Source organism: Primorskyibacter flagellatus, assembly GCF_014638275.1.
Classification (GTDB): Bacteria; Pseudomonadota; Alphaproteobacteria; order Rhodobacterales; family Rhodobacteraceae; genus Pseudooceanicola; species Pseudooceanicola flagellatus_A.
On the sequence record NZ_BMFJ01000004.1, the window covers coordinates 114,131 to 213,325 of the forward strand.

Below are 99,195 nucleotides of genomic sequence, written 5' to 3' on the forward strand. Positions count from 1 at the left end.
GCGCCACCAGCCGGTCGTTGATGACGATGTCGACGGGTTCGCCGATGCGCTTGTCGAGTTCGATGATCGACCCGCGCGACAGCTTGAGCAGGGCCGAGATCGGCATCCGCGTCTTGCCCAGCACCACCTGCACGTTCAGCCCGACGTTGAGCATCGCGTCGATGTTGTAGCCGGCGCCCTCTTTGGACTTGCCCATCATGGCGTCCATGACGGTTTCCTGGATCTCGGGATCGGCCTCGGGGATTTCGGCGGTGTCGGTCTTCTGGTCTTCGGTGTTGTCGGTTTCGTCAGCCACGGCTTACTCCAGTTCGGCTTTTCTGCGGGCCAGGGCGTCGCCCGCGGCCTGTTTCAGGGCGGTCAGGATCTTGTCGCAGAGCTCGGTCAGGCTGAATTCCATCAGCCCGTTGTCCCATTCGACCCGGGTGTCGCCCGCCCGCATCCTGTTGTCGGTCTGGATCTGCACACGTCCCTGGAACCCGGCCCGCTGCACCTGATCGTTGATCCCGTCGGTGAGTTCCCCGGCAAGGTCGGCGGGGACGTGGATCCGCAGCAGCGACGCGCCGATGGCCATGCGGATGGCCTTCTTGATCTCGTGTTCGGTGCGCAGCAGGGCGGTCTGGTCCAGCAGTTCCGGCGCAAGCTGGCGGAAGATGGTCAGCACGTAGTCCAGCACCTGATATTCCAGCGCCGCCTTGTGCTGATCGGCCTGGGTCAGGATCTGCTGCAGCCGCGGGGCCAGAACCACAAGCGCATCGGCGGTGCGGGAGGAGGTGCTCTCCGCCGCCTCGACCGAGGCCTCCGCGCGCCCGGCAAGCCGTCCGTCCTCGTAGGCTTCCTTGGAGGCCTTGCGGACGGCTTCGTCCATGTCCTCGGGCGTGTAGATCGACCGTTTCTGATGGATCCGGCGGCGTGCCTCGAATTCCGCCTCTTCGTCGAAGTCGCGCTCGAATATGGTGTTCATGCCTTACATCCCCTCTGCCAGCCAGGTCTTCACGACCTTCAGAGAATCCGTCGGCTGGCTTTCGATCAGCCCGCTGACGGTGTTGATCCAGCCGCGATGCACCCCGCCGCGCACCGCGCCGATGGTGACCATGTCGTCCGGCCCGGCCTTCGCGTCGTCGTCCAGGATCTGGCCCGTGACCACGCCGTTGGCGGCCACGGCGGGCTGGTTGCGCCGTGCGCGGGTGGCCGAGGCGGCGGGCAGGTTCTCCGGCGCGCCTTCTTCGTCCTCTGCCTCCGCCCCGTCGGCAGCGGCCCCCGGCAGCGCGGCGAGGTCCTTGTTGCCCTCAACCCCTTCGACCGGGGCGAGGCGGGCCATCATCGGCATCACGCCGAACTTCAGGATCGCCGCGATCACCGCCAGCGCGAAGACCGCGCGCAGGATCGACATGAGGTTGTCCTTGAGGATCTGGCCGACCCCGGTGGTCACCGGCTCACCCACGTCCATCGAATAGTCCATGAACCGCAGGCTATCCACAGAGACCGAGTCGCCGCGCCCCTCGTTGAAACCGATGGCGGCCTGCACCAGCTGGTTCAGACGGTCCAGTTCCTCGGGCGTGCGCTCCTCATAGGCGACATCGCCGCCGTCCTGCACGTTGTAGATGCCGTTCACCAGCACCGCGACCGAGACGCGGGCGATCTCTCCGGGTTCGCGCACGGTTTCGGTGGCGGTGTTGCCGATCTCGTAGTTCACCACCTCGTCGGTGCGGTTGGAGCTGTTCTGGCTCTGCGCCGACCCGTTCTGCGCGAGCGAGGCGGGGATATCGTCGTTTACGCCGACCTCGCCCGTGTCGCTCTTGGTGTCGGAGCGGTTCTCTTCCCGTGTCTCGGTGGAGCGGACGACGCGCTGCTCGGGGTCATAGCTCTGGTTGCGGATCACCTGGCGTTCGTTGGTCAGGTCGACGCTGACCTTCACGCGCGCATTGCCCGCGCCGACGCGGGCGGTGAGGATTTCGGTGACGTTGGCGGCGATCCGGTCTTCGATCGAGGCACGCAGGGCCTGCTGGCTGACCTCCGCATTGTCGCGCCCCTCCTCGGCGAGGATCGTCTCGCCATTCGCGGTGAGGACGGTGACACGGCCGGCGGCCATCTCCGGCACGGCCGAGGCGACGAGTGCGCGGATCGACTGCGCCTGCCGGTTGGAAATCTGATGCCCCGCACGGCCCCGCACGATGACCGAGGCGGAGGGCTGCGGGCGTTCCCGCGAAAACGCCTCTCTTTCGGGCAGAACCAGATGGACGCGGGCGGCATCGACCCCGTCGAGCGTCTGGATCGAGCGGGCCAACTCCCCTTCCAGCGCGCGCAGACGGTTGATCTTCTGCATGAAGGTGTTCATGCCGAGACCGCTGCCCTCGTCGAACAGTTCCCACCCTGCAACGCCGTCACCGACCAGCCCCTGACCGGCCAGCTCCATGCGGGCGCGGGCAAGATCTTCCTGCGGGACGGAGATGATGGAGCCGGAGGCGTCGACCTTTACCGTGAACCCGGAACCCTCGAGCGAGGAGACCATGCGCGAGGCGTCGGACGGGGTGAGATCGCGGTAGAGCGTGGCGTAGCTCGGCTCCAGCACGGTGCGGATGCCGAAGACCAGGGCAAGGACCAGCACAATACCGGTTGCCCCAAGGGCGATCAGCCGCCCCTGGCCCAGAGCCCTGAGATTTTCCAACAAGGCCTGCACGTCGCCCCCAAGTTCTTTTCTCGTTGATCCAAGAATAGGCGAAACTATTCTTGAAAGGCAAGATAACTTTGCGGTTTAAGCTTGCAAAATCTCGCGCCGCGCGGCATGTTTCCTTGAAGATCACAAGAAATAGCCGGGTTCTGTTCTTGAGGGGCGCAAAGAATCATCCGGCAGGGTGACGGTGAAGGGCAGTCGATGAAGAAAAAGCTCGTTTCGGTGGCGCTGATCTCGGTCGTGGGCGTTGTTGCCCTCGTCGGCGGTCTTGTCGCGGCCATGGGCTTTGATGACGCGCTTGCGCTTGTCACCGGCGGCAAGGGCGGGGCCGAAGAGGTCGCCGCGGCCGAGGTTCACAAGGCTGCGCCGCCCGAGATGGGCAAGACGATCATGATCACGCCGTTTCAGGAGATCATCGTCAACATCTCTGCCACCACCGCGACGGGGCGGCAGACGACCCGGTTTCTAAAGCTGAACACCGCGCTGGTTTACGATGAGGCCGCCGAGGGCGCGAAACATGTCGAAGAGCGCAAGCCCTTCGTGCGCGATGCCTTTCAGGATTATCTCCGCCAGCTGTCCGAGCGCGACGTGCAGGGCAGCGCCAGTCTGGCCATCCTGAAGGCGGAACTGCTGCGCCGCGCGCGGACCGTGTCGGGAACCGACGCGCCGCAGGAAATCCTCATATCCGACCTGATCGTGCAATAGACCCATGTGCCCACCCTCCGCCAACATAGCCCTGCCCGAAGGTGCCCCGGTCGAAGAAGAGATCATCCAGCGCGCCAAGCGGTCCTATGAACGCCTGCCGACCCTCGAGGTCATCCTCGAACGCTTCGCCCTCGCCGTCGGTCCGGCGCTGAAACATTACGTCGGGGCGATCTGCGAGGCGAATATCGACACGCTGGACTACCTCACCACCGGCGATGCACTGGAAAGCGTGCCGAACCCGGCGCTGATCTCGGTTGTCGAAGAACTGAACTGGGACGGACCCTTTGCGCTCGCCCTGGACCCGACGCTGCTGATCTCCACTCTGGAAATCACCTTCGGCGGACGGTCCACCGGGCGCAGCAGCTGGACCCCGCGCAGCTTTACCGCGATCGAGAAGAAGATCGGCCGGGACATGACTCAGCTGATCCTCGAAGAGCTGGCGGAATCCTTCGGCAAGCTGTGCGACGTCGAATTCACCATCAGCCATATCGAGACCAACGCGCAGGCCATGGTGCTGGCCCCGCCCAACACCGGCTGCGTGCGGCTGCGCATGCATGTGACCATGGACGACCGCGACGGCTATTTCTACCTCGTCATCCCGTTCAATGCCCTGGCAGAGATCCGCAACATGCTGGTGCAGCCTTTCCACGGCGGATCGCTTGGCGGCGACAAGAGCTGGCGGCGGTCGATGACCGAGGTGATCGAGGATACGGATGTCCTTGTCACCGCTCTCCTGCACGAGGCCTTTGTGCCGATGCAGGAAGTTCTGGAATGGAAGAAAGGTCAGGTTCTCGACCTCGGGATCGTCAAGGACCAGCGGGTGTCTCTCAGCTGCAGCGGCACCGAAATGTACACCGCCGAAACCGGCAAACGGCGCAACGGGCATCTTGCGCTCAGGATCACCGACCAGCTTATCGACGAAGAGGAAATGACCAATGTCCTACCTGATTGACATCATGATCCTGCTGCTGCTGGCCGGGACGCTTGGCTATGCCTATATCGTCGACCGCCGCGTGCGCATCCTCATGTCCGTGCTCAAGGAGATGGAGCCGATGGTCGGAAAGTTCTCCGAGGCGGTGGACCGGTCCGAAAGCTCTGTCGGGCTGCTCAAGACCATGACGGAGAAGGTGCGCAACCCCGTCACCGCCGCGCCCGAGGTCGATCGCGGCCAGATCGTATCCTTCCGCACCAGCCGCGAAAAGGCGACCCGTCCGGCAGGCGTGACCCGCGTGACCGGCAAGTCCGACCTGGTGCGCGGCTTCTTTGAAACCGCCCGCACGAAAGGCGCGTGATGGCCCTGCGTCCCTTCCCGATGATGCTGATCGCGCTGGCCGGCTTCGGCGCAGCCAAGCTGGCGGTGGAGGTCGTCGCCCCGGCCGCACCTATGCCGGCGGGAGAGGGGCTGTTCGTCGGCCCCGCCATCGCCGCCGCGCCCGCCGAGGAGACGCCGAAAGAGGCCGCCGCGAAGGACGCGCCCCGATCCTCGGACGAGGTGCAGGCCTGCGCCATGCCGGAAGAGATGCTCCAGATCATCACCACGGAACGCGAATACCTGGCCGAACAGAAGACCGACATGGCCCGCCGCGAGGCGGAGATCGATCTTGCGCGCGAAAAACTTCAGCTGGAACAGACACGTCTGGACGAACTGAAAACCGCGCTCGAAGGCCTCTTGGCCAAGGTCGATGCCGCCCAGACCGATGACGTGCGCCGCCTGGTCGCGCTCTATTCCAACATGAAGCCGAAGGATGCGGCGGCGATCATGAACGACCTGGATATCGAGGTGTCTGTGATGGTGCTGGGCACAATGTCCGAACGCACCGCCGCCCCGATCCTCGCCGGGCTGAACCCGGTGCGGGCGCGGGCGATTTCCAAGATCATCCTTGAACGGTCCAAGCTGCCCGGCGACCAGCGCCTGAACAACCTCAAGCTCTGATCCTCGCGCTTACCGCCGGAATGTGGTAGACCTGACGGTAGTTTTACCGGCAAGACGAGTCGTCCCATGGCCAAGACCCCGCGCAAATCCACCTCCATGAGCCTCGACGCCGACCTGCTGGCGGAGGCGCGTGCACTAGGCGTAAACATCTCCCGTGCCGCCGAGAAAGGGCTGGAGGAGGCGGTGAAGAGGGAACGCACCCTCGCATGGCAGAAGGAACACGCCGGGGCCATTCAGGAATTCAACGACTGGATCGAGAAGAACGGGGTGCCCTTCGCCGAATTCCGCAAGTTCTGAAGATGGCGGCACAGTACGATCTGTACCATGCCGTGAACGGTCGGCTCTGTGTCGTCATTCAGAACGATCTGCTGACCGGCATCGCCACCAGTGTCATCATGCCGGTTCTGCCGCGTCGCCAGACCCCGATCCTCTACAAATCCCTGAATCCGGAAATCATCATTGGCGACGAAGTCTATGTCCTGATGCCGCAGCTTGTGGCCACCTTGACGCAGACCGAACTCGGCACCCGCATCGGATCGCTCGCCGTCTACCGGGACGAGATCACGCGCGCCTTGGATACCCTGCTCTCGGGCATCTGATCGTCAGGACTCGGGCAGTTTCAGTTTCAGCCGCGCGGCATAGCTCTGGCGGATGTGATGCGCGGCCAGATCTTCCGCCTTGCCAGCGTCACGCGCGGCGATCGCTTCGGCCAGCGCGCGGTGTTCGCCGATCACGGCATGGCGGCGCGCGATGTCGACAAGCGAGGTGCCGCGGCGGTCGGCGGCGACGATGTCCTCCAGCGTATTGGTGAACTTCATCAGGTAGCGGTTGTGCGCGCAGGACCGGATCATGCCGTGAAAGGCGCGGTTGTGGCGGATCATGGCGTCGCGGTCCTCCACCAGACCGGCCTCGCGGTCGGTCAGGGCGATCAGCTGGTCCATTTCCGGCCCCGATGCGTTGCGCGCCGCCTGTCCCGCAATCGCCCGCTCCATCACCTCGCGCGCGACGAAGATCTCCTTCAGCGCCTCGTTGTCGATGGAGGCGACGACCAGCCCGCGCCGGGGATGGTTGGCCAGCAGCCCCTCGGCCTGAAGCCGCAGCAGGCCCTCGCGCGCGGGGGTGCGGCTGATCTTCAGCCAGTCCGCGGTCTTGTATTCCGAAATCCGGTCACCGGGTGACAGCGTGCCGTCGGCAATCGCATCGCGCACCGCCTCATAGGCATGGTCCGCGAGGTTCGAAGAGGTGCTGCGCCCGGTCATGCCGATCCTTCCGTCCATCATGGCATACTATACGGTACAGCCCGCCCGGCGGTCAAACCATGCCGCCACGTCGCCGGAAATGCCCCGGTTTCGTGCCTGTACACCTGCCGCTGCCCCTCACAGCACCCGCCGGGCCGAGTTGACGCGCCCCCGCGATGCCGGTAACGGTAGGTTCAAATGGCATACCATATCGCGGTAAGCCCGACCATGGAGACGGGGAGAGCACCATGGACTTCTCACTGAGCGACGAACAGCAGATGCTGCGCGATCTCTGCGCGCGGTTCCGGGACGACCATGTCCGCCCGCTGGAACGGCTGGTGCTGGCACGCGAGGCCGACGGCGGCAGCGCCGAACTGACCGCGGAGGAACGCGAGCCGCTGGATGCGAAGGCCAAGGAACTGGGGCTCTACGCGCTGGACGGCCCGGAGGAATACGGCGGGTCCAACCTCGACTGCACCACCATGGTCGGAGTGTGGGAGGAGATGGGCCAGACCTGCGTCGAATACTATTTCCCGCCCGACAGTCCGAACCTGCGGATGCTGATGCAGACCTGCACGGAGGAGCAGAAGGTCAAATACCTCGAACCCTATTCGCGGGGCGAGGCGATCAGCGCCATCGCCATCTCCGAACCCGGCGGCGGCGGCGATCCGGCGGCGATGACCACGCGGGCGGTGCTGGACGGGGACGAATGGGTCATCAACGGCCGCAAGATCTGGATCAGCAAGGCCACGAAATCGGATTTCACGATCCTCATGGCCTCCACCGATCCGTCCAAGGGGGCGCGCGGCGGGATCTCTGCCTTCGTGGTGGAAAAGGACACGCCGGGTTTCGTCATCCAGCGCCGGATCCCGATGCTGGGCGGACGCAATACCTACGAGATCGTCATCGACAACCTGCGCCTGCCGAAATCCGCGCTTCTGGGCGAAATCGGCAACGGCTTCGGGCCGATGCAATTGCGGCTGAACACCCGGCGCGTGCAGATGGCGGCCTGGTGCGCGGGCAAGACGCGCTATGCGCTGGACCTCATGAAGGATTGGGTCAAGCAGCGGAAGACCTTCGGGGATCTGCTGGCCAACCGGCAGGCGATCCAGTGGTGGATCGCGGATGCAGAGATGCAGCTGCACGCCCTGCGCCTGATGATCTACAACACCGCCGACAAGATCGACCGGGGGCAGCAGGCGCGCACGGAATGTTCGATGGTCAAGCTGATGTCGACCGAACTCGCCTGGGATACGATCGACAAGGCGATGCAGGCCCATGGCGGGATGGGGATGACGCGGGAGATGCCGCTTGCCATGATGGCGAACCACGTCCGCGTCATGCGGATCTACGAAGGGCCGAGCGAGGTGCACCGCATGCTGATCGCCCGCCACGCGCTTCAGGACAGGATACCGGGGCTCTGACCCCGAACGGAGGACAAATGAGCGAAGTCACCATCACGCGCGACGGCCATGTCGCCATCGTCGAACTGCACCGCGGTCCGCACAACTTTGTCGATATCGCCGCGATTGCCGCGCTTGGCGATGCCTATGCGGAGCTTGACGCGGATCGCGACTGCCGCGCCATCGTGCTGTGTACCGAGGGCAAGAATTTCTGCGCCGGAGCCAATCTGGCGGAGCGGGTGAAGGACGACGGCGACTCCATTACGCAGGAGGCCGGGCGGCATCTGTACCAGGAGGCGCACCGGCTGGTAAGCAACGCCAAGCCCGTCGTCGCCGCCGTGCAGGGTGCGGCTGTCGGGGCCGGGATCGGCCTGGCGCTCACCGCAGATTTCCGCGTCGGCTGCCCGGAGTCGCGCCTGTCCGCCAACTTCGCGCGGCAGGGCTATCACCCCGGCTTCGGCACCACCTTCACCCTGCCGCGCGTCGTCGGCCCGCAGAAGGCCGCGTGGATGTTCATGACCGGGGAACGTGTTCCGGGGCAGGAGGCCTATGACATCGGCCTGCTCGACCGGCTGGTCGGTCTGTCCGAACTGCGCGCGACGGCGATGGAGATGGCAACGGAAATCGCGACCTCGGGTCCGCTGGCGGTCCAGGGTGTGCGGCGGACCCTGCGCATGGGTTTTGCCGACGGCTTCAAGCAGGCGACCTATACCGAACACTTCGAACAGAGCCTTGTCCGCCCGACCGACGACTTCAAGGAAGGCGTGCTGGCGATGAACGAACGCCGCACCCCGGTCTTCAAGGGATACTGAGCGGCGTGCTGGACCTGCCGGATGCCCTCTGCCGGCCGGACGCGCAGCTGGACGGGCTGCGCGACACCGCCCGGACCCGCGTGACGGGGCCGGAGGGCGCGCGGATCCACTGGACGGAATGGGGGCAGGGGCCGGTTCTGGTCATGCTGCACGGCGCCTACGGATCTTGGCCGCATTTCGTGCGCAACATCGCGGCCTTCGCGCAGGACCACCGCGTGCTGATCCCCGACATTCCCGGTTATGGCCTTTCGGACATGCCCGTCGGCCTGCCCTCCATGGTCGGCATCGGCCGGCAGGTCGCGGCGGGGCTGGACGACCTGATAGGGGTGGACACGCCGTATCGGCTTGTCGGCTTCTCCTTCGGGGGCGGGGTCGCGGGGCGGCTGATGGTGGATCACCGCGGACGGCAGAGCCATGTCCTTCTGGCCGCCCCCGCAGGAATCGCCAGCGCCCATGTTCCGCCGATGAAATCCATCCGCGGCCGGGTCGGAGAGGATCTTGCCGACGCCATCGCCTTCAACCTGCGTTCCATCATGTTCGCCCGCGACGATACGCTTGGACCGCAGGCGATGCGGATCCAGCACGAATGCGCCTCCGTCGCGCAGCTTCGGGTGGAAAAGGTGGACTGGGGTCCGGGTCTCGGCGCCGCCGTGCCGGGTTTTGCCGGGCATCTGATGGCTGTCTGGGGCGATGCGGATTCCTTTACCAAACCGGGCGAAGTGCCCGACCGCCCCGGCCAGATCCGGGCCTGGAACCCGGCGGCCGAAACGCATGTCCTGCCTGCGACCGGCCACTGGCTGCAGTATGAAAATGCGGAGGGGTTCAACGCCCTTCTGCGCGACCTGCTGTGTCGCTAGACGGCCCGCTTCACGCCTTTGAGCATCATGCCGACCCGGAAGCGGGGCCAGGGCTCTGTCAGGGTCCGCATCGCGCGCGCCGGATCGTCCACCACGCGGCAGTCCGCGTCGAAGATCATTGTCGGCCGGCGGGCGCTGTCATAGGCGGGCCAGTCGGGCAGCGTCCCGGCATTCGGGTCCCCGGTGCCGGCGAAACTGGCCCAGGCGGTCAGCATCCGGTCGGACAGCGCGTCTGCCTCCGCCTTCCGCCCCAGCATCTCCCGCGCGGTGTGTGTGGTGCCGAAGGCCAGCGGGATGCAGACGGTATGCGGCGCGCCAAGGTCCCCGCCCCAGGGCGCACAGGTCCAGTCGACGCGATAGGCCCAGACCGGCGCGCTGCCATGGTCCGCCTTGAGATCGGTGGAGATCCGGCAGTTTCGCGAATAACGGATGTCGGTCAGGATCGCCTCTGCCACCAGCCCCGGCTTCGGATTGTCCAGCAGGGCGCGCACCTGATCGTAGAGCGGCGCGGTCTCGGCCTCGGTCATCGTGAAAAAGTCGGCGACGATCCGGCGGGCGCGGGCTTCGGGCATGTCGAAGACGCCCTCTCCCTCCACGCCAAGGAAGAACGACATTTCGTTCTTCGTGGACCCGATCAGCAAGGGGATGTCGCGGTGCATCTCCAGCCCCTCGCGGCTGAAGGGATCGCAGGGCAGCACGGTGCCATCGACGACAGGGCGGAAGTCGTCGATGCCGCCGTTCCGTTCGACCGCACGCAGCCGGGCCTGCAGGATCGCCTCCATCGGGACCCCGGCCAGTGCCGCGCGGTTCCCCGGTGCGAGCCCCAGTTCGTCATACAGCAGTTCCGCGCAGCGGATCGCGCCCTCGGGTCGGGCCATGTCGATCTGCAGCGAGGCGCTCTGCACGATCGCGCGGTGGAACAGCCCCTTCGCGGAGGGCATGGCCATCAGCACCGACACCTTCGCCCCGCCGCCGGACTGGCCGAAGATCGTGACGCAGCCGGGATCGCCGCCAAAGGCAGCGATATTGTCGCGCACCCACTCCAGCGCGCGCACGATGTCGGTCATGCCGACATTCGGATCGCTCGCCTCCGTCCCGTCCCAGGTGAAGCCGAAGGCGTTCAGCCGGTGGTTCAGCGTGACCACCACGACATCCCCCCTTTCGGCCAGCACCGACCCGTGCACGCAGGGCCGGTTGCCGGAGCCGGAGATCCAGGCGCCGCCATGCAGCCAGACCATCACCGGCCGGGGCCTGTCCGCGTCACGCGGGGCAAAGACGTTCAGCCGCAGGCAGTCCTCGCTCATCGGGCTGGGATCGGCGAGGAAGGAATAGAAGGACGGCCCGCGCCCCTCGGGTACGACCTGTGGCGCGCGCGGGCCGATATCCGTTGCGACTGCCGGCTGCACTGTCGCCGGTCCGGCGTGGCGCAGCCGTCCCTCTCTGCCGGTGTCGGTGCCGTAGGGGATGCCCCGGAACACCATGGTCGCGTCGTGAAAACGCCCTTCGATCGCGCCGAGGCGCGTTTCGACGACCGGATGTGGCATGGGTCTCTCCTCCCTGATGCCCGGTCATTCAAACAGGTTACCATACGTACGGCAACTCTCGACATCAGCCGATATTTGCCGAACGCTCTTTTCAGTAGAACATCTGACTCGCTGGTAAAGGAGGAGAGACCATGCGCATGTCCGGAAGACTGGGGCTCGTGACGGCGGCGGCATCCGGGATGGGTCGCGCCGGGGCCATCCGGTTCGCGAGGGAAGGGGCGGCGGTTGCCGTCGTGGACATAGATGCCGAAGGTGTCGCCAGGGTGGTTGAGGAGATCAACGGCGCGGGAGGCACAGCCATCGGCCTGATCGGAGACCTGACGGATGACGACTTCTCCCGCGCCATCGTGCACGACGCGGCGAAAGCCTTCGGCGGGCTGGATTTTGCCTGGATGCATGCGGGACACCCCGGACCGGCGAGGGTCGAAGGCATGGACATGGAGGTCTGGGACCTTGGCGTCGACCTGAACCTGCGCACCATCGCGATCACCACCGGAGAGGCGCTGCCCGTGATGCGCAAGCGGAGCAACGGCGCATTGCTCTACACCTCGTCGATCGCGGGGATCAAGGGATCGGACCGCAGCCCGGCCTATTCCGCGATGAAGTTCGGCGTCGTCGGCTGGACCCGGTCGCTGGCGCAGCGTGTCGCGAAGGACGGCATCCGCGCCAACGTGATCTGCCCCGGCGGGGTCGACACGCCGATGCTGCGCACCTTCGTCGCCCGCCCCGATCAGGACAGCACCCACAACATGGACCCGGAGGAGATCATCGCCACCCGCCGCGCCGGTTACCCCATGGGCCGCCCCGCGCAGCCCGACGAACTGGCCAACGCCGCGCTGTTCCTGCTGTCGTCCGAGGCCTCTTACGTCAACGGCGCCGCCCTCGCCGTGGACGGGGCGATGACCGCATGACCCGGCTGGCTGGAAAGGTCGGGCTCATCACCGCCGCCGCCTCCGGCATGGGGCGTGCCGGGGCGCTGCGGTTTGCGGCCGAGGGCGCGGCGGTCGGAGTCGTCGACATCGACGCCGCCGGGGTCGCCTCCCTCGTGGCCGAGATCGAGGCGGCAGGAGGCCGCGCGCTGGCCCTGCCGGGCGACCTGACGGATGCGGACTTCTCCCGCTCCATCGTCGCGGACACGGCGGCGGCGTTCGGCGGGCTGGACTACGTCTGGATGCACGCGGGCCATCCGGGGCCAAGCCGGGTCGAGGACATGGACGAGGCGGTGCTGGAACTGGCGCTGCACCTGAATCTTCGGACCATCATGCACTCCACCGCCGCCGCCCTGCCACTGATGCGGGAGCGGGGCGGCGGGTCGCTGGTCTTCACGGCCTCGACCGCCGGGATCTACGGGTCGCCGCATTCCCCGGCGTATTCGATGATGAAGTTCGGCGTCGTCGGCTGGTGCCGGTCTCTTGCCAAGCGGGTGGCGCCCGACCAGATCCGCGCCAACGTGATCTGCCCCGGCGGGGTCGACACGCCGATGCTGCGCGCCTTCGTCGCCCGCCCGGACACGCCGCAGGCCAACGGCGACAAGGAGGAGATGGTGGCGGCGCGCGGCGGCAAGACCCCCCTCGGCCGGAATGCGCGGCCCGAGGAGATTTCCAACGCCGCGCTGTTCCTCGTGTCGGACGAGGCCTCCTTCATCTCGGGCGCGGTGCTGCCGGTGGACGGGGCTATGACGGCGTGAGGCCGAGCGTGGAGGCGTGCCAGCGCCGGTCAGGGGGACGGCGCTTCTGTCCGATGAGCATGGCGCTTTATGCCAGCCAGATACGTCTTCCGTCCGGCATGGCCACGAACGTCGTCAAAGCGCCGGCCCACAGGGCCGGACCGGCGCTGGCACGGCGGGCCTGCGGCCCTTGATTCCGTGCCGGTGCATTGCGGGGCGGCTGTTCCGGAGCACCTCCCTCGCCCTTCAGGGGGAGGGGGTCAGAGACAGCGACGGGGTCACCGGGCCGAAGCCTAAAGCCCGTCCTCCAGCGCCCCCTTCAGCCGGTCGAACCGCGTCGCGTAGTACCCGAGCAGGCCAAGGACCAGCACGACCCCGACGATCAGCGGCAGCCGCATCCCCCAGACATCCGAGGCCGCGCCCATCATCAGCGCGCCAACCGCCGGAGAGCCCCGGATCGTCAGCCCCCAGATCCCCAGCACCCGGCCGCGCAGGTCGTCCGTCACGATCATCTGTGTCAGCGTCTGCGCCGAAATCGCTCCGATCACCATGGCCGCTCCAATGAGCATCGCCAGCGGCAGCGCCATCCAGATCTCCCACGAACTCGCGAACAGCAGCAGCACGAGGCACATCGCGATCTGCGAGCCGAGCATGATCGCCGCCAGCCCCCGCGCCGATCCGCGCGACGCCAGCCAGAGCCCGCCCATCACCGCCCCGATCCCGAAGGCGGAGGTCAGCGCGGCGAAATCTCCCGACGTGCCGTGAAAGACCCGCGCGGCCCAGCCCGGCAGAAGCTCCACCACCGGGCGGACGAGGATGCCTGAGGACACGGTGATCAGCAGCAGCGCGTTCACCCCCGGCGTGGATACCGCATGTCGTATACCGACGGCCGTGTCGTGCAGGAAGCTGCCGGTGCTTGGCCGGCGCGTGGTGTTGTGCAGCCGAACGACGCTCAGCGTGACGGCAAAGATCACGAACGACACGGCGTTCAGCGCATAGGTGAACCCCAGTCCCCCGAGCGCGATGAACAGCCCCGCCGCAGCCGGGCCGAGAAACCGGGCGAGGTTGAAGGTGACGGAGTTGATCGCGATCGCCGTGTTCAGCCATTCCGTCGTGACAAGACCCGAGGTGATGGCCAGCCGGAACGGCTGCAGGAACCCGGTGACCGTGCCCATGAACAGGGTGATGAGGAACAGCGGCCAGATGCCCAGATACCCGGTCTGGTAGAGCAGGCAGAGCAGCAGCGCCTGCGCCAGCCCCAGCCACTGCCCGATCCGCATGATCTTCAGCCGGTCCCACCTGTCCGCCGCCGCGCCGGAAAACGGGCCAAGCAGGACGCAGGGGAACAGGTCGGCAAAGGCGATGGCACCGACCCAGGTCGCGCTCTCCGTCAGGGTCCAGGCCAGCCAGCCAGAGGCGATGCGCTGCATCCACGTGCCGATCAGGCTGAGCGAATTACCAAGCGTGAACAGGCCGTAGTTGCGCTGGCCGAGAACCTGGAAGATGCGGCTGAAGCCGAGGCGGGGCATGGGATGCGGACCTTGCGGGCGCGATCCGGATAGATGCGGATCGCATGGATTTCCCCTTTCTTCGCGCATGGCGCCGCGGGGTGCAAGGGGGCACGGGTGGAAACGTTTTCAGTTTGCCTGTTATCAGGGGCTTAGCGGAACCGGCCGCCCCCGGGTCAGGCGTCCTGTTCCGCCGCCAGCCGCGCCCGGAGGTCGGTTTTCAGCACCTTGCCATAGTTGTTCTTGGGCAGGTCGGGCAGGAAGACATAGCGCTTCGGCTTCTTGAACCGGGCGATCTGCGCGACGCAGACAGCGTCAAGCTCTGCCGGGTCCGGGGCCGTGTCTCCGGCGACGACAAAGGCGACGACGATCTCGCCCCATTCCGGGTCCGGGGCGCCGACGACCGACACCTCCTGCACGCCGGGATGGGTCAGCAGCACCTCTTCAACCTCGCGCGGGTAGATGTTGGATCCGCCGGAGATCACGAGGTCCTTGGCCCGGTCGTGCAGCGTCAGGTAACCGCTGTCGTCCAGCTGGCCCATGTCGCCGGTCCAGAGCCATCCGTCGCGGATCGCCTTGGCATTGGCCTCCGGGTTGTCGAGGTAGCCGGTCATGACCTGCGGACCGCGCACCACGATCTCCCCGATCTCGCCGGGGGGGAGGGGGGTGCCGCTGTCGTCGACGATGCGCACCTCCGCCACCGAATGCGCCCGACCGACAGAGGCGAGCCGCCTGTCCCAGTCCGGATGCGCCCTGTCGGCGATGTCGGCGCGGGACAGCGCCGTGATGGTCATCGGCGCCTCTCCCTGCCCGTAGATCTGCACGAACTTCGGACCGAAGACGTCGAGCGCGGCCTTGATGTCGGCCACGTACATCGGGCCCCCGCCATAGACGATGGTCTTGATGCCGTCGCCATCCGACCCCTCGGCCCGCGCCCGGTCCACCAGCCGCTTTACCATCGTCGGGGCGGCGAACATGGAGATGTTGCGCAGGTCGCGGGCCAGCGACAGGATCTCGCCCGGGTCGAAGCCGCCGCTTTCGGGGATCACATGCCGCGCGCCGCGCTGGACGTGGATGAAGTTGTAGAGCCCCGCGCCATGCGACATCGGCGCGGCGTAAAGCGCGGCATCCTCCGCCGCGACGTCGTCCACATCCGCAAGGTAGGAGAGCGAGGCCGCCATGAGGTTGCCAGCTGTCAACTCCGCCCCCTTGGGCCGCCCTGTGGTGCCGGAGGTGTAGAAGAGCCAGGCCGGGGTATCGCCCGCCATCGCAACCGGGCGGGGCATCGGCGGGGAGGCCAGCATCGCCGCAAACTCCGGATCCGCAGGCGACAGGCAGGGGGTCGCGCCGATGTCGCCGGTCCCTGTCAGCGCGCCGGGATCCTTGGCAAAGACCAGCCGGGAGGAGGAATGGGCAACGATCCAGGCGGCTTCTTTCACATGCAGCTTGCCGTTGACCGGCACGGCGCAGGCCCCGGCCCAGAGGATGCCGTAGAAGATCGGCAGGTAGTCGACGGAGTTTGGCAGGAAGATCGCCACCCGGTCGCCCGCGCCGATGCCCCGCGCGGAGAGCGCGGCCGCAATGGACCCGGCGCGCGCGGCAAATCCGGCATAGTCGCAGACCAATTCCGGCCCGCTGAGGAGCGCCGGAGCCCGTGGGCGGGCCCGCGCGGTGCGGGCCAGCCATTCGGCGGGGTTCATTTCACCGCTTCGAGGATGGAGCAGTAGTTGGCCACGCCAGATCCGCCCATGTTGAACACCAGCCCGAGGTCGGTGTTCTCGGCCTGCATCTCGTCCGCCGTGCCCGTGACCTGACGCGCGGCCATGACATGCATCGACACGCCAGTCGCGCCCACGGGATGCCCCTTGGCCTTCAGCCCGCCCGACAGGTTCACGGGCAGTTTCCCGCCCTTCATCACGGTGCCGTCCTTCACAGCCTCGGCACCCTTTCCCTTGGGTTTCAGGCCCATGGCCTCGTAGATCATCAATTCGGCGATGGTGAAGCAGTCATGCACCTCGGCAAAACCGATGTCCGCGACGCTCACCCCGGCATCGGCATAGGCGCGTTCAAACGCGACGCGCGGGCCGGTCAGTTCGGTCATGTCGCGGCGGGACATGGGCATGATGTCGTTCACCTGCCGCGCGGCGCGGAAGGTCACGGCCTGTGGGAAGTCCGCCGCCAGTTCCGGCGCGACGATGACCAGCGCGGCGGCGCCGTCGGTGATCAGCGAACAGTCGGTCATGCGCAGCGGCGCGGCGATCATCGGGTTCTTTTCCGATACCGTGTTGGCGAAATCGAAGCTGACGTTTTTCTGCATATGCGCCAGCGGGTTGGACAGCGCGTTGGCGTGGTTCTTCACCGCGATCCGGGCCAGCGTTTCCGACTGGTCGCCGAAGTTCTGGAAGTACCCGGCGGCGACGCGCCCGAAGATCTGCGGGAAGGAGACGCCGGATTCCTCTTTCTGGTAGGACGCGCCCGCCAGCGCCTTGGTCACGCCGGCGGTGTCAAGTTCGGTCATCTTCTCGACCCCGACGACCAGCGCGATCTTGGCCTCTCCGGCGCGGATGGCGTTCAGCGCGGAATAGATGGCGGCGGAGCCGGAGGCGCAGGCGTTTTCGCAGCGCGTCGCCGGGATGAAGCGCATGTCGTCGTCCAGCCCCAGCACCAGCGAGGAGGCAAAACCGTCCGGCACCATGCCGGAGTTGAAATGACCGAGCCAGACGCCGTCCACGTCCTTGGGCGTGATGCCCGCGTGATCCAGCGCCTCGCGCGCGGCGGCGAGGATAAGGTCCTCGAGCCGGTCTTCCTTCAGCGCGCCGAACTTGGTGTGGCCCCATCCCGTGATGCAGGGTTGCATGCGACTCTCCTCCTGTGACTTTCGGGCCAGTCTAGCCGGACGCGCGCGCGAGGCCAGTCCGCAAAACTACCTAACCGTGCGGCGCCACGTCGAGCCGGAGGATCGATCCCTCATGTCCCGGCAGGCTCGGGTAGAGATCGAGCAGCCGCGGATCATGGGCCGGGAGGACATGGTCGTCGCTGTCGGCGAGGTCGCGGATCAGGTCGTGCGCGGCGAGCATGTCGCCGATGCTGAACGCAATGGCGAAGGGGACGCCGCGTTCGTATTCCTCGTAATAGTGCAGCGCGTCGGAGGCGAGGACGACCCAGCCCCGTTTCGTATGGATCCGCAGCACCTCCTGCCCCGCGCAGTGGCCGCCGGTCCAGTGGGCGGTGACGCCTTCGGCGACCTCATGGGTGCGGCCGTGCAGGTGCAGGCGGTCGTCGTGGAGAAGATGCACCAGCCGCGCGATCTCGTCCGGCCAGTAGGCGTGGCGGAAGGCGGGTTTCTCCATCCACGGGCCGGTGACATAGGCCATTTCCTCGGCCTGCATCAGGAAACGGGCGTTCGGCAGGGCGTCGAGATAGCCGAGGTGGTCGTAATGGGCGTGGGTCAGCACGACGGTTTCGACCTCAGCCGGATCGATGCCGAGCGCGGCCCAGCCCTCCGGCGGGCTCATCACCTGGCGGTGGCCGTTTTTCCCGCCTTTCGCCGGGTCAAGCCCGGTGTCGACGACGATGATTTCCTCCCCCGATTTCAGCACCCAGCAAAAGAAGTCGAGCGTCAGGGGCGCGGTCGGGTCCCTGTCCGCGATGAAGTTCACACCCCGCGTGCGGGTGTCGTTCGTGGCATGGCGGATCGCGTAGATCTCCCAGGTCTTCATGGCGGCTCCTCAGGCTGCGGCGCCGAGGTAGGCGTCGATCGCCTCCTGCCGGGCCGCCTTGTCCTTGAGCTCTGCCGCGCTGCGCTGGCCGACGATGCGGCCGCCGCGCAGGAAATGCAGGTCATCGCAGAGCCGCATGGTCACGGCGAGGTTCTGCTCCACTAGCACGATGGCGAGATCGGTTTCGCGCCGGATCACGGCGAGCCGGTCGAAGACGCGGCGCACCAGCAGCGGGGCGAGGCCGAGCGAGGGTTCGTCGAGCAGCAGCAGCCGCGGGTTCGCCACCAGACCGCGCCCGATCGCCAGCATCTGCTGTTCGCCGCCCGACAGCCGCCAGGCCTGCCGGTCCGCCTTTTCCGCGATCTCCGGGAACAGGTCGAGCACCATGGCCATGCGCTGCTTCCGTTCTGCCGCCGCCTTCTGGTAGCCACCGAGGATCAGGTTTTCGCGCACCGTCAGGTCCCCGACGATCTCGCGGCCCTCGGGCACGTAGACGATGCCGCGGGCAACGCGGGTGCGGGCGGGCAGTGCGGCCAGATCCTCCGCGCCGAACATGACGGTGCCGGAGGCCGGGGTCAGTCCGGCGATGGCTTTCATGATCGACGACTTGCCCGCGCCGTTCGCGCCAAGCAGGGCCACGACCGCGCCCTCGCCAACCGTGAAGGACACCCGTTTGACGGCGGGGGCGCCGGAGCCGTAGGCCACGCTCAGATCGCGGACGGTCAGCAGGTCACTCATCTTCATCGCTCCCCAGGTAGATGCGGATCACGTCGGGATTGCTGCGCACCTCGGCCGGGGACCCGACCGCGACGAATTCCCCGAAGTTCAGCACGTAGATCCGGTCGCAGATGGACATGACGAGATCCATGTCATGCTCCACGACCACCATGACCAGATCGGGCGAGACCAGCTTTCGCAGGGCGGCGGTCAGGTCCTGCGTTTCCGCGTTGTTCAGCCCCGCCGCCGGTTCGTCGAGCATCAGGACAGACGGCTTCCCGACCACGGCGCGCGCGATCTCGACCAGCCGCTGCATGCCGGGCGGCAGTTCGCCCGGGTGCCGGTCACCGACATCCGGCAGGCCCAGATCGGCCAGAGCGGCGTCGGCGGCGCGGGCCATGTCCGACCGTTCCTGCCGTCCGCGAGGCAGGGGCAGGAAGGCCGACAGCCATCCCGCCGTGCCGGTGCGGGCGAGGCCCATCATCACGTTCTCGCGCACCGTCAGGTCGGGGCAGAGCGCGACATGCTGAAAACTGCGCACGATCCCCCTGGCCGCGCGGGCGGCGGGAGGCAGGCCGTTCAGCGGCTGCCCGGCGTAGCTGATCGTGCCCTTCTGCGGCGAATAAGCCCCGGTCAGGCAGTTGAACAGGCTGGTCTTGCCCGCGCCGTTCGGTCCGATCAGGCCGGTGATCTCGCCCGCGCGGAAATCCACGTCCAGACCCTTGAGCACCTTGATCCCGCCGAAGGACAGCGCGATCCCCTCTCCGCGCAGGGCGTTTGTCATCTGGTCCATCAGCCTGTCTCCCGGTTGCGGTTCAGTGCCTTGCGGATGCGTGGCATGTAGTGGCCGATCAGGATCATGCCGAGCAGGGCCAGTCCGTAGAGCACCGGGATCCACGCGCCCGAGGCCGAAAGCAGTTGCGGCACCAGCGTCACGAAGGCGCCGCCGATCAGGACGCGGGGCAGGGACAGGCCGTAGAAGCTGACCACCGATCCGACGAGCAGGAAGATCGCCTGCCAGAAGGTGAAGCCGCCCGGAGACACGGTCGATCCGGAGAAGGCCAGCGTTGCCCCGCAGAGCGCGCCGACCCCGCCCGAGATCCCCATGACGGAGATCCGCGCCCAGACCCTGCGGGTGCCGAAGGCGTCCGCCGCCGCCGGGTGCGTCTTGGCCAGCAGCAGCGCCATGCCCTGCCGCGACAGGCGCAGGCGGGCCACGGCGAAGCAGACCAGCACCAGCATCGCGAGCGCGACGTAGTAGCGCTGCGCCCCCATGTCGACGCCGGGCAGGAACGGGGTCGCGACGTAGAGGCCCTCGTACCCGCCGGTCAGCCCGTCGAAATTGTTGATCATCTCGGGCACCGCGAGCGCGAGGGCGAGCGTCGTGACGGCAAGGTAGATGCCGTGCAGGTTGCGCGAGGGCCAGGCGAAGAGCAGGCCGAACGCAACGCCCAGCACCAGCGCCAGCGGCACGGAGGCCCAGAGCGAGATGCCGTAGCGCGTGTCGAGCACCCCGACGGAATAGGCCCCGAGCGCAGTGAAGAAGGTATGCCCGATCGACACCTCTCCGCCGTAGCGGACCAGCAGGGACACGGCGAGCACCCCGATGGAATTGGCGAAGCAGAGGCCGAGCGTGAAGGTCCATGACCCGCCGAGCAACGCCGGAAGGAACAGCAGCAGCGTGACCAGCACGACGGCGGTGACCCCGGGTGTCGCAAGACCCGACAGGCGGGACAGGGCGGAGGGCGGGGATGGCATGTGGGAGACCTGATCAGACACGGGACCCTCCGACCTTCTGAAGGATACCGTTCGGGAAGATGTTCAGCGCCACCAGGATGACCCCGAGAAGGAAGGTGGAGGAGTATTCGGGGGACACGTAGAAGGTGAAGAGGTTCATCAGGATGCCGATCAGCACGCCTCCGACCAGCGCGCCGGGGAGCGAGGCGAAGCCGCCGATCACCGCCGCCGCGAAGGCCTGCAGCATGAAGGTCGCCACGGTCGTCACCGACAGAAAGGTCGTCGGCACGATCAGCAGCGCCCCGATCACCCCGAGGATCGCCGCCGTGATCCAGGCGAAATAATGCACGGAGCGCAGGTTCAGCCCGCAGACCTCTGCCGCGAAGGGGTTTTCGGAGATCGCGCGGAAGGCGATGCCAAGCTTGGTGTAGTCGATCACGATGAACAGGGCGCCGATGGTGACGATCGCCACGGCCAGCACGGTCAGGTCATAGCCGGTCACGAACAGGCCGAGTACGGAGAAGGCGAAACGCGGGATCGGCAGGTCGAGCGCGACGATGTCCGCCCCGAACATGAGCAGCGTCACCCCCTGCGCGATCAGCCCGAAGCCGAGCGTCGCGATGGTCGAGGTCAGGTCGCTTTCGAACACCACCGGGGAGATGATGGAATAGATCAGGAAGGCGATGGCCACTGCCGCCAGCATCGCCACCAGCACCGCGGCCCCCCAGGACAAGGACATCAGCACGCCCGACGACAGGCCGTAGACCAGAAAGGCCGTCAGTCCGGCCACATTGCCGTGGCTGAAGTTCACCACCTTGGAACATTTGAAGATCATCACCAGCCCGAGCGCGCCGAGCGCATAGAGGCAGCCGGTAATCATCCCGGACCAGATCAGCGGAAAAAGATCGTAGAGCAGGCTGTCCCAGACGGTCATCGCGCACCTCCGAAGGTTCCGTTTTCGACCAGCCTGATGACGGCCGGGAAATAGCGTCCTCCCAGCCCGTGCTCGACCGCCGCCTGGTAATAGGCGCGTGCCTCGGCGGCGGCGGGCAGGGCGGTGCCGGTGTCATCGGCCAGGTCGAAGACGTAGGAGATGTCCTTCAGCACGTATTCCGGCGGGAAGGACTTGTCCGGGAAATCGCGCGGCGCCATCGCCTTGCGGCCATGGTTGCGCAGGACAAAACTGTCGCCCGACCCCTTCGACACCGCGTCCAGCAGCGTGTCCGCCGTGACCCCGGCCCGTTCTCCCAGGACGATCATCTCGGCCAGTGCGACGGTGTTGGCGAAGACGAGCATGTTGTTCACCAGCTTCAGAACCTGCCCCGCACCGATGTCCCCGCCATGGGTCACGTCGGCGGCCATGTAATCGAGCACCGGGCGGATCCGGTCGTAAAGCGCGGGATCGGCCCCGACCATGATGGACAGCCTGCCCTGCTGCGCGGCCTCGCGGGTGCGGGCGACGGGGGCGTCGGCAAAGTCGATCCCCGTCGCCTCGAGCAGCGCGCCCGTCTTGCGGGCGTCGCCAACGGTCGTGGTCGACAGATCGACAACCACGGCACCCGGGCGGGCAGAGGCGGCGATGATTTCGGCCACCTTCAGGACCTGCGGTCCGCCGGGAAGCGACAGGCAGATGATGTCGGCGGATGCGGCCAGCGCCTCCACGCTGTCCATCGGTTCTGCCTTGGTGTCTGAAAGCGCGGCGAGCGCATCGTCCGACAGGTCGAAGCAGAGCACGCGGCCGGGATGCTTCAGCGCGATGTTGCGGCACATCGGCCCGCCCATGACGCCAAGCCCGATGAATCCGATTGTTTCCGTCCCTGTCATTGGCTCAGTCCATCAACATGCCGCCGTTCACGTCGAGAACGGTGCCGGTGATCCAGTTGGAGGCGGGGGAGGCGAGGAAGAGGATGGCCTGCGCGATGTCCTCGGGCTGACCGAAGCGGCCCAGGGGCACACTGCCGTTCGGAGAGGGCGCGGCGCGCTGCGTCACGGTTTCCCACATCGGCGTTTCGACCGGACCGGGCGCAATGACGGAGGCATAGATCCCCTTGTCCGCACCGTTCTTGGCCACCCATTTCATCAGCCCGTGCACGGCGGATTTCGCCGCCACGTAGGACGGGCCGGAGGCGACGCCGCCGATCTTGGACGCGATGGAGCCAAGCGCGACGATCTTGCCGAACCCCTGTTCCGCCATGACCGGAAACACCTCGCGCACCGGGTTCACGACGCCCATGAGGTTCACGTCGAGGATAGAGCGCCACTCGTCATCGGTCGAGTCCACCAGATGCCGGTGAGAGATCGTGCCGGCGCAGAGGATCAGCGCATCGACCGCGCCATGTTCGGCCCGTGTTTCGGCGATGATCGACCTGGCTTCGGCGCGCGAGGTCACGTCGTAGCGGCGGTAGGTGATCGCGTTCGAACCGAACTGTGCGCTGTCAGCGATGTCGGTGGCGATCACGGTGGCGCCGGCTTCGGCGAGGGCGAGCGTCGTTGCCCGGCCGATGCCGCCAGCCGCGCCGGTCACGATGGCGATCTTTCCGTCAAGGCGCGCAGGGCCGCTGACTGGGATGAAGGACATGAGGTTCCCCGGAATGTATGTGGTTGAGATGCCCGCCGACCCGTGGCCGGCGGGCATGCGGATCAGTTGCCCGCGGCGGCGTCGAAGGCTACCGAGGGGTAGGGCTGGAAATCGCGCACCAGGACGAATTCGCCGTCCTTGTACTGGATGATGCCTTCCTGCCGGGTGCCCCGGTGATCCCCTTCGATGAAGGTCACGCCCCGCGCGCCGCCGACGGCCGCGTCGGACATGGTGTTCATCACGGCGATCATGTTGGCGCGGGTGATCTCCTTCCCGCTGTCGAGCAGCATCTCGAACCCCTTGTGGAACAGGGCCGCATTGCTCCAGCCGTTCAGGCCAAGCACGCCGACGGGATCCTTGGGATAGTACTTCGCGACCGCTTCCCGATAGGCGACGATCTCGGGCTCGTCACTCGCCACCGGCAGCAGCCAGGAGGAGAAGTAGACACCTTCGAGCAGGTCCCCGGTCAGCTTGAGCGTGGAAGGATCGGCGGTGAAGAACGGCGCGAACCATGCCACGTCGACGCCCTGCAGGTCGGCAGCCTTGAGTGCCGCGGCGAGGTTGGCGTTGGACCCGTACAGGATCACCGTCTCCGCCCCCGAATTCTGGACGCGGCGGATATGCGCGCTGAAGCTCGTCGTCTTGACGTCGAAGGGCACGGATTCTACCGGCTCGATCCCGAGGTCCTTCATGACCAGGTCGAAGCCGCGCTTGGCGGATTTGCCGAGTTCGTCGTTTTCCCAGAGCAGGGCGATCTTCTTGTGACCCAGCCCATTGACCGCGTATTCCGCCGAGGCTCCGGCGGACCAGCCGTAATCGGGCAGCAGCGGGAAGACCGACGGTTCCACGAAGAACTGGCTCGCTCCGCCAACCGGACCGATGATCGGCACGCCGACCTCGTTGGCATAGGGAATCACGGCGACGTTGGTGGCCGTGCCAAGCGGTGCGGCGAGGGCGAAGATCTTGTCATCCTCGACCAGCGACCGGGCGACGGCGACGCTGCGCGCCGGATCGTAGCCGTCATCCTTGGTGATGAAGTTGAAGGTCCAGCCATCGACCTCTCCCGAGTCGTTGAGCCGTTTGAAATAGGCTTCCGACGCATGGGTCAGCGTGGCGTAGAACGGCACGGGGCCGGTGATGGGCGTAAAAGCCCCGATGGTCACGACCTTGTTTTCCAGATCGATTCCCGCTTCGGCGCGGACCTGATCCGCAAGCGGGCCGATCAGGAGCGCGACAGCGGCGACGCCCTTCCAGATTCCGTCTAGCATGTGTTCTCCTCCCTGGAGTTTTCCTTGTCTCTTGCCTTTCCGGTCGGCCTGTTCCCGACGGCGGCATGATGCATTATCAAGTCTTAGTGTCAACAATCTACATTCTACACTACAGTAGTTTTTGAACTCCCGCCCTCCTCAGGGGGTGCAACTGCGATCTTGACCTAATGATAATGCATTATGCATTGTAGTTGTGGCAAGCAAAATTCGAAATATGGCGGGATTTCTGGCGAATCCTGCCGACGCGAGAAGGAAAAAATGCATGAAAACAGGTGTGCTCAGCGGGAAGACCGTGGTTGAGCTTGGCAGCATGATCGCGGCGCCCTACGCCGCGCATCTGCTGAATCAACTGGGCGCGGAGGTCATCAAGATCGAACCGCCGGCGGGTGAGACGACCCGGAAACTGGTGCGCGGCGGGCCGAGCGGCAGCTACATCGCCTTCAACCGCGGCAAGCGCAGCCTGTGTCTCAACGTGGCCTCGCCCGGGGGGCGGGAGGCGTTGCACCGGCTGATCGCGCGGGCGGACATCGTCCTGCACAACCTGTCGCCGTCGGCCGCGCGGAAGCTTGGCGTGACCTTTGATGACTGCAACGCGAACAATCCCGGCGTCATCTTCTGCCACATAACTGGCTACGGCGCCGGACCGCAGGAGGACCAGGTGGCCTCCAACCCGATTGCAGAGGCGGCGACCGGGGTGATGTACCACAACCGGCCAGAGGGGCGTCCGGCCCGGCTCGGACCGTCCTACCACGACCAGTTCGCGGGCTGTTACGCGGCGATTGCGATTCTCTCGGCCATCCTGTCGGACGGATCGCCCGAGCGGCGCAACATCAACATCGGCCTGTACGAGACCGGCCTGCACATTGCGGCGCGCGACCTCCTTGGCGTGCAGCTCAAGTCGCAGTTGCTGGGACGGCCTGAGCAGGAACCGTCGGCAGAGTTCTCGATCCCCGGCTATGGCGCCTATGAAACGCGGGACGGCCGCTGGATTTATCTGGTGATGCTGACCGACGATCACTGGCGCAGGTTCTGTCGCGCGCTTGGCCTCGCCGAAGCCCCGGACCTGTCGCAACTGCGGCAGCGGCGGGCTCGGCGGCCCGAGGTGGAGGAGATCGTGTCGCGCGCCGTCGCTACCCGCACCTATGACGAGGCGGCGGCGCAGCTGGACGCGGGCGGTGTCGGGTTCACCGAGGTGCTGCCCTTCGACCGCGTGCTGGACACGCCACAGGCGCGGGCGGGGGAGAAGGTGTCGGACTTCGGCTTTGCGGGCTACCAGTTCCAGACGCCGGACCTGCCGCTCGGCGCGCTGCTCGGCGCGGTGTCCGACGCGCTTCCCCCGCCTCTTCTGGGGGAACATACGGCGGAGCTTCTGGGCGAACTCGGATACTCCGAAGCGCAGACCGCCGACATGATCGGGGCCGGGACGGCGGTCGCCGCCGATCCGCAGGCCCTGCTCTGGGCCCTGCCGAAAGAGCGCAGGGATGCAGGCTGATCCTATAGTGTCAACAGTTGACATCCAATAGAGGATTGGACAGAGTGGTCCCGAAGTCAACGGGATCACCTTCATGCCTGACACACACACGCCGCCCGCGCACAGCGCAGATCCGGCCGAACGGCGCAGGCTGTTTCGCGCGCAGGTCGCCGCACGGTCAGCGACGCTGCTGCCGGGGGCAGCCAATGCGCTGACCGCGCGGATCATCCAGGACCTCGGCTTCGGCGCGGTCTACCTGACGGGGGCCGGGCTGACGAATACGACGCTCGGGCTGCCGGACCTCGGGCTCGTCACGGCCTCCGATCTGGTGGATGCGACGACCCGGATTTCAGACGTCTGCGAACTGCCGCTTCTCGTCGACATGGACACCGGTTTCGGCAACGCGCTGAACGCCTATCACACCGTGCGCCGGCTTGAACGGGCCGGCGCCGCGGCGATCCAGATCGAGGATCAGGTGTTTCCGAAGAAATGCGGACATTTCGCAGGCAAGGGCGTGGTCCCGGTAGAGGAGATGCTGGGCAAGCTCCGGGCCTGCCTCGACGCCCGACAGGATGAAAACACCCTGATCGTCGCCCGCACGGACGCCCGCGCGGTCGAAGGCTTCGGCGCCGCCATGGACCGTGCACAGCGGATGATCGAGACCGGCGCCGACGTGATCTTTGTCGAAGCGCCGGAAAGCCGGGAAGAGATCCTCGCCATCGCCGCGCTGCCCGCCCCGCAGATCATCAACCTCGTGGTCGGGGGCCGGACGCCCATGATCGAACATGCGGAGCTGAAGCAGGCCGGGTTCGCCTTTGCCCTCTACGCCAACGCCGCCCTTCAGGCGTCGGTGCTGGCAATGCAGGAGGTACTGGGGTCGCTGGCCGAACACGGTTCGCTGACCCATGTCGCGGATCGGCTGGCCAGCTTTTCCGAACGGCAGCGGCTGGTCGGCAAACCGGGTCTCGACGCGCTCTCCGCCCGATACGAAGGATCCTGAACCGTCATGCCGCTGCAGGAAATTCCGGCCGCGTTCTGGCGCGGCGGCACCTCAAAGGCGGTGGTGTTCCGGATCGGCGACCTGCCGCCGGACCGCGCGGACTGGGATCCTGTCCTGCTTGGCGTGATGGGATCTCCGGATCCGAACGGGCGGCAGCTGGACGGGATGGGCGGGGGGATCTCCTCTCTCTCCAAGGTCTGTGTTCTCGGGCCCGCGACGCGGGCGGATGCGGATGTGGACTTCACCTTTGCGCAGGTTCCGGTCGGTGCGGGGCCGGTGGATTACGGCGGCAACTGCGGCAACATGATCGCGGCCATGGGACCGGCGGCGCTGGACCTTGGCCTCGTGCCCGCCCCGGCGGATGGCATGGCGCGGGTCCGCATCCACAACACGAATACGGCCAAGGTCATCGTCAGTCATTTCCCGGTGCGAGCCGGGCAGGCAGAGACCGACGGCGCGCTTGCCATCGACGGCGTCGCGGGAAGCGCCGCACCGATCCGGCTGGAGTTCCTCGACCCCGGCGGGGCGAAGACCGGTCGGCTGCTGCCAAGCGGGGCGGCGGTGGATGACCTCTCCGTCGCCGGCCGGGTGATCCGCGCCAGCCTTGTGGACGCGGCGAACCCCTGCGTCTTCGTTGCCGCCACCGATCTGGGGCTGACGGGGGCGGAGCATCCGGACCTGCTGGCCGGGGACAAAGCCTTCCTGAGCACGATGGAGTCGATCCGCCGTGCCGGGTCCGTCCGAATGGGGCTGGCCCCGGATCCTGAGGGCGCGGCGGGCATCCAGAGCATTCCGAAGATCGCCATCGTCGCCCCGCCCCGCGACGCGACCCTGCTCTCCGGTGCCATGCTGCCTGCGGACAGGGTGTCCATCATGGTCCGCATGCTGTCGATGGAACAGCCGCACCGCGCCGTCCCGATCACCGGCGCGATCTGTCTTGCCATCTCCGCGCGGATCCCCGGCACCGTCGCACATGCCGCCTGTGCGGCGGGGGAGGGGCCGCTGACCATTTCCCATCCCTCGGGTTCGACCCTGGTGGACGCGGAGCTGAGCGGGGCGCAGGCAGTGAGTGGCAGTGTCTATCGCACCGCCCGGAAGCTGTTCGGCGGCGCGGTATTCTTCAGGGGTTAGCCGTGTCGGGTGCCGGGGGTGGTGCGTTGTGAACCCACCCTACGCAGGGTCCCGACGTGGGTGCAGGGTGGGTTTCAGACCCACCACCCGCACCGCCGCGGCGCCTCCGGTCACTCCGCCGGTTCCGCCACCCTCGCGCCCGACCCGCAATAGGCCGCCGCGCTTTCCCCGGCCAGTTTCCCGAAGACGGAGCCCGACATCAGACCCGTACCGCCGGGGTAGTTCTCGTAGAACAGTCCGCCGACGAGTTCCCCCGCCGCGTAGAGGCCGGGGATCGACTGGTCCGTCATGTCCTGCACCTCTCCCTTCGTGTTGATCTGCAACCCGCCGAAGGTGAAGGTGATGCCGGTGGTGCAGACATAGGCCTCGTAGGGGGGCTGGTTGATCGGCAGGGCCCAGTTGGTCTTTTCCACCGCCAGCCCTTTTGTCGTCACCCCGTCGAGCACCGAGGGATTGTAATCGCCGCCCTGGCAGGCCTCGTTGTAGTCCCGCACCGTCTTCGCCAGCTTCGCCGGGTCGAGCTCCAACTGTTCCGCCAGCCCCTCGATCGTGTCGGCGCTGGCCTTGGTGACCTCCTTGATCCGGTATTCGTCGCGCAGGCGGTGGATCGTCTGCTGGTCGAAGATCTGGATCGCGGTACGGTTCGGCTGGGCCATGATCTCGCGCCCGTATTTGGCGTAGGTCAGGTTGCGGTAGTCCGCACCCTCGTCCACGAACCGGTCGCAGTTGGTGTTGACCATGATGCCGAGCGGGTAGGAATGCTTCTGGAAGTTGTCCAGGACCCATCTGTCACCGTAGGGCGGGGCCGAAATGTCCCATTCGCAGGCATGGCAGGACGACCAGTTGCCGAAGGGCTTCGCCCCGATGTCGAGCGCGGCCTGGATGCCTTCGCCCATGTTGTGCCGCGTGCCCCGCACCCGGCAGAGATCCCAGCCCACGCCCAGATAGCGCACCCGCCACTGCTGGTTCGATTCGAACCCGCCGCAGGCGAGGATGACGGCCTTGCCCCTGATCTCGGAATAGCCGTCCTTCGTGCGGACCTTCACACCGGTTACGGTCCGGTCGTTCGACTGCAGAAGGCCGATCGCGGCATGACCATAGCGGATCTCGATCCCCAGCTTCTCGGCGCGCGCGATCTCTGCCTCCACCAGACCGGCGCCGCCGCCGACGGCCTCGATGTTCACGCCGCCATAGAAGTGGTGCTTGCCGTCGACCAGATAGCTCTGCCGTCCGAACATCGGGACAAAGCGGATGGAATGGCTGCGCAGCCAGCCCATGGTCATGCGCGACCGGTCGACCAGCAGCTGAGCGAGATCCTCGTCGCACTGGTAGCGGGTGACCTCGCGCATCTGGTCCATGAAGAATTCGCGGCTGTGCGGGGGCAGGATGATCTGGTTGCGCTCTTCCTCGCTCAGGTCGGTCAGGATGTCCTCGGTGACATCCTCTAGCCCCTCGTGCGCAAAACGGAACCCGCCGGCGGTGAAATAGGAATTCCCGCCGCGCTCCTCGAAGGGCGCGCGTTCCAGAACCAGCGTCTTCGCCCCGTTTTCATGCGCGGACAGGGCCGCGCAAAGCGCCGCGTTCCCGGCCCCGACGACAATCACGTCGTATTCGCTCATCATCTCACTCCCTCTGCCGTCCGCATCTCGTTCGGTTTGATCCTCTCGTAAAGTGTAGACAGTTGACAGTCAAGCCGGAACGCGCCAAACCTTGCCGGGCACGGCGACCCCGTGCGGCACGGCAAGTCGGGAGGACGAACAATGAAGATCAAGGGCGGCACGTTCATGGTGACCGGGGGCATCAGCCTCATCGGCTCCCACGTGACGGAGCAGTTGCTGGAGCAGGGGGCGAAGGGCGTGATCCTGTTCGACAACTATTCTCTCGGCACCACGGACATGATCGGCCATATCCTGAAGGACGACCGGGTGCGGCTGGTGCGCGGCGACATCACGCGGGTCGGAGAGCTTTACAACGCGCTCGATGGCGTGGACGGCATCTTTGCCATCGCCGGCTTTCTGACCCTGCCGTTTTCGGCCAATCCAGAGCTTGGAATCACCGTTAACGCGCTTGGACATGTCAACGTGCTTGAGGCCGCCCGCTACCGCGGTGTGAAGAAGGTGATCTTCTCCTCCTCCGTCGCGACCTATGGCGATCCGGAGCCGGGTCTGATCGACGAAACCCGGCCTTTCCGGTTCCACACCATGACGCCTCCGGGCGTGCTGTACGGGTCGACCAAGATCATGGGCGAACAGCTGGGACGGCTCTATTCCGACCGCTACGGGGTGCAGTCCGTGTCGCTGCGCTATGCGACGGTCTACGGTGAACGGCAGCACTATCGCGGGGTCAACGCGCTTTACATCATCGACACCTACGACAAGCTGATGAAGGGAGAGCGGCCGCAGATCCCCGGCGACGGGTCAGAGGTGCATGACTACATCCATGTGGCCGACGTCGCGCGGGCCAACCTGATGGCCATGGACAGCGACGTCACGGCAGAGGCGTTCAACGTGGCCACCGGCACCGCCACCACCCTGAACCGCCTGTTCGAAATCATCGCGGGCATCGTCGGATCCGACGTGACGCCGGAGTATGGCGACAAGGCGGGCGCGGTGCGCGTGACGACCTCCAGCCAGCTTGATTTCTCGATCGGGAAGATCGGGCGGATGATCGGCTGGAAACCCGAGGTCAGCATCGAGGACGGGATCGCCCGGCTGATCGACTGGCGGCGGGCGCAGGGCTAGAAAATGACCGTACACATGACCGACGCCTCCACCGCCCCCTCACAGGCGCTGGCCGATTTCGCCAGCCGCCTCCGTTTCGAGGATATCCCGACGCCGGTGCTGGACCGCGCCCTGGTCCACATCCTCGACGGACTGGGACTGGCGCTTGCCTCGACCACCTTTCCCTTTGCCGGACCGACCCTCGCGGCGGTGAGGGAGCTCAGTGGCGGGACGGGGTGCCGGGTGATCGGCCAGACCTTCCGTGCCGCGCCGCGCGATGCGGCCATGGCGAACGGGGTGCTGATTCACGGGCTGGATTACGACGACACGCACCTTCAGGCCATCGTGCATCCGACCGCCGCCGTACTTCCCGCCGTTCTCGCCGTGGCAGAAGATCGCGGCCTGTCGGGCAGGGACGCGCTCACCGCCTTCTGCATCGGGATGGAAACCTGCATCCGACTCGGCGCGGCCGTGAAGGGCGGGTTTCACCACACCGGTTTCCATGCGACCGGGGTCCTCGCGCATTTCAGTTCCGCGCTTGCCGCAGGACGCCTTATGCACGCCCCGGCAGAGGCGCTGGTCAGCGCGCTTGGCATCGCGGCCAGTACCGCCTCGGGCGTGCAGGTGTTTCTCGAGGAAGGCGCCTGGACCAAGCGGCTGCATCCGGGCTGGGCCGCCGCCGGGGGGATCACCGCCGCGACCCTCGCGCGTCACGGTTTCGTCGGCCCGACCCGCGCGCTCGAGGGGCGGTTCGGCCTATTCGACACGCATCTGCACAGCCATGCGAAAGACGTCGACATCCGCTTTCTGACCGAAGGACTGGGAGAGCGGTGGATGATGGAAGATACCGCGCTCAAGCCCTATCCCGTCTGCCATTTCATCCACGGCGCCGCCGATGCGGCGCTGGAGCTGCACCCGCAGATCGGCGGCGCCGCGATCCGGTCGGTCGACATTGCCCTGCCGCAGGACACGCTCAAGATCGTGGCCGAACCGATCGACCACAAGCGCAACGCCCGCAACGAATACGAGGCCAAGTTCAGCGCCCCCTTCGTGGTCGCCGCCACCCTGCTCAGGGGGCGGTTCGGCCTGCCCGACCTGACAGATGCGGCCATCGCGGATGAAACCGTGCAGGCCCTTGCCCGGCGCTGCACATGTCACGCGGATCCAAAGTCGCTGTTTCCTGAGTATTTCTCCGGCGGCGTGCGGGTCACGCTTGAGGATGGCCGCCAGCTCGGGACGCATGTCCCCGTGAACAGCGGGGCGGGGACACGCCGCATGACCCTGGAGGAGACGACCGAGAAATTTCTTCAGAACACGGGCCTCGCCATATCCGACGACCGCGCGATGACGATCCGTGACCGCGTGCTTGGGCTGGCCTCGGCCCCGGTGGCGGATCTGGTCTCCGTGCTCGGCGGCGAATAGGGGCGATCAGCCCGCCGCCGCCTCCCGCTCCGCCCGCTCCATGGCCAGCTGAGCGTGGATGCGGGCGTTGCGGATATGGGTGCGCATGGCCGCTTCCGCGGCGTCCGGATCCCCGGCGTCCAGCGCATCGAGGATCGCATGATGTTCCGCAAGCGCCGCCGCCGCACGGCCGGACATGGTCGAGGACTTGTAGCGGTACAGGCGCAGCAGGTCGTAAAGATCGCCCGAGATCATCGAGATCAGATAATCGTTGCGCGACGCCTTGGCGATGCGGAAATGGAAATCGAAATCGCCGCTCTGCTGGTAGTAGCCCTCGCCCGAGACGACCTCCTGATGCGCGGCGTGGTCAGTCAGCATGGCCCGCAGCTCCGCGATCTCGGAGGGCGGTATGCATCCCGCGGCAAGACGGCAGGCCATGCCCTCAAGCGCTTCGCGGACGTTCAGCAGTTCCGACAGGCGACCGGGGGAGAGTTCGACGACGCTCACCCCGATATTCGCCCGCCGCTCCAGCAGCCGCCGCCCTTCCAGCCGCCGGATCGCCTCGCGCAGGGGGCCGCGGCTGATGCCGTATTCCGCCGCCAGAACCTGTTCGCGCAGCCGTTCGCCCGGTGCCAGCTCACCCCCGATGATCGCGGCCTCCAGCCGTTCGGTCACCGCATCCACCAGAGATTTCGCTTCGATCTTGGCCATGTCGCCCGCCTGTTCCCCCGGCCACCCGGTCACCGGGCGTGCGCGGAGCGTTGTGTTGATTGTAGACAATATTGAAGCGCGCGCCCGAGGGCAAGGTTATCCACGGCGCCCGCAACGGGTCTCAGTCGAACTGGCCGGTGCCGAGGACATGCTGAACGCCGCTTTCGATATGCCGGGTCAGCAGGGCGATGGCCCCGTCCGCGTCCCGCCCGATTACCAGGTCGCGCAGGCGGACATGATCGTCCACCACACCCTGACCCCGGAAATCCAGCGCCAGCATGTGATAGCGGGCAAAGCGGTCGAAGATCGAGGCGTAGGTCCTGAGCAGCACCGGCTGGCCGCAGGCGGCAATCGTGGCGTTGTGAAAGCCCCAGTCGCAGGACACCCAACGATCCACCCCGCCGGGCCGCCGGGCCATCAGCTCGCGCTCCACCACCGACAGCTTGTAATGCGCGGCGACGACGGAGGCCTCCCATTCCAGATCGCCCCGTTCGATCGACGCCCGGAGCGCATGCGCCTCAAGCAGGGCCCGCAGCGCGCCGAGTTCGCGCAGCTCGCCGGCGCTGACCTCGCTGACGCGGAAACCGCGCTGGCCTTCGGCGCTGACCAGTTCCTCCACCGCAAGCCGGTTGAGGATTTCGCGCAGGGTGGTGACGCTGGCGCCGTATGTCTCTTTCATCCGGTCCAGCTTGAGCTTCTCGCCGGGCCGGAGCCGCCCGTTGACCACATGCGACCTTATCCGCCGATAAGCAATCTCTCCGACGGTATCGCCGGCCTGTCCGTCCGTATTGAAACGCAGGTCTTCCATCGTTTCTGCATACATCGGGGGCACGGGCCTTGGTAAGCGGGAAATCCGCCGCCACGGTCAGGTTCCGTCCGGCTTTGCGCCAATTGTTTACATAACCTTGATTAACGGGCGTCCGGTGCGTCCGGTCCGCCCCAGTCGTCCTGAGCCGAGGGGTTCAGCGGTGCGACCTCGATCCGGTCGAGCGCGGCCTGTTCCAGCGGCTTTCTCGGCAGGAACTCCGGCAGAAAACGGCGGAGGTAGGTGACGGCGCAGGCGGTGCCCTCTTCCCTGTATTCCTCGGTGATACGGCCGTGTGCGCCGTAGGACAGGGCCCAGATCCCGTCCATCGCGGCGGCGGAAATCTCCAGCCAGTGCGGCAGCATCGGCAGTGGCTGGATGTCGAAAAAGGCCTCAAGCATCCGCGCGCGGCTTTGCGCGATACGGGCGTTTCCGGCGAAGTCGGCATTGCGTACGGCGACCGAAACCCCGGCCCCGAGGAACAGGCGCAGCGCGGCGGGGCGGCTGTTCTGAAAGGCGGCGGCGGCGGTGTGCTTGATCGCCAGCAGCTCCTGCCAGGACTGGGGTTCGGGGTCGGTCGGCGGGATGATCGACCGCTGGTATATCTCTTCGTTGAAGCGCCGCGCGAGCGCGACGTAAACGGCGTTCCGGTTCGGAAAGAAGTAGTACACGGAGGCCAGCGACACCCCCGCGGCCTCTGCAATCTGGGCGAGGCTGATGTCTTCGTCCTCATCGCGCGACAGAAGCCGTTCCGTGGAATCCAGCAGCAGGTTGTAGCGTTCCACGCCGCGCCGGCGCATCGTCCGGCCCGGGGCCGCGAGGTCGGTGCTGGCGTCTTTGGTGGTCACTGGGTCGATACCTGTCTCGGCTGTGAAGGACAGGCAGGGCGACCCGGGGACCGCCCTGCCCGAAGGGATGGGATTACTGCAGCAGCCAGTTGGTCCAGCGCTCGCGCAGTTCGTCACGATGCGCGCCGATCCATTCGAAATCCGGATCGACCAGCAGTTCGTAGTTCGCCGGATAGGTGGCGTAGAGCTTCTGTTCCTCTTCCGGCAACTGGCTGAGCCCGATGGTCGAGGAGGTGGCATAGCCGACCGCCTGGATGAAGCCCGGATGCCCCTCGGCGGAACCGTAGAAGAAGTCGATGAACTTCATCGCGCCTTCGGTGTTGGGCGAATTCTTCAGCACTGCGAGATAGCCGGTATCCCGGATCGCGCCGTCCCAGGCCATGGCAAAGGGCGATCCGTCCTGGATCACCTTCAGGGCGCGTCCGGAATAGCTCATCGTGATGGCGACTTCGTTGTCGCGCATGATCTGCTGCACCTGGTTGCCGGTCTTCCACCAGACCGCGATATGCGGCTTGATCTCGTCCAGCTTCGCATAGGCCCGGTCGAGGTCGAGCGGATAGAGATCCTCCTTCGCCACCCCGTCGGCCAGCAGCGCCACGGTCGGCAGCCACCAGTCGCGGTCACCGGTGTCGGGCAGGCCGCGCGGTCCGGGGAATTTCTCGGTGTCCCAGAAATCGGCCCATGTCCTGGGTTCGTTCCCGGCGAAGGTGTCGGTGTTGTAGGTCATCACCATGCCGCCGGTGGTCCGGGCGATGCCCTTGGGCTGGCAGGCCCCCGGCAGGGCGTATTCCTTGACGTTGGCGAGGTCGTCGCAGGGAATGGTTTCAAGGATCTCGGCCTTCCCAACAAGGTCGGGGCCGGTGGCGGTGACGATGTCGAATTCCACGTCCCCTGTCCGCGCCATGCCCTCGGCCCGCGCCCACTGGTCGGGCACCTCGATGTCGAATGGGATGACCTCGGTCCCGCTGGCCTCGGCGAAGGGAAGGTAGAAGTACTCTTCCATCATGTTGCGCATCAGCCCGCCGGTGGTGGCGATGACGATCTCGTCCGCGCGCACGGCCTGACCCACGGTCGCAACCGTCAGGGCCAGGGCAATCCCGGTCAGTTTTCTGGTCTGTTTCATCCTGGTCTCCATGTTGCTGTTTTCTTGGTTTTGGTGGTGGATTGCGGATCACCCGTCCGGGGACGATGCGGTCCGCGAGGCTGCCGCGTGTCGTAACAGGGCTGCGGCGAGAAGCACGAAAACAGAGATGCCGGTGAGCAGGACGGCGATGGCGGGGATGATCGGCGTCAGGTTCTGTTCGATGTCGTCGAACATCATCCGGGGCAGCGTCTTGTCCCGGATTCCGGCGAGGAAGAAAGAGATCACCGGTTCGTCGAAAGACAGGATGAAGGCGAACAGTCCCCCCGACAGCACGTTCGGCAGCACCAGCGGAAGCGTCACCAGCCGGAAGGCGTCGAAGCGCGAGGCGCCGCAGCTCATCGCCGCATCCTCCAGCGTCGGATCGACCGAACTCAGCGCCGCGGCCACGGTGAAGACAACGAAGGGCATGGCGATGACAGAATGCGCCAGCACATAGCCGAAGACGGTGCTCGACAGCCCGGTCTGCTTGAAAAACAGGTAGAGCGCCACGGCCAGCGCGATATGCGGCACCACGATCGGCGCGATCAGCATGCCCTGAAACAGCGTGCCGAGCCGCCCCGCCCCGCGCATCAGCGCATAGGTCGCCATGGTGCCGACAACCGAGGTGGTTACGGCGGTCAGAAGCGCGATCTTCAGCGAAAAGCCGGTGGCCTTCATCCAGCGGGAATTGCCGAAGAATTCTCCGAACCAGCCGAAGGTGAAGCCCTCGGGCGGGAAGGTCAGGTAATCGGGTTCGCTGAAGGCCATCGGCAGGATCACCACGATCGGCGCGAGGATGAAGATCAGCACCGCGTAGACATAGGCGTTCAGGAGGATTGCACGCGGGTTCACAGCTGACCTCCGAGCATCCGGTCGAAACGGAAGACCTTGCTGAAGACCAGCGTGATCGCGGTGACGAAGAGCGTCAGCACCCCGACCAGTGCGGCCGCGAAGGGCCAGTCGAGGAATTCCCGCAGCTGCTGCGAGATCAGCGTCGCGATCATCATCTCCTTGGGCGACCCGAGCAGCGCGGGCGTGATGAAATAGCCAAGCGCGGTCAGGAAGACGAGGATCACGCCGCCCAGCACTCCGGGCAGGGCCAGCGGCACCGTCACCTCGGCAAACCGGCGCAGCGGACCGGCCCCGCAGATCGCGGCGGCGCGGTCGTAATCGGACGGGATGTTGCGCAGGGCTCCGTAGATCGGCAGTACCATGAAGGGCAGCAGCACATGGGTCATCGCGACCACCACCGCCCCCTGCGTATACAGCAGCCGGATCGGTTCGGAGGTGATGCCGACCACCTGCAACAGGTCGTTCACGATGCCGTTCCGCTGCAGCAGAACCGCCCAGGCCGCCGTGCGGACAAGGACTGATGACCAGAAGGGCAGCAGCACGAAGGCGGTGATGAATACGGCCATCGGACCGGAGGAGCTGACCATCGCCATGGCCACCGGAAAGGCCATCAGCAGTGCCAGCACCGACACCAGAACGGCGATCCAGAGCGTGCGGAGCAGCACCTTGAAATACAGCGGATTGTCGAGGATTCGGACGTAGTTCGACAGGCCCGGCTCCGGTTCGGTCACCGACAGGGACAGCAGGCTGAGCAGCGGGTAGAGAAAGGCGAACCCGATCAGCATGAAGAACGGGGCCATCAGCAGCAGGATTCCCGCCGAGGACAGCTGCCGCCCGTTCGGCTGGAAGAAGCCGGGCCGGGTCATGCGGCGGACTCCTCCGCGTAGACCAGCAGGGCGTCGGGTGGCAGGGTCAGGCCGATGCGCTCTCCGGGCGAGAGCCGCGGCAGCCCGGCCGAGGGAACCCGGGCGCGCAGTTCCGTCCCGTCGTCCAGCCGCGCGATGACCAGCGTTCCCGCCCCGGCATAGACGACCTCTGCCAGCGTCGCGCCAACCGACCCCGGCGCCTCCGCCGCGCCGACCTGCACCCGCTCCGGCCGGATCGCCAGGGTGGCGCGGCCATTGGCGGGGGTCGTCACGAAGGCACCGGGAGGCGGGGTGACGCGGTCCGACTGGCACAGCATCATGGCGCTGCCGTCCCAGGCGGCGGGGATCATGTTCATCTCGCCGATGAACCCGGCGGCGAACAGGTTGGCGGGCCGTTCATACAGTTCGCGCGCCGGCGACATCTGTTGAATCCGTCCGCCGCGCAGGATCGCGATGCGGTCCGCCATGGTCAGCGCCTCACCCTGGTCGTGGGTAACGAAGACGACGGTGATGCCCAGTTCGGAATGCAGCCGCTTGATTTCAAGCTGCATCTCCTCGCGCAGGTTCTTGTCCAGCGCGGAGAGCGGTTCGTCCATCAGCAACAGGCGCGGCTCATAGACGATGGCGCGGGCCAGGGCGACCCGCTGGCGCTGTCCGCCGGACAGCTGCGATGGCATCCGGTCGCCGTAGCCGCCAAGCCGAACGACCTCCAGCGCCTCCCCTGCCCGGCGGCGGCGCTCGGCCCGACCCATGCCGCGCATCTTCAGCGGGAAGGCCACGTTGTCGGCCACGGTCATGTGCGGGAACAGGGAATAATGCTGGAACACCATCCCGATGTTCCGCTTCTGCGGCGGCAGGCGGGTACAGTCGGTACCGTCGATCAGGACGGCGCCGCCGGTCGGCACCTCGAATCCGGCAAGCATCATCAGCACGGTCGACTTGCCGGATCCGGACGGTCCGAGCAGGGCAAGGAACTCACCGCTCGGGATGTCGATCGACACGTTGTCGACGGCCTTGAGCAGGCCAAAGGATTTCTCCAGCCCCCTGATCGAGATCTCTGCGCCGCGACTGCCGGTCATCCGTCCTCCGTTCCGTTTTTCGGGACTCACTTTCCGTTGACCGTATATGATATACCAAATCGGGCAAGAATTTTTGATATTTCACCGGACAAATCTGCCTGAATGCCGTCATATCGGGCGAAGGCCACTCAAGATGCGCAGCACGGAACCGCGCAGTCCTTGCTTCTCATCGATTGTAAAATAAGGATCCAGATTGACCGAACCACGCGCCCGGGCCGATCACGGCACTGTCTGAAATTTCTTCAAGTATAAACCAGATCATCTTGACGTGCCCGATGAAACTGCGATTTCTGTTATATCATGATACCGGCCTCGGGACGACTCGGAGACCGCCACGGCGGCCCGCCCACAGGCAGCACCCGCCCAGAAAGGACAGCAGATGCCCCGATCCTCCTTCCGCTTTCCCGAAAACGGGCCCCACGCGATCCGGCCCTGGGCCGTGCGCAAGGGGCATCCCGACGAACATTTCCTCGCCGACTACCGTTACCATGCCCCGCGCGAGGATCCGGAACTGGCGGAGGTCTACGTCTATACGCCACGCATGTCCTACGACCCGGGCGAGACGGTGGAATTCCACGGCTCCTGCAATGCCGACACATGGTCGATCCAGATCTACCGCGACGGCCACAGGCCCGAGATGGCGCATGAGGCCTTCGACCTGCCCGGCGCGTTCTATCCCACCTCTGCCACCGCCTATGTCGATGGCTGCGACTGGCCCGTGGTGCACAGCTGGACCATCCCGAAGGACCAGCGCCCCGGCTTCTACCGCGTCGTGTCCACCTGCCTGCGCAAGTCCGGCGAACGCTTCGTGCAGCACCATTTCGTCGTCGTCCGCCCGACGAAGGAGACGCGGCAGGGAAAGATCCTCTTCATGCTCGCGACTGGAACCTGGACCTCCTACAACGACTGGGGCGGCGCGAACCACTATTTCGGCACCTACGGGCCGGAGAAGAACGAAGGCTCCCCGCATCTGTCGCTGCACCGCCCCTGGACGCGCGGGATGCTGTGGCTGCCCAAGGGCGCGGCGCGGATCGCGCAGAACCGCATGCCCGAGATGAACGACCTGCCCGGCTACCCGTCCAAGGAATGGGGCTATTCGCACGGATTCGGGCAGTACTACGCCGCGGCGGGATGGGCCCAGTTCGACCGGCATTTCGCCGTCTGGGCCGAATCCCAGGGCTTCGGCTTTGACATCATCACCCAGACCGACCTGCACTACCGGCCCGAGATACTGGACGACTACGCCTGCCTGGTTACCGTCGGGCACGACGAATACTGGTCGTGGGACATGCGCAAGGCGGTCGAGGACTTTGTGGAACGCGGCGGCAACTTCTCCCGGTTCGGCGGCAACTTCCTCTGGCAGATCCGGCTGGAGAACGACGGCGCGCGGCAGGTCTGCTGGAAGGTCAAGGCCCCGGCCGAAGACCCGGTGCGCGACGATCCGGACCGCAAGCACACCCTGACCGCATCCTGGGAATCCGGCGGCGTGAACTGGCCCGGCGCTTCGACCGTCGGGGTGAATGGGTGTCACGGCATGTACGGAAGCTGGGGCGGCTTTGCCCCGCGCGGGTCACGCGGATTTACCGTGTACAGACCCGAACACTGGGCTTTCGAGGGCACCGACCTGCGCTATGCCGACGTCTTCGGCGCGGAGGCCGGTATCTTCGGCTACGAGGTCGACGGCCTGAACTACACCTTCGAACGCGGCCTGCCCTACCCCGTCGCCGACCCCGGCGTGCCCGAGGGGATCGAGATCCTCGCCATGTCCCCGGCGGTGCTGTTCGAATACGAACACGAAGGACCGGGCTACAGGTATTACGTCCGCGACAGCGACCTGCACGGGCTGGCCGAACTGGGACCGGACGACTACGCCACCAATCGCCGGGCGTATCAGTACGGCTCCGGCATGGTGACCGCCATGAAGCGCGGCAACGGAGAGGTTCTGTGCGCCGGGTCCTGCGAATGGGTCATGGGCCTGACCCGGCGCGACCCGTTCACCGAAACCATCACCCGCAATGCGCTCGAAAAGTTCAGCGGTGCCTGGGACTAGCCGCGGACCCGGGGGAGGGGAGCCAGCATCATCATGACACCGTCCTATGGCGTCATTTCCGACGACTTCACCGGCGGCCTGCTGATCGCCAGCTACTTCGAGGAGGCGGGGCTGGAATGCCCGGTCTTCTTCGACCCCGCCGAGGCCATGGCCGCCGGCCCCCTGTCCGCGCCGATCGTGGTGATCGCCAGCCGCACCCGCCTGATCCCGGTGGAAGAGGCGCGGGCCGATCTGACCGCCGCGCTGGACGCGCTCGACGCGCTCGGCTGCGGGACGATCGCCTACAAGGCCTGCGCCAGCTTCGATTCGACCGAGGAGGGCAACATCGGACCCGCCGCCGACCTGCTGTCGGACCGCTACGATCAGGTGCCGCTGCTGCTGTCCGCCGGGTTCCCCGAATTCCGCTGCACCGTCGCCATGGGGCACCTCTTCTACCAGTCCGTCCTGGTGAACGAGAGCGTGAAGCGGTTCGACCCGGTGACGCCGATGCCGGACCCGAACCTCGTCCGCTTCCTGTCGCGACAGACCCGCACGCCCCTCGGCCATGTCAGCCACCTTGAACTGGTGCAGGGCGAAGCCGTCGCCCGGCAGGCGCTGGAAGGCGAGGTGGCGAAGGGGCATCGCCATGTCTTGCTTGACTGCGCCGACGATCACGACGTCGAAATCAGCACCCTTCTCGCACGGGGCGTCCGCGCGCTGGTGGTCAGCGATCCGCTTTGCGTCGCCGCCGGGCTGGACCGGGGCGCCGGACGCACCGGCACCGCCGCTCCGCCGCGCCACGCCGACGGTCCCGCCGCCGTACTGGTCGGCAGCGTGGGTCCCGTGGCCGAACAGCAGACCGCCGCCTTCGAAGCGCAGCATCCCGTCCTGCGTATCGACCTGACCGCTGACGACACCGAAGAGGCGCAGATCGCCGCCGCGACGGACTGGGCGCGCAGCCATGTCGGGCAGCGCCCCTTTGCCGTCACCACCCTGTCCGACGAGACCGGGGTGAAGGCCGCGCAGGCCCGCTACGGCCGTCTTGGCGCCGCGCGTCGCGCCGAACGGCTGCTTTCCGGTCTGGCGGCGGCGCTGCACGGTGCGGGGGTGCGGCGGTTCATCGTGTCGGGCGGCGAAACCTCGGGCGCGGTGGTCGGCGCGCTTGGCATCCGCCGCGTCCGTCCCTTTGCGCGCGGCGCGCTCGGCGGCGGTTTTTGCGTGACCGAGGGCGCGGACCCGGTGTCCTTCTTCCTGAAATCCGGCAAGCTTGGCGCAATGGACGTGCTGCTCTCTGCGCTTGACGAAATGAAAGGCTGACCATGACCGAAACGGAACTCCGGCAATCACTGGTCGACTACAGCCGCCTCTGCGTGACCCGCCAGCTGTCGAACGCGACGGCGGGGAATATCTCGGTGCGCTACGGCGAGGGCATGCTCATCACGCCGTCGGGGATCGACCCCGACCTCATGCAGGCCGACCAGATTGCCGAGGTCGCCTTCGACGGCAGTTTCCGCAGCAACTGGAAACCGTCGAGCGAATGGGCCCTGCACGCCGCGCTTTACAAGTCCCGGCCCGAAACGCAGGCGATCGTGCACGCGCATCCGACCTATTGCGTCGCGCTGTCCTGCCTGCGCGAACCGATCCCGCCGTTTCACTACATGGTGGCCAGCTGCGGCGGCAACGAAGTCCCCTGCGCCCCCTACGCCCCCTTCGGTTCCCATGCCCTCGCCGATGCGGTGGCAGAGACCATGGGCACCACCTACCGCGCCTGTCTCATGGCGAACCACGGGATGATCGCCATCGGCGCCAGCCTTCGCAGCGCCTTCGGACTGACCGAAAAGCTCGAGGTGCTGGCACATCAGTACCAGCTCGCCCGCTCCGTCGGTACGCCCGTCCTGCTGAGCGATGAGGACATGGCGACCGTTCACGACTCCTACAGGACCTACGGCTACGGCAAGCCCTCGGCGACCTAGGCGGGGCTGCGGGGGTTCCGCAGGCCGGCAGTTTCGCCGCCATCCACCGGGATCACCGCGCCGTTGACATAGCTCGACGCGTCCGAGATGAGCCAGGCGATGACCTCTCCGACTTCGGCCGGGTCCGCTATGCGGCCCGCCGGGATGCGCAGTTCCAGCGTGCGGCGCTTCTGGTCGTCGGACAGAACCGCCCCCATCATCCGGGTGCCGATCTGGCCGGGGCAGACGGCGTTGAAGCGCACCAGATGCCCCAGCTCAAGCGCCAGCGACTGCGTCAGGCCGATCAGCGCCGCCTTGGACGCGGTGTATATCGCAAGGTTCTCCTCCCCCGCGCGACCCGCGACAGAGGAAATGTTGACCACCGACCCCCGCCCCGCGATCAGCCCGTCCAGCGCCAGCCGCGTCATCAGGAAGACAGAGCGCGCGTTCACCTGCATCATCTCGTCCCAGTCCGCCAGCGTCGTCTCAGCGAAGACATGCCGCCGCCCCATGCCGGCGTTGTTCACCAGCCCTGTCAGTTTCCCCTGCCCCAGCTCCATCGCCCGGTCGACGATGGCGCGGCAGTCCGCCTCGACCGAAACATCGGCGGCGACATAGCTCAGCCCCTCGGTCTCCGCCGCAAGCCGTGCGCCTTCCTCCCGGTCGCGGCCTGCAATCAGGACGCGATGACCTGCCGCACACAGCAGCAGCGCCGCCGCGCGGCCGATTCCATGGGTTCCCCCTGTCACGATGATCATTCTGCCTGCTCCCCTTGGACCCGAACCGGCCGCGGGGCGGCCCCTGGCCCCGAAACCCGGCGTTTTTCAGCAAGATAATATATCAAGTATGCCAAAGATTCAGCCAAATCTCATGCAAAACACTCTCTCTCTATCGCAAAACCGGGTAGTTGACCGAATTTTTGCCCTATGCGGTTCGATTTCCCCGTGTTTATGATATATCCATAGACAAGGACACAGATGATGACGGCGCAGACCACCTCCTCCGCGACAGCCACTCTCTCCCTCCCCGGTCTTGCCGCGACCGGAGAGGTCCTGCGCGACGCCTGGGGAATCCCGCATGTCCGCGCCGCCTCCACCCGCGACGTGTTCGTGCTGAACGGCTATGTGCATGCCTCCGACCGGATGTGGCAGATGGAGGCCGCGCTGCGCCGCGCCGTCGGCCGGTTCGCGGAATGGGCGGGCCCCTCTGCCCTGCCCGCCGACCGCCTTGCCCGCCAGCTCGGGGCGGAGGCCGCGTCGCGCCGCGACTACGACGCGTTGAAGCCCGAGACGAAGGAGATGCTCGACGCCTACGCAGCCGGGGTGAACGCCTGGATTGACGCGGGCGGCACCACGGCGGAGCACGACCTGCTGGATGCCAAACCGATGAGATGGGAGCCCTGGTTCAGCGTCGCCGTCATGCGTCAGCGGGGGATCCTCATGGGTTCGGTCTGGTTCAAGCTCTGGCGCGCCGCCGCGCTTGGCACCATCGGGGCGGAGGCCGTGCCGCTGCTGCGCTACGATGACGGCGGGCCGGAACGTCATATCGTACCGCAGGGCAGCACCGGCGACCGGCTCACCGCGTCGCTGGCCGATCTTGCCCCCGCGATCGAGGCGCTGTCGGGCAAGGCCCCGCAGGACGGCACCGTCGGCGGGTCCAACAACCTTGTCGTCGGCGGCGCGCGCACGGCCTCGGGCATGCCGCTGGTCGCGGGCGATCCGCACCGCCAGTACGAGATTCCGGGCATGTACACGCAGCTGCACCTGACCGGGCCGGAGTTCGACGCCATCGGCTTCTCCGTTCCCGGCGTGCCGGCCTTCCCGCATTTCTGTCACACCGAAAACGTCGCATGGTGCGTCACCCACACCTTTGCCGACCTGCACGACGTCTATGTCGAACAGTTCGACGAGGCGGGCGGCAGGGTCCGCACCGCCGGAGGCTGGCAGCCCACCACCCGGCGCGAAGAGGTCATCGCGGTCCGTGGCGCGGCGGACGACTCGATCACCGTCACCGAAACCGGCCACGGCCCCGTTATCGCGGGCGATCCGGGCTCCGGCACCGCGCTGGCGCTGAAGTCGTCGCAGCTGTTCGACACCGACCGGTCCATCGACTGCCTGCTGCCGATGCTGACCGCACCCACGCTCGATACCTTCTATGACCGGTGCAAGGGCTGGGGCGTGATCGATCACAACCTCGTCGGCGCCGACCGCGACGGCCATATCGGCGTGCTGGTCCGCGCCGTGGTACCCGACCGCGACCGGATCAACGGCTGGCTGCCGGTGCCGGGCTGGACCGGGGACCACGAATGGCGCGGCTACATCCCTTTCGAACGGATGCCCCGCCAGCTCGATCCCGAGTGCGGCTATATCGTCACGGCCAACAACCGCCCCGTCCCCGAGGATCATCCCGACTATATCACCACCGACTGCCACCCCACCACCCGCGCCTCGCGGCTGGCCGGGCGGATCGAGCGGCTGTCCGGCCTGACCCCGGGTGACATGGCGGATTTCCTGCGCGACACCGACAGCGCCCCCGCGCGCGAGATCACCGCGCGCATCCTCGCCGCGCAGCCGCCGGGCGCCGACAGCCTGCTGCGCGTGCTGGCCGCCTGGGACGGACGGATGGATCCGGGGCTCACTGCGCCGACGATCTACATCCTGATCCGGCAGGAAATGACGCGCATCCTCTGCCGCCTGTCCGGGCTGGAGGCTGCGTCCGCCCATTACGCCGCCTCTCCCGCACCCGGGATCCCGGCGCTGAACCAGTTGTGGTGGACGCTGCCGAACCTTCTGCGCCATGACGACACGACCCTGCTTGGCGGCAAGAACTGGACCGACGTCATCCGCGAGGCCGTCGCGACGGTCGCCAGGGCCGGCGTACCTGCGCCGTGGAGCACCGCCCATCTCCCGGCCTTCGTCCACCCGCTTGGCCACCTGTTCCCCGACGCCCCCGGCGCGGCGGCGCCGTCCTCGGATCCGACCGGGGGCGACGGCGATTGCGTACTGGCCACCGGCGGCTTTCCCGGCACCGGCACGCGGTCGATCTACGGCCCGGTCGCGCGCTATGTCTTCGACCTCGCCGACTGGGACAACAGCCGGTGGATCGTGTTCCACGGGTCCTCCGGGGATGCGGGAAGCGCACATTATTCGGACCAGAACCCGCTCTGGGCGCGCGGCGAATTCGTGCCCATGCCTTTCAGTGCCGACGCGGTCGAGGCGCATGCCGTCTCCCGCCTCCGGCTCGATCCGCACTGACCCGCGAAGGGACAGGACAAGCCATGAACGAGAAGGCCGCCGGACATCCCGGACGGCCCGGACACACCCAACCAACCGGGAGACACGACAATGAAACATTTCACCCCCGGCCGGACCGCAGCGCTGCTGCTTTCCGCCGCGCTGCTGACAACCGCCCCCCTGGCCCCCGCCTTCGCGCAGGACCCCAAGATGGGCGGCACGATCCTTTACGCCAACAACTCCGGCCCCGGCCAGCTTGACCCCCAGATGGCGGCCAGCCTCGTTGAGCTGGAGGTGATCGCGCATGTGTTCGAACCGCTGATCTCCATGGATGCCAATTACGACGCCAAGCCGATGCTGGCGGAAAGCTACGAGATTTCGGACGACGGCAAGACCTTCACCTTCCCGCTGCGCAAGGGCGTGAAGTTCCACGACGGGCAGGAGATGACCTCCGCCGACGTCAAGGCCACCTTCGAACGCTATGCCGAGGTCAGCCCCGGCAAGGCCACGCTGGCGGATGTGAAGGAATACCGCACACCGGACGACTACACCTTCGTCATCGAACTGAACAACCTCAACGCCGTCTTCATCGACCAGCTCAAGACGCCGGTCTATCCGTTCTCCATCATGCCCGCCTCTCAGCGCAACAAGCCCGCACGCGAAATCGACGTGGTCGGCACCGGCCCCTTCAAGCTGGGCGAATGGGTCAAGGACAGCCACCTCGTCATCGAGAAGAACCCCGACTATACCCCGCGCGACGACGCCGATGGCCCCGACGGCTATGTCGGCAAGAAGGAGGTCTACGTCGACGCCGTCCGCTACAACTTCCTGCCCGAGGCCAACGCCCGCGTCGCCGCGATGCAGACCGGAGAGGCGGACATCACCACCGCCCTGCCGCTCGACCTGGCCAAGCGGCTTGAGGGGAACGACAAGGTCACCCCGGTCACCGTCTTCCCCTACTGCCAGCAGTACCTGATCGTGCATTCCTCGCAGGCGCCGACCGACAACCGGCAGGTGCGGCAGGCGATCCGCGAAGCGGTGAACGTCGAGGACCTGATCCTCGCCAGCGGCGAGGCCGCGCGCGAGAACTTCTCCATGGTCTATCCCGGCGGCGCCTTCTTCGTCGGTGACGACAACGCGGGCTGGTACAACCAGAACGACCCGGCCAAGGCGGCCGAGACGCTGAAGGCCGCCGGTTACAACGGCGAGGAGATCGTGCTGCAGTCGAACACGAACTACAGCTACATGCGCGACTCCATCCTCGTTCTGGCCGAACAGCTCAAGGCGGCGGGCATGAACGTGAAGGTCGACATCACCGACTGGACCACCAACGCGTCGAACATGCAGTCGGGCGACGGCGGCTGGAACGTCTCCACCACATCGTTCTGCTCCAACCCGATCCTCGGGCCGCAGCAGTGGCAGACGATGATCTACAACTTCCCGCACGTCGAGAACAACAAGGTGCTGGATGACGCCTACGCCAAGTTCTACGCCTCTCTCGACCTGTCCGACCGCGTTGCCGCCTGGAAGGATATCGAGGCCGAGGTGCTGGACGGCGCCTACATGATCAAGGTGTCGGACCGCGGGTCGAACCGCGCGATCGCCAATGACCTCAAGGGCTTCCGCGAATTCAACATCAACCTCTTTTGGGGAATGTGGCTCGACCGCTGACCCTTTCGAAGACGTCGCGCGGGCAGCCTCCCGTTGCCCGCGCGATCCGTGATGACCCTCAGACAGGCAGGAGCCGCCCTTGCTGAAACTGATCGCCTTCCGCATCGCCCAGGCAATTCCCGTGATGCTGGTGGTGGCCGTCCTGACATTCCTGCTGATGCACCTGCTGCCCGGAGACCCGGCGACGATCATCGCGGGCGACCAGGCGGACCAGGCGTCGATCGACCAGATCCGCCGCGACCTCGGTCTGGACCGGCCGGTTCCGGTTCAGCTCTGGCACTGGATCGTCAATCTGGCGCAGGGCGATTTCGGGCGCTCGCTGATGCTCAACCAGGCGGTGGCGGACGCGGTGAAGGAACGGCTGCCCGTCACCCTGTCGCTCGCCATGCTGGCCTTTGCGATCACCCTGCCCTTCGGCATCGCCTTCGGCGTGATCGCCGCGGTCTGGCGGGATACCTGGGTGGACAGCGCGGTGATGATCCTCGCCCTCGTCGGGGTGTCGGTGCCGAATTTCTGGATCGCGATCCTCTCGGTCATCCTGTTCTCCGTCACGCTCGGCTGGCTGCCCTCCGCCGGCTACGTGCCGCTGCACGACAGCTTTTCCGGCTGGCTCGCCTCGCTCATCCAGCCCGCCGTGGTGCTGGCGCTGTTCCAGATCGGTTACCTTGCCCGGATGACCCGGTCTGCGATGCTGGACGTGCTGGACCAGGACTATATCCGCACCGCCCGCGCCAAGGGCGTGGCGGTCAACACCATCATCGTCAAACACGCCTTCCGCAACACGCTGATGCAGGTCGTGACCGTCGCCGGATACATCCTGTCGCTGCTGATCGGCGGGTCCGTGGTGATCGAACAGATCTTTGCCCTGCCCGGCATCGGGCGGCTTCTGGTGCAGGCGATCATGGCCCGCGACTACCCGGTGGTGCAGGGCACGATGCTGCTGCTCGGCTTTGCCTTCGTCTTCATCAACATCCTGATCGACCTGATCTATGCCTATGTCGACCCGAGGGTCCGCTATGACTGACGCCACGACCCTGCCCGCCGCCGCCATGCCGCCGCGCTCTGCCCGCCGCCGCATCCTGATGCGCCGCCTCTGGCGGCACCGCTCCTTCCGGGTCGGGGCGGGGATCGTGGCGGTGATCGTGCTCATGGCCGTCGCCGCGCCGCTGCTGTCGGGCGGCCAGCCGAACGCCATGTCCCTGCGCAACCGCTTCGCGCCCCCTTCCGCCGATTTCATCTTCGGCGCCGACAACTTCGGACGCGACATCTTCACCCGCGTCCTCTACGGCGCGCGCATCTCGCTCTGGATCGGCTTCGCCTCGGCGATGCTGGCGGCGGCGGGCGGAGCACTGGTCGGCATGGCCTCCGCCTGGTTCAGGAAGCTGGACGGGATCATCATGCGGATCATGGACGCCCTGCTGGCCTTCCCGGCGATCCTGCTGGCCATCGGCATCAACGCCGCCCTCGGCCCGCAGGTGTCGAGCGTCATCATCGCCCTCGCCTCCGCCTACGTCCCCCGCATGGCAAGGATCGTGCGCGCCGCCGCGCTGGTGGTGCGGGAGCTCGACTATGTCGACGCCGCCCGGGTGTCGGGCGCGGGCGCGGGGCGGATCATCTTCCGCCACATCCTTCCGAACGTCATGGCACCGCTGCTCGTCTCCGTCACCTTCGTCTTCGCCTACGCGATCCTGGCCGAGGCCGCGCTTTCCTTCCTCGGCATCGGCCCGCCGCCGCCGCACCCGTCCTGGGGCAACATCATCGCGGAGGGGCGTGACTACTCGGTCGAGGCATGGTGGATCATGCTCTTCCCCGGCCTCGCCATATCCCTCGCCGCGCTTGGCATGAACCTCCTCGGCGACGGGCTGCGCGACGTGCTTGACCCCCGCCTGAAGATCGAGGCCTGAGATGCTGCAAATCGAAAACCTCTCGGTGGACTTCCGCGTCGACAGCGGCTGGATCAGCTCGGTCACCGATGTCAGCTTCACGCTCGGCCCGCGCGCCAGCCTCGGCATCGTGGGCGAAAGCGGGTCGGGGAAGTCGGTCACCGCGCTGTCAGTCCTGCGCCTGCACGCGGCACGCAACACCCGGATGCGCGGCAGGATCATGTTCGACGGGCAGGACCTGCTGACCCTGCCCGAACGCCGGATGCGCGAGATCCGGGGCCGCGACATCGCCATGATCTTCCAGGACCCGATGCATTCGCTGAACCCCGTCCTGACCATCGGCGACCAGATCGGGGAAACCCTGCGCATCCATCAGAAACTTGACGCCGCCGCCGCGCAGAAGGCCGCCATCGGCCTGCTCGACATGGTGCGCATTCCCGATGCCGCGCGGCGTGTCACCGACTATCCGCACCAGCTGTCGGGCGGAATGCGCCAGCGGGTGATGATCGCCATGGCCATCGCCTGCCGCCCCCGCCTTTTGATCGCGGACGAACCGACCACCGCGCTCGACGTGACGGTGCAGGCGCAGATCCTCGACCTGCTCCGCGACCTGAGGGAGGAGATCGGCATGTCCGTCATCCTGATATCCCACGACCTCGGGCTGGTGGCGGAGTTCGCGGAACGGGTGCTGGTCATGTACGCCGGCGAACTGGTCGAGGAAGCGCCCTCGCTCACCATGTTCGCCCGCCCCGCGCATCCCTATTCCGAAGGTCTGCTCAAGGCGATCCCCTCGGCGGACGAAGACGTGGGAAGGCTCTATGCCATTCCGGGCCGCATCCCCGATCCGGGCCGCCGCCCGCCGGGCTGCAACTTTGCCCCGCGCTGCCCGCTGGTGCAGCCCGCCTGCACCGCCGCCCCCCCGCCGCTTGCGACGATGGAACCCGGCCACCTGATCCGCTGCCCCGTCCGGCTGGCCGCGATGGAGACGACAGGATGAAGGACATGGCCGACACAACCGATCCTATCATCCGCGTCCGCAACCTCAGCCGCGACTTCCAGGTCGGCGGGCGCGGGCGCAAGCGCCAGACGCTGCACGCGGTCAGCGACGCCAGCTTCGACGTGCTGCCCGGTGAAACGCTTGGTGTCGTGGGCGAAAGCGGGTCGGGCAAATCCACCATCGGGCGGATGCTGGTCGGCCTGCTTCCCGCCACGCGCGGAGAGATCGAGCTGTTCGGAGAGACCATCACCGGCCCCTCCGGCAAGCAGGCGCTGGCGAAGGTCCGGCACAAGCTCCAGTTCGTCTTTCAGGACCCCCACGCCGCGATGAACCCCCGGATGCGCATCTCCGACATCATCGCGGAACCGATCGACGTGCGCGGCGGCTGGACCCGCAAGGACCGCGCCGACCGGGTCGCGGAACTGCTGGAACTGGTTGGCCTCTCCGCCGCCTTCGCCGACCGCTTCCCGCATGAATTCTCGGGCGGTCAGCGCCAGCGGATCGTGATCGCCCGCGCGCTCGCGCTCGACCCCGCCTTCATCGTCTGTGACGAGGCGGTCGCGGCGCTCGACGTGTCGATGCAGGCGCAGGTCATCAACCTGCTCATGGACCTGCAACAGCGGCTTGGCCTGTCCTACCTCTTCATTGCGCACGACCTTGCCGTGGTCCGGGCCGTTTCGACCCGCATCGCCGTTCTCTACGCCGGAGAGATCGTGGAGCTGTCGGACAAACGCTCGCTCTACACCGACCCGAAGCACCCGTACACGCAGGCCCTTCTCGCCGCGATCCCCCGGCCCGAGGTCGGCACCCGCAAGCCCCCGATCCGCGGAGAGGTGCCGAGCCTGCTGAACCGGCCGCCGGGCTGCACCCTCTGCCCGCGCTGCCCCAAAGCCTTCGACCGCTGCCGCACCGAAGCCCCCGCCCTGCGCGAGGTCGCCCCGGGCCGCAAGGTCGCCTGCCACCTCTACGACGGAGTCTGACGACATGACCGACCTCACCTGGCTGACCGCCGCGCAGGCCGTCGCGATGATCGCGCGGAAGGAGCTTTCGCCGGTCGAATACCTCGACCACATCCTCGCCCGGTCGGATGCGGAGTCCGACCGCCTCAACCCCTTCGCCTATGTCGCCGCCGACCGTGCGCGGGACGAGGCGAAGGCGGCGGAGAAGGCGGTCATGGCGGGCGAACCGCTCGGGCCGCTGCACGGGCTGCCGGTGCATGTGAAGGACCTGTTCAAGACCGCCGGCATCCCGACCGAATACGGGTCCGCCGTCTACGCGGGCAACGTGCCGGATGTGGACGACGTGCTGGTCACACGGCTCCGCGCCGCGGGGGCGGTTGTCTTCGCCAAGTCGCACACGCCCGAATTCGGCCACAAGGGCCAGACCGACGGACCGCATTTCGGCACCACCCGCAATCCATGGGACACCTCGCGCTATGCCGGGGGATCCTCCGGCGGGGCGGCCTGCGCGGTGGCGGCGGGGATCGGGCCGCTTGGTCTCGGCACCGACGGGGCGGGGTCGATCCGCATCCCGGCTGCGGCCTGCGGCACCGTCGGACTCAAACCCTCCCCCGGCCTGCTGCCCTATAACGAAGCCGTCGACGCCTTCTTCAACTACGCCGCCGCCGGTCCCCTGTCCCGCACGGTCGAAGACGCCGCACTGATGATGTCCGCGATCAGCGGCACCGATCCGACCGACCCCTGGTCCATCGCCGCCCCCGCCCCGCGCGCCACCCGCGCGGGTGCCAGCCTGCACGGCCTGCGCATCGGCTATATCGAGAAGATGGAGAACCGCCGCCTCTCTGCCGAGGTCGCCGCCAATACCCGCGCCGTGCTCGACACCCTCATCGCACGCGGCGCCCATGTGGAGGACGTGACGGAAGAGATCGACTGGATCGAATACGAAGGCCGGGTGATGTACCAGGCGAACATCTGCGTCGCCGGAACCCCGCATATCGCCAAGTTCGGCAACCGGATGGACCCCGTGTTCCTTGGCTTCATCGAACGCGGGCGCGGCTTCAGCACCGACGATTACCGCAAGGCGCAGCTGGCCCGCACCCGCCTGTTCCGCCATGTCCAGACCCTGTTCGACCGCTACGACGTGCTGATTTCCCCGACCCTGACCCGCACCGCCCTTCCGGCCGACTTCGAGGCGCTGAACGGACAGGTCGTCGTCGACGGAGAGGAAAACGGACTGACCCGGCAGGGCATGTCGCCCTATTGCTACCCGTTCAACCTGACCGGCCACCCCGCGCTGGCGCTGCCCTCCGGTTTCGCTTCGGACGGGCTGCCGACCTCGGTTCAGCTGATCGGACCTTGGTATTCGGACCTCGACCTGCTGACCATCGCCTCGGCCATCGAAACGGACCGCGCCTGGGCGCATCTGAAACCGGCGATCTGACGGGTCAGCCCCGGCGGCGGCCCTTCTGCAGGGCGGCCTGCGCGGCGGCATGATCGGCGAGGTGCTGGCGCAGCGCGCGCCCGCCCTCGAACAGGTCCATCCGGATCGCCTCGCGCAGGGAATAGGGGTCGCGGGCGCGCAGGGCGTCCAGCACGTTCAGGTGCTGGTGCCGTTCGGCATAGGTGGGATGGGCGTGGGGGTAGAGTTCGCTCAGGATCGGGCCGATGCGGATCCACAGCCCCTCCAGCACCTCGGTCAGGGTCGGCATGCCCGACCGGGAATACAGCCCGAAGTGAAAGTCGAAGTTCGCCTGCAGCGCGGTCGGCCAGTCCCCCGTCGCCTCGGCATGCACCAGCGTTTCGTGCACCACCGCCAGACGGTCGATATCGGCCTCGGTGATATGCGGCAGCGCGCGCTCTGCCGCCATCGGCTCAAGGCTCATGCGGATGTCGCGGATCTCGGTGTATTCGTCCAGAGTCAGGCGGCGGACGCGGATGTAGTAGCGCGGGCGGATTTCGATGGCGCCCTCGTGGGCCAGCTGGAACAGCGCCTCCCGCACGGGGGTTTCCGAGGTTCCCATCTGCCGGGCGAGATCGCGGACCTTCAGCCGTTCATGCGGCTTCAGCTCCGCCCGCATCAGGGACTGCCGCAGGCGGGCATAGACAACCTCGGACAGCGGAAGCGGATCGTCCTCCGCCGCCGCCGTTTCGTCGATCATCCCGTCCGTCACGTTATCCCCGGCGCCTCGCCAATGCAGAGAACGCAGAATCCGTCACATCCAGCGCCCTGTCAATCTCTTCGGCCGTATGCGCCGTTCCGAGGAACATGTTGTGCCTGTGGTGCATGTAAACGCCGCGCCGAAGGGCCTCCTGGCAGAAGGCCTCGCCCAGTTTGTCGCCGGTATCGCCGACGAACTGCATCAGCGGCATCGCCGGCGGGCCGGACTGGACCACTTCGAACCCGTGGCGCGCGGCCTGCTCCGCCAGCCCCGCCCGCAGCCGCTCGCCCGAGGCGCGCATGACCGCAGGCCCGTCGACCCGGTGCAGTTCGTTCAGCGTGGCAATCGCGGCGGCCATGGGCGCGGCGGTGTACCAGAAGGACCCGGTAACGAAGACCGTCGCGGCGGCCTCGCGCCAGGCGTCGCCCCCGATAATCGCCGACAGCGGATGCCCGTTGGCGATCGCCTTGGAATAGGCCGACAGGTCGGGCCGCACGCCGTATTGTTCCCACGATCCGCCAAGGTGCAGCCGGAACCCGGCGCGCACATCGTCGAGGATCAGCGCCGCGCCGGTCCTGTCGCACAGCGCGCGCACGGCGGTGGCGAACTCCGGGTCCGGCATCTCGAGCGCCCGGCCCAGATCGTGCCGGAAGGCCGAGACGATGACGCCCGCAAGGTCCTCTCCCGCGTCCGCAACCGCCTGCTCCAGCGATGCGATGTCGTTGAATTCGTAATAGGCCAGATGCGCCCGGTCCTCCGCCGTCACCCCGACGAGCGAGGGCGAACACCACGGAACCGCCCCGTGATAGGCGCCGCGCGCCACGAGGATCCGGCGCCGCCCGGTCCTGGCCCGCGCGATGGTCACGCAGCCGGTGGTCGCATCGGTGCCGTTCTTCTGGAACAGCGCCCAGTCCGCGGAGGGCATGGTGCGCACCAGCAGTTCCGCCAGTTCCACCGCCTGATCGGTCGGGCCGTTCAGGCAGTCGCCGCCGCGCCAGCGCGCCGCCGCGGCCTCCTCGACCGCCGGATGCTGGTGGCCCAGCACGATCGGCCCCCAGGAGCACATGAAATCGATATAGTCCCGCCCGTCCGCATCCGTCACCCGCGCGCCCTTGCCGCCGGTGAAGAATTGCGGATAGCCCTCGGGCACGGCGGCGGCGCGCATGTGGCCCCACATGCCGCCCGGTATCACCTGCGCCGCACGATCCCTCAGCAGGCTGTCGGCGGAACGGTTTCCAATCTGGTCGGTGGCGGTCACGACGCTTTCCTCCTGCGGGGGACCGGCATCCTGCGGTCTTCACTGTTTTGATATATCATATTCTCGAAACTTCTCCCGGAGGAGTCAAGCGCGAACGCAGCGTGGAATGGTGTTTTTTGCAGGCGCAGCGAGGCGGAACGCGGCGTCATTGCCATGTCATTACAAGATAAATGCGGAAACTCCGCGCGTAGATCCCACACGTAGCCCGGTGGCAGATCGCACGACGCTCCCCGCCACATCCTGCCCTCCTGATATATCTTAAACGAGGTCATATCGGCGTCGACACCAGCTGGCCGGCAAAGCCAAGCGTGATCCACAGCCGTCCGCCATGCACGCAGACGTTGGTCGGATCGGTGCCGGGCCCGGTCTCGATCATCTCGATCAGCTCTCCGTCCAGAGAAATCACCGCCACCCGGTCGCCAAGGCTTCCTGCGGAATAGATCCTGTCGCCGTGGCGGATCATGCCGTCCGGGGCAAAGCCGTCGTCCAGCCGCAGCCACTCCGCACCCTCGTCCAGCGGCGCACCGCCCTTCCAGTCGAAGCGGACGAAGCGGTGCTCCTTCGACAGGCCGACGATCAGCGACCCGTCGGGGTGGAACAGCAGCCCGTTCGGAAAACCGGTCATCTTGCGCAGCGCCGTCACCGCGCCATCCGGCCCGGCCAGCAGCAGCTGACCGCCGTGATAGCCCGCGCCCGGCACCTCCCAGTTCTGCGGGTCGGTGAAGACCAGCGCCCCCTCGGGCGTCACCACCAGATCGTTCGGGCGCGACGGCTTGGCCCCCGGCAGCGGCCCGGTAAAGACCGACCACGTTCCGTCCGCCGCCAGCCGCATCAGGCAGCCGTCGATCTCCGGGTCCGCCACCTTCAGCCTGCCCTTGCCCTCGGGCGCGAGCCCGCCGTTGTTGCAGATGTAAAGCGCCCCGTCCGGCCCGATCCGCATCCCGTTCGGCGCGCCGGGCAACTCCGCCAGCAGGCGCGTTTCCCCGTCCTTCCAGGCGCGGACCTTGGCGTGCAACAGGTCGACGAAGGCGACGGAGCCGTCGGGCAGCGCCACCGGCCCCTCGGGAAAGCCGAGCCCCTCGGCATGGACTGTGAATTCGCGTGTCATGCTGTCTCCTTCACTTTGCTCCTCGGCGCTCGACTCTCAGGGCGGGCGCTACGGCGCCAAGGCCCAGGCGGCTGCGGCCGGTCTCCTGCCCCGTGGCCAGGGTTTCGTCGGGGGCGAAATGGCAGGCGACGCGGCGTCCGTCCGGCAGGGTGCGCAGCGCGGGCGGATCGCTCCGGCAGCGGTCGCGGGCCAGCGGACAGCGCGGATGAAACCGGCAGCCCGGCGGAGCGTCGGCAGGATTGGGCGGATCGCCCTGCAGGATCTGCCGCCGGAAGCTCCGCGCCCGCCGCGCCTTCAGCGTCGGGGCCGCGGACAGCAGCGCCTGCGTATAGGGATGCAGCGGCGCGGCCAGCAGGTCGGCGGCCCGCGCCTCCTCCACGATCTGACCGAGGTACATGACCACGATCCGGTCCGAGATATGGCCGATCACGTCGAGATCGTGCGAGATCACCAGCATCGCCACCCCCCTCTCCCGCCGGATCTGGAGGAAGAGGTTCACGATCTGCGCCTGAATCGACGGGTCCAGCGCCGAGGTCGGTTCATCCGCCACGATCAGCTCCGGTTCCACCGCAAGCGCACGCGCGATGGCGATGCGCTGCAGCTGCCCGCCCGAAAACTGGCGCGGCCTCAGCCCGGTGTCGATGTGACCCAATCCGACGTTCTCCAGCAGCGCCCGCGTGCGCGCCTCGACCCCGCCCTCGGGCTTCAGGCCATGGGCGGAGAAGGGTTCGGACATGATCTGCGAAATCGTCATCCTCTGGTTCAGCGACGCCAGCGGGTCCTGAAACACCGCCTGCATCCGCCGCCGCACCGGCTGCATGGCGCGGATCCCGTCTTCGGTGACATCCTGCCCGTCGAACCGGACCCGCCCCGCCGTCGGGTCGATCAGGCGCAGGGCGATGCGCGCCAGCGTGGACTTGCCGCAGCCGGATTCCCCGACGATGCCGACCGTCTCGCCGACGCCGACCTCAAGGTCGATGCCGTCGACGGCGCGCACCTGCGGGGCCTTGGAATTGCGGCGGAAATGCTTCTCGACTCCGCTCAGCGACAACAGGCTCACAGCGCATCCTCCGGGGTTTCGACCAGCGGGTGATGGCAGGCCGCCTGCCCGCCGCCGACGCCGCGCAGGACCGGCACCTCCGCCCGGCAGCGGGCGGTGGCGCGGGGACAGCGGGGGTGGAACCGGCAGCCCTCGGGCATGGCGCCAAGCGGCGGGGTGCCGCCCGGTACCACGGTCAGCGCCGTCTGCGGCGGAGCCTCCGCCATCATCGCGCTGGCCAGCAGGACCGAGGTATAGGGATGCGCGGGCCGGTCCATCAGCGAGGCGGCGGGCCCCACCTCGACCACGGTGCCGGCGTACATCACAAGGATGCGGTCCGCGACCTCGGCCACCACGCCCATGTCATGGGTGATGAGCAGCGTGGTCAGCGACAGCTCTGCCTTCAGGTCGCGCAGCAGGTCCAGCACCTGCGCCTTGATCGTAACGTCCAGCGCCGTTGTCGGTTCGTCCGCGATCAGCAGCTTCGGATTGCAGGCCACGGCCATGGCGATCACCGCCCGCTGCCGCATCCCGCCGCTGATCTGGTGCGGATAGGACCGCGCGACACGCGCGGGATCGGGGATGCGCACCCGCTCCAGCAGGGACACCGCCCGTGCCATCGCCTCCCGGCCCCGCGCCAGCCCGTGCACCCGCAGCGCCTCCGCGATCTGGTCTCCGACCGTGTGCACCGGGTTCAGCGCGCCAAGCGGGTCCTGATAGACGATGCCGATCTGACGTCCGCGCACCCGCCGCATCCTTGCGTCCGGCAGCCCGACCACGTCCTGCCCGTCGAACCGGATCGCGCCGCCGACCCGCGCGCCCTCGGGCGCGAGCCCCGCGATGGCCATGCCGGTGAGCGACTTGCCCGACCCGGACTCACCGATGATGACAAAGGTCTCCCCCGCCGCGACCGAGAAGGAGATGCCGTCCACCGCCACCGCCCGCCCGTCGCGCCCCGAGAACGACACCGTCAGGTTTTCGACCTCCAGCATCACGCCCCCTTCCGCGCGTCCAGCGCATCGCCAAGCAGGGAACAGGCCGTGGCCGTCAGCATCACGATCCCGCCGGGAAAGACGAGATACCACCACGCCGATCCGAAATAAGGGCGGGAGTCGCGGATCAGCAGTCCCCATTCCGGCGTCGGTGAGGTCGCGCCGAGTCCGAGGAACGACAGAGCCGTCACCGCCACCAGCGCATAGCCGATGTCCGTCGTGGCGCGCACGTTCACCGCCGACATCACGAAGGGTACGATATGCCGCCACATGATCGTCACCGGCCCGAGGCCGAGCGCCCGCGCGGTTTCCACATGCGGTTCGGTCTTCAGCCGCAGCACCTCGCCCCTCACCAGCCGCGCGAAACCGGGCCACCACATCAGCGACAGCGCCAGCGTCACGCTGTCCAGCCCGCGCCCGATCGCCGCCGAAATGGCCAGCGCCAGCACCAGCGCCGGGAAGCCGAAGACCATGTCCACGATGCGCATCATCAGGTTGTCGAGCCAGCGCGGCGCCATGCCCGACACCACGCCGTACAGCGTCCCGAAGACAGCCGCGAAGGCCACGATGGCCAGCGCCACGCCCATGGAATACCGGGTGCCGTAGATCACCCGGCTGAAGATGTCCCGCCCCGCCTCGTCCGTGCCGAAGGGATGCGCGGGCGACGGCGGTTTCAGCCGGTTCACCACGTCCAGCGCGATCGGGTCATAGGGCGCGACCACCCCCGGCATCAACGCAAAGACCGCCAGCAGGGCGACCACGACCAGCGCGGCCATGGCCAGCCAGTCGATCCGCCGGGCGGCGCGGAAGGTTGCGGCGGGGGCGCTCATGATGTCACCGCCTCGACCCGCGGGTCGATCACCGGATACAGCAGATCGGCCAGCAGGTTCAGCACCACGAAGCCGAAGGTCGATACCAGCGCCAGCGCGATCACCGGCGAATAGTCGAAGACCTGGAAGCTCTGGAAGGCGTAAAGCCCGATGCCCGGCCAGTCGAAGATCACCTCCACCAGGATCACCCAGGACAGCAGGTAGCCGAACTGGATCGTCGTCACGGTCAGGATCGGGCTCAGCGCATTGCGCAGCATGTGCCCGAAGAGCACCTGTCGCGGGCTCAGCCCCTTGCCGCGTGCCGTGCGGACGTACAGCCGCTCGCGTTCCGCCAGCAGGGCCGCGCGCGACATCCGCGTGCCGACGGCCAGCAGGTTCAGCACCACGGTCAGCGCCGGAAGGGCGATGTATTGCAGCGCCGACACGAAGGCCCCGGGGTTCCCCGCGATCAGGCAGTCGACCAGCAGGAAGCCGGTGACCTCGGGCGGCGCGATCTCGCGGATCGGGAAGCGCGCCCCGAGGGGAAACCACTGAAGCTTGTAGTAAAAGACGAACTGCAGCGCCATGCCCAGCCAGAACACCGGGATCCCGGTGCCAAGCATGGTGAACAGCCGCACCGCCCCGTCCATCGCCCCGCCCGGCCGACGCACGGCCAGAATGGCAAGCGACAGAGACAGGACGAGATAGGCGGCAAAGCTCACCAGCAGCAGTTCCAGCGTCGCGGGCAGAAACTGCGCCATGTCCTGCGCGACCGGCCGCCGGGTGCGGATCGACTCTCCCAGATCGCCCTGCACCAGCCCGGTCGCGTAGTCCCGGAACTGCAGCAGCATCGGCTGGTCCAGCCCGTGTTCCGCCCGGATCCGCGCCACCGTCTCCTCGCTGGCGTTCTGCCCGGCGAGAAAGGCCGCCGGATCGGCCGGAACCACCCGGCTCAGGAAAAATGTGATGACGGCGACCAGCAGCAGCACAAGCGCGCCCCAGAGTATCCGCCGTCCGATAAATCCCGCCATGACTGCCTGCCCCGTCTTCGCCTGCGGATCCGGGCGGCGCAGGGCCGCCCGGATCGCCTTGTCATTCGACCGCGTGGATTTCCCAGAAGCGGATGTTGACGTATTCCGCCGGGTCGATGCGGTAGCCGCCGATGCGGTCCGGCTCCACCACCACCGTGGTCGGGCGCGCGGCCCAGATGATGTAGTGGCTGTCGACGACGATCTGCGCGGCCTTCGCCAGCATCTCCGCCCGCTTCGCCTCGTCCTGCTCTGCCGGCATGGCCGCGATCAGGTCCTCGAGCTCCTGGTCGCGGAACTTGCCCGCGTTAAAGAACCCGCCCTCAAGGTAATGGGCGGCGAAGAACTTGGTGGCATCGTTCGGCGACAGGTTGGCATTGCCGAGGATGAAGCAATTGGACCGGTTCTCCTTGATCGCGGTGATCGCCTCGACGAACGGCGCCTCCTCGATCTCGACCGTGACGCCGATCTGCTGCGCGGCGGCCTGCAGCACGGTGGCAGAGAAGCGGAACTCCGTCACCGTGTTCGGGATGACGCATTTCATCGTCGCCCCCCCGAGGCCCGAGGCCGCGAGATCCGCCTTCGCGCCCTCAACGTCGGTCTTGATTTCGGGCATGTCGGCCTCGGGCGAACCGGGGAACCAGGCGGGCACCGGCCCGCGCGGGATGGTGCCGAGCCCCTGGTTGAACGCCTTGATCGCCTCGTAATCGAAGGCCTTCACCAGCGCCGAGCGGAAGTCGATATTGTCGGTCGGGGCGAGGTTCACGTTCAGGTAGATCGCCGGCCAGGCCCAGAGGTTGTTGCCCTCGACCTTGTGGAACCCCTCGCGCTCCACGATGCGCATGGCGTCGTCCAGCGGAATGAAGTTGGCCATGTCGTAGGTGCCGCCCTCGACCCCCTGCGCCCGGTTCTGGCCGTCGGCGACGACGCGGACCAGTACGCGGTCGAAGACACCCTCGGGGAAGCTGCCCCACCACTCGGTGTTGCGCGCCAGCTCGATCTGGGTGCCGCGGGTCCATGAGACGAACTTGTAGGGCCCGGTGCCGTTGGCGTTTTCGCCGAACCACGCCTCGTCATGATTGGCGATGTCCTCGTCCGAGGCGATCTCGATCCGTGCGAGGTTGCCGGCAAGGTAGACGTTCGGCGCCTCCGTCGTGATGACGACGGTGGCCGGATCCGGCGCGGCGACCTCGGATATACCCGAGACGAGGTAGGACTGACCGCGTCCCAGTTCCTTCAGCCGGTCGAGCGAGGCCTTCACATCGGCGGAATCGAATGGCGTCCCGTCATGGAACGTCACCCCCTCCCGCAGCTTGAAGGTCCATGTGGTGCCGTCCTGGCTCCACTCCGTCGCCAGCGCGGGCTCCAGCACGGCGGGATCGTCGAGATCGAAGTTGACCAGCCGGTCGAACACGTTGCGGGTGATGGTGAATTCCCAGTTCGCGTTGGCCTTGGCCGGGTCGATCGTGCTGGGTTCGCTGGTGTCGGCGTAAACGAATGTGGACTGCGCCTGAACCGGGGCGGCGCAAATGGCGAGGACGGTCGGAAAGAGGGCGGAAAGAACCCTGAGTTTCATCTTCTGACTCCCTGATAATGGTGTCGGCCTCTGCGGCTCGTTCGCGTTCTTGATCCCGGCGGGGTGCCCGATTCCCTCGGATCGCCTGTCCGGAATGGCTTGTTGATATATCATGTTTGCGCTGAATGACAGAGTTATTGACGCTTTGCGGGTCAAAAAGGCTGGTTTGCGGGCAAATCCGTTGCACATTGCCACTTTGTGATATATCACGAAAGCCAAGCCGTCTGTGGCAATCAGAAGCGAGAGGCCGATGCCGAACCGATCCAACGTCAACATCGCGGTGCTCGAGGACCGCGCCAAGTTCATCCGGACCGAAACCGTCCGGCTGACGCGAATCGCGGGGGCCGGGCACTATTCCTCGACCTTCTCCTGCGCGGAAATCCTCTCGGCCCTCTACTACGCCCAGATGCGCATCGAACCGGCCAATCCGGACTGGGACAACCGCGACCGCTTCGTCATGTCCAAGGGGCACGCCGCCATCGGCCTGTATCCGGTGCTCGCCGACCTCGGCTACTTCCCCCCGGCGGAACTGGACACCTACACCCGTCTCGGCTCCAAATACGGCGACCATCCGGACATGAAGAAGGTGCGCGGGCTCGATTTCTCCTCCGGTTCGCTCGGACACGGCCTGTCGGTCGGGCTTGGCATGGCGCTGGCCGGTCGCATCCGCGGTCACGACTACCGGACCTACGTGATGCTCGGCGACGGCGAAATCTCCGAAGGCCAGATCTGGGAGGCGGTGAATGCCGCCAACCACTTCCAGCTTGGCCACCTCGTGATCCTGCTCGACCGCAACGGCCTCTGCATCGACGGCCATACGGAGGAGATCATGTCCATCGAACCCGTGCACGATCGCTTCGCCAGCTTCGGATGGGACGTGCAGCGCGTCGACGGCCATGACCTGCCCTCGATCCTCACCGCCTTCGACAACCTGCCGCAGGGCACCACCGGCAAACCCCAGGCCATCGTCTTCGACACGGTCAAGGGCCGCGGCGTGAAGCGGATGGAGATGTCGCTCGACTGGCATGTCGGCAACCTCGTCGGCGAGGATTACGACGACGTCATGGCCGAACTCGAAGCCGGCCTGAAACCCTACGTACCGGAGCCCGCGCAATGACCACCGAAATGCAGAACGAGGCCGAGATCTTCCGCGGCACCACCGAAGGCAAGACCGTCTTCAAGGACACCCGCTCCGTCCGCGGCACCCCCAAGGCCGGCATGCCCGCCTTCGTGCTGGGCGAGGAACTGGCCGAGATGGCGAAGACCGATCCCCGCATCGTCGTCGCCACCGCCGACCTGGCCTCCGCCAACCGCACCAACGACTTCAAGGCCGTGCATCCCGACCGTTTCTTCGACTTCGGCATCGCCGAGAAGAACATGATCACCGCAGCCGCCGGCATGGCCGCCTGCGGGATGGTGCCCTATGTCGCCACCTTCGCGAGCTTTGCCGCGATCCTCGGCGCCGAACAGATCCGCACCGACTGCGCCTATCCGAAGATGCCGGTGCGCGTGATCGGCACCCATTCCGGCATGTCCATGGGCTTCTACGGATCCTCGCACCACGCGCTCGAAGACCTCGGGATGCTGCGCTGCATGGCCGACCTGACCGTCATCTGCGCCACCGATGCCAACCACCTGCGCGCCGTGCTGCGCGCCTCTGCCGACCATCCGGGCGCGATGTACATCCGCCTTGGCCGGGGCCGCGACCCGGTGGTCTACGACACCGTCCCCGACCTCACCATCGGCAAGGCCATCCGCCTGCGCGAGGGCACCGACCTCACCCTGATCGCGACGGGAAGCGAGGTGCGCGCCGCGCTCGACGCCGCCGCCGCGCTGGAAAAGACCGGCACCTCCGTCCGCGTCATCGACATGCACACGATCAGCCCGCTCGACCGGGAGGAGGTCGCCGCCGCCGCGCGCGAGACCAGGGCGATCATGACGGTGGAGGAGCACAACATCACCGGCGGGCTCGGCTCCGCCGTGGCCGAGGTGCTCATCGACCTGCCCCGCCTGCCCTTCCTGCGCCACGGCGTGCCCGACCGCTATGTCGAGGTGGGCCCGCCCGCCGCGCTCTACGATGCCTACAAGCTCGACGCGCCGGGGGTGGAGTCGGTGGCGCGGGACTTCCTGTCCCGCATCGGCTGAGCGGATGGCGAAGGACCGATCCGCACCCGGTCCGGTCCGGCTGTCCAACGCCCGCCGGCCGCAGCGGACGCGCGGCAAGGAACGCTTCGCGCATCTGCTCGACGTGACCGAAACGCTGCTGGCCGACCATACCAACAGCGACGTCACCCTCGCGACCATCGCCGAACGGGCCGAGGTGCCCCTGCCCTCGGTCTACCACTTCTTCCCGAACCGGAACGCGATCTTCGTCGAACTCGCCCGGCGCTTTCACGAAGACCTCGCCGCCCTGTCCCGCACCGACGTCACGCCCTCCCCGCCGCGCTGGCAGGACCTGCTGCTGATCCGCCAGCGGCGCGGGCGCGACTACCTCAACGCCCATCCCGCAGCGCTGCAGCTGTTCATGGGCGCCGGCGTCAGCGCAGAGGTCCGCACGCTCGACCTGCGCGGCAACTCCTCGCTCGCGCGGCTCCGGGCCGGGGAATTCCGGCAGCGCTACGAATGCGCGGGGATGACCGATCTGGAACAGTGGCTCGCGGTATCCATCGGGGTGATGGACGGGGTCTGGACGATCTCCTACGCCGAGCACCGCGAAATCACCGATCACTACCTGCACGAGGCCTGGCGCGCCTCTGTCGCCTACCTGCGCTGCTACCTGCCCGAGGACCTGAAACCGAGGATGTGACAGGCACATGAAGCGCCTCCCGAGTTAGTCGAATTTTCTACCACTAACGACATGTCCCGACAACGCAGCCGCCAGATCCCTCACCGGAAGGAGGCGAAACGACAAACACCTGACAGAACACGGGAAAAACGCCTTCCGGCGCGCATTTCAGCAGGCGACGAACAGGTCCCGAACCGGAAAGCAACTGCGTATCAATAACCGTTGTCAGCAGAAATTCCCTTCACTAACCTCAACCTTAAGATCCTGAAAACCAATGGGGAAACGCTCAGATGTGGAGCAATGAGAAGGATCGCGCCCTGCGCGAACGGGCCGCCGAAGTCATTCCCGGCGGCATGTACGGTCACCAGTCGACAGCGCTGCTCCCCGAGGACTATCCGCAGTTCTTCACCCGCGCCGAGGGCACCCGGATCACCGACGCCGACGGCAACGAATACATCGACTTCATGTGCGGCTACGGCCCCAACCTTCTGGGCTACGGCCATCCCGACATCGCGCGTGTGGTGGCCGAACAGCAGGCGCGCATCGACACCTCCACCGGCCCCTCGCCGCTGATCGTCGACCTGGCCGAGGCGCTGACCGGCATGATCTCCCATGCCGACTGGGCCATGTTCTGCAAGAACGGTGCCGATGCGACGATGATGGGGCTGATGATGGCGCGGGCCTATCGCGGCAAGCGCAAGGTGCTGCTGGCGAAGAACGCCTATCACGGCTCCATGCCCTGGAACACGCCGCGCCCCGGAGGCGTGGTGGCCGAGGACCGCGCCCATTTCATCTATTTCGACTACAACGACCCGCAGGCGCTGACCGACGCGGTGAAGCAGGCGGGCGACGACCTGGCGGGCATCTTCGCCGCGCCCTTCCGTCACGATACCTTTGCCGATCAGGGGCTTCCGGATGCGGAATACGCCCGCACCGCGCGCAGGCTGGCGGACGAGAATGACGCGCTGCTGATCGTGGACGACGTGCGCGCCGGGTTCCGGATGGCGCGCGACTGTTCCTGGGAAACCGTCGGCGTGCGCCCCGACCTGTCCTGCTGGGGCAAGGTGCTGGGCAACGGGCAGCCGATCTCTGCCATCGTGGGCAGCAACCGCGCCCGCGAGGCGGCGCAGTCGATCTTCGTCACCGGGTCCTACTGGTTCTCGGCCGTGCCCATGGCCGCCGCGATCGAAACCCTTCGGCTGATCCGCGAAACCGACTATCTCGAACATATCACCATGATCGGCGACCAGTTCCGCAAGGGTCTCGTCGAGCAGGCGGCCGACTTCGGCTTTGCGCTCAAACACACCGGCCCCTCGACCATCCCCATGGTGCTGTTCGAGGAAGACCCCGATTTCAAGCTGGGCTACGGCTTCTGCCGCGCCGCGATGAAGCGCGGGGTCTACATGTCGCCCTATCACAACATGTTCATGAATGCCGCGATGACCCGGACGGACATCGCGGATACCCTCGAGGCGACCGGCGCCGCCTTCGAGGACATCAAGCAGAGCCGTGCTTCCCTGAAACCCCTGGCCGCCCTGGCGGCCCTCATGGAAGCCTGAACGGTCACAACATGCGCCAACAGGGAACCCGATCATGAAACACTTCAGTCTGAAGCAGGGGCTTTCCGCCCTTCTGCTGGCCGGAACCGCGATCACCGCGGCGCCCGCCCTCGCCCAGGACAGCGATACGCTGGTCATCGCGCGCTCCATGGACGTCAATTCTCTCGACCCGAGCCGCGCCTTCTGCGACACCTGCCAGTTCTACCTGACCGCGGTCTACGAGACGCTGGTGACGCTCGACGCGGACAACAAGACGCTGGTGCCGAACCTCGCGGAGAGCTGGGAGGTCAACGACGACTTCACCGAATTCACCTTCGCGCTCAAGGACGCGACCTTTGCCGACGGCTCCCCAGTCGAAGCCTCGGACGTGGTCTGGACCTTCGAACGGCTCAAGAACCTCAAGGGCTCGCCCTCCTTCCTGATGGACGGGCTCACGGGCGCGGAGGCGGTCGACGCGAAGACGGTGAAGTTCACGGTCGAGGCGCCGAATGCCGAATTCCTGAACAAGGTCTCCGCCCCCTATGCCGGCATCATCAACGCCGAGGTGGCCGAAGCCAACGGCGCCATGGCCGGTGAGGACGCGGCAGAGGCGGACAAGTCCGAACCCTGGTTCCTCGCCAACTCCGCCGGCTCCGGTCCCTTCACCCTCGCCTCGTACTCGCCGGAGGCAGAGCTGCGGCTGGCGAAGAACGACGCCTACTGGGGCACCGCACCCGCCTTCTCCGAGGTGGTCGTGACCCAGATCCAGGACGCCGTCAGCCAGGCGCAGGCGCTGGAGACCGGACAGGTCGACATCGCGATGCAGATCGACCCTGACACGGCCAAATCCATCCGCTCCGGTGACGTGACGACCGAAATCGTGCCGTCCTTCAACTTCGTCTACATCGGCTTCATCCCCGGTGCGAAGGGCATGGAAGAGGTCCTCACCCCCGAGGTCCGGCAGGCGCTCGCGCTCGCCATCGACTACGACGGGATGCTCGACTTCACCGTCGGCGGCAACGGGGCCAAGCAGGCCGCGCCGATCCCGAACGGCTTCCCCGGTACGTCCGGCCTGACGCCGCGCGAACAGGACGTGGAAAAGGCGAAGGAAATGCTCGCCGCCGCCGGGGCCGAGGGGCTCAAGCTCACCGCCGGCTACCCGAACGACAACATCTACGGGGTCGACTTCAACATCATGATGCAGAAGGTCCAGCAGGACTTCGCCGCGGTTGGTGTCGAACTCGAACTCAAGCCGCTGACCTGGGCGGTCTGGCGCGATGAACTCGGCGCGGGCGAATGGCCTGTGACGGCGATCTACTACGCGCCGGACTACTACGGGTCGGGCCAGTATATCGCCTATTTCGCGATGATCGAAGGCTTCCCCTGGGTCGGCCGCGCATCCGTCGGCAAGCCCGAGCTGGTCGTGAACCCGGCCGAGGCGGATCTCTACGCCAAGGCCCTCGCCACCTCCGGCGCGGAGTCCGAGGCCGCCTATACCGCGCTCGGCGAAGAGATGATGAAGGATGCGATCATCCTCCCGCTGGTCTCTCCGAACCTCGTGCTGGCCTACCGCAACGACATCGAAGGCGTGCGCTACTCCGCCTGCTGCAACCTGCCGCTGGCGGAAATCACGCGGAAATAACCACGGATGCTCGCCTATATCCTGAGACGGCTGATCATGATCCCCTTCCTGCTGCTTGGGGTGGCGAGCGTCTCTTTCCTGCTGTCACAGATGACCAAGGGCGACCCGCTGGCCGCCCTTGTTCCCGAACGGATGATGTCGAACCCGGACATCGTCAACGCGGTCAAGGCACAGTGGGGCCTGGATCAGCCCCTGCCCGTCCGCTACGTGATCTACCTCGGCAACCTGGTGCAGGGCGATCTGGGCACCTCCTTCTCGACCCGCCGCCCCGTCGCGACCGACATTGCCGAACGCCTGCCCGCCACGCTGGAACTGGTGGTGGCCGCGATGATCATCGGCACCGTCATGGGGCTCGCGCTCGGCCTGCTCTCCGCCCGCTTCCGCGGCACGCTGTTCGACAGCGTCGCCCGCATCTTCGCCCTGATCGGATCGTCACTGCCGATCTTCTGGTCCGGGCTGATCCTGCTCTACCTGTTCTCGGTCCGCATCTCCTTCGTGCCCGGCACCGGCCGCCTGCCGCCCCGCGTGACCGCGCCGCCCGACGTCACCGGCTTCTACACCGTCGACGCACTGATCGCCGGGAATATCCCGCTCTTCCTGCAGGCCCTGTCGCACCTCGCGCTGCCCGCGTTCGTGCTGGGCTGGGCAGTGACGGGGGTCATCACCCGGCTCGTCCGCTCCTCCCTGATCGAAGGCCTCTCGCTCGACTATGCCCGCACCGCCCGCGCCAAGGGGGCGCCGGAACGCACCGTGCTGGTGAAACACGCCCTGCCGAACGCGATGATCCCGCTGCTGACGATCCTCGGCTTCACCTTCGCCTATCTCATCACCGGCGCCGTCCTGACCGAGGCGATCTTCTCCTGGCCCGGCATCGGCTCTTACGCCGTGCGCGCCGCCGCCTCCCTCGACTATCCCGCGATCGGCGGGGTCACCATCGTCGGCTCCGTCGCCTTCCTGCTGGCCAACCTGCTGACCGACATCGCCTATGCCTGGGCCAACCCCCGGATCAAGGTGCACTAGGTGGCGGATGTGACCCGGACCCCCGCCGCCGCACCCCGCGCCAGCCTGTCCCGGGCCAAAGCGGTCTGGCGCACGCTGCGCCGCCTGCCGCCGACCGCGCGGATCGGGGCGCTGATCCTGCTGTTCTGGGCGATCACCGTGCTGACCGTGCATCTCTGGCCGATTGCCGATCCGCTGGCCATGGTCGGACGGCGGCTCCAGCCCCCCTCCCCCGACCACTGGCTCGGCACCGATGCGCTTGGCCGCGACGTGTTCGCCCGCACCCTGCGCGGCGCGGTCTGGTCGATCCCGATCGCCACGGTCGTGGTGGCCTGTGCGGTGGCGCTCGGCTCGGTCCTCGGGGCGCTCTCCGGCTTCTACGGCGGCTGGACGGATTCCATCGTCATGCGCCTTGTCGACGTCACCCTGGCCTTCCCGCCGATCCTGCTGGCCATGGCGGTTGCGGCGATGCTCGGACCGGGGCTCGCCAACGCCTCCATCGCCATGGTCATCGTCTGGTGGCCGATCTACGCCCGCCTCATGCGCGCCCAGGTGCTCGAGGTCCGCGAACGCGAACATGTGGAGGCCGCGGTGGCCGGCGGCGCCCGCGGCCTGCGGGTCCTGCGCGTGCATATCCTGCCGCTCTGCTGGACGCCGACGCTCATCAACGCGACGATGGATTTCGGACAGGTGATCCTGCTCGCCGCCTCCCTGTCGTTCATCGGCCTTGGCGCGACCCCGCCCGCGCCGGAATGGGGCAGCATGATCTCCGAAGGGGCGACGCGGTTCTACGAATGGTGGATCGCCTTCGGCCCCGGCATGGCCATCCTGTCGGTCGTGCTGGCGACATCCTTCCTGGGCGACGGCCTGCGCGACCTCTTCGACCGGAGATCGGGATGACCGCGCCCCTGCTCGACCTCCGCGATCTCAGGATCGAATTCCAGAACGCCGACGGCGTCCGGGCCGAGGCGCTGCGCGGCGTCGATCTCTCCGTCAATCCGGGCGAAGTGCTCGGGATCGTCGGTGAAAGCGGCTCCGGAAAATCCATCGCCATGATGGCCTTCCTGCAGCTTCTGCCCAAGGGCGCGCGCGTCACCGGCAGCGCGAAGTTCCGCGGAGAGGAGCTGATCGGCATGGCCCCCGCCCGCATCCGCCGGATCCGCGGCAAGGCCATCGGCTGCATCTTTCAGGACCCGCTGTCGGCCTTCAACCCGGTGCTCCGCATCGGCGACCAGATTGCCGAGGCGATCCGCCTGCACGACCGCACCGTCTCCCGCAGGGCCGCGCTGAAAGAGGCGGTCGACCTTTTCGAAATGGTCGCCATTCCCCAGCCCGAACGCCGCGTGCACCAGTATCCGCACGAATTCTCCGGCGGGATGCGGCAGCGTGCGATGATCGCCATGGCGCTCGCCAACCGGCCGGAGCTCGTGATCGCCGACGAACCGACAACCGCGCTCGACGTGACGGTGCAGGCGCAGATCCTCGACCTGCTGGCCGACCTTCGGCGCGATCTCGGCATCGGGCTGGTCATGATCACCCACGACCTCGGCGTGGTGGCGGGCATCGCCGACCGCATCGCCGTGATGTATGGCGGCCGGATCGTCGAACGCGGGCCGACGGACGCGATCTTCTACGACACCGCCCACCCCTATACCGCCGGTCTGATCGGCGCGGTTCCGACCATCGACGGCGGCGGGCAGCTGCGCCAGATCGACGGCACCCCGCCCTCGATCTTTGGACGGCCGCCCGGCTGCTCCTTCCATCCGCGCTGCCCGCGCGCCGCCGCGCCATGCCGGACCGACGACCCGGACCTCCGCCCGGCCGGAGGATCGCGCTGCGCCTGTCATTTCCCCCTCGTCCCGGCGGGGGCAGCCGGATGACCGGCCTCTCCCCTGCCCCGCTTCTGGTCACCGGAAAAACCCGCGTGATGTTCATCCTCGGCGATCCGATCAGTCATGTAATCGGAACGTCCGTTCTGAATACTGCCTGGACCCGACTCGGCCTCGATCTGGTGACGGTGCCCCTGCATGTGCGCCCCCCCGATCTCTCCGCCACCCTCGACCTGATCCGGCGCACCGCGAACGTGACGGGCAGCGGCATCACCATTCCACACAAGGTCGCCGTCGTGCCCCTGCTCGACCACCTTACCGAAGCCGCCCGGCTGACCGGCGCGGTCAATTTCCTCCGCCGGAACGACGACGGCACGCTCACCGGCCATAACGTCGACGGTGCCGGTTTCCTCGCCGGTCTGCAGGCGCAGGGCATCGACCCCGCCGGTCACCGTGTCGCCCTCGCCGGGGCCGGAGGGGTCGCCCGCGCCATCGCATTCGCCATCGCCGGCGCAGGGGCCGCCAGCCTGACCATCCGCAACCGCGACACCGCCAAGGCCGACGACCTAGCCGCGGCCATCTCCGCCTGGCCCGGCGCCAACGGCTGCACCGTCCGGTCCGGCGACGACCCCAAGGCCACCCTCCGCATCAACGGCACCTCCCTCGGCATGCGCGACGGCGACCCCCTGCCCTTCCCCGATAGCGGCGGAGAGGTCGCGGCCGAGGTCGTCATGACCCCCGCCCTCACGCCCTTCCTGAAAGCCGCGCAGCAGGCCGGAGCCCGAACCGTCCCGGGCCGCGCCATGATGGACCCGCAGGCCGGCCTCGTCGCTCGCTTCCTGGAAGGAGACCCGGCATGACCGACCCCGTGCTCAGCGTCCGGGACCTGACCAAGTCCTTCCCCCTGCGCGGCGGTCTCCTCGGCCGCGAGGTCGGGTCGGTGCAGGCTGTCTCCGGTATTTCCTTCGACATCGCCCCCGGCGAAACCTTCGGTCTGGTCGGTGAGTCCGGCTGCGGAAAATCCACCCTCGGCCGGTCCATCCTGAGGTTGATCGAACCCACCTCCGGACAGGTGATGCTGGGCGGCCGGGACGTGACCGCCGCCGACCCGCAGGCCCTCCGCCAGCTGCGCCGGGACATGCAGATCGTCTTTCAGGACCCCATGGCCTCGCTGCATCCCCGGATGAGCGTCGAGCAGATCCTGGCCGAAGGCATGCGCCTCCTCGGTCTTGGCCGGACGGAACTGAAGAAGCGGATCGCCGGACTCATCGACATGGTCCGCCTGCCTGCTGACACCGCGAAACGCTACCCGCACGAACTCTCCGGTGGTCAGCGCCAGCGGATCGGCATCGCCCGTGCCCTGTCTCTGAACCCCAAGCTGATCGTGCTGGACGAACCTGTCTCCGCCCTCGACGTATCGATTCAGGCCGGGGTGCTGAACCTGCTGGAGGAACTGCAGGGTGAGGTCGGCTGCGCCTATCTCTTCATTGCCCACGACCTCGGTGTTGTGCGCCATATCTCCCGCAGGGTCGCGGTGATGTACCTTGGCCGGATCGTGGAGATGGCCCCGGTCGACATCCTGTTCAGCGCGCCGCAGCATCCCTACACCCAATCCCTGATCTCCGCGATTCCGAGGCCGGATCCGAGGACGGAGCGCACCCGGAAACGCATCGTTCTGACCGGGGATCTGCCGTCGCCGATCAATCCGCCGCCGGGGTGCCGGTTCCATACCCGCTGTCCCAAAGCCACCGCGATCTGCCGGACGGAAGCGCCTGCTCTGGCGAAGGAGCCGGGCGGAGGGTTGGTTGCGTGTCATCATCCGGGGCCGATTTCGGACTGAGATTGCGAGCGGGTTCACAGCTGTGAACTTTACGCCGCGTGTTTTTCGGATGGGTACGAAATCCGGGCCGGGCGGTAGGTTCCGGCCAGTGCCTTCAGACCCAAAGCCCGCATGTAGGCACTGGGTGAGCGGACCTCGCGGTATCTCTCCAGCATGATGGCAAGGGCAATGCTTGCCTCTCTCACGCCCAGCCTGAGCTTGGCTTCTTCCCAGACCGGAAGGGCGATGCCGGTCATCGGGGCGATGGTTTCGGCAGCTCTGAACAGCCCTTCCCAGGTCCTGATCGGCTCAGGTGCGTAGACCTGGATTTCACTGCATCGGTCCAGAACGTCGTGGAGGGAGATGCCGTCGGAGTTCGGCGCAAGCGGGACGGGGGGCTCTTTCTTAACAAAAGAGTCTATATCTGTCTTATGTTGGTGCTGCTCAATCGGGGCGTCACTGGTGCTCAGTTCTTCCGTTTCGACCGGGCCGGCGCAGGGGATCATCGGCTCTATCGCGGCAATCAGAGCCTCTTCCATCCTCTCGAGCGCGGGCAGGTCCAGTTTCCGGCGGAGGGCGCGGGCGGTGAGGATCGCGAGGTCGGAGAGGGCGTCCCAGTTGGCGCGGTCAGGGGCATGAAGCCGACCGTCCTCGACATAGGCGGCGAGGTCGCGGCGCATGAGGCTGACGCGTTCGCGCAGGGCCCTGATCCGGTCCGCCTCTTCGCGGGCCTGATCGGCGAGCATGGCGAATTCACCGGCACGGGCGAGGAGGGCGGAGAGGTCGAAGCCGTAGGCCACCCGGTTGCCGCCGTAGCGGCGGGCGTAGCGTTTGCCGTTCGGGCTGTCGCGACGGATGAGGACACCGGCGTCCACCAGCCGGGCGAGGTGGCGGCGCATGGTGGAGCAGGGCATGCCGTTCAGCCGGTCGCAGATCGATGCGTTGGAGGGGAAGACCACCAGATCGCTGCCGGCGTCGAGCATCTGCGGCGGATGGAAGCTGAGCAATGCCTGAAGCACCGCGAGGTCGCGGTCCGAGAGGCCAAGCGCGGCGCGTCCGGTGACAAGGTCGCGCAGGACCTGCCACTTGTCCGCGGTGGTCCCGGCCTGCGGTTTCGGAGTGCGCGGAGCCATGGTCCGGGCACAGTTGGTCGGGCGCCGGAACGGCACCTGTGGGATGTAGGTCATGCTGGCTGTCACGGGGACAAAAAAATTCGGTCCGCGAATCACTAATGACTTGCGGGGACGGTGTCTGACCACTAACCTGAGAGTGCGAAAAACAAGTCTGGGTCTCGTGAAGCGCCGTCTTTGCGGGACCTTTTCTTTTGCCGGCTCGTGCCTCCTTTTTTTCTGTTGCTGCTCTTCCTCAGTCTTCCGCGCGCCGTGTCCAGCGTGCGTGAAGATCCGCGATCAGATCCGCCGCTTCGGCTTCGATCCAATCGGCGAATTCGCCTTGTTCGAGACTGATTGTCAGCCCCTTGGTCGTCCGTTTCACCGTCCCGGCCTTCTGCCCGTCAATGACCAGCGTGCGCGGCGGCGTGCGGCGCGGGCGGTCGGTGTCGGGGTCGCGCGGGGCAGGGGCCTTTCCGACGGCGCTGAGCACCGCCTCGAAGGCGCGGACGGAGGTGTCGTCCTCTGCGGCCGGTTCGCCGCGGATGTCGGCGACCTGGGCCCTGGTGTGCACATCTTCTGCAATCGCGGCGAGCTTTTCGCGATCGGCGCCGGTCTGTTCGATGCGGTTGGCCAGCAGTTCCCATCTGGGGCGGCCGATCCCGTGCGCCGGGCCGATGGCGCGGGCAAGGTCGGGGCCGATGGCGTCGGCAATGGCCAGCGCCATGGAAACGGAGGACTTGGTGACTGTCAGGACCTCGGCCACCTGCGACTGGTTGCCGAAGCCGTTTTCAACAAGCTGTTGAGAAAAAACGGCTTTTTCGATGTAGGAGAGGTCGCGCCGCGCCATGTTCTCGGAAATCTGGGAGCGGACGGCGGCGTCGTCGTCAAGGTTGGCGACCAGCGCGCGCACTTTGCTGACCTTGTCGGAGGCGCGGATCGCCTCGAGCCGGCGGCGGCCGTAGACGAGGAGATAGCGGTCGGGATCGCCGGGTTTGCGCCGGACGAGGATCGGCACCGCCTGGCCGTTGGCGTCGATCGCGTCGCGCAGTTCGGCCACATCGGTCGGGTCGAGCCGGTCGCCGATGCGCGTGTCGTCGATCATGTCGGGATCGAGGTCCCAGACATGGTGACTGTCCACCGCGTCGCGGGCGGACCGCAGCGCGCGGTTGGTGGTCATCATCGATGTCTGCGGGGCGGGCACTCCGGCGGCGGCGAGGCCGTCCAGCATCGTCATCCGGCGTTTCTTGGTATCGCTCATGCGTGCCTCCTTCCGGTCAGCGGCCCCAGGTCCCCTGGATCAGAGCCGCAATTTCGTGGTTCACGGCGTTCAGGCTTTCGATGGCCCGGTCGTAGGTGGACCGGGTGAAGGCGCTGCGTTCGACCTCGTACAGGGTCTGTTTCGTCAGCCCCGCGTCCGAGATCGCCGTGGATTTCAGCATCGTCGCGTTCAGCACCTTGTCGCCGTACATGGTGCGCAGGAAGGCCACGATGCGGTTCTGCGGCGCGTCGGTCGGTTCGTATCTGGTCAGCAGGTAGCGCATCCAGTCATGGCTCATGTCGGCGCCGCTGTCGGCAATCACGTCCATCAGGTCGGCGGTCATCCTGAGGAACTGGCTCATCGACATCACATCAAGCATTTCCGGATGAATGGTTACCAGAACGCCCGTTGCCGCCGAGAGCGCCGACATGGTGAGGAAGCCGAGCTGCGGCGGGCAGTCGATGACCACCACGTCATAGTCCGAATCCACCTGATTCAGAGCCTCTTTCACCCGGAAGAAGAACAGCCCCGCATGGCCCTGGGCGAGGGCGCGGGGGGTTTCGTGTTCGAACTCCATCAGTTCGAGGTTGCCGGGGATGAGGTCGAGATTGGGGATGTAGGTCTTGCGGATGACCTCAGCGATCGGCACCGGATCCTCGTAGCGGATGGCGTCGTAGAGCGTGCCGCCGTCCTCGAGGTCGAATTCCGGCTGGACGCCGTGCAGCGCGGTCAGGGAGGCCTGCGGATCGAGGTCGATGGCGAGCACACGGTACCCGGCGAGCGCGAGGTACTGGGCCAGATGCGCCGAGGTCGTCGTCTTGCCGGAGCCGCCCTTGAAGTTCATCACGCCGATGATCTGCATCCGGTCGCCGTCGCGACGGCCGGGGATGTAGTCTCCGGGGCGGCGGGCGGTCTTTTCCAGCAGCTGGCGGAGGTCCTGGATATCCTGCGCGGAATAGTGTCTGCGATTGCCCGGAGAGACTTCTGGAGAGGGGCCCTTGCCGTCCAGATGCAGCTTGCGCAGGTAGCTGTCGTTCACGCCGAGCAGCGCCGCGGCCTCGCCGGAACTGAAGGTCCGCATGGCCTTTGCGGCGTCGGGGGGGAACAGGGATTCGCGCTGCGCATGCAGCTGCGTGGCCAGCCATTCGGAATGTTGACGGATGACCTGATTCAGGTCTTCCTGCGGATGGCCGGTGCCCATGTGTTCTGCCCTCTGTCCGTGTTCACGGTTCTTGGCGTTTTCCTGCGCCTTTCCGTGACTATTGTCCCGTTGCCGGGAGTCGCGCAAGAGTTTTCCACATCTTGTGGATAATTCCGATGGCATATCAAGGCGGATCCGGGTCTAAATATTGAAAAGTACCGGATATTGGTATAGAGTCCGGGCAGGAGGTCCTCATGGCCAAGAACACGTCCATGTCCGTCGGACAGCATTTCACCGATTTCATCGAATCGCAGGTCCGGTCGGGCCGGTACGGTTCCGCCAGCGACGTGGTGCGCGCCGGGCTGCGCCTGCTGGAAGAGCGGGAGGCCCGTGTGCGTGCGCTTGGCCTGGCGCTGGAGGAGGGGGAGGCGTCGGGCGCGGCGGTGCCGTTCGACCGTGACGCCTTTGCCGCCCGCATGCGCCAGCAGGGCTGATGCGCTATCTGCTGACGCCCGCGGCGGAGCGGGATCTTGAGGAGATCTGGCTCTATTCCGCACGGATCTGGTCCCCGGAGCGCGCGGAGAGCTATGCCGGGGACATCATCGACGCCTTCGAAAACCTCGCCTCCGGTGCGCGCGGCGGGCTGCCGGTGGAGGCGTTTCCGCGCTATCGGAAGTACCTTGTCGGGCGGCACGTGATCTTCTTCCGCGCGGGGGAGGCGGGGCTGGTCGTCGTCCGGGTGCTGCATCAGAGCATGGATCCGGAACGGCACATGTGACGCCGCTCAGCCGGTGGTGATGCGGCAGGTCTGCGGCAGCGGGTCGAGGGAACGGGCGAGCGCGGCGGCCGTGCCGGGGGTCGCGCCGGTGAGGCGGATGTCGACGAGGGGGCGCTTCTGGTCGTCGGTGCCGATCGTGACCTCTGCGCGGGCGGTGTCGCCGCAGTGCTGCAGGACCTCGAGCCGGATCTTCTCGGCCACTGCCCGGTCGCGCAGGTCGGGCTTGAAGATCTTGCCGACGGCGGTGACGGGCAGGGCGTCGATCACGAGGATGCGGCGGGGGCGGGCAGGGGGTTCGTGCAGCCCCTCCTCGAGGTGGCGGTAGAGCGCGTCGATGTCGATGGTCGCGCCGGGGCGGGGGACGACGAATAGCACCGGCACCTCTCCGGCGTACTGGTCGGGCATGCCGACGGCGGCGCTGATCGCGACCCCGGGGGCAAGGTTGGCGACATCCTCGATCGCGGCGGGGTCGATGTTGTGGCCGGAGCGCACGATCAGGTCCTTTTCGCGCCCGGTGAGCACCAGCCGCCCGTCCTCGCGCAGATACCCGACATCGCCGGTGGTGAGCCATCCGTCCTGCAGCACGCCGGTGTTGTGGGCCTGTTCGACATAGCCGGGAAAGACCTGCGGGCCGCGCACCTGCACCAGACCCGATACACCCGTGGCGCAGGGCGTGGCGGCGTCGGAGACCTGCACGATGCGGGTTTCGGAATAAGGCGCGCGCAGGCCGGCGCTGCCGGGCAGGCGGTCGCCGCGACCCGGGTTGAAGGCGATGGCGGCGGCGGTTTCGGTCATGCCGTAGGTCTCGTAGACCCGGATGCCGGTCGTCTGTTCGAACCGGCTGCCGACGGCGGCGGGCAGCACCGCCCCGCCGGTCACCGCCATGCGGACGGAGGCGGCATCGGCGGCGTCCTCAAAGGCCGTCGTCATCGCGGCGAGCGAGGTCGGCACGCCGCTGACGACGGTGGCGGAGAAGGCGCGGACCAGCCGCCAGTAGGACCGGATCACCTCGGGCGGGCGGAGCGCGTAGGGCGAGGGCACCACCATGTGCCCCCCCGCCGCCAGCACCGAAAGCCCCACGGTCATGGTGCCGCCGACGTGGAAGAAGGGGAAGCCGTTCAGCACGGTGTCGGTGTCGTCATAGCCGAAGACCTGACCGAAGCCGAACGCCGCGTGGATCTGGTTGCCATGGGTCAGCGGCACCAGCTTGGGTCGCCCCGTCGTGCCCCCGGTGTGAAACAGGGCGCAGACCGTATCGCGACCGGCGGTCACGGGGAAGTCGAGCGCATCGGACCGCGCGGCGTCGAGCATGGGGTCGAGCGCGGCGTGCTGGTCGGGCAGGGGGCCCGCGCCGCCGATCACCAGCACATGCCGCAGCGAGGGCACGGCAGAGAGCAGCCCGCGCGCCTTGTCCCAGCAGTCGGGGTCGAGGCGCTGCGCCGGGATCACCAGGATCGTCGCGGCTTCGGCGGTCAGCAGATCGGCAATCGCGGTGGCGCTGAGCAGGTAGTTGATCGTGCTGGCCACCCCCGCCACCTGCGCGCCGAGCAGCAGTGGCGGCAGGTCGGGCAGGGTCGGGGTGAGGAAGGCGGCGACTCCGGACCCTTGGTCGAGCCCGAGCGCGCGGAACAGGTTCGCCGCCTGCGTGACCCGCGCCAGCAGCCCGGCATGGGTGAGCGCGGTGCCCACGTCGTCCGGATCGGGGGACCGCAGGACGGTGAGGGCAGGGCGGTCCCCGACGCTTTCCGCTGTTGCCAGCAGCAGGTCATAGAGCGTGCGGGCGGTGACGTTTTCGTCGTAGGGGCGGGATTCGATGGCCCGGATATCGTCGATGCCGCGAACGGGGCGGACGGGGCGCGTTGTTCTGAGGCCGGGCATCCTGCGGTTATCCTTCCCTGCGGTATCCGGCATGGGCCAGTTCCTGCGCCCCCTGCGCAGCACCCGACGCGGGCACGGTTTCGCCGCTGCGGTCCGTCACCCTGTCCCATGCGGCGGCGAGCGCGGAGGCGGTGTCCGGCCCGGTGCCGATGGCCGCGCCCGCGGTCAGGGTGATGTTGGCGGTCGCGAAGGCCCCCGCGCCGGCACAGAGGATCGTGCGGTTCGGCGCGTCCCCGGCCAGCAGGGCCACGACGCCGGGGCTGACGAAGCCGGGTTGCAGGAGGTCGAGTTCCTGCTGCGGCAGCAGCCCGTCGAGCATCTGCGTCGCCGCCGTCGGCGCGATGCAGTTGACCCGGATGTCATAGCGCGCGCCTTCCAGCGCGAGGGTCTGCATCAGTCCGACAAGCGCCATCTTGGCCGCCCCGTAGTTCGATTGCCCGAAGTTGCCGTACAGCCCGGACGACGAGGTCGTCATGACGATACGGCCGGACCCCTGAGCCTGCATGATCGGCCACACGGCCTTGCAGCAGTGTACCGCGCCCATCACGTGCACGTCCATCACCAGCCGGAAATCGGCGAGGTCCATCTTGGCGAAGGACTTGTCGCGCAGGATCCCGGCGTTGTTCACCAGCCCGTCGATGCGGCCCCAGGTGTCGGTGATGCGGGCCACCATCGTGTCGACCGCCGCCATGTCGGCGACGGATCCGGCCAGCGCGATGGCCTCTCCGCCCGCCTGGGCGATCTCCTCCGCCACGGCCTGCGCGGGGGCGAGGGCAAGGTCGTTCACCGCCACTTTCGCGCCGTGCCGGGCCAGCAGGAGCGCGTGGTCGCGGCCAAGCCCGCCGCCCGCGCCCGTCACAAGGGCCACGCGGCCCGTCAGATCGGTCATTTTCTGCTCCTTGCGTCTATGTCCGTGCGTCCGCGCCGGCGGGTCGCGGGGCGGCGGTGCCGACCAGCCAGTTCCACGGCGTCGTGCCGGTGGCGCGTCGGCGGGCGAAGTCCTCTTCCACCAGCTCGTACATGCCGGGGAACAGGTCGCGGCGGACCAGCGGCCGGTCCGCGATGTGCAGGATCGCCCCCCTGTCCGCGTAGGGCGGCCAGTCGGGTGCGCCCTCGGCCGTCGGGGTGCCGTCGCGGGTGAAGGCGGTCCAGTAGTCGCCGATGATGCGGGTCAGCGCGGCCTCTTCTTCGGTGTCGGGGGCCTTGGGCCAGGCCGGGGGCGACTGGCGCATGGTGTCGAAGACATAGGGCAGTTCGGCGGCGTGGAAGGCGTGCAGGTCGCGGGCGTCGGCCTCCGGATAGCCGTGATCGAAGAAATAGACATGGGCGGGCCGGCCGTTGGCGACCTGTGCCTTGGCGGCGGCCAGCACGGTCCAGCCGAAGAGCGCATCGCCCGCCGCCGCGTCGCCGCTGCGCGCCGGGTCGTCGGCGGGATAGCGGGCGAGGAACCGGTCGGCGAGGTCGCCATAGCGGGCGCGGATGATCCGTTCGTACTCGGCCGGGCTGGCGGGCACCGGGGGGCGGAGGAATTCGAGGGTCGGGATCTCGCGCGCGTTCCAGCCGGCGAGGAGGGGGACCGGCGCGGTCTGTCCGGTGCGGAAGAGGGTGAGCGGCTGGTCGGGCAGGATGAGCCCGTCGACCACCCCCTGCGCGGCGAACCCGGCGGCGTCAGCGGCGAGCGACAGCTCCTGCGGGTCGCGCCGCCTGAGGTCGTCGATGGAGATGGCGCCGAGCGCGGCGAGCAGCCTTTCGCCCGCGGCTTCCCCGGAGCCCATGCCGTGCCGGTCTTCCTTCAGGTGCTGGGCGGAGCAGATGTGCCCGCTCTGGGCGATGGCGCGGGCAAAGAGCCCGCGGGCGGCGGGCGCACAGAGCAGGTAGTAGACGCTGAGCGCCCCGGCGGATTCCCCTGCAACAGTGACGTTATCAGGATCGCCGCCGACCGCCGCGATGTTGCGCTGCACCCATTGCAGCGCCGCGATCTGGTCGAGCAGGCCGTAGTTGCCCGAGACGCCGTCGGGCGATTCAGCCGAGAGGTGGGGATGGGCGAGGTAGCCATGCACGTTGAGCCGGTAGTTGATCGTCACCACCACCTGTCCGCGCCGGGCCAGGGCCGCGCCGTCTGTCAGCGCCTCGCTGCCCGCGCCGCGCAGCAGGTTGCCGCCGTGGATCCAGACGAAGACGGGCAGGTCGCTGGCGTCCTTCGGGGCCCAGATGTTGAGGTTGAGGCAGTCGTCGCCCTTCTCCTCGATGTGGCATTCGTAGACGCTGCCCCTGCGGCGGAGCGGCTGCGGACAGGCGAGGCCGAAGGCGGTGGCGTCGAACAGGTCCGCGCGGTCGGGCACCGGGACAGGGGGCCGCCAGCGCAGGTCGCCGCCGGGGGGCAGGGCGTAGGGCAGGCCGCGCCAGACGTTCAGCGCGCCTTCGGTCCGGCCGAGGGCGGCACCGGAGGGGAAGCGGGCGACAGGCCCGTCAGGCTGCTGGTTCATGGATCGGGTTTCCGTTGCTGTGGCGGTCCGGGCGCCCCCTGTGGCCGGGGACGGGACGGGGCCGCGCGCTGTCAGATGATGCCGGCGGCGCGCAGGCTGGCGATCTCCTCCGGCCCGAGGCCGGCGGCGGCAAGCACCGCCTCCGTATCCGCGCCGAGCAGGGAGGGGGCGGTGTCGGGGTGCAGGTTCGCGCCATTGGCCTTGAACGGCAGGTTCGGCACATGCACCGGGCCGTCGTGGCCGTCGAGGGACATCTCGGACACCAGGTCGCGGGCGGCGAACTGGTCCTCTGCCACCATCTCGTCCAGGCTGCGGACCCGTCCGGCGGGCACGCCGGTGCCGTCGAGGAGGGTTTCCCATTCCGCCGCGCTGCGGGTCATGAACAGGGCGACCAGTTCCTCCCGCAGGCTGGCGGCTTCGGACATGCGGGTGGCGGGATCGGACCAGCGCGGGTCGGCGAGGATGTCGTCGCGCCCGGTGGCGGCGCAGAGCAGGCGGAACTGCCGGTCGTTGTTCGCGGCCAGCATGAGCACCCCGTCGGCGGTCTGGAACGCGCCGGAGGAGGGGCTCTGGCTCCATGCCTCGTTGCCGTTCTGCGACGGCTGCCAGCCGGCGGTGAGGTGCTGCGTGACGAGGGAGGCCATGAGCATCAGCGCGGTGTCCATCATGGCCACGTCGAGCCGGACCGCACGGCCGGTGCGCCGGACCTCGGCCAGCCCGGCCATGATCGCCATGGCGGCGTTCATGCCGGTGGCATAGTCGACATAGGGCGCGCCGACCTTGGTCGGGCCGTCGCCCTTCTTGCCGGTGGTGAGCATGATGCCGCACATGCCCTGTATGACGTGGTCATAGGCCGGGCGCGGGCTGAGCGGGCCGTCGTGCCCGAAGGCGGAGACAGAGCAGTAGACGATGTCGGGCCGCAGCTCCCGCACCGCCTCGAACCCGAGGCCGAGGCGGTCGGCGACGCCGGGCTTGAAGTTTTCCACGAAGATGTCGGCGGAGGCGATGAGACGACGCAGCGCGGCCAGCCCGGCCGGGGCCTTGAGGTCGAGCGTCACGGATTTCTTCGCGGCATTGTGGGCCAGGAAGTTCAGCCCCATGCCCCGCGCGCCAAGCGTCATGTCCGGCCCGCCGTTGCGGGTCCAGTCGCCTTCCCCCGGCTTTTCGATCTTGAGCACCTCGGCCCCGAGGAGGGCGAGCTGATAGGTCGCGAAGGGACCGGCCAGAACCTGGCTGAGATCGACGACGCGCAGCCCGGCAAGCGGGCGGAAGCCGTCGCCGTCGCCTGCGGTCGTATCCTGTGCTGTGCCTGGACCTGCCGGACGCGCCTCCTCTGCGCGGCCGGTGCCGAAAGTGCTGTTCATCACGTTCTCCTGCCTTGACGTGAAACGGCCGGAATTCTCTCCACCCCCTCTTGCCATACGGGGTCGCTATCCATAAAAAAAATTCAAAAAATCTGCACCGTGATAGGCAGGGTTTATGACTCACTCACCGCAACATCTGGACCGGCTGCGCCTGCGTCACCTGCGCCTGCTGGAGCTTATCAACGATCACAGATCGCTGCGCGCGGTGGCGGAACAGCTTTCCCTGACGCAGCCCGCCGTGTCGCAGATGGTCAAGGATCTGGAGTTCGCCCTTGGCGCCGTGCTGGTCGACCGATCGGTGCGCGGGGTGGAGCTGACGGCGGTCGGGCGGCTGGCGCTGCAGCGGGCGCGGTCCGGGCTGGCGGCGTTCCACACGCTTGCGGCGGAACTGGACGAGGGCCTGCCGCCGACGCTGCATGTCGGCACCAATCCGGCCATGATGTTCAACATGATCCCGGCGGCCCTGCGCATCGCGCGTGAGGCGGATGCGGGCGTGCGTTATGTCCTGCGGACCGGGCTGGCAATGGACATGGCGCGCGCGCTCTGGGACGGGGAGATCAACTGCTATGTCGGGCGCATCGACTGGGAGGTCGTGCCGGGCGAGATGAAGCGCAGCCTGCGCCACGTTCACCTGTACGAAACCGACCTTGTCGCCGTGTGTTCGCAGTCGCATCCGCTGGCCGGGCGCGGCGACCTGACCCCGGAGGACCTGCGCGACACGGTCTGGGCCCTGCCGCCGGAGGATTCCAAGAACCGCATGGGGCTGACCTCGGCCTTCCGCAACAACGGCCTGCCCGAGCCGCGCATCGCGGTCGAGGTGGCGGCGGATCCGAACGGCCTGATGAACATCGTGCGGGAGATGCCGCTGCTGGCGGTGATCCCCCGGCTGGTTCTGAACACCCCGGCGGCGGGCACGCAGCTGGTGGCGCTGGACGCGCCCTTCCTGAACCTGCCGCCGGTCGAGATCGGGTTTCTCACGCTGGTGGAGCAGGAGCAGCTGATCGGGCTGAATGCATTCCGGGAGGCGCTGGTCGCGGCAGTGGCCTCGGAGTTCGGGTAGCGGGCGTTACTTGCGGCGGAAGACCACGGGGCAGTCGCCGATCCGGTCCTCGATCAGTTCGAGCCAGTTCCAGGCGCCGGGGCGGTTGGCCAGATGCGCGTCGAGAAACGCCGCCGTCACCATCCTGAGCGCGTCGAACTGGTGCGGCACGACGGAGCCTTCGGGCGTCATGCCGCCAAGGTAATGGGTCGCGTCGTCCAGCACCGCCAGCATCTTCCCGCCCGGCGGGGCAAGGTCGAAGGGTTCGCACTTCCAGTGCCAGTCCTGCCCCTTCGCGCCGCCGTCGCGGGTGCCGGTGACGGTCAGCACGGGGCCGGTCATGGCGTCCCACGATCCCTCGCGCAGGCCCTGCTGGTCGCGCCCCTGTCCGCTGAGCACGAGGGCGGCCGAGAAGCGCGGCTCCGCGAAACTGCGGGTGCCGTCGGGCAGATCCACCACGGCCCCGGCGAGGAGCTGCGCGGTATAGGCCCCGAAGGAATGGCCCGCGATTGCCAGCGGCAGCCCGGCGGGGTCGGTGCCGATGGTCGCGAGGATGTCGGGCAGGCGGTCGAGGATCGCCGTGACGATGCGGATGCGATCCAGCCCGTAGGCCGGGTCGTGCAGGATCCGCATCATCGCCTCGCGCGCGGCGGGACGTGTGCGGGACCACAGGACAAGGGTGTCGTCGGACGGATCCAGTCCGAGATCGGGATGCGTCTTCGCGACCTCGAATATGCTGTCGGCGAAAGTCGGGTGGATCACCACGTAGCCCTGGCGGACCCAGGCCTCCGTCAGTTCTCCGTAGGCGCGGCCGCTGGAGCCGAGACCGTGGCAGAAGACCACGATGCCGCGCGCCGTGCCGTCTGCGGGGTGGCGCAGGATCAGCGGCGGGGCGGTGTCGGCCTCTCCGGGCAGGGGGGTTGTCGTGACGGCGGGGTCGGAGCCGTCGCAGCGGGCGCTCCAGGGCATGGTCATGGGGCGGTGACTCCTTCGGGGCGTGCCGGATGTGCGGCGATGTCGGACTCAGCCAGGAAGCAGCGGGCGGTGCCGCCGCCGGCCACCGGCAGGACGGGCGGGGTTTCGGCCCGGCAACGCGGCATGGCGAGCGGGCAGCGGTTGCGGTAGGGGCAGCCGCCGGTCGCGGCGCGCGGCAGGTCGCTGACGGGGGCGCTGCGCCGGGCGGCCCGGCGCGCCCGCTGCCGCGCGGGATCAAGCAGCGGGACCGCATCCAGCAGCGCGCGGGTATAGGGGTGGGCGGGGGCGTGGTAGACCCGGTCGGCGGGCCCTTCCTCGACGATATGGCCCAGGTACATGACGGCGATCCGGTCCGAGATGTGATGCACCAGCGCGAGGTCGTGGGCGATCAGCAGGTAGGACATGCCGGTCGCGTCGCGCCGTTCGTAGAGCAGGTTGATGATCTGGTTCTGGGTGGACACGTCAAGCGCGCTGACGGGTTCGTCGAGCACGATCAGCTTCGGCTGAAGGGCCAGCGCGGCGGCGATGGCGATCCGCTGGCGCTGGCCGCCGGAGAATTCGTTGGGATACCGCCCGAGATGCGTCGGGGCCAGGCCGACGAGCCGCAGCAGGTCCTCTGCCCGGTCGCGGCGCGCGGCGGGGTCGAGACCGGTGTGGATCTTCAGCGGCTCGGTGACGATCTGTTCGACGGTCATCGACGGGTTGAGAGAGGAATAGGGGTCCTGGAACACGGCCTGGATCTGCCGCCGGACCTCGGGCGGATAGCCGTCGCGCAGCGCGGCCAGGTCGGTGTTGTTGAACATCATCCGCCCGGCGCTGGCGGGCACCAGTCCAAGCAGGGCGTTGGCGATGGAGGACTTGCCGGAGCCGGACTCCCCGACGAGGCCGAGGGTTTCGCCCGCGCCGATGGTCAGCGTGGCGGCCTTCACCGCATCCACGCCCGAACGGCGCAGGCCGAGCAGGGAGCGGCCGCCGTAGGTGACGGTCAGGTCCTCGATCCGGAGCAGGGCGTCGGTCATTGCGCGGCCTCCAGCGTCAGGGCCGCGGCATGCACGCAGCGCACCTGCTGGCCGGGGACCTCAGCCGTGGTGAGCGGCACGGGCGCGGCGCAGGCGGCGTCGGCATGGGCGCAGCGGCTGGCAAACCGGCACCCCGGGGGCCAGCTGCCCGGCGGGGGCACGGTGCCGGGGATGACCGGAAGGGGTGGCGTTCCGCTGGCCCCGTGCGGCATCGCGGACAGCAGGCCGGAGGTATAGGGGTGCCGGGGATGGGAAAACAGCCGGTCGACGGACGCGGTCTCGACGATCTCGCCGCAGTACATGACGGCGATGCGGTCGCAGATGTCGGCGGCAACGGCGAGGTCGTGGGTAACGAACAGCATGGCCATGCCGAAATCGTCCTGCAGATCGCGGAAGAGGTCGAGGATCTCCTGCTGCACGGTCACGTCCAGCGCGGTGGTCGGTTCGTCCGCGATCAGCAGCTTGGGGCCGCAGGACAGGGCGCGGGCAATCGCGATCCGCTGCGCCATGCCGCCGGAGAGTTCGTGCGGATAGGCGTCGGCCCGTTCGGCGGGGCGGGGAATGCCGACCCGGTCGATCAGTTCGACCGTGCGGTCGCGGGCGGCGCGTCGGGACAGGCCCTGCTTGACGCGCAGCACCTCGGCGATCTGGCTGCCGACGGTAAAGGCGGGGTTGAGGCTGGTGGTCGGGTCCTGGAAAACCATGGCGATGTCGCTGCCGCGCGCGGCCTCCAGCCCCGAGGCGGGCAGGGACAGCAGGTCGGTCCCGTCCAGCAGCACCCGGCCGCCGGCGATCCGCCCTCCGGCGCCGATCAGCCCCATGAGCGCCAGCCCGGTGACCGTTTTGCCCGACCCGGATTCCCCGACCAGTCCAAGCGTTTCGCCCCGACCGATGCGGAAGGACATGTCGGTCACCACCGGCACCGGCTGCCCGCCCTTGGGCGATACGGTGACCGTCAGCCCGTCGACCAGCAGGGCATCGTCCGCCCGCGGCGTCATCGGTTCGGAGCTCCGGCTGCGGGCGGGGGCGCTGGCGGGGACATGAACGGGCGTGGCCTCGGGCAGGCGGATGCCGCGTCCGATGGAGTCGCGCAGCACGTCGCCAAGCAGGTTGACCGAGAGCACCGTCGCCACGATGGCCAGTCCGGGCGGCACGGCGAGGAAGGCGTTCAGCTCCATATAGGCGGCGGCGGTGTTGAGCATGGTGCCCCAGCTTGCCTGCGGCGGCTGCACGCCAATGCCGATGAAGGACAGCCCCGCCTCGGCCAGCAGCACCGCACCGACGGTCAGCGTGACCTGGACGATCAGCGGCGGCGCGATGTTGAGGAAGATGTGCCGGACCAGGATGCGCGAGGGAGAGGCGCCGATGACGCGGGCGGAGCGGACGTAGACCTCTTCGCGTTCGGTCAGCACGACGGAGCGGGCGAGGCGCAGGAAGGCGGTGGAATAGAGGATGCCAAGCGCGAACATCGCGCGGTGCAGCCCTGTGCCGAGAATGGCGATGATGACGATCGCCACCATGATGCCGGGGATCGACACGATGGCCTCGACCAGCCGCATGGTGACCCAGTCCCACCATCCGCCGCGGTAGCCGATGAACAGGCCCACGGGCACGCCGATCAGCACCGCCAGCCCGGTAGCCTCGGCCGCCGCGATGACCGCGATGCGGCTGCCGTGGATCATCCGCGACAGCACGTCCCGGCCCAGGTCGTCGGTCCCGAGCCAGTGTTCGGCGGAGGGACCCTGCAGCATGTCCATCAGGTTCTGCTGCAGCGGGTCGTAGGGCGCCAGCCATTCCGCGAAGAGCGCGCAGATCAGCAGGGTCGCAAGCACCGCGACCGAGGGGATGACCACGGCGAGGGTGGAGGGGCGGACGTGGGAAAGTTTCATGCCGGACGGGCCTTCGGGTTGATGAGGCCATAGAGCACATCGGTCGCCAGTTGCACCGCCATGACCACCAGCACGAGCACCAGCACGATGCCCTGGATCATCGGGATGTCCTGCTGGCGGACGGCGGCCACGGCAAGCGATCCGATGCCGTTGATGGCAAAGACCTGTTCGACGATCAGCGCGCCGCCGAGCAGCACGGTGATCTGGAACGACAGCACGGTTACGACGGGCACCAGCGCGTTCTTGAGCGCGTGGCGGAAGATCACCCGTCGCGCGGGCAGGCCCTGCGCCCGGGCGGCGCGGATGTAGTCCTGCTGCAGCACGCCGACCATGGCGGACCGGACCTGACGGGCGATGGCCGCGCTGGTCGACAGGCCAAGCGCGAGCGCCGGCAGGGTGATGGAGCGCAGCCAGCCCGCCGGATCCTCGGCCAGCCGGACATAGCCGGTGGCGGGGAACCAGCGCAGCGACACGGCGAAGACCGAAGCGAGGATCAGGCCGAACCAGAAGTTCGGCACCGCCTGACCGATGGTGGCGCCGACGGTGGCCAGCCGGTCGATCCAGCTGCGTGGCCGCAGCGCCGCCGCCACCCCCGCGCCCAGTCCGACGACCACCGAGATCAGCACGGAAGCGAATGTCAGCGACAGGGTGGCGGGCATCCGCAGCATCACCGCGTCCGTCACCCGCACGGAGTTGAAGAACGAGGTCCCGAGGTCGCCCTGCACCGCCTGTCCCAGCCAGGTGACATAGCGGGTCACGAACGGCTCGTTCAGGCCGAGCCGTTCGCGGATCATCTGGTACTGCTCTTCCGAGCCGCGGTCGCCGATGATCAGGTCGACCGGGTCGCTTGGCAGGAGCGCGGTGAAGGAGAACGTCAGGACCGAGACGATCAGCAGCAGGGGCACCATCGCCAGAAGACGCTGTCCGATCAGTCTCAGCATGACGGTCTCTTTCCTGTTCGCGCCGGGGGCCGGTCAGTTGCCGAGGCGGATGCCGGCAAAGTACGGCGTGTCGGTTCCGGGCCGGAACTGCACCGTTTCGTTGGTCGCCACCGCGTCGGAGGCCCCGAAGAGGATGGGCGTCGTGGTGATGAAGATCATGTAGCTCTCCTCCGCCAAGCGACCGAGCATCTCGCGGTAGATCGGCGCGCGGCCGGCTTCGTCGGCGATGGCGAGCCCGGCTTCGCTCAGCTCGGTCAGCTTCGGGTCGGGCTTGATCCTGAACGGATTGAACACCGCGTCCTCGGCCACGTAGTAGGTCGTGACGAATTTCGGATCGATGGCGTTGTTCCAGACGAGGTTGGTCGCGGGGAAGTCGGTCGTCCGGCTGCGCCGCGCCAGGGTGCCCGGTTCAACCGTCTGGATGTTCATCGTGACGTTGATTTCCTTGAGGAACCCCGCCACCGCCTCGAGCCGGGAGGCGAAGATCGGGATGGAGGGCATGGTGAACTCGAACCCCTCCGCATAGCCCGCCTCCTGCATCAGGGCCTTCGCCTTGTCGAGGTCGTAGGCATACCTGCCCTCGAGTGCCGGATCGTAGGCCCAGAGACCTTCGGCGTAGGGCTGGGTGGCCGGGGTGGAGAGGCCGAATTCGACCGCCTTGGAAAACGCCTCCCGGTCGATGGCATAGTTCATCGCCATGCGCACGCGGGGGTCGGCGAAGGCGGGCACCTGCGTGCCCTCGCGGTCGAGAACGGAGAGGTGATAGGTCGTGCCGCCAGGCTGGCGCAGCAGCTTGAGCCCCGGCGTGCGGTCGACAATCGCGGCCTGCGGGGAAGACAGGAAGATCGCCAGATCCACCTGCCCGGTCTTCAGCGCGTTGAGCCGCGCGGTGTTGTCGGGGATCTCGGAAATCTCGATCCGGGCAAGGCCCTGCGCCTCCGGGTCGCGGTAGCCGGGGGCGGGGGTGTAGACCCGCAGTTCGCCTTCGCGGGACTCTTCGGGGCTGTAGACATAGGGTCCCGTGCCGACCGGGTTGCGGTCCAGCGCCGGGTCGTCCAGCGCGGCGGCGCTGACCATCATGCCCGCGGTGCCGGACAGGGCGTCGATGATCGAGGGATCGGGGCTCTTCAGGGTCAGGGTGATCTGGTCCGGTCCGGTTGCCTCGGCTTTCTCGGCCAGCTTCACGCCGGCGTTCACGCCCAGTTCTATCACACGGTTGAGGTTCCGCGCGGCCAGGTCCGCCGTCAGGTCGGTGCCGTCGGAAAACGTGATGCCGGGCTTGAGGGTGATGGTCACCGTGCGGCCGTCGACCTGATAGCTGTCGGCCAGCACCGGAACGATGTCGCCGTCGGGGTTGCGGTCGAACAGGGATTCGTAGACCGGGCGCAGGTAGGAAAAGCCGCCGCCGCTGTGATTGTGCGGATCCATGGTGATCAGCTTGGCCTGTTCGGCAAAGCGGAACGTTCCCGCAGGGTCTGCCGTGGCGGGCAGCACGAACAGCGCCGCCGCGGCAAAGGTGGAATACGCGAGTTTTCTGATGGCAAATGTCATGATGGGCCCTCCCTGCCCTTGTCTCCTCGTCAGGAGGCGTAGCGCAGGCAGGGCAATCAAAAAAATTCAGAACTTCTTGCCGGGTTATAAATTTTAGCTATGGCTTGCGGCGGGCGGAACGCTCTGGGACCGTGTCGCGGCGCCCGGCCCTGACCGTGATAAGGCAGGGTTATCAGATGTAAGATACTTTCGACTATTATTATCACCCGCCATCTGGTCCGCTGCGCTTCGATCGGGGCCGCCGCGCGGAAGAGGAGCCAGCGCGGACCGGCTGACGGCGGGACCGTAACCGATCCAGGTGGAGGAATCTCATGCGTAGCGCCAATATCGTGTCCGGCGTCATTCTGATCGTCTTCGGCGCGGCCATGCTTCTGGTCATCATCCCGGCCCAGATCGAGGAGGGACCGGAGGGCATGATGTCGCCACGCCTTGTGCCGCAGATGATGATGGCGCTCATCATGGGGCTGTCGCTGCTGCTGGTGCTGTCCAACCTGCGCGCCGCGCCGGATCCCGATGCCGCGCCGCCTTTCACACGGTCCGAACTGATCGCGTCAGCCGCGCTTCTGGGGCTGTTCGCGGTAACGGTGGCGCTGTTCCTGACCGTCGGTGTGCTTGCGGCGAGCGTCGTGCTGATCGTCGGCGCGCTGCTGATCTTGGGAGAGCGCCGGCCGGTCGCGCTGGTGCTGATGCCGCTGTGCCTGATCGGCGGGGCCTATCTGCTGTTCTACCGCCTTCTCGGCACGGCAATCCTGTGAGCGCGTCATGCAGGACCTGATCCACGGATTTGCCGACGTTCTGACCGTCTACACACTGGCCTGGATCTGCGCCGGGGTCACGCTTGGCTATGTGCTTGGCGTATTGCCGGGGCTGGGCAAGGCGACCGGGGTGGCGGTGGCCATTCCCCTGACCTTCTATCTTGAGCCGGTCGCCGCGATCGCCCTGCTGATCGGCATTGCAAAGGGGTCGGCTGCGGGCAGCGCCGTGTCCGCCATCCTGCTGAACACGCCGGGAGAACCGTCATCCGCGCCGACCGCGCTGGACGGCTATCCGATGGCGCGGCAGGGCAAGGCGCAGAAGGCGCTGAAGATGGGGCTCTATGCCTCGGTCATCGGGGATTTCCTGTCGACGGTACTGCTGATCTGCCTTGCCGCGCCGATGGCCCGCTATGCGCTGCTGATCGGCCCGGTGGAGCTGTGCGCGATCCTCGTCTTTTCCATGACATTCATCGGCGGGCTTTCGGGGCGGTCGCTGCTGAAGGGGCTGATAGCCGGGGCCTTCGGCGTGTTCTTCGCCACCGTCGGGCTGGAGACCGAGACCTTCATCCCGCGGCTGACCTTCGGCCTGCTCGACCTCGACGACGGGTTGCCGCTGGTTCCGATCGCCATCGGGATGCTCGCCGTGGCCGAGATGATCGTGCAGGCGGGCAACATGCGCCAGCTGGACCGGGAGACGGAGCAGATCGTCGACGGCACCCGGCCGGAGGACCGCGTGGTGCTCTGGTCCGACTGGAAGCGCTGTTTCGCGCCGATCCTGCGCGGCACGCTGATCGGGTCGGTCGTCGGGATCCTGCCCGGTCTGGGCGCGAGTGTCGGGTCCTTCCTGTCCTATGGTGCGACGCGCCGGGCCTCGGACCGCCCGGAGGAGTTCGGCACCGGCCGGATCGAGGGCGTCGCCGCAGCCGAGAGCGCAGACAACGCGGTTGTGCCCGCCAGTTTCGTGCCGCTCTTCGCGCTTGGCATTCCCGGCTCTGTCATCGCCGCGATCCTGATCGCCGCCTTCGTGCTGCACGGGCTGACCCCCGGCCCGCGCATGTTCCAGGAACAGCCCGAACTGGTCGCCGCGGTCTATGCCGCCATGCTCTGCGCCAGCGGGATCCTGCTGTTCATCGGCTATACCGGGCAGCGCATCTTTGCCCGCGTCGCCACGGTACCGGTCCGGCTGATCATTCCGGTGGTGCTGTTCCTCTGCTGCATCGGCGCGTGGATGGAGACCGGGTCGATCTTTGCCATCTACATCATGCTGGCCTTCACCGTTCTCGGCATTCTCGCCAAGAAGCTGGATTTCTCCTTCGTCACCTTCCTGATCGGATTTGTCATCGGGCCAAGCGTCGAACTGTCGTTCCGCCAGTCGCTGCAGATCCTCGATCACAGGTGGAGCAACCTGACCGGGCATCCCATTGCCCTTGTCTTCATCGCCCTGACCGCTGTCGTTCTTGTCGCGCTGGCGCGGGGCCGCAGCGGGGGCGGGGCGGTCGGAACCGTCCGCGACACCGGAACCACCATCACGAAAGGGAGGATATCGTGAAACATCCAGACAGACGCAAAGTCACCGCCGCGCTCGCGGCACTGGCGCTGGCCGCCTTCGGGCAGGCCGGCGCGGCCCAGGCGCAGGGCTATCCCGACAAGCCGATCACCATGCTTGTCGGTTACAACGCCGGCGGCCAGACCGACCTTGTCGCGCGGGCCGCGGCCAAGGTCCTGTCGGACGAACTGGGCCAGCCGGTCAACGTCGTCAACAAGCCCGGTGCCGGGGGCGGGGTCGCCGCGCGCGAACTGACCCAGGCGACGCCGGACGGCTACACGATCATGTTCCACGCGAATTCGGTCGTGAACCAGGATCCCTTCCTGATGAAACGGATCACCTTCACCCCCGAGGATTTCGAATGGGCGGGGTTCATCACCGTCTACCAGGCCGGTCTGATCACCCAGAAGGACGCGCCATACGACGACCTTGACGGCTTTGTGGCCTGGGCGAAGGAAAACCCCGGTTTCGCCTATGCCACGCTGAGCCCGGGGGCGCGCATGATCATGCAGGAGATCGCGAAGAAAGAGGGGCTGGAGGTCAATTATGTTCCGGTCAAGGGCGGCGGAGAGATGATCAACGCCATCCTCGGCAAGCAGTCGGTGCTGGCGATGTCGGGCGGGTTGCATGCCAAGTATCCCGACGACATCAAGACGCTGGCGGTGCTGACGACCTTCCGCCAGCCCTCCTGGCCCGAGGCCAAGTCGATTGACGAATACGGCTACACGCTGGCGATGGACGGTCGCGCGGGGATCATGGCGCCGAAGGGCACCCCGCCGGAAATCATCGAACGGCTGTCCGACGCGCTCGCCAAGGCCGAGACGGACGAGACCTTCGCCAAGGTCACCGGCGCGGCGGACATTCCGATCATGTACATGAACGCCACCGACGCGAAGGCGGAGATCGAGCGGACCTACAGGGAATACGGCGAGATCTTCCGGAACGCGGGGATCGAGCCCCAGTAGGCGACAGCAGGAAACAGCCGTGCCGCCGGAACCGATCCGGCGGCGCGGTGCCGTCTGTCAGGCGGGGGCGAGGGTGGCGGTGGCCTGCATGGCCAGTTCACCCTCGGGACCTTTCGCCCAGAGCGGCAGGGTCCCCTCCGTCTCCGCCCCCGCCTGCAGCGTGAAGGGGCGGTCGCAGAACAGGGGGGCCACGCCGCGGAAGTCGAAGCGTGTCAGCCGGCGGCCACCTGCGGCAGCGAAGCCCTGCAACAGCGTCGCGGTGAGGGGGCCGTGCACGACGAGGTCGCGATAGTCCTCCTCCTCCCGCGCGTAGGTGCGGTCGTAGTGGATGCGGTGGCCGTTGGAGGTCAGCGCGGAATAGCGGAACAGCAGCACGGGGTCGGGGGTGACGGTCTGCGCGCGGGTGGCGCCTTCGGGCGCGTCGGGCGGGGTCGGCCTTGGCGCACCGGGGCCAGGGGCCTCTCGGTAGACGATGTCCTGCTCTTCTTCGATGCAGAGCGTGCCGGACTGGCTCAGCCGGTGCCGCACGGTGACGAAGACCAGCTGTCCCGCGCGACCCGACTTGGAGGTGACGTCCACGATCTCGCTTTGCTTCCGGGTCTCTGTCCCGATGATCAGGGGGCTGTGGTAGGTCAGCCGCCCGCCTGCCCACATCCGGCGGGGCAGGGTGACGGCGGGCAGGAAGCCGCCGCGTTTGGGATGCCCGTCCGCACCGACGTCCCTGCGCCGCACGAAGGGGTTGAAGTACAGCCAGTGCCATCCCGGCGGCAGCGCGTCGCCGGTACCGGGCGCGTCGTCCAGGTCGAGCGTCGCCGCCAGTGCCGCGGCGCGGTCGGGTGACAGAGGGTCGACGTGCCGTTCGGTCCGGCCGATGGCGTCGGAATGGTCGGGTTCGGTCATCAGCTGTCCTTCAGTAGATCGCCCGGTCCGCAACCAGGTCGTCGATGCGCGCCCGGCTGAGACCGAGGAGTTCGCCATAGACATAGTCTTCGTCGCCGCCCAGGTCAGGCGTGCCCCGCGTGATGCCGGGACTGTCGTCCGAGGAAAAGCGCGCCACCCGTCCGACCGCGGCGCGAATGGCCCCGCCGGTTTCCGCGACATCGAGGATCGATCCCCGCGCCCGCATATGCGGATCCGAAACGATGTCCGACGCGGCCCAGGAAACGTGGGCGGCGATCCCGGCGGACTGGAGCAGATCCGTCGCGGCCTCGGCCGTCCGGGCAGAGGTCCAGGCGGAGATCTGCCCGTCGAGCCCGGCGGCATTGCCATGGCGGCTGGCGGCGGTGGCGTAGCGCGGATCGGTGGCCAGTTCCGGATGGCCGATAACCGCGGCGAGGCTGCGGAATTCGGCATCGGAGGACACCGCAATCGCGATCCATCGGTCGCTGTCCCGTGACGGATACAGCCCGTGCGGCGCGCGGCGGAGATCGGCGTTACCCATGCGGTCGACCCTGATCCCGGCGGAGGCGGCGGTCAACGCATCCCCGACGAGGGCCGAGGCGACCTCGCGCGCGGCGACGTCGACATGGCAGCCCGCTCCGGTACGGCGGCGGCGGTGCAGGGCGGCCAGTGTCGCGAGCGCGGCGTTCATCCCGACCGAATGGTCCATGACATGCCGCATCTCGACCGGCGGGCCGTCGGCGTGACCCGAGAGGTGACCGATGCCGCCCCATGCCCCGAAGAGCGGGGCGTAGCCGGCGAAGTGGCTTTCCGGCCCGGTCTGGCCGGAGGAGGAGACGGAGACCATCACGATGTCCTCCTTCACCGCCTTCAGCACGTCGTAACCGAGGCCGAGCCGGTCCATCACCCCGGCGCGGAAACTTTCGGCGGCCACGTCCGATACCGCCACCAGTTGCTTCGCCAGCGCGACTCCATCGGGGTGCTTGAGGTTCAGCCGCACCGACAGCTTGTTCGAGGAGACCTGATCGAAGGTCGCCGGCCCCTGCCGGCCATAGACGGCGTGGGATTTGCGGAAGATGTCGGGGCGCAGGGCGGTTTCAACCTTGATGACCTCTGCCCCGAGCTGGCTGAGCATATGGGTGCAGAAGGGTCCTGCCGCGTGGACGGTGAAATCGGCGATCCGCAGTCCGGCGAGGGGCTTCATGCCGTGGCCCTCCGCATGTCGGTCCGGGTCAGCAGCGACTGGTCCGCGCCGGGGGCCGGGACGGCGGGGCCGACGGGCAACGCCTCCGGACCGAAGCGGAAGGGCAGGGACTGGACGCGGACCGGGCCGCCTTCGGTCTTCACAGGATGGAAGATGGCGCGCGCGTTTTCCTGCGCCCCGTCCAGCACCTGTTCGGGGGTGTTGTAACGGGCCATGGGGACACCGCGGTCCTGCGCCGCGCGGACGAGGTCGGTGACCTTCCAGTCGCGCGCCCAGGCCCGGATGCGGGCGTTGATCTCTGCCCCGCGGGCCGATCGCCCGACCTCATCGGCCAGGTCGGGATCGGCGGCCCAGTCCTGCGCGCCGAGCAGGTCGACCAGGCCCTGCCACTGGCGGGATTCCAGCGTGAGGAGTTCGACATATCCGTCGGCACATTCGATGACGCCGCCGAACTTGAATGACCGGGTGAGACGATGTTCGACCGATCCGTCGCCAAGCCGCTGCACAGCAAAGGCGCCGACCGCGACATTGGCGTCCTGCACCGAGACATCGACAAACTGCCCCTGCCCGGACCAGAGCGCCGCAAGCGCCGCCATGGCGGCGGTCGTGCCGCCCTGCATCTGCGCGAAATGCCCGGCGATCTTCAGCGGGGGGCGGTCGGGGAAAAGGTCGGCGGACAGCCCGTTCGGCAGCAGGAAGCCTTCGCCGCCGGAATGGATCAGGGTCAGCTCCTCTCCCCGCCAGTCGGCCTTGGGCCCATGGGCACCGAAGGGCAGGACGGAGAGATGGACCAGCCCCGGATGATCCCGCGCCACTCGGTCCCGGTCGAGGCCAAGTGCGGCGCGGTCCCTGAGCGGGGTGTCGTCGATCAGGATGTCGGCGGTGGCCAGAAGCCGGTCCATGTCCGGCCCGAAACCGTCAGAGGCCGGGTCGCAGATCACGCTGCGCTTGCCGGCGGAAAGGAACGCGAAGAGCGCCCCGGTGCCGCCGGGCAGGAGGGGAGGCTCCTGCCGCAGCGGGGTGCCGTCCGGGGGTTCGGCCATGATGACCTCTGCTCCCATCTGGCACATCAGCCGCCCGGCCTGTGCCGCCGCCGCGCCGGTGGCGCGTTCGATGACGCGGATGCCTGCAAGCGGCGTGTCGGTCATGGCCGGGTTCCTTTCTTCAGCGGACGACGGGCAGGTCCAGATCCAGCGCGCCGCAGTCGAGGAAGGCGCGCAGCTGCGGGTCGCGCGATTGCAGCGCCACGGTGGCGGTGCCCGGCGTGGTCAGTTCGCCGCGCTGGTTCTCGCCCCAGATCTCGATGTCGACGAGCGCGTGACCGTCCTTGATATACTTCTTCGCCACCTTGCCCTTGCACCAGGTGCTGTCGCCCATGGTGTTGAAGCGGCGCATCTCGGTCCGCACCCGCTTGAGAAAACCCGCATCGCCCATCCAGTTGGTGACGAGCGAGGCCATCCACGACGACCTCTGCGGGCCGTAGTCGTAGACGCCGGGCACGCCGACCTCCTTGGCCGTGCTTTCGCGATGGTGGCCGATACCGGTGTATTCGATGCCGCCGCCCGCCTCGGGATTGCGGAAGAAGTGACCGGGGTGCTTCATCGCGGCCTGGAAGACGACGCCATGGGTATGGCCGCGCCCGGATCCGACGAGGAAGCCCATGGTGTCCATCAGCGACAGCGGGCCGCGCACGATGGTGTCGAGCGTTTCGCCCTCGGTCACGTCTTCCCAGTAGCGCACCTTGGAGCCACGGATCTTCGACGGTTCCTCCATGATGCAGGCGTCGAGCTGTTCGTATTCCTCGGGGCTGTAGTCGTAGGTCTTGATGTCCTTGTACTTGCCCGCGTCCCGCGCCGCCTTGCGTTCGTGGCGGGTGCAGGTGCCAAGCGCCCGGGCGAGCATCTCTCCGCGCTGGTTGAAATACGTGGCTTCGACATATTGCAGGACGAGACGGCCGGAGAATTTGGATTCCTTCTCCTCGATCCCGATCACGCGCTCGATCGCGTTGACGCGGTCGCCGGGGCGGATGTGGCGGAAGATCTCCCAGTCGTTGCCGGCGTAGAAGCCGTGGACGCCCGGCAGGCCCCATCTTGTCCGCCCGATCCAGCCAAGCGCCATCGGAAACATCGGGTGGCCGAGCTGCGTGCCGAAGCGGGAAGCCGCGCCATACCCGGTATCGCGGTAAAGGGGGTTCAGGTCGCCGATGCCGTTGCACCAGTTGCGCAGCGTATCCGAGGTCGCGTCCTGGAGGTAGGGGCCCTCGGGACGAAGCTGCAGGCCGATCATGTCCTTCGCGGCGGCAATCGCCTCGTCCGTGATCTTTCCTTCGGCGGGCGCGCCACCCATGCCCTTGGCGTCGTCGTCCTTGATCTTCTCTGCGGTGCTCACTGTCGGGGTCTCCTGTCGGTCTGATGTCTCGTGTCGTGGCGTCTGCCGTTGGATTTCATATAATGCATTATTCTGAGGCAGGTCAAGTCAGCGTGTTTTGTTGTTTTTCAGGTGTATGCTATCGTTCGATACAGTTACGTGACGGGCTTCGAGGCGACCCTTTCCTGTTTTAATGCATTATTCCTGCGACTCGCTCAGAAACTGACCTCGGCCGCCGTGGTGACGGTGGCGTAGCGGCGCAGGCCCGACAGCGCGTGCTCATGCTCTTCGGCGGTCGCCCCGGCGCAGCAGTCTTCAAGCAGGATGCAGGTGTAGTCGCGGTCATGCCCTTCGCGCACGGCGGCGGAAACGACCCCGTTGGTCGACACTCCCGAAAGCACCAGCCGCCGGATCCCCTGTGCGCGGAGCAGGGGCTCCAGCTTCGTGCCGTGGAACGGGCTGACGCGATGCTTGACGATATCCGGATCGCCGGGCTGCGGGGCAAAGGCGCCCAGCACCTCCGTGCCCCATTCACCCAGCTTGAACACGCCGTTGTCCCGCGCCTTGGAAAACACCGGGGACCCGGGCGGGCATTCGGCGTAATCCGGCGAGAAACCGACGCGCACGTAACCGACCATGACCCCGGCCGCCCGCGCCCGGGAAATGGCCAGAGCGGTGGCGTCATAGACTCCGCGTTCCTGCATGAGCGGAACATAGGTCTTCCCGCCCATGCCCTCGGGGTGAACGAGGTCGTTGAGCATGTCCATGACAAGCAGGATCGTATCAGAGGCCATCGCGGTGTCCTTTCCGGTGCGGGGCAGGGGCCCGCGCCGGAGAGGGCGCGGGGACTATTCTGTGTAGCTGGTCTTGAACTCGTCCCAGCCCGCGCGGATGTGCGTGCGCAGGGCCTGCAGGAAGGCGGCCTCGTCGCGGGAGATCAGCGCGCTCAGCATTTCCCGGTGTTCCTGGCTGGCGCGGTCGATCCGGTGATCCAGCTTGTTGATGAGATCGAAGGGAAAGCGCGCCCAGAGCGTGCGGACGAACCGCAGCGTCTGCGGCAGGTCGGCGGCCTGGTAGATGCGTTCGTGGAACCGGTAGTTGATCGACCGGACGGCATCGCGATCCCCGCGCGCTGCGGCGGCCTCGATCTGGTCCTGCAGGTCGCGCAGGCCGTCGATGTCGTTCTTCGTCAGACGGCTGACCGCCCGGAGCGCAAGCTTGCACTCCAGCGTCACGCGCAGATCTGTGATTTCCTCCGTCGCGTTGATGTCGAAGGGGGCCACCGTCGCGCCCCGGTGCGAGCTGCCGAGGATGAAGCCCTCGGCCTCCAGCAGCTTGATCGCCTCGCGGACCGGGGTGATCGAGGTGCCGATCATCTCCGCGATCTGCGCCTGCTTCAGCTTGGAGCCACGCGGGAAATGCCCGGAGATGATGCCTTCGCGCAGAAAGTCCGCGACATATTCTTCCTTGGTCTGGTGCTTCACGACGCCGTCCATGTCTGGCCCCTTCCGCCCCGCAGCGGGGTGATCGGGGGTGCAAAATGCATCCCTTCATGACGCTTTCCCCGGCGGCTGGTCAAGTCGCAGGATACGCCCCTCATGTCCCGGCAGGCTCGGGTAGAGATCGAGCAGCCGCGGATCATGGGCCGGGAGGACATTGTCGTCGCCGTCGGCGAGGTCGCGGATCAGGTCGTGCGCGGCGAGCATGTCGGCGATGCTGAAGGCAATGGCGAAGGGGACGCCGCGTTCGTATTCCTCGTAATAGTGCAAAGCGTCGGAGGCGAGGACGACCCAGCCCCGTTTCGTGTGGATCCGCAGCACCTCCTGCCCCGCGCAGTGGCCGCCGGTCCAGTGGGCGGTGACGCCTTCGGCGACCTCATGGGTGCGGCCGTGCAGGTGCAGGCGGTCGTCGTGGAGAAGATGCACCAGCCGCGCGATCTCGTCCGGCCAGTAGGCGTGGCGGAAGGCGGGTTTCTCCATCCACGGGCCGGTGACATAGGCCATTTCCTCGGCCTGCATCAGGAAACGGGCGTTCGGCAGGGCGTCGAGATAGCCGAGGTGGTCGTAATGGGCGTGGGTCAGCACGACGGTTTCGACCTCAGCCGGGTCGATGCCGAGCGCGGCCCAGCCCTCCGGCGGGCTCATCACCTGGCGGTGGCCGTTTTTCCCGCCTTTCGCCGGGTCAAGCCCGGTGTCGACGACGATGATTTCCTCCCCCGATTTCAGCACCCAGCAAAAGAAGTCGAGCGTCAGGGGCGCGGTCGGGTCCCTGTCCGCGATGAAGTTCACACCCCGCGTGCGGGTGTCGTTCGTGGCATGGCGGATCGCGTAGATCTCCCAGGTCTTCATGGCGGCTCCTC

General features: G+C 67.3%; 94 protein-coding genes (1 of these 94 running past the window's edge). 42 read left to right on the forward strand and 52 right to left on the reverse strand.

Features of this window, described 5'->3' with window-relative positions:
• The 3 genes in view from IEV87_RS21160 to fliF are tightly spaced (at most 3 nt apart) and all read right to left on the reverse strand, a layout consistent with a single transcriptional unit that may run on beyond the window.
• Positions 1-295: the 5' portion of a FliM/FliN family flagellar motor switch protein gene (locus IEV87_RS21160; RefSeq protein ID WP_229737755.1), read on the reverse strand. It extends 83 nt beyond the left edge of the window; only the first 295 of its 378 coding nucleotides appear in the window; its start codon is at positions 293-295; its stop codon lies beyond the left edge, outside the window.
• Between the two features lie 3 nt (positions 296-298).
• Positions 299-961, reverse strand: a complete 663-nt coding sequence (locus IEV87_RS21165; protein ID WP_188479721.1) for a FliH/SctL family protein — start codon at positions 959-961, stop codon at positions 299-301.
• A gap of 3 nt (positions 962-964) precedes the next feature.
• Positions 965-2,665, reverse strand: coding sequence for a flagellar basal-body MS-ring/collar protein FliF (gene fliF, locus IEV87_RS21170; protein WP_229737756.1), 1,701 nt, complete (start codon positions 2,663-2,665; stop codon positions 965-967).
• 207 nt (positions 2,666-2,872) lie between these two features.
• Between fliF and IEV87_RS21175 the strand changes: the two genes are divergently transcribed.
• The 6 genes from IEV87_RS21175 (at position 2,873) to IEV87_RS21200 (ending at position 5,908) form a co-directional block, all read left to right on the forward strand.
• On the forward strand, positions 2,873-3,376 hold the full coding sequence (locus tag IEV87_RS21175; RefSeq protein ID WP_229737757.1) for a flagellar basal body-associated FliL family protein: 504 nt from the start codon (positions 2,873-2,875) through the stop codon (positions 3,374-3,376).
• 4 nt (positions 3,377-3,380) lie between these two features.
• Positions 3,381-4,328: a flagellar motor switch protein FliM gene (locus IEV87_RS21180; protein ID WP_188479723.1), complete on the forward strand. Its 948-nt coding sequence runs from the start codon at positions 3,381-3,383 to the stop codon at positions 4,326-4,328.
• Positions 4,312-4,668, forward strand: a complete 357-nt coding sequence (locus IEV87_RS21185) for a flagellar motor switch protein (protein WP_188479724.1) — start codon at positions 4,312-4,314, stop codon at positions 4,666-4,668. The genes IEV87_RS21180 and IEV87_RS21185 overlap by 17 nt, the downstream gene beginning before the upstream one ends.
• Entirely contained in the window at positions 4,668-5,309 is a 642-nt protein-coding gene (locus tag IEV87_RS21190; protein WP_188479725.1) for a MotE family protein, read from the forward strand. The genes IEV87_RS21185 and IEV87_RS21190 overlap by 1 nt, the downstream gene beginning before the upstream one ends.
• Positions 5,310-5,375: 66 nt before the next feature.
• Positions 5,376-5,606, forward strand: a complete 231-nt coding sequence (locus tag IEV87_RS21195) for a type II toxin-antitoxin system CcdA family antitoxin (protein WP_188479726.1) — start codon at positions 5,376-5,378, stop codon at positions 5,604-5,606.
• A 2-nt stretch (positions 5,607-5,608) separates the two neighbouring features.
• Complete coding sequence (locus IEV87_RS21200; RefSeq protein ID WP_188479727.1) at positions 5,609-5,908, forward strand: CcdB family protein; 300 nt, start codon at positions 5,609-5,611, stop codon at positions 5,906-5,908.
• Positions 5,909-5,911: 3 nt separating this feature from the next.
• Here the strand turns inward: IEV87_RS21200 and IEV87_RS21205 are convergent, their stop codons facing one another.
• The gene (locus IEV87_RS21205) at positions 5,912-6,568 is read right to left on the reverse strand and encodes a GntR family transcriptional regulator (protein ID WP_188479728.1); all 657 of its coding nucleotides are present in this window, start codon (positions 6,566-6,568) and stop codon (positions 5,912-5,914) included.
• 227 nt (positions 6,569-6,795) lie between these two features.
• Here IEV87_RS21205 and IEV87_RS21210 point away from each other — a divergent pair, with 227 nt between their 5' ends.
• The 3 genes from IEV87_RS21210 to IEV87_RS21220 are packed head-to-tail and all read left to right on the forward strand — an operon-like array spanning position 6,796 to position 9,619.
• A complete protein-coding gene (locus tag IEV87_RS21210; RefSeq protein ID WP_188479729.1) occupies positions 6,796-7,971 on the forward strand; it encodes an acyl-CoA dehydrogenase family protein in 1,176 nt (391 codons plus the stop codon).
• 17 nt (positions 7,972-7,988) lie between these two features.
• A complete protein-coding gene (locus IEV87_RS21215) occupies positions 7,989-8,762 on the forward strand; it encodes an enoyl-CoA hydratase/isomerase family protein (RefSeq protein ID WP_188479730.1) in 774 nt (257 codons plus the stop codon).
• 5 nt (positions 8,763-8,767) lie between these two features.
• Positions 8,768-9,619: an alpha/beta fold hydrolase gene (locus IEV87_RS21220; protein WP_188479731.1), complete on the forward strand. Its 852-nt coding sequence runs from the start codon at positions 8,768-8,770 to the stop codon at positions 9,617-9,619.
• Here the strand turns inward: IEV87_RS21220 and IEV87_RS21225 are convergent.
• Positions 9,616-11,163, reverse strand: a complete 1,548-nt coding sequence (locus IEV87_RS21225) for a carboxylesterase/lipase family protein (protein WP_188479732.1) — start codon at positions 11,161-11,163, stop codon at positions 9,616-9,618. The genes IEV87_RS21220 and IEV87_RS21225 overlap by 4 nt on opposite strands.
• A gap of 137 nt (positions 11,164-11,300) precedes the next feature.
• On the opposite strand from IEV87_RS21225, the gene IEV87_RS21230 reads away from it, so the two are divergent.
• Positions 11,301-12,074, forward strand: coding sequence for an SDR family NAD(P)-dependent oxidoreductase (locus IEV87_RS21230; protein WP_188479733.1), 774 nt, complete (start codon positions 11,301-11,303; stop codon positions 12,072-12,074).
• Entirely contained in the window at positions 12,071-12,850 is a 780-nt protein-coding gene (locus IEV87_RS21235) for an SDR family NAD(P)-dependent oxidoreductase (protein ID WP_188479734.1), read from the forward strand. Before IEV87_RS21230 ends, IEV87_RS21235 begins: the two co-directional genes overlap by 4 nt.
• 272 nt (positions 12,851-13,122) lie before the next feature.
• Here the strand turns inward: IEV87_RS21235 and IEV87_RS21240 are convergent, their stop codons facing one another.
• From IEV87_RS21240 to IEV87_RS21290, 11 genes are all read right to left on the reverse strand, one after another.
• Positions 13,123-14,358: an MFS transporter gene (locus tag IEV87_RS21240; RefSeq protein ID WP_188479735.1), complete on the reverse strand. Its 1,236-nt coding sequence runs from the start codon at positions 14,356-14,358 to the stop codon at positions 13,123-13,125.
• Positions 14,359-14,513: 155 nt separating this feature from the next.
• The gene (locus IEV87_RS21245; RefSeq protein WP_188479736.1) at positions 14,514-16,037 is read right to left on the reverse strand and encodes an AMP-binding protein; all 1,524 of its coding nucleotides are present in this window, start codon (positions 16,035-16,037) and stop codon (positions 14,514-14,516) included.
• The gene (locus IEV87_RS21250; RefSeq protein ID WP_188479737.1) at positions 16,034-17,194 is read right to left on the reverse strand and encodes an acetyl-CoA acetyltransferase; all 1,161 of its coding nucleotides are present in this window, start codon (positions 17,192-17,194) and stop codon (positions 16,034-16,036) included. The genes IEV87_RS21245 and IEV87_RS21250 overlap by 4 nt, the downstream gene beginning before the upstream one ends.
• Positions 17,195-17,264: 70 nt before the next feature.
• Positions 17,265-18,056: an N-acyl homoserine lactonase family protein gene (locus IEV87_RS21255; RefSeq protein WP_188479738.1), complete on the reverse strand. Its 792-nt coding sequence runs from the start codon at positions 18,054-18,056 to the stop codon at positions 17,265-17,267.
• Between the two features lie 9 nt (positions 18,057-18,065).
• Positions 18,066-18,794, reverse strand: a complete 729-nt coding sequence (locus tag IEV87_RS21260; RefSeq protein WP_188479739.1) for an ABC transporter ATP-binding protein — start codon at positions 18,792-18,794, stop codon at positions 18,066-18,068.
• Positions 18,787-19,566 carry an ABC transporter ATP-binding protein gene (locus tag IEV87_RS21265; RefSeq protein WP_188479740.1) on the reverse strand — a complete coding sequence of 260 codons (780 nt, stop codon included), beginning with the start codon at positions 19,564-19,566 and terminating at the stop codon, positions 18,787-18,789. Before IEV87_RS21265 ends, IEV87_RS21260 begins: the two co-directional genes overlap by 8 nt.
• Complete coding sequence (locus IEV87_RS21270; RefSeq protein WP_229737758.1) at positions 19,566-20,552, reverse strand: branched-chain amino acid ABC transporter permease; 987 nt, start codon at positions 20,550-20,552, stop codon at positions 19,566-19,568. The genes IEV87_RS21265 and IEV87_RS21270 overlap by 1 nt, the downstream gene beginning before the upstream one ends.
• Positions 20,545-21,444, reverse strand: coding sequence for a branched-chain amino acid ABC transporter permease (locus IEV87_RS21275; protein ID WP_188479741.1), 900 nt, complete (start codon positions 21,442-21,444; stop codon positions 20,545-20,547). The genes IEV87_RS21270 and IEV87_RS21275 overlap by 8 nt, the downstream gene beginning before the upstream one ends.
• Positions 21,441-22,334, reverse strand: coding sequence for an NAD(P)-dependent oxidoreductase (locus tag IEV87_RS21280; RefSeq protein WP_188479742.1), 894 nt, complete (start codon positions 22,332-22,334; stop codon positions 21,441-21,443). The genes IEV87_RS21275 and IEV87_RS21280 overlap by 4 nt, the downstream gene beginning before the upstream one ends.
• A 4-nt stretch (positions 22,335-22,338) precedes the next feature.
• Positions 22,339-23,088 carry an SDR family NAD(P)-dependent oxidoreductase gene (locus IEV87_RS21285; protein WP_188479743.1) on the reverse strand — a complete coding sequence of 250 codons (750 nt, stop codon included), beginning with the start codon at positions 23,086-23,088 and terminating at the stop codon, positions 22,339-22,341.
• Between the two features lie 62 nt (positions 23,089-23,150).
• The gene (locus IEV87_RS21290) at positions 23,151-24,356 is read right to left on the reverse strand and encodes an ABC transporter substrate-binding protein (RefSeq protein ID WP_188479744.1); all 1,206 of its coding nucleotides are present in this window, start codon (positions 24,354-24,356) and stop codon (positions 23,151-23,153) included.
• 262 nt (positions 24,357-24,618) lie between these two features.
• Here IEV87_RS21290 and IEV87_RS21295 point away from each other — a divergent pair, with 262 nt between their 5' ends.
• The 3 genes from IEV87_RS21295 to IEV87_RS21305 all read left to right on the forward strand — a co-directional run bounded on the left by IEV87_RS21295 (position 24,619) and on the right by IEV87_RS21305 (position 27,958).
• Positions 24,619-25,848 (forward strand): CaiB/BaiF CoA transferase family protein, encoded by a 1,230-nt coding sequence (locus IEV87_RS21295; protein WP_188479745.1) that lies wholly within the window; start codon positions 24,619-24,621, stop codon positions 25,846-25,848.
• Positions 25,849-25,921: 73 nt separating this feature from the next.
• Positions 25,922-26,827, forward strand: a complete 906-nt coding sequence (locus tag IEV87_RS21300) for an isocitrate lyase/PEP mutase family protein (RefSeq protein WP_188479746.1) — start codon at positions 25,922-25,924, stop codon at positions 26,825-26,827.
• Positions 26,828-26,833: 6 nt separating this feature from the next.
• The gene (locus IEV87_RS21305; RefSeq protein ID WP_188479747.1) at positions 26,834-27,958 is read left to right on the forward strand and encodes a 2-methylaconitate cis-trans isomerase PrpF family protein; all 1,125 of its coding nucleotides are present in this window, start codon (positions 26,834-26,836) and stop codon (positions 27,956-27,958) included.
• A 110-nt stretch (positions 27,959-28,068) separates the two neighbouring features.
• Here the strand turns inward: IEV87_RS21305 and tcuA are convergent, their stop codons facing one another.
• On the reverse strand, positions 28,069-29,577 hold the full coding sequence (gene tcuA / locus IEV87_RS21310) for an FAD-dependent tricarballylate dehydrogenase TcuA (protein WP_188479748.1): 1,509 nt from the start codon (positions 29,575-29,577) through the stop codon (positions 28,069-28,071).
• Between the two features lie 141 nt (positions 29,578-29,718).
• Between tcuA and IEV87_RS21315 the strand changes: the two genes are divergently transcribed.
• Positions 29,719-30,699, forward strand: coding sequence for an NAD-dependent epimerase/dehydratase family protein (locus IEV87_RS21315; protein WP_188479749.1), 981 nt, complete (start codon positions 29,719-29,721; stop codon positions 30,697-30,699).
• A gap of 3 nt (positions 30,700-30,702) precedes the next feature.
• A complete protein-coding gene (locus tag IEV87_RS21320; protein ID WP_188479750.1) occupies positions 30,703-32,100 on the forward strand; it encodes an MmgE/PrpD family protein in 1,398 nt (465 codons plus the stop codon).
• Positions 32,101-32,106: 6 nt separating this feature from the next.
• Here the strand turns inward: IEV87_RS21320 and IEV87_RS21325 are convergent, their stop codons facing one another.
• The 7 genes from IEV87_RS21325 to IEV87_RS21355 form a co-directional block, all read right to left on the reverse strand.
• Entirely contained in the window at positions 32,107-32,790 is a 684-nt protein-coding gene (locus IEV87_RS21325) for a GntR family transcriptional regulator (protein ID WP_188479751.1), read from the reverse strand.
• A gap of 121 nt (positions 32,791-32,911) precedes the next feature.
• Positions 32,912-33,598, reverse strand: coding sequence for a GntR family transcriptional regulator (locus IEV87_RS21330; protein WP_188479752.1), 687 nt, complete (start codon positions 33,596-33,598; stop codon positions 32,912-32,914).
• A gap of 101 nt (positions 33,599-33,699) precedes the next feature.
• Positions 33,700-34,443, reverse strand: coding sequence for a TetR/AcrR family transcriptional regulator (locus tag IEV87_RS21335; protein ID WP_188479753.1), 744 nt, complete (start codon positions 34,441-34,443; stop codon positions 33,700-33,702).
• A gap of 73 nt (positions 34,444-34,516) precedes the next feature.
• The gene (locus IEV87_RS21340; RefSeq protein ID WP_188479754.1) at positions 34,517-35,566 is read right to left on the reverse strand and encodes an extracellular solute-binding protein; all 1,050 of its coding nucleotides are present in this window, start codon (positions 35,564-35,566) and stop codon (positions 34,517-34,519) included.
• A 48-nt stretch (positions 35,567-35,614) separates the two neighbouring features.
• A complete protein-coding gene (locus IEV87_RS21345) occupies positions 35,615-36,418 on the reverse strand; it encodes an ABC transporter permease (protein ID WP_188479755.1) in 804 nt (267 codons plus the stop codon).
• A complete protein-coding gene (locus IEV87_RS21350) occupies positions 36,415-37,284 on the reverse strand; it encodes an ABC transporter permease (RefSeq protein ID WP_188479756.1) in 870 nt (289 codons plus the stop codon). Before IEV87_RS21350 ends, IEV87_RS21345 begins: the two co-directional genes overlap by 4 nt.
• Complete coding sequence (locus tag IEV87_RS21355; RefSeq protein WP_188479757.1) at positions 37,281-38,363, reverse strand: ABC transporter ATP-binding protein; 1,083 nt, start codon at positions 38,361-38,363, stop codon at positions 37,281-37,283. The genes IEV87_RS21350 and IEV87_RS21355 overlap by 4 nt, the downstream gene beginning before the upstream one ends.
• A gap of 379 nt (positions 38,364-38,742) precedes the next feature.
• Here IEV87_RS21355 and IEV87_RS21360 point away from each other — a divergent pair, with 379 nt between their 5' ends.
• Genes IEV87_RS21360 through IEV87_RS21370 form a run of 3 tightly spaced genes read left to right on the forward strand, consistent with a single transcriptional unit; the run spans position 38,743 to position 42,365 of the window.
• Positions 38,743-40,413 carry a N,N-dimethylformamidase beta subunit family domain-containing protein gene (locus IEV87_RS21360; protein ID WP_188479758.1) on the forward strand — a complete coding sequence of 557 codons (1,671 nt, stop codon included), beginning with the start codon at positions 38,743-38,745 and terminating at the stop codon, positions 40,411-40,413.
• 33 nt (positions 40,414-40,446) lie between these two features.
• A complete protein-coding gene (locus IEV87_RS21365; RefSeq protein ID WP_188479759.1) occupies positions 40,447-41,709 on the forward strand; it encodes a four-carbon acid sugar kinase family protein in 1,263 nt (420 codons plus the stop codon).
• A 2-nt stretch (positions 41,710-41,711) separates the two neighbouring features.
• Positions 41,712-42,365 (forward strand): class II aldolase/adducin family protein, encoded by a 654-nt coding sequence (locus IEV87_RS21370; RefSeq protein ID WP_188479760.1) that lies wholly within the window; start codon positions 41,712-41,714, stop codon positions 42,363-42,365.
• Here the strand turns inward: IEV87_RS21370 and IEV87_RS21375 are convergent.
• Complete coding sequence (locus tag IEV87_RS21375) at positions 42,362-43,102, reverse strand: SDR family NAD(P)-dependent oxidoreductase (RefSeq protein WP_188479761.1); 741 nt, start codon at positions 43,100-43,102, stop codon at positions 42,362-42,364. The genes IEV87_RS21370 and IEV87_RS21375 overlap by 4 nt on opposite strands.
• 222 nt (positions 43,103-43,324) lie before the next feature.
• Here IEV87_RS21375 and IEV87_RS21380 point away from each other — a divergent pair, with 222 nt between their 5' ends.
• The 7 genes from IEV87_RS21380 to IEV87_RS21410 all read left to right on the forward strand — a co-directional run bounded on the left by IEV87_RS21380 (position 43,325) and on the right by IEV87_RS21410 (position 52,528).
• The gene (locus tag IEV87_RS21380) at positions 43,325-45,598 is read left to right on the forward strand and encodes a penicillin acylase family protein (RefSeq protein WP_229737759.1); all 2,274 of its coding nucleotides are present in this window, start codon (positions 43,325-43,327) and stop codon (positions 45,596-45,598) included.
• Between the two features lie 90 nt (positions 45,599-45,688).
• A complete protein-coding gene (locus tag IEV87_RS21385) occupies positions 45,689-47,248 on the forward strand; it encodes an ABC transporter substrate-binding protein (protein WP_188479763.1) in 1,560 nt (519 codons plus the stop codon).
• A gap of 79 nt (positions 47,249-47,327) precedes the next feature.
• Entirely contained in the window at positions 47,328-48,272 is a 945-nt protein-coding gene (locus tag IEV87_RS21390; RefSeq protein WP_229737760.1) for an ABC transporter permease, read from the forward strand.
• Positions 48,265-49,152 carry an ABC transporter permease gene (locus IEV87_RS21395; protein ID WP_188479764.1) on the forward strand — a complete coding sequence of 296 codons (888 nt, stop codon included), beginning with the start codon at positions 48,265-48,267 and terminating at the stop codon, positions 49,150-49,152. The genes IEV87_RS21390 and IEV87_RS21395 overlap by 8 nt, the downstream gene beginning before the upstream one ends.
• A gap of 1 nt (position 49,153) precedes the next feature.
• Positions 49,154-50,128: an ABC transporter ATP-binding protein gene (locus IEV87_RS21400; protein WP_188479765.1), complete on the forward strand. Its 975-nt coding sequence runs from the start codon at positions 49,154-49,156 to the stop codon at positions 50,126-50,128.
• A gap of 5 nt (positions 50,129-50,133) precedes the next feature.
• Entirely contained in the window at positions 50,134-51,108 is a 975-nt protein-coding gene (locus IEV87_RS21405) for an ABC transporter ATP-binding protein (RefSeq protein ID WP_188479766.1), read from the forward strand.
• 4 nt (positions 51,109-51,112) lie between these two features.
• A complete protein-coding gene (locus IEV87_RS21410) occupies positions 51,113-52,528 on the forward strand; it encodes an amidase (protein WP_188479767.1) in 1,416 nt (471 codons plus the stop codon).
• Between the two features lie 4 nt (positions 52,529-52,532).
• Here IEV87_RS21410 and IEV87_RS21415 read toward each other — a convergent pair whose 3' ends face one another.
• The 8 genes from IEV87_RS21415 to IEV87_RS21450 form a co-directional block, all read right to left on the reverse strand.
• Positions 52,533-53,258: a GntR family transcriptional regulator gene (locus IEV87_RS21415; RefSeq protein ID WP_229737761.1), complete on the reverse strand. Its 726-nt coding sequence runs from the start codon at positions 53,256-53,258 to the stop codon at positions 52,533-52,535.
• Position 53,259: 1 nt separating this feature from the next.
• Positions 53,260-54,504: an aminotransferase class III-fold pyridoxal phosphate-dependent enzyme gene (locus tag IEV87_RS21420; RefSeq protein ID WP_229737762.1), complete on the reverse strand. Its 1,245-nt coding sequence runs from the start codon at positions 54,502-54,504 to the stop codon at positions 53,260-53,262.
• Between the two features lie 268 nt (positions 54,505-54,772).
• Entirely contained in the window at positions 54,773-55,612 is an 840-nt protein-coding gene (locus IEV87_RS21425) for an SMP-30/gluconolactonase/LRE family protein (protein ID WP_188479768.1), read from the reverse strand.
• A 10-nt stretch (positions 55,613-55,622) separates the two neighbouring features.
• A complete protein-coding gene (locus IEV87_RS21430; protein ID WP_229737763.1) occupies positions 55,623-56,672 on the reverse strand; it encodes an ABC transporter ATP-binding protein in 1,050 nt (349 codons plus the stop codon).
• Complete coding sequence (locus IEV87_RS21435) at positions 56,669-57,643, reverse strand: ABC transporter ATP-binding protein (protein ID WP_188479769.1); 975 nt, start codon at positions 57,641-57,643, stop codon at positions 56,669-56,671. Before IEV87_RS21435 ends, IEV87_RS21430 begins: the two co-directional genes overlap by 4 nt.
• Entirely contained in the window at positions 57,643-58,473 is an 831-nt protein-coding gene (locus IEV87_RS21440) for an ABC transporter permease (protein WP_188479770.1), read from the reverse strand. Before IEV87_RS21440 ends, IEV87_RS21435 begins: the two co-directional genes overlap by 1 nt.
• Positions 58,470-59,483, reverse strand: a complete 1,014-nt coding sequence (locus IEV87_RS21445; protein ID WP_188479771.1) for an ABC transporter permease — start codon at positions 59,481-59,483, stop codon at positions 58,470-58,472. Before IEV87_RS21445 ends, IEV87_RS21440 begins: the two co-directional genes overlap by 4 nt.
• 61 nt (positions 59,484-59,544) lie before the next feature.
• Positions 59,545-61,056 (reverse strand): ABC transporter substrate-binding protein, encoded by a 1,512-nt coding sequence (locus IEV87_RS21450; RefSeq protein WP_188479772.1) that lies wholly within the window; start codon positions 61,054-61,056, stop codon positions 59,545-59,547.
• 250 nt (positions 61,057-61,306) lie between these two features.
• Between IEV87_RS21450 and IEV87_RS21455 the strand changes: the two genes are divergently transcribed.
• The 10 genes from IEV87_RS21455 to IEV87_RS21500 all read left to right on the forward strand — a co-directional run bounded on the left by IEV87_RS21455 (position 61,307) and on the right by IEV87_RS21500 (position 71,689).
• Positions 61,307-62,173, forward strand: coding sequence for a transketolase (locus IEV87_RS21455; RefSeq protein WP_188479773.1), 867 nt, complete (start codon positions 61,307-61,309; stop codon positions 62,171-62,173).
• A complete protein-coding gene (locus tag IEV87_RS21460; protein WP_188479774.1) occupies positions 62,170-63,201 on the forward strand; it encodes a transketolase family protein in 1,032 nt (343 codons plus the stop codon). Before IEV87_RS21455 ends, IEV87_RS21460 begins: the two co-directional genes overlap by 4 nt.
• 4 nt (positions 63,202-63,205) lie before the next feature.
• Positions 63,206-63,862 carry a TetR/AcrR family transcriptional regulator gene (locus IEV87_RS21465; RefSeq protein ID WP_188479775.1) on the forward strand — a complete coding sequence of 219 codons (657 nt, stop codon included), beginning with the start codon at positions 63,206-63,208 and terminating at the stop codon, positions 63,860-63,862.
• A 269-nt stretch (positions 63,863-64,131) separates the two neighbouring features.
• On the forward strand, positions 64,132-65,400 hold the full coding sequence (locus tag IEV87_RS21470) for an aminotransferase class III-fold pyridoxal phosphate-dependent enzyme (protein WP_188479776.1): 1,269 nt from the start codon (positions 64,132-64,134) through the stop codon (positions 65,398-65,400).
• Positions 65,401-65,434: 34 nt separating this feature from the next.
• Positions 65,435-67,021, forward strand: a complete 1,587-nt coding sequence (locus IEV87_RS21475) for an ABC transporter substrate-binding protein (protein ID WP_188479777.1) — start codon at positions 65,435-65,437, stop codon at positions 67,019-67,021.
• A gap of 6 nt (positions 67,022-67,027) precedes the next feature.
• Complete coding sequence (locus tag IEV87_RS21480) at positions 67,028-68,041, forward strand: ABC transporter permease (protein WP_188479778.1); 1,014 nt, start codon at positions 67,028-67,030, stop codon at positions 68,039-68,041.
• 9 nt (positions 68,042-68,050) lie between these two features.
• Positions 68,051-68,920, forward strand: a complete 870-nt coding sequence (locus IEV87_RS21485; protein ID WP_229737764.1) for an ABC transporter permease — start codon at positions 68,051-68,053, stop codon at positions 68,918-68,920.
• On the forward strand, positions 68,917-69,900 hold the full coding sequence (locus tag IEV87_RS21490) for an ABC transporter ATP-binding protein (protein ID WP_229737766.1): 984 nt from the start codon (positions 68,917-68,919) through the stop codon (positions 69,898-69,900). Before IEV87_RS21485 ends, IEV87_RS21490 begins: the two co-directional genes overlap by 4 nt.
• A complete protein-coding gene (locus IEV87_RS21495; RefSeq protein ID WP_188479780.1) occupies positions 69,897-70,709 on the forward strand; it encodes a shikimate dehydrogenase family protein in 813 nt (270 codons plus the stop codon). Before IEV87_RS21490 ends, IEV87_RS21495 begins: the two co-directional genes overlap by 4 nt.
• On the forward strand, positions 70,706-71,689 hold the full coding sequence (locus IEV87_RS21500) for an ABC transporter ATP-binding protein (protein WP_188479781.1): 984 nt from the start codon (positions 70,706-70,708) through the stop codon (positions 71,687-71,689). Before IEV87_RS21495 ends, IEV87_RS21500 begins: the two co-directional genes overlap by 4 nt.
• A 29-nt stretch (positions 71,690-71,718) precedes the next feature.
• Here IEV87_RS21500 and repC read toward each other — a convergent pair whose 3' ends face one another.
• The 3 genes from repC to repA all read right to left on the reverse strand — a co-directional run bounded on the left by repC (position 71,719) and on the right by repA (position 75,239).
• Positions 71,719-72,855, reverse strand: coding sequence for a plasmid replication protein RepC (repC, locus tag IEV87_RS21505; RefSeq protein WP_188479782.1), 1,137 nt, complete (start codon positions 72,853-72,855; stop codon positions 71,719-71,721).
• A gap of 178 nt (positions 72,856-73,033) precedes the next feature.
• Entirely contained in the window at positions 73,034-74,038 is a 1,005-nt protein-coding gene (repB, locus tag IEV87_RS21510) for a plasmid partitioning protein RepB (RefSeq protein WP_188479783.1), read from the reverse strand.
• 16 nt (positions 74,039-74,054) lie between these two features.
• Positions 74,055-75,239, reverse strand: a complete 1,185-nt coding sequence (repA, locus tag IEV87_RS21515) for a plasmid partitioning protein RepA (RefSeq protein WP_188479784.1) — start codon at positions 75,237-75,239, stop codon at positions 74,055-74,057.
• Positions 75,240-75,433: 194 nt separating this feature from the next.
• Between repA and IEV87_RS21520 the strand changes: the two genes are divergently transcribed.
• On the forward strand, positions 75,434-75,673 hold the full coding sequence (locus IEV87_RS21520; protein ID WP_188479785.1) for a type II toxin-antitoxin system ParD family antitoxin: 240 nt from the start codon (positions 75,434-75,436) through the stop codon (positions 75,671-75,673).
• On the forward strand, positions 75,673-75,957 hold the full coding sequence (locus tag IEV87_RS21525; RefSeq protein ID WP_188479786.1) for a type II toxin-antitoxin system RelE/ParE family toxin: 285 nt from the start codon (positions 75,673-75,675) through the stop codon (positions 75,955-75,957). The genes IEV87_RS21520 and IEV87_RS21525 overlap by 1 nt, the downstream gene beginning before the upstream one ends.
• Positions 75,958-75,963: 6 nt before the next feature.
• On the opposite strand, the gene IEV87_RS21530 is transcribed toward IEV87_RS21525, so the two are convergent.
• From IEV87_RS21530 to IEV87_RS21545, 4 genes are all read right to left on the reverse strand, one after another.
• Positions 75,964-77,835 (reverse strand): AMP-binding protein, encoded by a 1,872-nt coding sequence (locus IEV87_RS21530; protein WP_188479787.1) that lies wholly within the window; start codon positions 77,833-77,835, stop codon positions 75,964-75,966.
• 7 nt (positions 77,836-77,842) lie between these two features.
• Entirely contained in the window at positions 77,843-78,724 is an 882-nt protein-coding gene (locus IEV87_RS21535; RefSeq protein WP_188479788.1) for an SDR family NAD(P)-dependent oxidoreductase, read from the reverse strand.
• A 16-nt stretch (positions 78,725-78,740) separates the two neighbouring features.
• A complete protein-coding gene (locus tag IEV87_RS21540; protein ID WP_188479789.1) occupies positions 78,741-80,321 on the reverse strand; it encodes a carboxylesterase/lipase family protein in 1,581 nt (526 codons plus the stop codon).
• A 71-nt stretch (positions 80,322-80,392) separates the two neighbouring features.
• Positions 80,393-81,685, reverse strand: a complete 1,293-nt coding sequence (locus IEV87_RS21545) for a CaiB/BaiF CoA transferase family protein (RefSeq protein WP_188479790.1) — start codon at positions 81,683-81,685, stop codon at positions 80,393-80,395.
• Between the two features lie 115 nt (positions 81,686-81,800).
• Here IEV87_RS21545 and IEV87_RS21550 point away from each other — a divergent pair, with 115 nt between their 5' ends.
• On the forward strand, positions 81,801-82,745 hold the full coding sequence (locus tag IEV87_RS21550; protein WP_188479791.1) for a LysR substrate-binding domain-containing protein: 945 nt from the start codon (positions 81,801-81,803) through the stop codon (positions 82,743-82,745).
• Positions 82,746-82,751: 6 nt separating this feature from the next.
• Here IEV87_RS21550 and IEV87_RS21555 read toward each other — a convergent pair whose 3' ends face one another.
• From IEV87_RS21555 to IEV87_RS21575, 5 genes are read right to left on the reverse strand one after another with little or no spacing between them, the layout of a single operon-like run.
• Positions 82,752-83,699 (reverse strand): alpha/beta hydrolase family protein, encoded by a 948-nt coding sequence (locus IEV87_RS21555; protein ID WP_188479792.1) that lies wholly within the window; start codon positions 83,697-83,699, stop codon positions 82,752-82,754.
• The gene (locus tag IEV87_RS21560; protein WP_188479793.1) at positions 83,696-84,718 is read right to left on the reverse strand and encodes an oligopeptide/dipeptide ABC transporter ATP-binding protein; all 1,023 of its coding nucleotides are present in this window, start codon (positions 84,716-84,718) and stop codon (positions 83,696-83,698) included. The genes IEV87_RS21555 and IEV87_RS21560 overlap by 4 nt, the downstream gene beginning before the upstream one ends.
• Entirely contained in the window at positions 84,715-86,607 is a 1,893-nt protein-coding gene (locus IEV87_RS21565) for a dipeptide/oligopeptide/nickel ABC transporter permease/ATP-binding protein (RefSeq protein ID WP_188479794.1), read from the reverse strand. The genes IEV87_RS21560 and IEV87_RS21565 overlap by 4 nt, the downstream gene beginning before the upstream one ends.
• Positions 86,604-87,548 (reverse strand): ABC transporter permease, encoded by a 945-nt coding sequence (locus IEV87_RS21570; RefSeq protein ID WP_188479795.1) that lies wholly within the window; start codon positions 87,546-87,548, stop codon positions 86,604-86,606. Before IEV87_RS21570 ends, IEV87_RS21565 begins: the two co-directional genes overlap by 4 nt.
• A gap of 33 nt (positions 87,549-87,581) precedes the next feature.
• Positions 87,582-89,099, reverse strand: coding sequence for an ABC transporter substrate-binding protein (locus IEV87_RS21575; protein WP_188479796.1), 1,518 nt, complete (start codon positions 89,097-89,099; stop codon positions 87,582-87,584).
• A gap of 311 nt (positions 89,100-89,410) precedes the next feature.
• Here IEV87_RS21575 and IEV87_RS21580 point away from each other — a divergent pair, with 311 nt between their 5' ends.
• From IEV87_RS21580 to IEV87_RS21590, 3 genes are read left to right on the forward strand one after another with little or no spacing between them, the layout of a single operon-like run.
• Entirely contained in the window at positions 89,411-89,854 is a 444-nt protein-coding gene (locus IEV87_RS21580) for a tripartite tricarboxylate transporter TctB family protein (RefSeq protein ID WP_188479797.1), read from the forward strand.
• 7 nt (positions 89,855-89,861) lie between these two features.
• Positions 89,862-91,403, forward strand: a complete 1,542-nt coding sequence (locus IEV87_RS21585) for a tripartite tricarboxylate transporter permease (protein WP_188479798.1) — start codon at positions 89,862-89,864, stop codon at positions 91,401-91,403.
• Entirely contained in the window at positions 91,400-92,365 is a 966-nt protein-coding gene (locus tag IEV87_RS21590) for a tripartite tricarboxylate transporter substrate binding protein (protein ID WP_188479799.1), read from the forward strand. The genes IEV87_RS21585 and IEV87_RS21590 overlap by 4 nt, the downstream gene beginning before the upstream one ends.
• 57 nt (positions 92,366-92,422) lie before the next feature.
• Here IEV87_RS21590 and IEV87_RS21595 read toward each other — a convergent pair whose 3' ends face one another.
• The 7 genes from IEV87_RS21595 to IEV87_RS21625 form a co-directional block, all read right to left on the reverse strand.
• The gene (locus IEV87_RS21595; RefSeq protein ID WP_188479800.1) at positions 92,423-93,265 is read right to left on the reverse strand and encodes an FAS1-like dehydratase domain-containing protein; all 843 of its coding nucleotides are present in this window, start codon (positions 93,263-93,265) and stop codon (positions 92,423-92,425) included.
• Between the two features lie 10 nt (positions 93,266-93,275).
• On the reverse strand, positions 93,276-94,469 hold the full coding sequence (locus IEV87_RS21600; RefSeq protein ID WP_188479801.1) for a CaiB/BaiF CoA transferase family protein: 1,194 nt from the start codon (positions 94,467-94,469) through the stop codon (positions 93,276-93,278).
• Complete coding sequence (locus IEV87_RS21605) at positions 94,466-95,617, reverse strand: CoA transferase (protein ID WP_188479802.1); 1,152 nt, start codon at positions 95,615-95,617, stop codon at positions 94,466-94,468. The genes IEV87_RS21600 and IEV87_RS21605 overlap by 4 nt, the downstream gene beginning before the upstream one ends.
• Before the next feature lie 16 nt (positions 95,618-95,633).
• Positions 95,634-96,857, reverse strand: a complete 1,224-nt coding sequence (locus tag IEV87_RS21610; RefSeq protein WP_229737768.1) for an FAS1-like dehydratase domain-containing protein — start codon at positions 96,855-96,857, stop codon at positions 95,634-95,636.
• 194 nt (positions 96,858-97,051) lie between these two features.
• Entirely contained in the window at positions 97,052-97,630 is a 579-nt protein-coding gene (locus IEV87_RS21615) for a cysteine hydrolase family protein (protein ID WP_188479803.1), read from the reverse strand.
• Between the two features lie 54 nt (positions 97,631-97,684).
• Positions 97,685-98,332 (reverse strand): GntR family transcriptional regulator, encoded by a 648-nt coding sequence (locus IEV87_RS21620; protein WP_188479804.1) that lies wholly within the window; start codon positions 98,330-98,332, stop codon positions 97,685-97,687.
• 54 nt (positions 98,333-98,386) lie between these two features.
• Positions 98,387-99,195, reverse strand: an 809-nt coding sequence (locus IEV87_RS21625; RefSeq protein ID WP_229737769.1) for an N-acyl homoserine lactonase family protein, incomplete at its 5' end; no start/stop codon positions are given.

Coding starts and splice junctions, on each gene's coding strand:
- IEV87_RS21165 (WP_188479721.1), bottom strand. CDS start 961: ATGAACACCATATTCGAGCGCGACTTCGACGAAGAGGCGGAATTCGAG.
- IEV87_RS21175 (WP_229737757.1), top strand. CDS start 2,873: ATGAAGAAAAAGCTCGTTTCGGTGGCGCTGATCTCGGTCGTGGGCGTT.
- IEV87_RS21180 (WP_188479723.1), top strand. CDS start 3,381: ATGTGCCCACCCTCCGCCAACATAGCCCTGCCCGAAGGTGCCCCGGTC.
- IEV87_RS21185 (WP_188479724.1), top strand. CDS start 4,312: ATGTCCTACCTGATTGACATCATGATCCTGCTGCTGCTGGCCGGGACG.
- IEV87_RS21190 (WP_188479725.1), top strand. CDS start 4,668: ATGGCCCTGCGTCCCTTCCCGATGATGCTGATCGCGCTGGCCGGCTTC.
- IEV87_RS21195 (WP_188479726.1), top strand. CDS start 5,376: ATGGCCAAGACCCCGCGCAAATCCACCTCCATGAGCCTCGACGCCGAC.
- IEV87_RS21200 (WP_188479727.1), top strand. CDS start 5,609: ATGGCGGCACAGTACGATCTGTACCATGCCGTGAACGGTCGGCTCTGT.
- IEV87_RS21205 (WP_188479728.1), bottom strand. CDS start 6,568: ATGACCGGGCGCAGCACCTCTTCGAACCTCGCGGACCATGCCTATGAG.
- IEV87_RS21210 (WP_188479729.1), top strand. CDS start 6,796: ATGGACTTCTCACTGAGCGACGAACAGCAGATGCTGCGCGATCTCTGC.
- IEV87_RS21215 (WP_188479730.1), top strand. CDS start 7,989: ATGAGCGAAGTCACCATCACGCGCGACGGCCATGTCGCCATCGTCGAA.
- IEV87_RS21225 (WP_188479732.1), bottom strand. CDS start 11,163: ATGCCACATCCGGTCGTCGAAACGCGCCTCGGCGCGATCGAAGGGCGT.
- IEV87_RS21230 (WP_188479733.1), top strand. CDS start 11,301: ATGTCCGGAAGACTGGGGCTCGTGACGGCGGCGGCATCCGGGATGGGT.
- IEV87_RS21235 (WP_188479734.1), top strand. CDS start 12,071: ATGACCCGGCTGGCTGGAAAGGTCGGGCTCATCACCGCCGCCGCCTCC.
- IEV87_RS21240 (WP_188479735.1), bottom strand. CDS start 14,358: ATGCCCCGCCTCGGCTTCAGCCGCATCTTCCAGGTTCTCGGCCAGCGC.
- IEV87_RS21245 (WP_188479736.1), bottom strand. CDS start 16,037: ATGAACCCCGCCGAATGGCTGGCCCGCACCGCGCGGGCCCGCCCACGG.
- IEV87_RS21250 (WP_188479737.1), bottom strand. CDS start 17,194: ATGCAACCCTGCATCACGGGATGGGGCCACACCAAGTTCGGCGCGCTG.
- IEV87_RS21255 (WP_188479738.1), bottom strand. CDS start 18,056: ATGAAGACCTGGGAGATCTACGCGATCCGCCATGCCACGAACGACACC.
- IEV87_RS21260 (WP_188479739.1), bottom strand. CDS start 18,794: ATGAGTGACCTGCTGACCGTCCGCGATCTGAGCGTGGCCTACGGCTCC.
- IEV87_RS21265 (WP_188479740.1), bottom strand. CDS start 19,566: ATGGACCAGATGACAAACGCCCTGCGCGGAGAGGGGATCGCGCTGTCC.
- IEV87_RS21275 (WP_188479741.1), bottom strand. CDS start 21,444: ATGACCGTCTGGGACAGCCTGCTCTACGATCTTTTTCCGCTGATCTGG.
- IEV87_RS21280 (WP_188479742.1), bottom strand. CDS start 22,334: ATGACAGGGACGGAAACAATCGGATTCATCGGGCTTGGCGTCATGGGC.
- IEV87_RS21285 (WP_188479743.1), bottom strand. CDS start 23,088: ATGTCCTTCATCCCAGTCAGCGGCCCTGCGCGCCTTGACGGAAAGATC.
- IEV87_RS21290 (WP_188479744.1), bottom strand. CDS start 24,356: ATGCTAGACGGAATCTGGAAGGGCGTCGCCGCTGTCGCGCTCCTGATC.
- IEV87_RS21295 (WP_188479745.1), top strand. CDS start 24,619: ATGAAAACAGGTGTGCTCAGCGGGAAGACCGTGGTTGAGCTTGGCAGC.
- IEV87_RS21300 (WP_188479746.1), top strand. CDS start 25,922: ATGCCTGACACACACACGCCGCCCGCGCACAGCGCAGATCCGGCCGAA.
- IEV87_RS21305 (WP_188479747.1), top strand. CDS start 26,834: ATGCCGCTGCAGGAAATTCCGGCCGCGTTCTGGCGCGGCGGCACCTCA.
- tcuA (WP_188479748.1), bottom strand. CDS start 29,577: ATGAGCGAATACGACGTGATTGTCGTCGGGGCCGGGAACGCGGCGCTT.
- IEV87_RS21315 (WP_188479749.1), top strand. CDS start 29,719: ATGAAGATCAAGGGCGGCACGTTCATGGTGACCGGGGGCATCAGCCTC.
- IEV87_RS21320 (WP_188479750.1), top strand. CDS start 30,703: ATGACCGTACACATGACCGACGCCTCCACCGCCCCCTCACAGGCGCTG.
- IEV87_RS21325 (WP_188479751.1), bottom strand. CDS start 32,790: ATGGCCAAGATCGAAGCGAAATCTCTGGTGGATGCGGTGACCGAACGG.
- IEV87_RS21330 (WP_188479752.1), bottom strand. CDS start 33,598: ATGGAAGACCTGCGTTTCAATACGGACGGACAGGCCGGCGATACCGTC.
- IEV87_RS21340 (WP_188479754.1), bottom strand. CDS start 35,566: ATGAAACAGACCAGAAAACTGACCGGGATTGCCCTGGCCCTGACGGTT.
- IEV87_RS21350 (WP_188479756.1), bottom strand. CDS start 37,284: ATGACCCGGCCCGGCTTCTTCCAGCCGAACGGGCGGCAGCTGTCCTCG.
- IEV87_RS21355 (WP_188479757.1), bottom strand. CDS start 38,363: ATGACCGGCAGTCGCGGCGCAGAGATCTCGATCAGGGGGCTGGAGAAA.
- IEV87_RS21360 (WP_188479758.1), top strand. CDS start 38,743: ATGCCCCGATCCTCCTTCCGCTTTCCCGAAAACGGGCCCCACGCGATC.
- IEV87_RS21365 (WP_188479759.1), top strand. CDS start 40,447: ATGACACCGTCCTATGGCGTCATTTCCGACGACTTCACCGGCGGCCTG.
- IEV87_RS21370 (WP_188479760.1), top strand. CDS start 41,712: ATGACCGAAACGGAACTCCGGCAATCACTGGTCGACTACAGCCGCCTC.
- IEV87_RS21375 (WP_188479761.1), bottom strand. CDS start 43,102: ATGATCATCGTGACAGGGGGAACCCATGGAATCGGCCGCGCGGCGGCG.
- IEV87_RS21380 (WP_229737759.1), top strand. CDS start 43,325: ATGACGGCGCAGACCACCTCCTCCGCGACAGCCACTCTCTCCCTCCCC.
- IEV87_RS21385 (WP_188479763.1), top strand. CDS start 45,689: ATGAAACATTTCACCCCCGGCCGGACCGCAGCGCTGCTGCTTTCCGCC.
- IEV87_RS21395 (WP_188479764.1), top strand. CDS start 48,265: ATGACTGACGCCACGACCCTGCCCGCCGCCGCCATGCCGCCGCGCTCT.
- IEV87_RS21400 (WP_188479765.1), top strand. CDS start 49,154: ATGCTGCAAATCGAAAACCTCTCGGTGGACTTCCGCGTCGACAGCGGC.
- IEV87_RS21405 (WP_188479766.1), top strand. CDS start 50,134: ATGGCCGACACAACCGATCCTATCATCCGCGTCCGCAACCTCAGCCGC.
- IEV87_RS21410 (WP_188479767.1), top strand. CDS start 51,113: ATGACCGACCTCACCTGGCTGACCGCCGCGCAGGCCGTCGCGATGATC.
- IEV87_RS21425 (WP_188479768.1), bottom strand. CDS start 55,612: ATGACACGCGAATTCACAGTCCATGCCGAGGGGCTCGGCTTTCCCGAG.
- IEV87_RS21435 (WP_188479769.1), bottom strand. CDS start 57,643: ATGCTGGAGGTCGAAAACCTGACGGTGTCGTTCTCGGGGCGCGACGGG.
- IEV87_RS21440 (WP_188479770.1), bottom strand. CDS start 58,473: ATGAGCGCCCCCGCCGCAACCTTCCGCGCCGCCCGGCGGATCGACTGG.
- IEV87_RS21445 (WP_188479771.1), bottom strand. CDS start 59,483: ATGGCGGGATTTATCGGACGGCGGATACTCTGGGGCGCGCTTGTGCTG.
- IEV87_RS21450 (WP_188479772.1), bottom strand. CDS start 61,056: ATGAAACTCAGGGTTCTTTCCGCCCTCTTTCCGACCGTCCTCGCCATT.
- IEV87_RS21455 (WP_188479773.1), top strand. CDS start 61,307: ATGCCGAACCGATCCAACGTCAACATCGCGGTGCTCGAGGACCGCGCC.
- IEV87_RS21460 (WP_188479774.1), top strand. CDS start 62,170: ATGACCACCGAAATGCAGAACGAGGCCGAGATCTTCCGCGGCACCACC.
- IEV87_RS21465 (WP_188479775.1), top strand. CDS start 63,206: ATGGCGAAGGACCGATCCGCACCCGGTCCGGTCCGGCTGTCCAACGCC.
- IEV87_RS21470 (WP_188479776.1), top strand. CDS start 64,132: ATGTGGAGCAATGAGAAGGATCGCGCCCTGCGCGAACGGGCCGCCGAA.
- IEV87_RS21475 (WP_188479777.1), top strand. CDS start 65,435: ATGAAACACTTCAGTCTGAAGCAGGGGCTTTCCGCCCTTCTGCTGGCC.
- IEV87_RS21480 (WP_188479778.1), top strand. CDS start 67,028: ATGCTCGCCTATATCCTGAGACGGCTGATCATGATCCCCTTCCTGCTG.
- IEV87_RS21490 (WP_229737766.1), top strand. CDS start 68,917: ATGACCGCGCCCCTGCTCGACCTCCGCGATCTCAGGATCGAATTCCAG.
- IEV87_RS21495 (WP_188479780.1), top strand. CDS start 69,897: ATGACCGGCCTCTCCCCTGCCCCGCTTCTGGTCACCGGAAAAACCCGC.
- IEV87_RS21500 (WP_188479781.1), top strand. CDS start 70,706: ATGACCGACCCCGTGCTCAGCGTCCGGGACCTGACCAAGTCCTTCCCC.
- repC (WP_188479782.1), bottom strand. CDS start 72,855: ATGACCTACATCCCACAGGTGCCGTTCCGGCGCCCGACCAACTGTGCC.
- repB (WP_188479783.1), bottom strand. CDS start 74,038: ATGAGCGATACCAAGAAACGCCGGATGACGATGCTGGACGGCCTCGCC.
- repA (WP_188479784.1), bottom strand. CDS start 75,239: ATGGGCACCGGCCATCCGCAGGAAGACCTGAATCAGGTCATCCGTCAA.
- IEV87_RS21520 (WP_188479785.1), top strand. CDS start 75,434: ATGGCCAAGAACACGTCCATGTCCGTCGGACAGCATTTCACCGATTTC.
- IEV87_RS21525 (WP_188479786.1), top strand. CDS start 75,673: ATGCGCTATCTGCTGACGCCCGCGGCGGAGCGGGATCTTGAGGAGATC.
- IEV87_RS21530 (WP_188479787.1), bottom strand. CDS start 77,835: ATGCCCGGCCTCAGAACAACGCGCCCCGTCCGCCCCGTTCGCGGCATC.
- IEV87_RS21535 (WP_188479788.1), bottom strand. CDS start 78,724: ATGACCGATCTGACGGGCCGCGTGGCCCTTGTGACGGGCGCGGGCGGC.
- IEV87_RS21540 (WP_188479789.1), bottom strand. CDS start 80,321: ATGAACCAGCAGCCTGACGGGCCTGTCGCCCGCTTCCCCTCCGGTGCC.
- IEV87_RS21545 (WP_188479790.1), bottom strand. CDS start 81,685: ATGAACAGCACTTTCGGCACCGGCCGCGCAGAGGAGGCGCGTCCGGCA.
- IEV87_RS21550 (WP_188479791.1), top strand. CDS start 81,801: ATGACTCACTCACCGCAACATCTGGACCGGCTGCGCCTGCGTCACCTG.
- IEV87_RS21555 (WP_188479792.1), bottom strand. CDS start 83,699: ATGACCATGCCCTGGAGCGCCCGCTGCGACGGCTCCGACCCCGCCGTC.
- IEV87_RS21560 (WP_188479793.1), bottom strand. CDS start 84,718: ATGACCGACGCCCTGCTCCGGATCGAGGACCTGACCGTCACCTACGGC.
- IEV87_RS21565 (WP_188479794.1), bottom strand. CDS start 86,607: ATGAAACTTTCCCACGTCCGCCCCTCCACCCTCGCCGTGGTCATCCCC.
- IEV87_RS21570 (WP_188479795.1), bottom strand. CDS start 87,548: ATGCTGAGACTGATCGGACAGCGTCTTCTGGCGATGGTGCCCCTGCTG.
- IEV87_RS21575 (WP_188479796.1), bottom strand. CDS start 89,099: ATGACATTTGCCATCAGAAAACTCGCGTATTCCACCTTTGCCGCGGCG.
- IEV87_RS21580 (WP_188479797.1), top strand. CDS start 89,411: ATGCGTAGCGCCAATATCGTGTCCGGCGTCATTCTGATCGTCTTCGGC.
- IEV87_RS21585 (WP_188479798.1), top strand. CDS start 89,862: ATGCAGGACCTGATCCACGGATTTGCCGACGTTCTGACCGTCTACACA.
- IEV87_RS21595 (WP_188479800.1), bottom strand. CDS start 93,265: ATGACCGAACCCGACCATTCCGACGCCATCGGCCGGACCGAACGGCAC.
- IEV87_RS21600 (WP_188479801.1), bottom strand. CDS start 94,469: ATGAAGCCCCTCGCCGGACTGCGGATCGCCGATTTCACCGTCCACGCG.
- IEV87_RS21605 (WP_188479802.1), bottom strand. CDS start 95,617: ATGACCGACACGCCGCTTGCAGGCATCCGCGTCATCGAACGCGCCACC.
- IEV87_RS21615 (WP_188479803.1), bottom strand. CDS start 97,630: ATGGCCTCTGATACGATCCTGCTTGTCATGGACATGCTCAACGACCTC.
- IEV87_RS21620 (WP_188479804.1), bottom strand. CDS start 98,332: ATGGACGGCGTCGTGAAGCACCAGACCAAGGAAGAATATGTCGCGGAC.